This is a genomic window from Enterococcus sp. FDAARGOS_375 (genome assembly GCF_002393265.1).
In the GTDB taxonomy this organism is placed as follows: domain Bacteria; phylum Bacillota; class Bacilli; order Lactobacillales; family Enterococcaceae; genus Enterococcus_D; species Enterococcus_D innesii.
The window spans coordinates 1,232,843-1,348,185 of the sequence record NZ_CP023515.1 but is presented as its reverse complement, the minus strand read 5'-3'; the positions used below and the strand labels follow the sequence as shown (position 1 = coordinate 1,348,185).

Genomic DNA, 115,343 nt, shown 5'->3' with positions numbered 1-115,343 from the left:
GCTATCAACCAAAAGCTGGTAGTGTCGTACTAAGTGCCGAGAAAGTCTTAACTGGTCGTACCTTACAAGCAAATGAATTCGATTTTGAACTAGTCGATGAAGCAGGCAACGTACTTCAGACAAAAGCCAATGATGCCACGGGCAAGATCTACTTTGACGCGCTCCCTTACGAGGAAACAGGTGAGTATCACTACACCATTCGTGAGAAAGCAGGAACTGACGGCACCATCACTTACGATGCAAAAGAACTTGCGGTAGTTGTGACCGTCACCGATGAAGACGGACAGCTCACGGCAGTTACCGAATACGAAGGCAATCAAGTCTTTGAAAATGACTATACGCCAAAAGCTGGCGGTGTGGTCTTGAATATAGAGAAAGTGTTGACGGGTCGCTCGTTAGAAGCCAACGAGTTTGCCTTTGAACTAGTCGATGAAGCAGGCGATGTAGTACAGACGAAAAGCAATGACGCAATTGGTCAAATCTATTTCGATGAATTGACGTATGACGAAATCGTCGAATACCGCTATACGATTCGGGAAAAAGCTGGTGCAGATAGTACCGTTACCTATGATACGAAAGAAATTGGCGTTGTTGTGAGAGTCACCGATGAAGACGGGCAACTGGTGGCAACAGCAACGTATGAGGGCAATCAAGTCTTTGAAAACGACTATACGCCACAAGCAGGCAGTGTCGTACTAAGTGCCGAGAAAGTCTTGATAGGTCGTACCTTACAAGCAGAAGAATTTGCCTTTGAACTAGTGGATGTAGAAGGGAACGTTCTTCAAACAAAAGCCAACGACGCCACGGGCAAGATCTACTTTGATGCTCTTGCATATGACGAAGCGGGCGAATACCGCTATACTATCCGTGAACAAGCTGGCAACAATAGTACGATCACGTATGATGCAAAAGAACTTGCAGTAGTTGTGACTGTGACGGATGAAGGTGGACAGCTCACGGCAGTTGCCGAATACGAAGGCAAACAAGTCTTTGAAAACAGCTATCAACCACAGGCTGGCAGTGTCGTGCTAAGTGCCGAGAAAGTCTTAACTGGTCGCACGTTACAGGCAAATGAATTTGATTTTGAACTAGTCGATGAAGCAGGCAATGTGCTTCAGACAAAAGCCAATGATGCCACGGGCAAGATCTACTTTGACGCGCTCCCTTACGAGGAAACAGGTGAGTACCACTATACCATCCGTGAGAAAGCAGGAATCGATGGCACAATTACGTACGATAGGAAAGAACTGGCGGTAGTTGTCACTGTAACGGATGAAGACGGACAGCTCACGGCAGTTGCCGAATACGAAGGCAATCAAGTCTTTGAAAACAGCTATCAACCACAAGCAGGCAGTGTCGTACTAATTGCCGAGAAAGTCTTAACCGGCCGTACCTTACAAGCAAACGAATTCGATTTTGAACTAGTCGATGAAGACGGAACTGTTCTGCAAACAAAAGCCAACGACGCCACTGGCAAGATCTACTTCGATGCTCTTGCATATGACAAAGCAGGTGAGTATCACTACACCATTCGTGAGAAAACAGGAACTGACGGTACCATCACTTACGATACAAAAGAGCTTGCAGTAGTTGTGACCGTCACTGATGAAGACGGACAGTTGACCGCAGTTGCCGAATACGAAGGCGATCAAGTCTTTGAAAACAGCTACCAACCACAAGCTGGTAGTGTCGTACTAAGTGTGAAGAAAGTCTTGACGGGTAGAGACTTGCAGGCCAACGAATTCGCATTTGAATTAGTGGATGAAGCTGGAAAGGTTCTGCAAACCCAACGCAATGACGCAAATGGAACGATTACCTTTGATGCATTGACGTATGACGATGCTGGGGAACACCGTTACACGATTCGTGAAAAAGCTGGCAACGACGCCACGATCATCTATGATGAAACCACCTATCAAGTAACGGTCACCGTCAAAGATCAAGCAGGAAAATTAGTAGCTGAAGCGGAGCAAACGGCAGACATGGTATTCAACAATCGTGTCAAAAAAGGCAAAACAACGAAGCCGGGAACTGACAACTTACCGAAAACCAATGACACCACGACCGCTGGTTGGGTCGTCTTGGGACTGTTGTTAGTAGTGATCGCAGTAGGCATCTACCTTGATCGCAAAAAACGGGCGCCGTTATCATAGGCAGGAGAAGCAACAGAGCAGAAAGAGAAAGCGGGATGAGACCAACTTATCCCGCTTTTTCCTGTCCTGTTTTTCTTCACTTCAAAGAAAAAAAGCGTCAAAAGTATGAAACACTAGAAAGCGAACAATCAGCAAACCAAGACTCAAGAAGGGAACGAAGGGCAACTGCGCCAATCGTTTCTTCCAGATGCCTTGATAGCTAAAAAAAGCGAGAAGACCAAGACTGCTGGCTACTAGTAAGAGGGCCAAAAGGTTCGTTGGCGCTAGCCAAATACTCCAGCCTGCCAGCACTAAGAGATCGCCGCCGCCCATTTTTTCCTGCCAGACAAAAAAGACCAGTGGAACCAGTAAGCCTAAAGACAGCCATTGAAAAGAAGCGCCGCTTCTAAGCTGTGCCAGCGCTAGCAGTAGGTGGGCGGGGTACAGCAGTTGCGGGTAGACGCTATAGTCTATCAAGTCGGTCAAGCTGAGTAAAAAGGCACTGGTCAGCCAGACAAAAGCCAGGAAGCTCTCGGAAGCATGAAAGGCAACCCCGCAAAGTCCGCCATAGCACAAGCAGGTGAAGGCCCAATAAAGTAGGGGTGAAAGCCATCTTGTAGGAAGGCGAAAAAACCAATGGTTATCCGAAACTTTGTTCACCTTCTGGTAATGAGAACGAGAATCACTTTTGGGCGGATTCCAAAACAGGGTTTGTAAGAGCAAAAGCCAAAAGAAGCCGAGTAAAGCGCCTAAAAAAACACGAAAATCGTCATTTTTCGATCCTCCTTATAAAGAAATACGTAAGAGAGTGAGAAATTTTCTCAAATAGATGATTTTGTTGTACTTTTTATTTGTTTCGTATTATCCTTAAAATAGATAATTTAGAGGAGGAATCGTTATGAAATTTGAACAAACAAAAGAAGTATTAAACCAACTTGTTGCTGATTTAAGCCAAATGGCTATGGTCGTTCACCAAACACACTGGTACATGCGTGGACCTGGCTTTTTGACATTGCATCCAATGATGGACGAATTCATGGATGATCTAAATGAGCAATTGGATGAAGTTTCTGAACGCTTGATTACATTAGACGGTTCACCATATTCAACTTTGCGTGAAATGGCAGAACACACTCAAATCCCTGATGAAGTCGGCAACTGGGACCGCACGATTCCAGAACGCTTAGCTACATTGGTGGAAGGCTACCGTTACTTAGCGGACTTATACCAAAAAGGGATCGAAGTATCTGGTGAAGAAGGCGACGATCCAACCCAAGATATCTTCATCGGCTTCAAAACAGCCATCGAAAAACGTATTTGGATGATCCAAGCGCACTTAGGCGAAGCGCCATTGATCGATCCAGCGAAATCTCGCGTACGTCATTAATCAACAAAAAAACCAGCGAAGAATTTTCTTCGCTGGTTTTTTTACTTGCCCGCCAATAATGTTTTGGCGGCTTCAATTTGCTGTGCCACTTGATCAAAACCGGTGCCGCCATAAGAATGCCGATTTTTGACGGCGGTATAGGAGTCAAGTTTTTCAAAAATATCGCTGTCGATGGCAGGATGGATCGCTTGGTATTCTTCCAAGGAAACATCTTGCAGATAGATGCCTTTGCTCAAACACTCGCTGACGAGTTTGCCGACGATCTCATGGGCTTGTCTGAAAGGCACGCCTTTTCCAGCTAAGTAATCCGCTAATTCTGTTGCGTTGGAAAAATCCTTTTCAGTGGATTCTTGCATCCGTGCTTGATTGACTTTCATCGTTGCGATCATGCCCGTCATGATCTGCAAGCTTTTCGTGATGGTTTCGGCGCTGTCAAACATGCCTTCTTTGTCTTCTTGGAAATCTTTGTTGTACGCCAGCGGCAAGCCCTTCATGACCGTCAAAAGACCAAAGAGGTTCCCATAGACACGTCCTGTTTTTCCACGGATCAGCTCCGCCATGTCAGGGTTTTTCTTTTGAGGCATGATGGAGCTGCCGGTGGAGAAGGTATCGGTCAGCTCCACAAATTGGTACTCGTGGCTGCACCAAAGAATCAGCTCTTCACAAAAACGAGACAGATGCATCATCAATAAAGAGGCGTTGCTTAAAAATTCCAAGATAAAATCACGATCGCTGACCGCATCTAGGCTGTTGCTGTAAATATTGCTGAACCCTAACTCTTGAGCGGTGAAAGCACGATCGATAGGGAAGGTAGTTCCTGCCAAAGCGGCACTGCCTAAAGGCATCACATCGATGCGGCTCAAACTCTCACTGAAACGCTCTTGGTCACGCGTCAGCATACTGTAATAGGCTAAGAGGTGATGGGCAAAAGAAATCGGCTGTGCATGCTGCAGATGGGTATAACCGGGCATGATGGTGTAGATGTTGGCTTCGGCTTGTAAAACCAGCGCTTCTCGCAATTCAGCGATCAAAGTGATCACCTCTTGCACGACTTCTTTCAAATACAAATGCATATCGGTCGCCACTTGGTCATTACGACTACGGGCAGTATGCAATTTGCCTGCCACTGGTCCAATCAATTCATGCAAGAATGTCTCGATGTTTAAATGGATGTCCTCATTTTCAATCGTGAAGGTCAACTCGCCAGCGGCTAATTGCTGCTGAATCGTGGTCAAGCCGTCAATGATCGCTTCGCCATCGGTTTGACTGATGATGCCCGTATGGACCAGCATTTTGACATGTGCCAAACTACCAAGAATGTCTTGTTTTGCTAACTTTTGATCAAACGTGATGGAAGCCCCAAAAGCATCGATCCATGCTTCATTTTTCCCATCGAAACGTCCGCCCCATAATTTTGCCATATTCTCACCTCAAAAAAAGATTACGGCTGAAGCGGCAGCTTCAGCCGTGCATAATTAAATCAATGTTTCTGTTAGTTGCTGTTGTGCTTGGATCTCTGCGTGCACTTTGCTTGGCAGTCCCCATAACTTGATGAAGCCGATGGCCGCATGCTGATCGAAGGTATCTGCAGAAGTATACGTTGCTAAGTTTTCATCGTACAGGCTGTTTTCAGATTTCCGTCCTTCACAGATGACGTTGCCTTTGAATAATTTCAAACGCACGATCCCGTTGACGTAGACTTGCGTGCTTTTCAGGAAGGTAATCAAGGCTTCCGTCAATGGATTGAACCATAAGCCGTCATAGATGACTTGCGCTAATTGCTGCTCGATGATTGGTTTGAAATGTGCCAATTCCCGTACAAAGACCAAATCTTCCAACTCTTTATGAGCCGTCATCAAAGCGATCGCTCCCGGACATTCATAAACTTCCCGTGATTTGATCCCCACCAGACGATTTTCGATATGGTCGATCCGACCAACGCCATGCTCGCCAGCCACCCGGTTTAGTTTCATGATCAATTCTGCTAGATTCATCGTCTCACCATCAATGGCGGTCGGTACCCCTTGATCAAAGGTGATCTCAACGATCGTTGGTACGTCAGGAGTATCTTCTAATTCTTGCGTGATGGCGTAGGCCCCTTTTGGCGGCGTTGCCCAAGGATCTTCTAAGACGCCACACTCACAGGCACGTCCCCACAAGTTTTGATCGATGGAATACGGATTGTCCAAATCAGCGGGAATCGGCACTCCTTTTTCAGCCGCATAGGCAATCTCTTCTTCCCGGGACCATTTCCATTCCCGAACCGGTGCGATGACTTTCAAGTGAGGGGCTAAAGCAGCGATCGCTACTTCAAACCGAACTTGGTCGTTGCCTTTACCGGTACAGCCGTGGGCGACGGTCGTTGCGCCAGTCGCTAATGCCAACTCCACCAATTTCTTGGCAATCAATGGACGAGACAAAGCGGAAACAAGAGGATAAGAATTTTCATAAAAAGTATTGCCTTGTAAAGCAATCAAAGCAAAATCTTGGGCGAATTCTTCGCGGGCATCGATGGCATAAGATTCAATCGCGCCAACTGCCAATGCTTTGTCTTTAATGGATTGGGTGTCGCGACCTTCACCGATGTCTAGGCAGCAAGCCACCACATCATATCCTTGGTCCGTTAACCATTTAATTGAAACGGAGGTATCTAATCCTCCAGAATAGGCCAATATTACTTTTTCTTTCATACTTATTAACTCCTTTTCCGCGTGTTTTCAAGTGATTGAAGCTATCTTATCAGAATAAAAATAATAAATCAAGGGAAAATTTAAATATTTATACATAAAAGTGGCGATTATCAGGTTTTTATACTATTATCGATGGTTAAGGAAAAGAAGTGGATGCTCACTTTGTTAATGAAAGTTTATACATAATATTCATAAAGTTATTCAGTTTTAGAAGCCTGCAACAACAAGTTTCGTTTTTCAGAGAAAATGGCAGAAAATGAATGGAGAAAATTTTCAAAAAGAGGCGGAATTACGTTGACATTAGGCTTTATAGAAGGTATTATGTTATATGGTATTGTTTGCCCCACAAGAGCCCCGGAAACTCAAGTGTATGTCAAACATTCGTGAAATTGAATTGGAGGAAAAAATTGTGCGTACAACATATATGGCCAAACCAGGCGAAGTAGAACGTAAATGGTACGTAGTAGATGCAACAGATGTTCCTATGGGTCGTCTTTCAGCAGTAGTAGCATCTGTCTTACGTGGTAAAAATAAACCAACATTCACACCTCATGTGGATACAGGCGATTTCGTAATCGTCATTAATGCAGAAAAAATCAAATTAACAGGTAACAAAGCAAGCGATAAAATTTATTACCGTCACTCAAACTTCCCAGGAGGATTGAAATCAGTCTCTGCTGGAGAATTACGTGCTAAAAATTCTCGTCGTTTGATCGAAACTTCTGTAAAAGGTATGCTTCCTAAAAACACTTTAGGCCGTAAACAAGGAATGAAACTTCATGTTTATGCTGGCGCTGAACACCCACATGCTGCACAACAACCAGAAGTATTGGACATCACAAACTTAATCTAATAGGAGGGAATTTCATTGGCACAAGCTCAATATATCGGCACTGGCCGTCGTAAAAATGCAGTAGCCCGCGTACGTTTAGTACCAGGTACTGGTAAAATTACTGTTAACAAAAAAGATGTTGAAGAATACATCCCACACGCAGACTTACGTGAAGTAATCAACCAACCATTCGGCGTTACAGAAACTAAAGGTTCATACGATGTTTTTGTAAACGTAAATGGTGGTGGATACGCTGGACAATCAGGTGCAATCCGTCACGGTATCGCACGCGCATTGTTACAAGTTGATCCTGATTTCCGTTTAGCTCTTAAACGTGCTGGCTTACTTACTCGTGACGCACGTATGGTTGAACGTAAAAAACCAGGTCTTAAGAAAGCTCGTAAAGCATCTCAATTCTCAAAACGTTAATATCCTTTATATATCAACGTTCAAGACGCTTTCCAATTATTTGGAAAGTGTCTTTTTTTTATATTTAGAACACATTCTAGAACACATTAATTAGATTTTTGTAATCCTCGCTGAAACGCTTCGAACACAGCTTTATCAACTAAATCAGGTGTATTCACATAAATTTTTGTAGTTGAAATACCTGAATGTGTCAAAGCGTTAGAAATTTGATTCATATCAGCCCCACCTTGTCTAGCTAAAGTTGCGTAAGTATGTCGAAGTTTATGAGGAGTTAAATGAACCAAATGGGGATGTCTTTTTTTTATAGAATTAATTCGATAATTTAAGTAATCAGTATGGACTGGACAATTTACTTCACCAGAAGGTTTGGAGTAACTAAAAAGATATTGGTCAGGTGTCTGTTTAATTTTCAACTTCAATAGTTGTTCAGCTTGCACTGATTTCCATTCTTGCAATAGTGTCATTACAATTTCCGGAACTTGGATAATAGTATCTTTTCGACCTTTTGTAAATTTCTTTTTTGTGTGTTTATCCAAGGCATATTTAAGACGGACTGTTTGGTTTTCAAAATCAATGTATTTCCATTGCAAAGCATAGGTCTCACTCTTTCTATCCCCAAGATATAAAGTAAGCATAAAAAGAGTGTAATCGTGAAAGGAAAGTAATTGATCATTGAAATCATCTCTTACAGCGTCTAACCAATCAGTGAGTTCTTTCGAAGATAAAGCTTGTTTTCCTTCTCGTATTCTTTTTTCTTCCAGAGCAACTTTCTTAGGTGCAGTAATACTTTGAATTATTTTTGTTGTACGATTAAATTCAATATAATTTAGAACCTCTGCAATATCAAACATGGAACGAACATAGCATTTAATGATTTTTATGTTTGCATATTCCTTCGACTTTTTTGTGAGTTCATCTGATATTATTTCGGTATTTGCATTAAGATAGCTCATGGCATACTCACCAAATATAGGCAGAATATGCAATCGAAATAAATTCTTTGTATTAATGATGGTTATATCGCTTGGAGCTTTATGGGATCTAGTAGTTTGCCCTAACTCATATCTAGGAAGCCATTTAGATTTATAAAACTCCTTGAATTTTATTTGACCTTTGAGCTCTAATGAATTTGCATTCTCCTCTCTTAAGACTTTTGCGATTTTCTTTTTCATTTCATTTTCGGCTTTAATAGCCAATTGCCTAGTTGGAAAAGTTTTTTGGAATTTTTCTGAACTGATACCTGTAATTTCTTTAAATTTTTTTGGATATCTCAAATTAGTTTTATATTTTCCATTTGAAAGCTTCGTAGGCAACTTCCTCACTCCTTAATAAAAAAGTAAGGCAGTATATTTCGCTACTTTTAGTATATGCAGTCAAAAGTAAAATTCAAATCTTTTTGAACGTATCCATAAAGCCTTTGATATCTTCTACATCAAAGCGAATTATACCGTCTATTTTTATTACGGGAAAATTATATATACGAATCCATTTATCTAAAGTATTGTTATCAATTCCTAAAAACTCACAGGTTTGTTTTTTGTTTAGATAGACTATTGATTTAATAAAATCATCCCCTTATAAATGAACTAAAATTTTTGAATTGCCTTGGGTAAGCACATAGGAATTTCACCTCTCCCCAGTTTACGGCGAGCCTTACGGAAGTATCATTATCTACTGCTATTGTCGTGGCATTTTGTCTTCCCAAAACAAAAAGAAATCTCTAAGTAGTTATCGCTAAATAGGTCATGGCGTACTTGAATTCTTAGCTCGAATAGCAGGGAACGTTATTCAAAAATTATATTTAATTGTCAATGGTCAAAATAGGAATATCATCCTAGTCACTATTAACAACGAAAAACCATATGAAAAGGAAACAAAAATGCTAAAAAAGATTTTAAAATTGGAAAACATATTTAGAAATGAACAATCATATTTTTTTGACAGATTATTTAGTTTTTCATAAACAGGTATGTAAAAATTTAAAATAATAAATTCTGATATTGAAATAAAGATAGAAAATTAAAAGGGATTACCTTTATTTTAATTCAAAAATTATGAAAAATAGGGTGGAGTTGCTGGAGAGAATCAATTAGGTTGTAGTATTAAGGATAACCAAGAGCTAAAGAACCATTTGCGCATATATTTGCATCTAAGCAGAAATTACTAAAATAAACTATCAAAAAGCCAACTGTTCTTTAGTTGGCTTTTTGCGATGTCACTACAATTCGAATGATTCTCTAGAAGTCAGGTCGTCCTGTTTTTCTTACCTAGATAGGCGTGCAATTGTTTCTGTGTACATACGACAGGTATGGTAAGGGGCCTTTCCAAGCGTTGGCGATATCTTCTGTAGAATCTGGTGTCCATCATTGATGAGGTAGGCATACCATTCACTGTTAGATCGAGTATCCACAAAGTTTCATTCTACCATTTCGAAGTGGTGAGTAGCCAATTCATAATAGACCTTACTATTAGTTAATTGATACAGGTTGTAAAAGCCGATGATTGCTTCTGCTAGCGTCCACCAAGTTTTTCGAGTCGAGGTTTGAAGGGTATTTGAATGATCACAAATGATTTTGTTGTTATCGAAGCCTTTGGTAGCTACTTGAGTGCCAAGATTTTCAATAAATTGACTGACTTGCACATCTTTGATACCAGTAACAGTCAAAGTCCGTTGCAATACCCAAATGGTTTCAATGTCATGGCTAAAACTGATTTCTTGGCTTAGAGGACACCAATCAGCATTGAAAAATTGGAGGCAGTTTGCTGGGGTCGCAATCTTATCTGTAAAGACAATGAGTAATCTTTGCAAGGTAGTTTTTACATCGAATGTTGGCGTCGTCATGTAGAAATTTATGTATGCCTCTAAAAAGTGCAAATGGGTATTAGTGGTAAAGTCTAGATCTGGCAAATCGCTGGGTCCGATTGATTGGGAGGGAACGGGCTACCAGTTGTGGGAAAAATCCTCCTGATAACCATTTGTAAGAGGGTCATAAGACTTCTTTTCGAGAAAACTAAAGAGCGTGGTTGCCATTTTTAATGCAGACAGATCATGAAAGTCTAAGTAATACTCGCTAAGAACATAGAGGGCAAAACTATTAGCATAAGTGGTTTTATTGGGATCAGAGAGTATTTCAGTTGCGGTTAGCTCCCAGAAGATCCCCTGGGTTTTCCTGGTCCCAACAGACTTACCGGAAAAATTCATAGGCAGGATTCGCAGCAGTCTTTAGGCTAGCTAAAAAAGACTCAGTTAAGGATTTGTCTTGCAAAATGCGGCAGCAATGACTAAAACTCCATAAATACCGGGCGTTCATCAAGCAGCTCTTATTAGTAGTGGGATCTTATCCCGACGACCGTAAAAACCATCATGAATTAGATCCATCTTACCTTGCCAGAAGGGGATGATTTTTTGAGTGAGCTGCGTGTACAATTTTTTCTTATCCAAAAAAGACCTCCAATTTTATTATATTTACTATATCATATTGTATAAATCATTATAATCAAAAGTATATATTTTTGTTGTTTTTTTCTTCTTCGTCCTTTATAATATAGAATTGAAATCGATTACAAAATAAAACGTGGAGAAGTGAAAAGATGGAAACTATCAATGGGATAACTTTTGGGTTTATGAGCCAACGGGGAGACTGGCAAGATCCAATGAGTCGAGAATCATTACGCATGATGAAAGAAGAGTTAGCTGCAAGTCATGTGATATTACCAATTACTGTCACACAAGCTCATCCTCAGTCTACCAAAATCGATTGGCAAAGTGACAACGTTTTAATAGATGCAGAAGTGAAAGGGATGATCGCTTACGCTCAGGGAATCGGGTTGAAAGTAATCTTGAAACCCATGGTCAATGTGGCAGATGGTACGTGGCGAGCGCACATCAATTTTTTTGATTACGATGTTCCCTGCGAGCCGACTTGGAGCCAATGGTTTGATTCCTATCGTGAATACCTGAATCACTATGCAAAACTCGCTGAAGAGACAGGGTGTGTCATGTTGGTAATCGGCTGTGAATTGGTTAATAGTGATCGACGGGAAGCTCAGTGGCGGGAAACTATTTCCCAGATTCGACAGCATTACAATGGTCTACTAACTTATAATTGTGACAAGTATCAAGAAAATAATCTAACTTGGTGGGATGCTGTAGATGTCATCTCTTCATCAGGCTATTATCCGATTGACAAATGGGAACAAGAATTGGATCGGATTGAACAAGTGGTAAATCACTACCAAAAACCTTTCTTCTTTTGTGAAGTGGGTTGTCCAAGTCGTGAAGGAAGTCAATATCTACCCAATGATTGGAGTTTTTCAGGGGAAGTTAGCATGATAGCGCAATCACGATGGTTTGAAAAGATGTTTACTGCTTGTGACAAGAGAAACTGGATTCAAGGCTTTGGTATTTGGGACTGGAAGGCGCGGTTATATTCGCGAGAGATGGCGCTCAAAGACGACGATTACGGGGTTTACGGTAAACCGGCTGCGGCGATCATTCGAGAATTTTACAAAAGTACAAAACAATATATATAAAAGTATATACTTTGAAATGGGAATGTAGTATTATATTTATGTAATCGTTTTCCATTTCTGACGTAACAGGCCATGAACAGTTTTTGGTAACAGCACTTTATTAATTTATAGGAGGAAGTAACATGAAGAAAAAAATGCTAGGTTCAATGATCGTCTTGGGAGTAGCAGGTTTAGTTCTAGGGGCATGTGGAAACAACAAAGATTCAGCTAATGACAAGGATGGTGGGAAAACTGAGACCATTACCTTCATCAACCACAAAACCGACTGGGAAACCAATGGAAAATGGGATGAATACATGACAAAATTCAATGAGAAGTACCCGGATATCAAAGTAGAAATTCAAACGATTACAGACTATGCTGGCCAAATTAAAACCCGGATGAATAGTGAAGAATATGGGGATGTTTTGATGATTCCAGGAGATATCAAGCCAGAAGATTATGGGAACTTTTTTGAACCACTTGGTAAAAAGGAAGAGCTCAGCAAAGAGTATATGGGTTTAAATGATCGGTCCTATGATGGCACGAGTTATGGCTTACCGTCACAGATGAACGCCACTGGGATGGTGGTCAATCAAAAGGTCTTCAAAGATGCTGGTATTGACGAATTTCCACAAACACCAGAAGATTTTGTAGCAGCATTAAAAACAATCAAAGAAAAAAATACTGATGTGATGCCGCTATATACTAACTATGCGGCTGGTTGGACATTATCAAACTGGGACTTTGTTCGCAGTGGTGCTTCTGGTGATAAAGACTTTACCAATAAGATGACTTCAGACAAAGAGCCATTTGCAGCGGGTAAAGTGATGAATACGATTTATAAAACCCTATACGATGTTAGCAATCAAGGGTTGATTGAGGCTGACCCAACTACATCTGATTGGGAACAATCAAAAGTAGATATGGCTAATGGTAAGATTGGGATCATGGTTTTGGGAAGTTGGGCGGTACCACAAATCAAAGACATCAATGCTGATACTGCTGAGGACATTATCTTCCAACCATTTCCAATGACTGCCGAGGATGGTAAACAATATTTGCCAATTGGAGCAGATTATAACTATGGGATCAACGTTCATAGTAAGCACAAAGAAGCGGCGCGCAAGTTGATCGACTGGTTAGTCAATGAATCAGACTACGCGGAAGAAAACGGGGGCTTGTCAGCAAAAATTGGAGCAGATTATCCAGAATCATTGAAGGCTGCACAAGATGCTGGGGTTGAGTTAATTGAAGAAAATCCAGCACCAGCCGGAAAAGAATCATTGTTTAGTTCAATCAATGACCAATCTGAACTAGGTTTGGGTACGACAGATGCTGAAAAGCAACGAATCATCGATGCAGCAGTTGGTAACTCTAACGAAAGCTTCGAAGCTATTATGAAAGACTTCAATACACGCTGGTCAGATGCGATAGCAGAAGTGGGAGAGTAAAATTTTTTTAGAAGTCACCCTAGCAGTTAGGAAAAGACTTTTGATTGATAGCAAATAAAGTTTTGATTGTAGGCACTAACTTTTGTCTGGCAACTTGTGCCAGGCAAAAGCACAGTGTCGTAAATAAAACTTATCTTGGTAGTAACTTCTTTTGCAGGAGTACATAGCGATTGCGGACCGTGGTCGATATGAGGGGTTTTAGAATAAGGAGGAGCCAACATGAATAAACAGGGAGAGTTTACCATGAATAAGACGGTGAAAAAATCCCGTTTTAGCCAAAAAACTGAAAAAAGAATCTTGATCTTTACTTTTACCATTATTCCGGTATTTTTATTATTAATGTTATCTTATTATCCTTTAGTGAAGATGTTCCAGTACAGTTTGACAGAGTGGAATGGTTATTCCCCAGACAGTAAATTTGTCGGACTAGATAACTACAAGACAGTCTTAACCAATCCAAAATACTTTACCGTTTTTAAAACCAGCTTGTATTACTTCTTTGCAACTTTTTTGCAATTGGGTGTCGCTTTATTGTTTGCAACGATTTTGTCCTTTAAGGTCAAATTTGCTAATTTTTGGAAGGGGATTTTGTTTTTCCCTTATTTACTAAATGGGGTAGCAATTGGATTTATTTTCTTGTACTTCTTTAAAGGTGATGGAACTTTGGATACAGTGCTATCGGCGCTAGGTTTGGAGAGTCAAATTCGGCTATGGTTAGGAGATCGCTCCATCAATAATATTTCTTTGGCCTTTACTTCCTTGTGGCGTTATACCGGCTTTAACTTTTTGATTTTTTTAGGAGCAATCCAGTCGGTCAATCCAGAAGTTTATGAAGCAGCCGAAATAGATGGGGCTAATCGTTGGGATGAGTTTCGTTATATCATCGTACCGAGTATTCGCAAAATCATCTTCCTAAATCTGATTTTGGGCATAAGCGGCTCCTTGAGTGTCTTTGATATTCCATATATTATGACTGGAGGATCCAACGGCACCATGACCTTTGTAATCCAAACCATCGATACTGCCTTTAAGTATAATAAAGTTGGTTTAGCTTCAGCGATGGCAGTTATTTTACTCGTGATTGTCTTAGTGGTGACGTTGATTCAACGGAAATTTATTAGCGAGAAGGAGGCATAGAAGATGAAAAGACAATTTTCTATCGGACGTATACTTCAATATTTGATTTTGATTATCGGGGCAGTGGTTGCCGTACTACCAATCCTGGTAGTTTTTATTGGCTCTTTCAAATCCAATAATGAATTTTTGTCTACCAGTGTCTTGTCGCTACCAAAGTCATTGGACTTTAGTAATTACAAAACTGCGTTTATCAATGGTCAGATGTTGACAGGTTTTAAAAATACGTTGCTTATTTTTTCAATTAGTATGGTAGGTAAGCTTTTGTTAGGCTCGATGTTTGCCTATGTTATGAGCCGTTTTGATTTTAAACTGAAAAAGCCGATTATGGCTTTGTTTATGATGGCAATGTTGATTCCTGGCATTACTAGTCAAGTAGCGACGTTCCAAATCATTGAAGGAATTGGCTTGTTCAACACGATTTGGTCAGTTATTTTACTAAATTTGGGAACAGATGTGATTTCCATCTATGTTTTTTTGCAATACTTAGATGAAATCCCAGTCTCTCTAGACGAATCGGCCTATTTGGACGGGGCCAACTATTTTGGTATCTTTTGGCGGATTATTTTACCGAACTTAAAGGCACCTATTGTCACTATGCTAATCATCAGCGGTGTGGGTGTTTACAATGATTTCTATAATCCATTCTTGTATATGCCCGATCGTAAACTAAAAGTGATCTCCACGGCACTCTTTGCATTCAAAGGCCCTTATGGAACCAACTGGCCAGTGATCTTAGCCGGGGTAATTATTGTTATTTTACCGATTTTGGTTGTCTTCTTGGCTTTGCAAAAATACATTTACAATGGTGTTGCTGGTTCTGTGAAATAAGCTTACCGGAAAAGGAGGGTTACTGGTGACCGAGAAGTCCAGTAAATTAGTAGTTGCAGTGGAATTACTCTATGTCCTAGTAAAGTGTTCCTTGCATTTTTGGGGCTGGTTAGTCACTGGTGGCTTTATTTATGGCTGGGTTAGTAGCCATAAAAAGTTAGTTTTTTGTGTCGACCATCCAGAAGCCTTACAAGAAAAGCTCTGTCGACTAACCAAGAAGCTACCACCTACGAAACTGTGCGAAAAAGTGCTATCTGTGGGCGTATTTTTGTCCTTGGCGATCTTTTTATCTGGTGCGTGGCTCGGTAGCACTTCACTAGGCTTGTTTTTTAAAGTTACTGGGGGATTATCTTTGCTTCTTTTCTTACTCTATAATGCACACTGGGTCTTGGGAACAGCGACGTATGACGAAATGAAGGAAGCTCCTGTTGCTATTGGGTATCAGCTATTACTTCAGACATTACGACCCAGTTTGCTAAATGGCTTCATCTTGGGGACCTATGCCTTTTGGATCCTATTATTGCTGGTCAGTCCCTTGCTGTTTTTCTTGGTGGCTCCTGGCGGAGTGGCCTATTTACTGAAAAAAGGCTCGCAAAAATTTCGTGAAATGGAAGGAATAAATCATGATTAGTGTCAATCCTGAAAGAAGAGAGTTTCACCTAAAAAATCAGAACATTAGTTATATTTTTCGGGTAATGGAAGAGTTAGACGTCTTGGAACAACTCTATTTTGGAAGTAGTATTCCTATTTATGATCAATATGATTTTTTGATTGAAAGAGAAATACGTCCCGCTAACAACCAAATCAAGCAAAACTACACTACTTCGTTGGAACATATCAAACAAGAAGTGGGCCTCTATGGTACCACTGATTTTCGCTATCCCATGCTACGGGTACGCTATCCAAAAGGAGATCGTATTAGTCACTTTACCTATCAACACTATCGGATTGAATTAGGAAAACAGGCACTTTCTGGCTTGCCTGGCAGTTTTGGTGAAGCGGGGGAGACTTTAATTATCACCTTGCAAGATCGTTATTCACCTTTGCAAGTCGAGCTTTACTATACCTTGTTTGGTGAAGAATCTGTAGTGACCAGACAAATGAAGATCATCAATCCTAGTGAGACGACCTTTGAGTTATTGGACTGTCTGAGTTTTAATCTGGATCTTCCAAATCAGCACTATGATTGGCTACACTTGGATGGAGCTTGGGCGAGAGAAACCCAGATTAGTAGAAATTCCATTGCTTATGGTGTGCAAGAAGTCGCCAGTACTCGTGGAGCCAGCAGTCATGTCCACAATCCTTTTATGGCTGTTTGTGAGTCCAATGCGACGGAAGAACAAGGAAAGGTCTATGGCTTTAGCTTAATTTATAGTGGCAATTTTGTGGCACGTTTGCAGCTGGATACTTATGACATTTTGCGAATTCAAATGGGTATCAATCCTTTTGAATTTGCTTGGCAATTAACTCCAAAAAGCACATTTTTGACACCGGAAGCAGTACTGGTGTATAGTGAGGCCGGTTTTAATGGTATGAGTCAAAGCTTCCATCATTTTTTCCAAGAGCACTTGATATCACCTCGCTGGTCTCATAAGCAACGACCTGTTTTAATCAACAATTGGGAAGCCACTTATTTTGATTTTGACAGTGAGAAATTATTACAAATCGCTGAAAAAGCAGCAGCAATCGGTGTGGATCTGTTTGTGTTGGATGACGGCTGGTTTGGTACTCGGAATAGTGATAACGGCTCTTTAGGTAATTGGCAGGTACAGCTAGCCAAAATACCAGAGGGGATCTCTGCCTTTGCGACGAAAATCAATCAATTAGGTTTGGAATTTGGGCTGTGGTTTGAACCCGAAATGATTTCTACGGATACACCCTTGTATGAGATGCACCCTGAGTGGGTAATTGGTAATTCTGAGAAGCAAATCTCTCATGGACGGAATCAGTTTGTCTTGGATTTTAGCAACCCAGAAGTGGTGGAGACAATTTTCCAGCAAATCGATTGCGTTCTTGCTTGTGGCAAAATTACATACCTGAAATGGGATATGAATCGTTATATTTCAGAACCATTTTCCAATTACCTCGCCGATGGTAATCAAGGAGAGTTGTTCCATCGCTACATTTTAGGTGTTTATGACCTGTATGAAAAAATCTTAGCAAAATACCCCGATTTGTTGATTGAATCCTGCGCTGGTGGCGGTGGCCGTTTTGATCCTGGGTTACTCTACTATGCACCCCAGACTTGGGCCAGTGATGATACTGATGGGGTCGAACGCTTGAAAATTCAATACGGGGCTTCGATGGTTTACCCATTAGCTAGTATCGGTAGTCATTTGTCACAGATTCCCAATCATCAAGTAGGGCGTTCGCCAGGACTGACTTTTCGTAATCAGGTAGCGATGTTTGGTACTTATGGTTTGGAGTTGGATATTACGAGGATGTCAGATGTAGAGCTACAACAGGTAAAAGCAGCGATTGCCACCTTTAAAGAATACCGAGAATTGATCCACGAGGGGCGTTTTTATCGTCTCAATAGTCCTTTTGATAATACCCAGTGTAGTTGGATGGTAGTTTCAAAAGATTTGAGTGAAGCTTTGGTGGCGGATTATCAAGTGTTGGGTAAACCGAATCCGGCTTATCGTCGTTTATTATTGGCCGGTTTAGATTTGGAAGCTAATTATCAAATCAATCAACTGCCACAATTACGTTCCGGTAAGGATCTTTCTAGCATTGGCTTGATTATGGGTGGCAACTATGTCGGTCGAGCAAAAGACTATTGGTCCCGTCAATTGCCGGGGGATTATGCGTCTCAACTGTATCATTTACGACGAGTAGATAAATAATTTCAAAAGGACAGTGGCTGGCTATTTCCATTCGGTAGCAGATAGGATAAGATATTAGGATAAGCCATAAGTGGAGGTAACATGACGATGAAAAAATATATCCTTATTTCCAGTGATATCCGTAAGAAGATACTGGAAGGTGTATATCAAGCAAATCAACAAATTCCCTTCGAAAAAGATCTTTGTGTGGAATATGACGCTAGTAAGATGACGGTGAAAAAGGCCTTAGATATGTTAGTGTCAGAGGGATTGATTATCAAACGTCGTGGATCCGGTACTTTTGTCAAGGATTTGGCGACCGATGAAATAGAACGAATTGCGGTGGCTAATCAGTTTCGTGGGACGACTGCTCTCAATCCAGGAAAAGAAGTTAAAAGTAAAGTTTTGGAGTTTAAGGTAATAGAAGCGGATAACTTGGTAAAAAATAAATTAAATATGCAGGAAGATACTTTCGTGTATGATATTTATCGGGTGCGTCACATTGATGGCAAGCCGTTGGTTATGGAAAAAATGTACATGCCTATCGATTTGATTCCTGGTTTGAAAAAAGCCAATATTGAAGGGTCCATTTATGAATATATTGAAGAAGATCTCGGTTTGAAAATCCAAAGTGGGCATCGACGCGTCAGTGTCCGAAAGGCGACTGAAATCGAACAACAGTATCTAGAATTGGATTCGGGAGATCCGGTGGCAGTGGCAGAGCAAATTGCTTATTTTGATACAGGCATCGCTTTTGAGTACTCCATTTCAGTTCATCGTTATGATAGTTTTTCGGTGGAGTTTGTCTTAACGAGAGAATAAGTAAGCGGAAAAATCCTCTTTCCGCTTTTTATTTTGATTTTCAAATTTTAAAAGTATATACCTAAAAATAAATAACTACTTACAATGAAAATTAGTGTAGGTAAGTAGACTGAGAAAGTAGGGGGAATTCTTGAGTATTTTAGCAATTGATATTGGGGGTACGAGTATCAAATATGCTCTGTGGGCAGCAGAAGCCTTGACCGAAAAAGGTTCCTTTGTGACACCCGTGACTTGGGAGCAAATGAAGATGGACCTAAAAGCCACTTTGCATAATTTAACCAGTTGTAGTCAGACACCGATTGAAGCGGTGTCGATCAGTGTACCCGGAGCAGTGGACAGTGATCAGGGGATTATCGGGGGCTACAGTGCGATCCCCTATATTCATAAAATTCATTTTGTTGCAGAATTAGAGGAGTTATTGGAAAAACCTGTCTTTGTGGAAAATGATGCCAATTGTGCAGGGTTAGCAGAAGCCTTTTATGGTGCTGCCAAAGATGCCAAAAGTTCAGTTTCTTTCATCATTGGATCGGGAATCGGTGGAGCCGTGGTGTTGGAGCGGAAACTAGTCAAGGGGCATAACTTATTTGGAGGCGAATTTGGCTACATGTTGGCGGAAAATGGACAAACGTTAAGTGAGTTAGCCAGCCCTGTTCATGCTGCAAAGCGCTATTGCGAACAGAAAGGTTTGGTATCAGGTATTACAGGTCGAGAACTATTTGATATTGCTGACACTGGAGATCAATTGGCTCAACAAGAAGTTCAACAATTGTTCCGAGCCTTGGCGATTGGTATTTATAATGTTTGCTTGGTCATCGATCCTGAAGTAGTCTGTATCGGTGGTGGCATATCAATGCGCAAAGATCTATTGGCTCCGGTAAAAGCCCAATTATGTTTGTTACAACAACATCATCATTCAGAGGACCAACGAATTACTGTGAAGATTTGTCAGTTTCAACAAGATGCTAATCTGATAGGAGCAGTGGCAAACTATCACTTACGAAAGGAGCAAGTTTAATGTATGCAATAGATGCAAAAAAAAGGTGGCAAAACTATCAAGGGAGTCAGCGAAAGCCTGCTGATTTTGAAGCTTTTTGGCAGGCAGGGTTTCAAGAGGTAGATGATTTGGGGACAGACTATCATTTAGAGCCTCATCCCTTGAATTCTTCAGTAGCAGAAGCATTTGATTTAACTTTTACAGGTGTTCAAGGAGCCACCGTCCATTGTCAACTCATTCGGCCTAAACGTCTGCAAAAAAAGTCTCCCCTCTTGCTTCAATTTCATGGGTATCACTCAGATGCTGGGGATTGGTCAGACAAGGTCGCTATGGCTGCTGAAGGCTTTTGGGTAGTGGCACTCGATGTTAGAGGACAAGGTGGTTTGTCAGAAGATGTGGGATTGACCACGAAAACCAGTCTGAAAGGGCATATAATCCGGGGAGTGGAGTCTGGACCAAATGATTTATTTTATCGAAGTGTGTTTCTCGATATTTACCAGTTGACTCGGCTAATGGTAGCAGAACCCCAAGTGGATACCAGCCAACTGTATACCTATGGTGCGTCACAAGGAGGAGCTTTGGCGTTGATTTGTGCGGCTGTTGCTCCGGAAATCAAGGAATCTTTTGTTTGTTATCCGTTCCTAAGTGATTATCGCGAAGCTTATCGCTTAGATGTAGAAAACTCCGCCTATGAAGAGTTGGCTTATTGGTTTCGCTTTAAAGACCCCTTGCACCAACGAGAAGAAGCTTTCTTTGAAACATTGGATTACATTGATTTGCAATACTTTGCTCCTTGGATCAAAGGGAAGGTGCATTGGGCAATTGGCCTTGCAGATACAGTCTGTCCACCGAAAACCCAGTTTGCTGTGTACAATCAGCTAAGTAGCGCAGCTGACAAAGAAATGCTATTTTATCCAGAGTATGGCCATGAATACTTGCCAAAATTTGGCGATCATATGCGGCAGTGTTTAGCCGACGTTTTGAGAGAAAAGGAGTAGAATGCTATGTTGACATTTCCAAAAGATTTCTGGTGGGGTGCAGCCACATCTGGTCCCCAATCAGAAGGCCGTTTTCAAAAGAAACATGCCAATATGTTTGATCATTGGTACGATATTGAACCTGAAGTTTTTTATGACCGAGTGGGGCCAGATATGGCTTCGAACTTTTACAATAGCTACCGAGAAGATATCGCATTGATGAAGCAAACGGGATTGAATTCCCTTCGCACCTCGATTCAATGGACCCGTCTCATCAAGGATTTGGAAACCAATGAAGTGGATCCAGTGGGTGTTGCTTTTTACAATAATGTGATTGATGAGTTCCTCTCTCAAGGTATCCGACCGATTTTTAACCTCCATCATTTTGATTTGCCAGTGGAGCTTTACCATAAATATGGCGGTTGGGAATCGAAGAAAGTTGTCGATTTGTTTGTGGGATTTGCTGAACAATGTTTTGCTTTGTTTGGTGACCGTGTGAAAGACTGGGTGACCCACAATGAGCCGATGGTGGTAGTAGATGGGGAGTACTTGTTCCAATTTCATTATCCAAAATTGGTGGATGGCAAGAAAGCAGTACAAGTGGCATACAATTTAAATCTCGCTTCCGCTAAGGTCATGGCGAAGTTTCGCGAAATGGGTCAACCACAAGCTGGTGGCCGGATTGGTACCGTGTTAAACTTGACGCCAACTTACGCAGCTTCAGATGCTGAAGCAGATCAAGAGGCAGCCCGAATTGCCGAACTGTGGAACAATAAAATGTTTCTCGACCCAGCCATCAAAGGGGAATTTCCTGTGGAATTGCTAGAATTGCTGACTAAGGATGGGGTATTGTGGCAGTCAACTGCTGATGAGTTAGCTTTGATTAAGGAAAATACTGTTGATTTTATCGGAGTGAATTTCTATCATCCAAACCGGGTCAAGACACCTGACATTGCTCCAAATTCAGTGGGTGCCTGGATGCCTGATCGTTATTATGATGCATATCAAATGCCTGGCCGTCGCATGAATATTGACAAAGGTTGGGAAATCTATCCCAAAGCAGTGTATGACATTGCCATCAATATTCGCGATAATTATGGCAATCTACCTTGGTTTGTTTCTGAAAATGGCATGGGGGTTTCTCGGGAAGAACGCTTTATGGATGAAAAAGGGCAAATTCTAGACGATTACCGCATAGAATTTATCAAAGAGCATCTCCAATGGTTGCATAAAGGGATTGAAGAAGGTTCCAACTGCTTTGGCTACCATCTATGGACTCCTATCGATTGCTGGTCCTGGAGCAATGCCTACCGTAACCGCTACGGCTTAATCGCTAATGATATTCACACTCAGATTAAGACGATTAAGAAATCTGGGGAATGGTTTAAGACATTGGCGGAGAATAATGGTTTTTAAGAAGATTTAGGAGGGAGGAGTGAATTTGTTTTCAAAAACTCCTTTGTGTTGGAGTAAATGGAAAATCTGAACGAACAATAGGGTTTATTGATGAAAAGTCATTCTAGTTTCTTCAGTGCTTTGTCAAATGGTGTTGTTTTGACCAAATCACACTTTAGGAAATGCTTTGGCATTTCCTTTTTTGATGTACCCTGCACGGGTAGCAACTTTGTAGCTGATGGAATCTGAAGGAAACCTAAAGCAAAAAATTATATCATAGTTCATCCATTTTATAACTAAATCAAATATCATTCGAATTCAAGGAACAGTGGATGTGTTTATTGCGATAGGTGGTTCTTTTGGAGGCGCAATAATAGCTTTGTTAATATTTATTTACCTTAACAAAAAGACCAATAAACATAGCTAATAAAGTTCAAGTAAAGAGATATACTGCATCCAACGATATTTTTTCATAAAGTTATTCTTAACTTTATGATTCTTGATTTAGATCAATGCCAACACCAACTTTATTTCCTAAAATAGGACCATAAAAGTGAAAAGGAGTGACTTCAATATGTCAGATTACAAAAAAATTTACGAAACAACAGCGACTAATACCGGTGGCCGTGATGGAGTGAGCTATTTAAATGATGGATCATTTGAAGTGAAGATTTCTACACCTAAAGAAATGGGAGGATCTGGGAGTGGAGTAAACCCAGAACAATTATTTGCTTTAGGATACAGTGCTTGTTTTCACGGGGCATTAGAAATTGTTAAGGGTCAACGTAAAATTCATCAATCTTCACAAGTTACACATACAGTAAAATTATACAAAAAGCCAGACGATGTGGACTTTAAATTAAGTGCTGAGATTCAAGTTGCAATTCAAGATTTAGATTTAGAAGAAGTTCAAAAAATTGCTGAAGAAGCGCATAAAGTTTGTCCATATTCTAAAGCAGTAAAGGATTCCATTGAAGTTTCAGTACGCGCTGTTCTTTATGATGCAGATAAAGAAAAATAAGTATAGAAAATCGTTCACTGATGATATTACATGAGTGAACGTTTTTTTATGCTATACTAACCACAAAAAGAGGAGTAGTAAGAACATGATTGATTTCACAAAATATGATCATTGTATAAGTACAATGCCTTTATTTCAGGGATTGTCCCTCACTGAAATTCAATTTATCCAAAGTGATATTACAGAACAAGCTTTTTCTGCAGGACAGTTTATCTATCAAGCAGAAGATATACTTGAATCTCTTTATCTTATTCAAGAAGGAAAAGTAAAAGTTTATCGCTTAGGTTCTTCAGGTAAAGAACAGGTGATTCGTATTTTAGAACAGGGTGATTTTGTGGGCGAGCTGGCATTATTTGAAGAACAACATTATGGATGCTTTATAGAAGCAATATCACCAACTAAAGTATGTACCATTCAAAAGGACAACTTTAAGCGGATTTTACTATCGCATCCCCAAATAGCTCTAGAACTTTTATCAGAAATGGCGAGACGTCTTGATAATACAGAACGATTAACTGCAGGAATCACGACTGAAAGAGCAGAAACACGCTTAATTCAGTATTTGTTAGAAGAAAATATAAAGCAAAATACAGAGCAGATAAAATTGGAAACTACGAAAAAAGAACTTGCTTCTTATTTAGGGATGACTCCAGAAACACTTAGTAGATATTTAACAAAACTCACTAGGAATAATCTAATAAAGCAGCCAATTCCTAATATAATCGAGTTAACAAATGTAACTGAATTGAAAAATTTAATGGATAAGGTGAGGTAGATAAGAAGAAAGGGAGAAGCAAAATGCATCTCCCCAAAATGAGCTTATTCCTTGATTTCAAATTTTGAAATTGCTAGATAGACTGCAATCATACATTCTTGATAACAATCTTGATCGTATTTTCCGTTTCTCCACGATTTTTTGTGCATCAACGAGCTGAATCTTTTAAGAATGGCTTCAATGGCTTCTTCATTTCCAGCTTTTGCTAAAATAAAATCTTCTTTCAGTGTATTCATAGACCATCTTCCTTTCCATAAATTTAAATATTATTTATGGGAGGTGGTCGTATTAAAAGTGAAATCGAGTAAGTTTTAAATAAGCAATTCTTGGAATTTTTTATAAAGACGGTGCTTTAGGTTAGTAGTCCCTTGTCTTGTAATACCTAAAGATTCTCCAATCTCTTTATCTGTCTTCTCAAAAATAAATTTTTCAACAAGAAATATCTGTTCTTTTTCTTTTAATAAAGGAATAATCTCAGCTAATTGAGCATCTTCAACTAGAAAAGTTACATTTAAAATGGTAACAGGTTGCTTGATTTTGATTTTATTTTCAGTAAAGAAATGTTGAGGGAATTGATCGAATTGTTCGTGGTCACTTATTTTTTTCTGCTTTTTAAAATAGGAATTTGCAGTATTCTCAATGACCTTTTCAAAAAAACGAATAAGTTGGGCATTCACGCGTTCATCATTTTCTGACATCCTACTCACTTCTTCCAATAAAATTTAAAAGGAGAAGGAACAGAAAGCGTGAAAGAAGCTAATGCAATCTATACTGCCAATAACCTCTATAAGCTCTTTCTACATTGATGCTACTATCAATGTTTATTCTGGGAAGAATATTATGAGTTAAGTTTTCGTAGGAAATGCTTAATCCATGATCATTAGTTAAAATTTTGAAGATTTCTTTATTTGATAGTGGGCGGCCGGCACCCTTTAAAATTGAAGCAATGGTTAAACTGATAGTCGAGTATGCAATCGATTGTTTATTCTTATTGGTTCGTTCACTAATATATAGTTGATGTTGTGCCTCTTTAGAGATGGTCGCTGATGATTTCCTAGCAAAATCTTTATTTTTGTTTGAATTTTCGTGTGATTCCATACTATCTAAGGTAAAAAGTCGAGATTTTAACTCATAATAATCTTTACTAAGGTTCCTCCTTTCCTCAAGTATCATTCTCATTTGTGTATAAATTGCATCTTTTTCTTCTTCTAGTTTCATCTTCTTCTCCTTTCATAATTAACAACGAATAAAAAGCATGAATGGACACAAAAGAAATATTTTTTTAGAAGAAATAAAAAGTGAACGTTCATATTGAAATTGTTTTAAAACTATTCTAATATATATTATATGACGAAGCGGACTTTTTTTCCTTCTTCTGATGAAATGAACGTTCGTTTTGTTTAAGCTTCTTTCGATAAGTTTATAAACAAGGAGGATGAATAGCATGTTTTATCAAAAGAAGGAGAAGCAGTTCAAATATGCAATTAAAAAGAAAAAAGGTGGCGGTGGTGCAGCCTCTTTTATCATTGGAGCGGTATTTTTAGGAATAGGGTTAATTTCTTATCCCTCAGTAACTTTTGCTGATGAAGCAACTGAACTTAATTCGTCTAATCAAATCCAATCCAACCTAGTTAAGTCTGATTCTGAGGAAATTAATTCAGAAGAAAATCAAAACAAAAACGTCTTATCTGAGGATAGTTCTACTAAAGAAAATATAGAACTAGATACTCAAATGAGCCTTTCTGAATCAGAAAAACAGTCTGATGTAGAAAAAAGAAATCAGAAAGTCACCAATCCATCAGAAAACAATGTTAACGTGCAGACAGAAGTCCCAATTGAAATCAATTCGGAAGAGTTAACTAATAGTGATACTACTCAAGAACTTGATTCTAATTTCTATGAGGGAGATAGTACCAATACTTTAGTTGAAGAAAATGCATTGGAAAATACAGAAGAAAACGAAGAAAGTTCTACTTCAAAAGAAGAAAAAAATTTTGAATCAGTCTCCGATGTGCAAGAAGATTCGATCAATGCAGAAGAGGATGAATTAAGTAAAGAAACAGTTATTCCAAAAGAACAACAATTAGATGAAGAAGGCAGTACTACTACACCAGAGGATAATACTTCATCACCATTAGTACAAAATCCTTCAAGTAGAAGTATTGATGAACAAAGTGAGGATGTATATTTAGCTGATTGGTCATTCCCAGATAATTATAAAATCGTTAAACGATTAATTACGCAAACGGGAATTACGTATGTAGGAGTAAGTCAGGACGATCCAACACAACTTCATCTAAAAATGGCTTATAGATCAGCAGCAACACCTGTTTCTATAGATTGGATTTATCTTCGTATAGATCCAGAATTAGCAAAATATATTGAAGAAATCAATATAAAAAATACTGTAAATATTGGTGCACAAGTTGGTTATCAACGTTATTTTGAAAAAGTGGATGCTAATTCGTTAAGTGGTGTGAATACTTTTGGAAATCAAACAGGCATAAGCGATGCATACGCACAAGTAGATCAATCAACTGGAGCAATCTATCGTGTTTTATTAGACAAATTTTTTACTCGCATCCCAGGCACAAAACCTAAGGATCGTGGAGCACTATCTGGTAACTGGGGAGTATTTCCATCAACACCTTTGGAAGCTGAAAGATATGAAGCAAATATCTTTATAAAATTATCAAAAGATGTGACAGAGTTACAGCAAGAACTTGGAAGAGATAAATTTGGCGTTCAGCTTCGCTTGCAAGGTCAATCAAGTTCTGGTGTTGTAAATATTGCTAAAGAAAGTTTAAATAAAAATACTATTATTGATCTTTCACAAGAGGAACCAGATGTAAATAATTCAAACTGGCTAAATTCGCCATCTGTACACACAATTACTACTACCTATGAAGGAAAACAAATGGGTAGTGATGGTCAATTTAGTAATGTTCTGGAAGGAACTGATAAAAGTCTGATCAGAGTTCAAAATACTATTATGAATAATCTTTTATATGGAACAGCTCTTGATTTAGGACGACCTGTTTCATTTAATATCGAAATTGATCCGCAAATTTTGAATCTTGTTTCAGATGATGACTTTATTACTATCTGGCAGGTATATAGAGAAAATAATATTGAACACCATGATGGTGGATCTAATAAGCCAGTTATGTTGAAGAAAAGTATGTTTGTTGATAATAAAATCAAAATTGAAGTCAACAAAGATAAAGCTGGTCAGTATGAAAACGGAGTTTACTACGTTAATGCGGTTGAGAGCTTTATGAATACGTTGAGTTCTTCACCATTTGTTGGTGCAAATTTTATTGATATTCCTGTTATGCCTAAGCCTTTAGTTGAAGACGAGGATCAATTAGTATCCGCGGGGATAAGAACGTGGTTCACGGATTATAAAAATCGACAAGAACGAGTGGTTAGAAATTCACTTGCCTCAAGCTACGTTAATTTATTTCCTACTACCATCAATTTTTATGACTATTCAACAAAAGATACAGAACATCCATTGAAGTTGCGTGAATCAGCATACTTGGTTTCTACTTTTGGTCAAGAAATTAACGGAATGGATATGGGTAACTCTTACGAAATTAGTAACTACGAGTTTGTGACGGCTGATCCCGAAGAATTAACCATTACACAGCAAGATGGAAATATTATTAACTTGTATTACAATCGGATTTCTAGTGATGCTGATTTTTATGAACCAATTGTAGAAAAAGAAGAAGTAGATTATGGAGGAGTAGTTGATTTAACAGATAATGTTACGAACTTAGATGAGTTGCCAACTGGGACGGAAGTAAAAGATATCACACCAGAAGGTGTCATTGATACCACCCAACCAGGTGAATATGAAGGAACAATTGAAATTACGTATCCAGATGGAACGAGTGAAACAATTAAAGTTCCAGTGGAAGTAGTGGACAATCGCAGTGATGTCGATAAATATGAACCAGTCGTTGAAAAAGAAGAGGTCAACTACGGGGGAGAAGTTGATTTAACAGATAACGTTACGAACTTAGATGAGTTGCCAACTGGGACGGAAGTAAAAGATATCACACCAGAAGGTGTCATTGATACCACTCAACCAGGTGAATATGAAGGAACAATTGAAATTACGTATCCAGATGGAACGAGTGAAACAGTAAAAGTTCCAGTGGAAGTAGTAGACAATCGCAGTGACGCTGAAAAATATGAACCGGTTGTAGAAAAAGAAGAAGTGGATTATGGACAACCAATTGATCTAACGGATAATGTCACAAACTTGGATGAGTTACCAGAAGGAACAACCGTAAAAGATGTAACTTCAAATCCGATTGACACCACTCAACCAGGTGAATATGAAGGAACAATTGAAATTACGTATCCAGATGGAACGAGTGAAACAGTAAAAGTTCCAGTGGAAGTAGTGGACAATCGCAATGATGCTGAAAAATATGAACCGGTTGTAGAAAAAGAAGAGGTCAACTACGGGGGAGAAGTTGATTTAACAGATAATGTTACGAACTTAGATGAGTTGCCAACTGGGACGGAAGTAAAAGATATCACACCAGAAGGTGTCATTGATACCACCCAACCAGGTGAATATGAAGGAACAATTGAAATCACGTATCCAGATGGAACGAGTGAAACAGTAAAAGTTCCAGTGGAAGTAGTGGACAATCGCAGTGATGTCGATAAATATGAACCAGTCGTTGAAAAAGAAGAGGTCAACTACGGGGGAGAAGTTGATTTAACAGATAACGTTACGAACTTAGATGAGTTGCCAACTGGGACGGAAGTAAAAGATATCACACCAGAAGGTGTCATTGATACCACTCAACCAGGTGAATATGAAGGAACAATTGAAATTACGTATCCAGATGGAACGAGTGAAACAGTAAAAGTTCCAGTGGAAGTAGTAGACAATCGCAGTGACGCTGAAAAATATGAACCGGTTGTAGAAAAAGAAGAAGTGGATTATGGACAACCAATTGATCTAACGGATAATGTCACAAACTTGGATGAGTTACCAGAAGGAACAACCGTAAAAGATGTAACTTCAAATCCGATTGACACCACTCAACCAGGTGAATATGAAGGAACAATTGAAATTACGTATCCAGATGGAACGAGTGAAACAGTAAAAGTTCCAGTGGAAGTAGTGGACAATCGCAATGATGCTGAAAAATATGAACCGGTTGTAGAAAAAGAAGAGGTCAACTACGGGGGAGAAGTTGATTTAACAGATAATGTTACGAACTTAGATGAGTTGCCAACTGGGACGGAAGTAAAAGATATCACACCAGAAGGTGTCATTGATACCACCCAACCAGGTGAATATGAAGGAACAATTGAAATCACGTATCCAGATGGAACGAGTGAAACAGTAAAAGTTCCAGTGGAAGTAGTGGACAATCGCAGTGATGTCGATAAATATGAACCAGTCGTTGAAAAAGAAGAGGTCAACTACGGGGGAGAAGTTGATTTAACAGATAACGTTACGAACTTAGATGAGTTGCCAACTGGGACGGAAGTAAAAGATATCACACCAGAAGGTGTCATTGATACCACTCAACCAGGTGAATATGAAGGAACAATTGAAATCACGTATCCAGATGGATCAAGTGTAATTGTTGAAATCCCAGTGACCGTTAAAGATAAAGTAGACTGGGTGGACATCAATCCAATTCCAACAATTGGCGAAGATCAGATTCTACCTGAGGTAGTTCATAAAGGAGAAGAAGCTGATTTAACAGATAACATCATCAACTTACCAGAAGGAAGCACAGTAGAAGTTGTCACACCAGTGGACACAGATCAAGTTGGAGAACAAACGGGTGAAGTGAAAGTAACCTTCCCAGATGGATCAAGTGTAATTGTTGAAATCCCAGTGACTGTTAAAGATAAAGTAGACTGGGTGGACATCAATCCAATTCCAACAATTGACGAAGATCAGATTCTACCTGAGGTAGTTCATAAAGGAGAAGAAGCTGATTTAACAGATAACATCATCAACTTACCAGAAGGAAGCACAGTAGAAGTTGTCACACCAGTGGACACAGATCAAGTTGGAGAACAAACGGGTGAAGTGAAAGTAACCTTCCCAGATGGATCAAGTGTAATTGTTGAAATCCCAGTGACTGTTAAAGATAAAGTAGACTGGGTGGACATCAATCCAATTCCAACAATTGGCGAAGATCAGATTCTACCTGAGGTAGTTCATAAAGGAGAAGAAGCTGATTTAACAGATAACATCATCAACTTACCAGAAGGAAGCACAGTAGAAGTTGTCACACCAGTGGACACAGACCAAGTTGGAGAACAAACCGGTAAAGTGAAGGTAACCTTCCCAGATGGATCAAGTGTAATTATTGAAATCCCAGTGACTGTTAAAGATAAAGTAGACTGGGTGGACATCAATCCAATTCCAACAATTGACGAAGATCAGATTCTACCTGAGGTAGTTCATAAAGGAGAAGAAGCTGATTTAACAGATAACATCATCAACTTACCAGAAGGAAGCACAGTAGAAGTTGTCACACCAGTGGACACAGATCAAGTTGGAGAACAAACGGGTGAAGTGAAAGTAACCTTCCCAGATGGATCAAGTGTAATTGTTGAAATCCCAGTGACTGTTAAAGATAAAGTAGACTGGGTGGACATCAATCCAATTCCAACAATTGGCGAAGATCAGATTCTACCTGAGGTAGTTCATAAAGGAGAAGAAGCTGATTTAACAGATAACATCATCAACTTACCAGAAGGAAGCACAGTAGAAGTTGTCACACCAGTGGACACAGATCAAGTTGGAGAACAAACGGGTGAAGTGAAAGTAACCTTCCCAGATGGATCAAGTGTAATTGTTGAAATCCCAGTGACTGTTAAAGATAAAGTAGACTGGGTGGACATCAATCCAATTCCAACAATTGGCGAAGATCAGATTCTACCTGAGGTAGTTCATAAAGGAGAAGAAGCTGATTTAACAGATAACATCATCAACTTACCAGAAGGAAGCACAGTAGAAGTTGTCACACCAGTGGACACAGACCAAGTTGGAGAACAAACCGGTAAAGTGAAGGTAACCTTCCCAGATGGATCAAGTGTAATTATTGAAATCCCAGTAACCATTAAGGATAATAACAATCTATCTTCAACAAACAAACAATATCCAGTAGTACTCGATGTTGTACGCAAAAATAAAAATATCGATTTATCAAATGCTACATTGAAAGAAGATAGTATAATTTCAAAAACAGATAATAAAGTACTTCCTCAAACTGGAGAAAATGACAATTCTTTCTTTTCGATTCTTGGGATGACACTAATTAGTGTTAGCAGTTTGTTGTTTGGACTCTTTAGAAAAAAAGAAGAAAAATAACAACTAATTAAGGATAAGCAAGCAGACTTTGATTCTGCTTGCTTATTTTTTGTTTTGTTAAATAAAAAAAACGATCGTTCATTACTTTATATTTTTGTGATATACTTGAGTGAATTGAAAACTGAAGAAGGTGATAAGCATGTATACTAATGGAAGTGAAATTTTTAATCGATTGAGCTCAGAAAAACAACAATTTATTCTGAATCAAATTATTAAAGAGTTTGGTGAATCTGGATATGACAGAGTATCTATGAGGAAAATTGCTAAAAATACACAAGCTAGTATTGGATCATTGTATCAGTATTTTGGAGATAAAGAAGGGATACTAAAAATTGCAGTTGAACAAGTTTTTGTTATCTTATCTTCCTATATTGAAAAAGTTGAAAAAACTTCAATGGAATTGGAAATGCGACTGAAAGTAATGTTTGAATCTATGTGTAAAGTTGGAGAAGAACATCCTGAAGTTATTAGGTTTTACAATAAAATTCCGAGTGATAAGCGAATGATTAAAGAGTGGGTAAATCAATTTTATGGAAACAAAAGTTTTTTTACTGTCTATTGGCAGACCGTAAATGAACTACAGAAAGAAGGAAAAATAAATCCTGAGCTAGATCCAGTAACGTATACATTCATTATCGATACATTAATATTGTCTGGAGAGATATTTCATAATATTCAATATCAAGAAATCAAGACTAAAGTATTTTTAGAAGATTTGACTCAAAGCAATTTATTGTTAAAGGAGAATATTGTAGACTCATTAACTGAATTAACGAGAGAGGATAGAGCTACTCATGCAAACTAATAATGATAAAAAGGAAGAAATACTAAAAATAGCTCTAAAAAACTTCTCTGAAAATGGTTATGAAAAAACAAAACTCGCGACAATTGCTAGCGAAGCAGAAACAAGTACAACCACTATTTATAGTTTTTTTAAGATAAAACATGACTTGTTTGAGGCCGCAATTGAATATTGTCTTCGAATTATTGATAAACGACTTAAAGAAAATGCTATGAATTCCAATTCATTGGCAGAATATATTGAATTAATAATAGCGCAGGCTAAGGATTTTTCTATCAGGGAAAAATATATATTAAATTTTTATATGTTGATCACTACTAATAGTGTACCCATAAAAAACACAGAGTTAATTGAGCTTTTCGAAAAAAACAAATTTTCCTACTATACAAAGTTTTACTCACAATATAAAACTAAGGATAGATTTAAAATACTTTTCTTAGATAGCGTTTTGAATATGTATATTTGTTCTTTTTACAATGAGTTTTACAAAGAAAAATTGAAATTATACTTATCGTTGTATGATCATCAAGTAGATGCCGAAAATACGTTTGAAGCTAATCTACTTGATTATTTAAAAGCATGGATGAATGAAGAGGGCAAACAAAAGTAATTTTCTATAAAATGCAACAGAACGATGATTAAAATGAAAAGGCTTGAGGTATATCTAGTAGTGATATCTCAGGCCTTTTATTCGTTAACTTAATAACTGATTGTAAAAGGAATCAAGCTAAATGAAAATAGCAACACATAAAAACGAACGTTCATGTTTTGTTGAATTACACTAATGAGAATGCTAGTATTAAAGTGTAGAGGCAATTTTAACTATTTATGTAAAGGGGAATGCATTATGAAAAAATATCTACTAATTTTCTCAGCCTTATTCTTTCTATCTGCATGTAGTAGTGAAGAACCAAGTGCTACTAAAAATACAACGAGATCTTCAGTAGAAATCTCTACTATACATAATGTTGAGCAGGAAGAGTCAACGGAAGAATCAAATACTAAAAACTCAACCTTTGAAGAACAAGATAAATTTTTAGAAGAAACAAGTTTTTCGGGTTCAACAGAAGTAATTTTGGACAATAAAACAAAACGAATTATTCTCTGGAAAAATAATGATGAAGTCCATTACAAAACTATTTATTTAAAGAATAAAAATAAACTAAAAATTATAGATGTTCATGGAAATAATAGTGAAATTGGGAGCGTCAATAATTTTGTGTAAATGATTCTTCCCTACTGCAGATTGTTTCTAATTCTCAATCAGTTGGCTTAGCATTTGTTCAAGTTCGCCTTCGGCCTGTTGAAAGCCTTTATGACTGCGACCTAGGAATTTTTGGTTGTAAGTATCAAAAGACGAGACTAAGAAACGTTCCATCGACTCTTCGTTTTGGAACTGTTCCTTGCGGTGTCTGTATTTCTTGATTTGCTTATTAAAGGATTCAATCAAGTTCGTAGAATAAATACTCTTGCGTATGGCCAAGGGGAAATCATAGAAAGTGAGCAAGTGATCGTTCGAAAGAATCGATTCAACCACTTTTGGATAGCTGGTTTTCCATTTTTCCGCAAAAGCACCACGTGCTTCCAACGCCACCTCTTTAGATGAGGCTTGATACACCATTTTAAAATCATCACAGACTTCCTTACGATCATCGACACGCACTTTGTGACTGATATTACGGGAAACGTGTACACAACAATGTTGAAAACGAGCTTTGGGATAGAACCGACTAATCGCTCCTACCATCCCCTTTAAGCCATCCGTGATGAACAGGAGGACATTTTTCAAACCGCGCTCTTGAAGGTCCAATAAAATTTCCTCCCAAATCGTGATGGATTCAGTCGGTGCAATCGCATAGCTCAATACTTCCTTTGATCCGTCCGGGCGAATGCCAACTGCGATATGAATAGCTTCCTTGGCGACGGTTTTCCGCTTTAACGGAATATACGTTGCGTCCATATAAATAGCAGCATAACGGTCATGAAGCTCCCGCCCTTTAAACGCCGTTACCTCTTCTGTAAATGATTTTGTTATATTGGACATGGTTTGGGGCGTGTAGTAATGCCCATACATTTTCTCAATCAAGTCTGCGATTTACGACATGGTAATACCTTTTCGGAAGAGGTGAATGACGGTCTCCTCTAACGTGTCATTCGTCCGTCTATAAGCAGGAACAGTCTGTTGCTTGAACTCACCATTGCGGTCGCGCGGAATCTGGAGATGAAGTTCCCCATACTCGGTCTTGACCGTACGGTAATAGGAGCCGTTACGAGAATTACCCGTGTTAAAACCAATGCGATCATACTTTTCGTAATCTAGGAAAGCCGTTAACTCCGTTTTGAGAAGCGTATTGACTGCTTTCTCCAAATGGACACGGAATAATTCATTCAAATCGCCTTTGTTCGCTAGAGTCTTTAGAATTTCTGTAGTAAAATCGTTCATAGGGAAGTCCTCTCTTCTGTGAATGTGTTGTGGTAACTCTATTCTACAGAAGGGACTTCCTTTTTTCTATTTACACAAAATATTTTACACTCTCGTGAAATTTATTTCGGGAATCTCTAGGATTTATGGAGCATGTCAAACCTTATAAAATCTATTAAAAAGGGAATCGTTGTATTCATGATTCCCTTTTTATTGAGAAATAACAAGAGGATATTCAATAAAACTAGAAGGATACAGAAATTATTTTCCAATTTTCTTCTTTTTGTAGGTTTAAATTATATTGAAAGACATATTCACTTTTAGTTATGCTATCCAGATACTTCACAGAAAGCGCAACATGATATTCTTCTTTAGTTTTTGAAAATGTCGGATCAATCAAAGATGAAAAAATTATATTCCTGTTTATGACTGGCAAGGATTGATTTTTCATGTAATAGGCCAACTCATCTTTTGTTGCAGTGGGGTATAATTTGAAGAACGTTTCTAAAAAAGACAAAATTTCCTTTTTTGCAGATGAATCTATATCTAATTGATCTACATCTTCTGTCAATTGATAGTTTGATCGTTTGGGAATTGTCCAAATTGTTGGATTTTTTACGATAACAAGATCGCCATTAGGATCTTGGTGAATAACAATTTTAAAAGCATTAGTAGTTACTTGATTTTTTTTATTTTCACTAACTTCTTGAGTAACGGAATAAACAACAGAATATTTACCTTTCTCTGTAGTTTCAACTTGCCAAATTTGACTATTAATAACTTTTGAACTGGTAGGAATGTCCGAACGAATGATATCTTCGTTTAGTGCCTGTAATTGTGACGTTAAATAATTGTTAATTTTAGCCTTTCTCTTAGCTAGGGCTTCCTTTTTGTTTTCCCATTGATAATAGTCATAAATAAAATTTTGTGTGAAGTTATCTATAGAGTGAGTATCAAAAATTTCTGTTTTAATAGTTTTAGTTTCATGTATTGTGTGAGAGTTTATAACTGTAAAATTTTTGTATATAGCAAAAGAAAGACTCACTAGTAATAAAGACCATAGAAAAAGGACACCCTTTTTATGGGTGCCCACGTATATTGTCTTCAGTGCTTTATTTTTTGAAGGTTTATTTTTTTTAGAACTATGCTCAATTTTAATTTTCATTAGAAATCCTCACTTTCCATTTTTTATTCTTCCAGCACCAATTAAGTGTTGCTTCCAATAGTCATTATTTAAATCAGTATAACCAATCGGATCACCCGCATGATACATACGCATATTTCCTACGTATATTCCAACATGAGTTACATAGTCAGCGGTAGGATAAGTAGAGTGAAAAAAAATTAAATCTCCAGGCTGAGCTTTTGACAAAGGAAAATGCTCCATTACATCATATTGCGCTTGTGCTGTTCGAGGCAAACTGATACCTGCTTTTTGAAAAGTCCATTGCGTAATTCCACTACAGTCAAAAGAGGTATTGGGATTAGATCCACCAAATACATAAGGATATCCCTGATATTTTAGTGCTTCATCCATAATAACTTGTACAATCTTATCATCAAACTTTTGAGTGGTAGAAGTTAGATATTGGTTCACCAATAATACATAAAACATGTTACCGTAGCTATATCGCCAACCTCCATTTTTTTGAATAGAGAGGTTATTTTTATAAGGAACTTTTTTACCTTGTGATTTTTTCTTAGAAAAACTTTCTGCTAATTCAAAAGAATATTTTTTGCCATTTTTAGAGACATAGGACAAAAATCCTCCGCCATAATTATAGGCTTGAATGATACTTTGCTGATCAACACTAAGTGATTTAGCCATTCTAACTAACTCTGAAAAGTAATGAACTCCTTGAGCAATGGATTCTTCTGGATTAGTAATTGAGTTTGGCGGTAATCCCTTAGATTCAGAAGATTGCATAACGTCTTTAAGTTTTCCACCACTTTCAACTTGAATGATTGCTAGTAAAGTATCTACATAATCTGAAATATTTTCATTTTTAGCGTATTTTTCTACTATAGGTTTGTATTTTAAAACATCTTCTGATACGCCAGTTGAAATACTATTCTCTGAAATACTCATGTTAATCGTTTGAGTTTCTTCAGGAATTAAAATTGTAATAAAAGTTAGTAAGCCAACAAAGAAAGTTGAAAAAATCAGAAGTAACGATATCTTTATTTTCCATCTCATTTGTCTCACCTACTTATTACTTCTATGTCGCTTGAAATGAATATTTTTGCTATCGGGTTGGCTAGTTACTTTAGCTCTTTTTATTCGTATTTCTTTTGAGGAATTAACAATACTCTGTCTAATTTTCTTTTCCTTTGAAGTTTTTAAATGTTTATGGTTAAAAGTAGATTTAATATTATTTTTTGAATCGTTTTGATATCCTGGCGAGGTACCATTCAAACGGATATCTCTATTCGTTGAAGAATAAGGAACTTCTGATACTGATACTTTACTTGTTCTACTTGAAGAATTGCTTTTAATTGTTGGCAATCCCGAAGTGCTACGTCGCTGTGTGAGTGGTCGGCGACTATTTTTTGGCTTTTTAGTATGTTCATCCGTAATGCCTTGCTTAAAGTCAGATACAGATTTTCTCATAGCTTGATTTACTGTATAAGGTAGTTCTTTTACTTGTTGTTTTTTGTTTGAGACATATTTAGAAGCTCGATTTCTACTATCTAGTACTTTTCCGATTTGTTGTCCCGCTAAATAACTGCGGGTATTTAAAGCAGAGGATCTTATTGTTTGTTCTGAGGCTGTCTCCGTGTAAGGAGATTTAGATGCCATCTTGGACTTTTGCGCGCTGGAATGGTTTTTTCCTGCCAAGTAACCAATGGTCCCTCCGAATAAAGTACGATTAATTGAATGTTGTAATTTTTTTACTCCACGATTGAAATATCGCTTAGGATGATGAAGAACACGGCGTCCAACTTGTTGTGAATCATTGGATTGCAAACTAAAGAAACTTAGAATATCGCCTAACTTCATATAGATCCCTGAAAAAGTTACGATTTGTAAGAAGGCAATAAGGAAAAAAGGATAGCCGATAGTTAATGTATAGAACATTGTGGAGATGCTAAATGCCGTTGTAATAATTAAAGTAATTCCTGCACGTAGCATAATAGTATTAAAAAGCTTCATTAATGCTGTTCTCCCCATATTTGTAAAATTAGGTAACATAGATAACAAAAAGCTGATAGGAAGGAACATCGCATACAGGATAAATAAAATTTGAGAAAAAATCATAATACCTGTTAGCAAAAATATAAAGATGGAAATTCCAAAGTTAAATAGTACTAAAAAGACAACCATACCTAACCGACTGATTGTTTTTGTAAGTGTTAAATTTTGATTATCATATTTCTCAATCTCAGCTTTAACGACTTCTTCACGATCTTTTCCGTTATTCTTGTCGGGACTAATTTCCAATAGACTATCGATACGAGATTCTTCAAGTTCACCTTTATTTGAATTACTAAATTGAAGAAGTAGCCAAGGCTGTTCAACTTGCACCGAAAACAATGTATCGCGAATGAGATCAACACTATTTTCAGCCTTTGATTCTGAATGAGGAAAAATTATTTTGGATCCTAAATCTAAACTCGCTTGAGAAACGTCAGCAGAAAAGTCATTAATCTTTTGAATATATGAGGGAGCATAGGCGATAAATCCCGCGGATAATAGAAAAACTACAATAAAGTTAGTAATAGCTTGGATAGCTTTGGAAGTCTCTCTTTTTATCAATCCTACATAGGCAACATGTATTCCGATAATCAGGATAAATATAAGCAAAAAACCGGCATAAAAACCAGAGGAGGAAAATCCTTTGGCAGATATGCCAGCCAAGATCTGCATATTTTCTCCAATTTTATTTGCTGTATCAGAAATAAAGTCCAGATTGTAAGCTTGTTGTATGACATATCCAGTTGCATTCGATAAATACAAACTAATAGTCCAAATAATATTGGATATAGCAAATAATCCATAATGTACTTGATTTCCAATTCCATCTTTCCAATTCCAAGGTAACCAATCCCAATTAGTATCTACATAGAAATCTAATTGATAATTATCCAATGGATATTTTGAATATAAATTTTGTGGATCTACGGTATCGTCAACTAATCCGACAGCATGAGCAATAGTGCCAAAAATTGTTAAAAATAAAAAAGTAATCCCTCCGATAAGAAGAACTACCAAAAATATTTTTTTCAACTTTGATTTCAATTGTTACACCTCACTTTTTTTAATAGGAGGACGGGTATCGAAAGCATGAAACAAATCTTCAAAGACGGGATGAATTTGAATAGTACCTATTCGACCATATAAGTCTTGAAGTAAACATTGTCCATTCTCTAGTTCGCGTAGTCTTCTTTGGTTTTCTTCATCATTTTGATCTACACCAAAAAATTCCAATGTCTTTTTTATTTCCTGAATATCAGTAGAACGAAAAGCAAATTTCAATCCAATATTATTTTTTAATTTTTCATCAATTAGATCATCTGCATTTTGTGTGACAAAATATACGCCGGCATTCATCGATCTTCCTGCACGCACTAGACGATTAGACAATGTTTTACCTTGGGCTACTTGAAGAAATGACCAAGCCTCATCCAAATCTACAATTTTAAATTTACTACGATCAGAGTGAATGAAGTCTAATGCAAACGTAGAAAGTACAATTAACATAGCAACACTTAGTAATTCAATTGTTGTGTATTCGGAAAAGTTAGATTGTGTATCTGGTAAAATAAGATCAGCCACTTGAACAATATTCAACTGTTTATCTAAACTGATAGAATTTTCAGTTGTTCCATCACTAAATAAAAGATGTGCAAAGTCGTAATCTGTAAAACTTTCAATGTGATCAGCTATAGAATGTGCTACAGGATTTTCGTCCAGTCGTAACTCATCGATGACTAACCATAATCCTCTTATCTCACGTTGTGTAACTGACCGAATTGCTTTTCGTAATAAAGGAAAACGTTCGCTATCACGACTAGATATACCTGTTAAGAAAGTTAAAATATCAATTGCTAAACTTTCCGCATCTTTTCTACGCTTCATTAATACATACGGATCAAGTAGACCTTGATTACTTTCATCACTTGTAAGATTTACAATGTTTATTTCCTCAGAAATTTCCGGTAGGTTTTCTTTCCAATTTCCTCGCTCAGCTTTTGGATCTATAATTAAAGCCTGTGCACCAAATAAAACGGCATAGTAAATCAATAGGTTATTAGAAAATGATTTTCCACCACCTAAAGAACCAAGAAAAGCTGAAGCAAGGGCATTTGTTACAGACCCTTTTACACCTTGGCTTGCTAAATGAGGTTTTAAATAGACATTTTTTCCAGTTTCAATATTATATCCAATGTAAATACCATTAGATTCACCTAACATTTGTGAAGCTCCAAATCCAAGACCAGCTATAAAATCAGAAGTTACGTATTGAACATAATCATTAATATATCGTTTGCTTGATGGGATAAATTCATGATGCAATCCAATCATGTCGCCAAAGGGACGAACTAGTTTAATGTTCCAATCATCATAAAAATCTTTTATTTCATTACATCGACGTTTTAATTCTTCATAGGAACTAGCTGTGACACGAATGACATAACTTAATTTGTACATAGCTTCTTTAGTTTGGTCCAACTCATCTTCCAATTCATTTACATCTTCCAATGCTTCTAGAAGATTATTGCCAGTTTCGTTATCGCTTTTCCAAGCATGGTTCTCTAAGTCTTTCAACTCTTTTTTCTTGTTTCTAACAGTAGTCAGAGCTTTTTTATTAGCGACAATTTCAATGTTCATACTGGTGTCTATGGGAAATTCAAATTGTTGCTGTTGATAATAAAATATTTCATTCGAAGGGAAATCCAATTCACCCACAATAGAGTCAATTGTAAAATAAGCAGCATAATCAGTAGACGTCTCATTTTGTATCTTTAAGTAACGCTGGTTTTCTTCAATTAAAGTTCTAGTTGGCTTTAATAGATCAAAATATTTAACGAGTGTATCCTGTCTAAATGTCTTAGACGGTAAATGAAATTCATAATCTTCAAATGGCAAAGTTTCTTTTCCGTAGATATGTTCAATTAAATACCCAAAATCGTTTTTGTTTAGGGGACGAATATGAAATCTACGTTCAATTTTGGCTTGTAAAAGATTAGCCATTTTTGTATAGCGATGTACTTCATGTTGAGGAAAAACTACAAAATCACCCATTAATTTCTCATTTACATCTCTATAAAAAGTAGATAATGTATTTTTCATGATCTGTTTTAAGCTTTTTAGAGTTATTTCTTGATCCTGTACAAGGAGTTTGAACCCAATAAAAAAGCGATAATCTATCTGATTATCACCAATTATATCTTCTAAAGCAGCAGTTTGATCATCAATTCGCTGGAAAGCGACATCTTTTAGATGACCTGAAACAAGCTCTTTGCTTTCTTCTTGTATAGAACGAAGGGAACGTTCGGTACTAAGTTGAAGTGCATGGATTTTTCCTTCTCTATTTTGCGCAATCATTTGACGGAAGTTCATATGAACTTGCATCTTCTGCTCAGGAGTTAGAAATGAATAATTATAGGGTAAAAGCTCATAATAAGCAAAACATTCTCCATCATGGTTAAATACAAGATTATCCTCAATATATTTAATTGGATACTTCAATTAACTCACTCCTTACAACAGTTACTTGATTAGTCATTACTTTATTTCTAAATTTCACTTTTTTTCCTGCATAAGTAATTTTTGAACGAAATAAGTAGGAGATTACAGTATAAATAAAACGATAAGGTTTTTTTCCATCAAATGATTTCTGACTCATAAACCAAGTTAAGCTGACTGGAATACCTACATATTTTAGTAATGCGCCCTTAATTAACGAAAGGGGAGGGATATCATCTAGCAACATAATTGTGAACAGACTACATATAAACCAAGTCATTTGACTAAATGTTATTGGGAAAGGAAGTCTAAAATCATTAATGGCATAAATTACCTTTTCAACAGACCAAATATTTGTATAGCTTTTTAGTTTTTTCATGTAATTCACCTCAAAAAAAGAACACCGTAGTAAACCTAAACTACGGTGCTTCCATAAATTACTTTAATATTTCATTCATCAAAATATCTGATACACAGTCTTCCATGTATTTTCTTATCGCCCTCATATTCGGTAAATTTTGAAGTTTTCTTCGTACTTGTTGTAGTACAAGATCTTTAGAAATTTTATCAAAATACTCAGGTTTCATAACTTCTTTATTGACTAGTTCATCAAATAGATTAAAAATTATTTTTTCCTTTTCTTCAAGAGTAAATTCAGTAAAAGGAATAAATCCATCAAATCTGCTTAATAAGGCTTCATCTATATTTTTTTCCATGTCTTGAATAGAAAGCAAGTTTGATGTACAGATGATAATGGAATTGCTAACATCAACAGTAAAGTTTTGATCCATATAAATTCCTTCATCAAACATTTGAAAGAAAGAGGTATGGAAAAAATGAGGAGCTAAAGCAAATTCATCAAGTAGTATTACATTTGATTTGCGATTTAATAATTTTTTTGAAAAAGAATCTTCAGTGTGACTTGTTGACTTAAAATATTTTACGCTTATTTCTCCGCCAACCATCGTCATCTGTTCTCTTAAGATTTCGTCATTACCATACAATACTTTAGATAAATACTTAGCTGTTTCAGTTTTTCCAATTCCTGGTTTTCCAAAAAACATGAGAACTAAAGGTTTATTGGAAGGTCTTATCATTTGTGCAATCAGTTTTCTACAGATAATTTTTTTTGCTTTTTGTTGCCCGATAATATGCTCATCAAATTGATTATTTACTTCTCTTAGAAGAAGTTCTGTGACCTTGGGATATTGATGATGATATATAGGGATAGCTTCTGAATATAGTGAAATCTTATCTAAAAAAAACTTGGGAGGATTATGAATCCAAACTTTATCAAGCTCAGCAGTGTTAAATAGTTTTACTAGAAATTCGAAATTTTCAAGAACATGACTGTTTAATCCCGAGCAATCTTCAGTAGTAATTACACAAATATCTTTATCGTGTAAAGGTTCTAATATATCCTCTGTTGCCGCATTTGAAGTCCAATTTCTTGTCACTTCACTAAAAGATACAATATTATCAAACTGTTCTAATCGTCCATTGAAATCAGATTTAGGTTCAAAAAAAACTTTAATTTCCAATATTAAACACCTGCCATTAAAATATCAATAATAGGTAAATGCAGATTTGTACGGGTATTTTCCTGTTCGTTATCAAAATCGGCTCCTATATTATTTGAGGGTACGTCTTGTGTCATGTTATCCATTTGATGATTAAATGACAGGTTTGAATCTTTTAGTTCACCAACTTTAATCCCAAAAAGCTTCAAGCTCATCTTTGTGAGATCATTTAAGTTGTAATTATTTCTCAAGCCAGAAATGTTAAATCGAACAACCATTTTTTCACCTTCTGCATTCTCACAAATAAATTCATAGTAACCAGAGAGCTGATCTAAAGTCTTTTCCATAGCATGAAGGTTAAATCCGCTAAAGTTTTTTCTATCTTCCTCACTTAATGTTTGTACCTTATTTACATCATCAATCATATTAATAATTGGCATTAAGTTTCTATAATATGCAGGTGATTCTTTATGGATGAAAAGTTGGATATTTGATAAAGAGACAATCAAGGGATGCTGATCTTTAATTACACTCATAAAACTACTAATTAAAGTATTTGTGAGCTGAGTCTCAACGATATTGTTTTTATTGTAAGAGGCATTCCCAGAAAGCTTTAATTTTGCAATATTAAAAAATCCTTTTCCTACGGATGCTTGGCCATCTATTGCTGCAACGGACTCCGAAACTTTTTTAATGATTTTAATTTCTTCACCATCATTGTTCAGCTGCATAAAGTCTAAAACGGCTTGTTCATCAAGATAAACAACCTTTCCAAAAGATAATTCATTAGTGTTCCCATTCACTTTTCCCATTAGTCACCCTCCAAACGTATGTTCTTAATTAGTTTAGCACATTTTTATAATTAAAAAAAGTTGTTGTAGCATTGAGAGGGCGATTAGCTATTATCCTAAGTATTCAAATACACCATTACTTGTTACTAAAAAATTCCCTTCCATTTCCATATCCCGGCCTAATGCTTGATAATCAATATAATTTCGAAGATTTGAGGGAACTTCACCAAGTTGACCTGTCTCTTCAATATAATAAGCAGCTACATCTTCCATAGAATCACAATCAGGGTAATAAAAGATGTCATCCTTATGATTAATAAGATCTTCAAAATTAGAAAACCACATATTTTGTATTTCCTTTATCTCCTTAAAAATAGGGGTCCCTTCAATTTCTGAAACTAGAGAGCATAGTCGATTAATCTCTGAAATAGACGTGTACTCGTTAATCTCAAATGGTAATTCGTAATCGTGAATTGCATATTCTTCGTATTGACTATTTAAACCAATTTTTTCTTTAACTTCTTCAAGAGAAATAGGCGGTTGAAACCATGCACCTACCAGCTCTCCTTCGTTATATTTCCCAAGATTTGTAATATAGACTTGCATATCCATTCTTAGCACCTCCATCATTATGAACCGATAATTCGATTGAAAAGGTTTAATAGTACATCTTTTACACCAGCTGCATTAAAGACTAGACCTACTGCGATTAGTGCAATGATTAGAAAACCAGTTAATTTAGAAAATTCTCGTTTGAACCCTAAATATACTCCAATGATAACAATAGCCATCAGAACAAGTGACTGTGCGTTAGATAAAAACCAATTATATAAGTTTTGTCCGAAATTCATGGCGTATTCTCCTTTACTTAATAATAATTTCTTCAGCAGGAAGTGTTTGCTGTTGTAAAATTCTTTTATGTCGATCTGATAATTCAGCATGCTGAATCATATCTTGAATAACTGAGGTTTGATTTAGCTTATCAATTTTCATTGCTAGTTTTAACGTAGGGATAACCTGTCTAGCTAACCAATTTAATGTACGATCAAAAGAATAGGGAGTTGGTTCAGATGTTAAGCGAAGTTTACGTTGATTTTCACCTAAAAAAAACGCCCAATCAGCATTAATTTTCCACTGATTGCGGCGCTTATTAGGATCTTTGTCAACGAATCTAATATAACGATTGATGATGGAAAAGGTAGTGTAGCCTACATTTTCATTATTTAGCAAATCAATAATCGTATGAAAAGCACGTTCGTTCTTTAGTCGAATTTCGAACCGATTTTTGACTGGGTTATCTTCTATAGGGATTCCTAGTTTGACATATTGCTCATAGTCCTTTTGATAAATACAAAAATAAACTTCGGATTTTAATGAGCCGATATAAAGTGTATTGCCCATGTCGGGTTTTTCGTGTTGACGAATAAGTTCTCCCGATTGATAATTTTTGAAACTTCGAAAGATGGAGATACACTCATCATTTTGACATTTTTTTGCAAGTTCTGAAATATTTAGGAGACCGACTTTATCGTTAATTGCTAAATCTAAACGCTTGTAAACGCCATCTACGGTAAAAACATCTAAAAAGAAGTCGTACCATGTTCGATGTTGTGCTAGTAAAAAGTGCTCAAATTGGCGACAACCTTTTCCTTTCATCTCAAGTAAAATCCCTTTTTCAATATTATGAGAGGCCATGACAGCTATATCTCCAAAGATGTATTGTTCCTCATAAGAATAAAATGCATAGTCTTCATGCAACATGTATTTCATTTTTAATCTCAGTATATTTTCAATAACGAACTGCGGGTTCGTAGTTGGAAATCGAATTCTAACGTAGTCAAATATCATTTCTAAGGGTAAATCAGGATTGAAACGTTCTAGAACATTATTTAAAGTTGTCAGCAAGGTGATGGAGGGAACAGTTTTTTCAGTTTCAATTTCACTTAGGTATTGTCGAGAGATACCAGCAGCTGTAGCTAGTTTATTTTGTGAAACACCATAGGCGTTTCGTCGTTCTTTCAATTCACTAATTCTTTGACTTAAGTTTGTCAATACAATTCCTCCCAATATTTTAATAAATAAAAAAGATGTCAACTAATAGGAAGTAGTTGACACCTTAGAAAAGCCAAAAGAAAGCTTGTATATCAATGTTGATTGACCATTTGCTATAATTTTTTGTTGTATTTCTACCCCCCTGTTAGATATAGGGGGGTAGATACTAGCGCGTGTGGCTGCGCCACACACGCCAGAAAAAGCCATGACTAATGCGCTGCAGTCATGGCTTTTTCACTTGTAGTGTTGTATACAAAAAAGATTAATTAGTATGGGTAAAAAGTTTAACCCATTAAATTATCTATTTTGAAAATAGAGTATGAGGATTCCTATTGGTGCAATAAAAATGCTGAATATATAGATAAAAAACATTTTTATCACAGCCCAAATCACAGCCCAGAGTCCATTAACAAACCACACGTTATCACCCAGTAGTAATGAAACTAAAGAATCGTAGACAAACATAGCAAAAGGATATAAAAAGAAGTGGAAGCATTACTTGGACTACTGATATAAAAAAGAGCCGATAGTAAACCACTAAATATATATTGCCTAATTAAGTAACTAGGACGCAAACTGGTAAAAACGGTACGGAAAAAGTGAATCATCCCATTCCCTCCAATCAGATTATCCAATTAAAATGTTTTGTAAACTTATAGGATTGTACCTACTAATAGTTAGTCTAGTTTGTTCTAAGTTTTAAAACAGTTATTTGTCTTTGTGATCACTAAAGTAATCCTTTAATATCTGAACACCTTTATCTCTGAGAACCCCACCTGAAACCTGAGGTTTCCAAACGGAATGTTCAAACACTAAGAGGCATGGCGACTCTTCCTTTTCACCTAAGATGCTATCTAAATCTTTTGCATAAGCACTAAAAACTAAGCGACCTAACTTGGACCAGACTATAGCACCAGAACACATAAAGCAAGGTTCACAACTCGAATACAAAGTGTATTCAGAAAGATCTGTAATTTTATATTTTTGACAGAATTCTCGAATAAGCCCGTGCTCAGCATGAAAGGTGGGATCGCTTTTGATGTGAATTTGATTTTCATTTGTAAAAACAATTGTATTGTCTTTTACTAAAATAGCACCGAAAGGTTCGTTACCTTGATTTTTAGAGGCTTCAGCCAAAGATATTGCTTGCATTATAAAGCGTTCATCTTGTTTTTTTAAATCCACAAAAATCACCCCCCTCAGTACTAGTATACAATAGACTAATTAAATTTAACAAACTAGTTTTGGTTATTTTCAATCTGATTTCTTACGTTTTATAGATAATATATAGTTAGGAGGAAGGAACTATATCAATAAGGAAAATAGGAATGAGTTCCTGACTCATGAGATACCAGATTCATTTGAATTGTTTGATATTCTAGTGTGATACAATTGATTAATTGTATCTAAAAAATCATGATTTTTTGGTACAAGTGGTGTATAAAATTCGCTGATGACATTTGTTCCAACATCAACGTAACCTCTACCCTTAATTTGTTTTAGAAAGAATCTTTTATCAACATCACCGAACATCATAGAGAAGCCTAGTTCGCTCATACGACCTAAAGCTACACGAAAATTAAATTGATCTCGTATTCCATCTTGGAGATACTTTGCATATGGTCTTTGGCAAGCTAAAATAATAAAAAAACCGGCTTGACGCCCCAACATAACAATTTGTTTTAGTTTATTCATAATGACTAAACTATCTTTATTATTTAACATTTCCATAAATGCAACATATTCATCAAAAATTAAAAAATTAGGCTCAAGTTTTAAATAAGCATAATTTTCTCCTGTTTTATAATTGGACATTTTTTTCATCTCTAAACTTCTATTAATCATTCGATTGTAGAAATCATCTATACATTCAGAAATATCTTCTTTCTTGTAATAGACATTTTCCATAACTGTACCTAAATCAGCTAAATCTGCATTTTTGGGGTCTAAAATAAATAATTTAGCTTTTGTTCGTAGTAGGGCTTCAATAATTGTAAGAATGAAATATGTCTTCCCACCACCGGTACCACCTGCAATTAACATATGTGGGAGAGAGTCAAAATTCCAATAAATATTCTTCATTAACTTCATTGAACCGTCTTTTATAATCACTTCATCGATAGTTATGCGATTTCCAATAGTATCATAGAGCAAGGCATATTCGACAAATGAATCTTTTAGCTCCTTACTTATGAGTTCACAATATAGTCCGGATTCAAGCTTATCTTCTAAGTGTAGCAATTGCTCCTGATACTTACCCATAGTTATTTCAACAAGGACATACACTATACCGTTACTTAAGCGATAATAGATTTTTGGATACTTAATAATTTCATTTTCTTTTTTTGATTTAGAATCTTCAAATAGAGAAAGGTGGGGGATTGTTCTAACTTCATACCAACCATTCTCTAAAATCATTTTAGAAATTTTTTGTCTATGAACTATTCTTTTATACACGTCCAAATAGTTTCGATGAAATATATATAGTAAAAGTAAGATCCCGCTAATTGAAAATATAAAAGTAATAAAACCATAGAGACTGATAAAGTGACTTTTGATTTTATTGAAATCCCAGTTGGACTGAGTGAGAAATTTAATATGAAAAGGTAAGAAAAAACAAGTGAAGCTAGTACTGATAAAGAAAAAGAAAGAAAAAAAGACCAAGTTTTTATCGCTTGGTCTAATTCTACTTCCTTTCTTTGATAAAAATCTCATACATTATTCCTACTTATTTTTAGAATCAATTTTGGTAGGAGACACTACTTTATTTTTTAGAATTAAGTCATCCGCTTTGATATACCAATCAACTTCAGCACCACGAAATGTTGCATTTGCAACGGTATCCGCAATAGGGTTTACTAATTCTACTTCAACATTATAATCAAACTCTTTTAGTGGAACTGAAGCAGGAATGCTAACTTGAATCATTCTTCCTTGTTCTTTTGATTTTAAATCGTAAGTTCTTTCTTTCACTGTAGTTGATACCGTCCCATCCTCATTGGTTAAGAACACTTCACGTCGTAGAGCTGAAAACTTCAGACTACCAAATGTTTTCTCTTTATCTAAAACGATTCCTTGTGCTAATCTCATATTTATTCCCCCTTAAGCTTTAATCATATCGTCAGCATATAGAACGTAATTAGTAAATCCGCGATCGCCAATCTTATATCCTTCTGCAATAATTCTTGGATTTACAAGTTTAACAGACTCTTCAAAATCGAAGGATTTTTCTCCTGCTGAATAAGGTAAAATAACTTCAATATCATCTGCTCGCTGTACATCGGAATATAAGTTATAACTTCTAGAAACTGTTGTTACACGACCATTCACACGTCTTTGCTCAACAGAGCCTTCTCCAGCAAATTCTAAATTTCCAAAAGTATCTTTCATAATAGGTACTACATATTTTAACTCCATCAGTATTCCTCTTTTCTTAAAGTTATATTGTGGTTCTCACTTTTAGTGGTGGAGGACGAGAACTCCATATCAATCTTATCAATACCTCCATACAAAAAGGCCTAACTTATGTTAGGCCTTTTTGTAGTCCTTTTAATTTTTCCACAAATTATAGATTTCAGTTCTCTTATTAAAGGCTTCTTGTCCACCTTCCATAATATCTACAATTTTATTTTGAATTAGTTTATCATCAATACTTCCAGTAGTAGTTTCGATCTTTTCTGGATCATATGAAACAGCGATTACTTGCTCAGAATCTCCCAAAACAGGGATATTCGCATTATGGGTTGCAAAAATGAATTGGACATCCGGCTTTCTAAGCTTAATCTCTTTAATTATTTCGTTATAGATAACTTGATTATCTAAATCATCTTCAGGCTGATCAATCATTATTAAGTTATTATCTTTTTGCGAAAGAATAAATAGAACTAAAGCCGAAGCCCGTTGACCAATGGAGTGCTTCGTAATAGGTTTTCCATGGTAATTTATGGTTATTAAGTTTGGTGTTCTAATCTTTAGAAAAGAATTGTAATTTTCTCTTACCTTTTGTTTAACTTTGACTACCTGTGATTCGGGTAGCACGGAAGATATAATTTTTCCTTCATCAAGAAACACATCAATAACTAATGCTGTAAAATCTGGCAGGGCTTCTAATAATTGGTTATATCCAGAAGTAGTAACCCCAGTGCCTTTTAAACTAGCTTTCAAATTTGCTAGAAAGGTAGTTTTATTTCCTTTAAACGAAATTGCTAATTGTAAGGAATCTTGACTTGCATTAATTTTAGCTATCTCGTTTTTATAAATATCCAACTCTTCAAGTAAAGCATCATTTCTTTGAGAAATTAAAGCTTTAATCTCAGTAGTTAGTATGTCTTTCTCAGAATTATGACTGGTAATCTTCTGAATAGATTCAATTAGTTCCGCTTGCCTTATTTTCAAATTTGAAAATTCATCTGGATTTAAGTTAGGAATATTAATTTCTCTTTTGATTTCTGCAAACTCTTCTTCTAGAGAAGCAACAGTTAAATTAAATATGCTTGATAAAGATTCTATTTCATTTTGCGAGTTCTCAACAATCGTAATTATTTTTTCAATATCTTTTAGTGTAGTAGTTACATTTTTAATCTCTATTTTTAAAGCACTAAATATAGCAGGTATTTCTTTTGAGTCAACGGACTCCAACGAAATTAGTTCTGATATATTATCTGATGAGGTAATCTCTTTTAAAGCCAGTTTATATTTCTCGATGAATTTATTGATTTTGTCAATAGTCAGTTTATCTTTTTGAAAGTTTACTTGCTTTGAAAGTTTATCTGATAGTCCTTTTTCTTCAAAAATTTTTATTTTATACTCAATGTCAGATAACGTATTCGACAGGTCTGTAACAGAGTCTATTTTATCTTCTAAAGCTATAAGTTCCTTAATCTTATCTGATATTTCATTTTCAACAGCTAAAATTTTAGTGTGTAAAGACGGGAGTGCTTCACCAACCATTTTATCTAATAAATTTAATTCAAATCCATTATCCATTGAAGAGAGATCTTTTTGCCCAAAGTACAACGGTGATTTTAAAATTGAACTTGCTTTTGCACCTATCACTTGATTGTTTGTGTCAGCAACGTGAGGCTGCTCACCTAGAATTCTTTTAATTTTATATGATTTACCGAAGTTATCGTACAACTTTAAAATAATTTGCCCACCAGATCCAAGAAGATTTTCAACTACATCTTTTTTGTAATCTGAATCAGATGAAGAGGGGGACATGTCTAGTGCATATCTTATTGCCTCTATGATGCTTGATTTGCCGCTTCCTCTTATTCCGATTAAACAGTTTAATTCTGCAGATAAATTAATCTTTTGCTTATTTAGCTTTCCACCGATAAACTCAATTGACTGAATATATCCATGAACTATTTCCGGTTTTGTAGAAGAAATCCGATTTTTGAAATCTTTAAAAGCAATCATTACAGAATCAAAACAGTTATCTCCAATTTTTATATAGCTATGTTTTCCTTTGCCAATATCCGAAATCGATTTACAGTCAGAACCTTCAATATAGGGTAGTTCGTAACCCATCCAATCTTTGAGTTGCTGCATTTTATCTCTAGTTCTGCCTTTTTGTAAACCGAGAATTCGAGCTTTGAAATCTGAGTTGTTCGCTAACGAGTTTATGAGACCGCCGTTGCATTCTTCATAAAAACCGCTTTTTTGCTCTATGTGCGCCATTAGAATAAAATAGTCTTTTCCATAAGAATTTAATGTGGACATTACTTGTGGAAGGTCTTGAGCGCATCTTGTATTTTCATTCTCTCGATTATCTATGTTTTTAAATACCTCATCCAGAAACTGATTAATTGATTCTCTCTGTCCGTTAATCCAGTCGGTATCTTTAAATACTATTAGACAATGAATTCCATTAGAACCTTCTTTAACAGATAGTTCAACACCTGGAAGAAGAATAATATCGGATTTATTAGCTTTTTTTTTGAGCGCTTTGAATTCTCCTAAATCAAATTTATTGTGATTAGTAATAACCCCTAATCCTATTTTTTCTTCCTTTAACTTATCAATATAGTCCGAAATAAATCTATCTTCATCTCCTGAATATTTAAATTCTTTATCTTTTCTAGTGTGAAGGTGAAAATCTGCGCGAATCCAATGAGTACCATTTTCAAACATTTTTTTCCTCCCGATTTATGGCATGTATATTGATAAATGTACATCATTGGAAGCGCTTTGTATAGATGATAAGATAAAACAAATGTGTTTTGTAAATTAGGTTTGTGTATTGTAATCCCAATCGCAAAAGTACCTCGTAATTGAAGTGCCTTTGCGATATTTATAGAATTATTTTTTCCTTTTCCAGAAATAAACACAAGAAGAGATTGTAATAAAAATCACTCCAATCAACACTAATCCTTTAGACTCTTTAGAACCGGTCTGAGGCAATGCTTTTTGAGACAGTGTTACACGGGAATTAGTCTCCTTTGGTAATTCTTCTTTAGGGATGAGTGTTTGCGTTTTTTCTTTCAAGTTTTCATTATGCTTACCATTAATTTTTCCAGTACTATCATAATTAATCTCAGAAAAAGTAAAATATGTTCCTTTAGGATATTTACTAGTATCAATACTTTTTGCCAAGATAGTTTTTACGAATACTTTATCATCCACTTTATACTTGATTCTATTAGATTTCCAAATACTTTTAGCTGTTCCATCTGGTAAGACGGCGTACAAAATGGTCTCAAATGATTCTTCTTCACCACCGAATGATTTATGTGTAATTTCTATATCATCGTACATATCAACAATATCTCCGTACATAAATGTTTGAGATTCGTTTTTAAGATGTGCTCTTGTTTTTATGGTTATATCTGAAGGGATAGAGACTGTTACTGTTTGTGCTGGATTATCCAAATTGGCATCTACTGCAACGGGCTTTTCTCCATTACGGTATGCTTGCTCACTCTCATAGACATAGTTAAACAATACAATAGTTTTGTTAGAAATTTGATTCAAAGTCAACTTGTGGATGAGCTTCCACGTACCAGATTTTTCTTTGTTAGACAGTTTAGTAGCTAACTCACTGATAACTACAGGCTCACCATTTTTATTTTTGACTAGTAGGTCTTTAGTTGCATTCAAATCAATTGCTTTGGAAATCACGTACCAAGTGCTATTCACTTTGTTTAAATTGTAGCTGAGATTATCGATTAAATCTGTATCAATATTTTCAGTTAAATTTTTAGTTCCAGATTTCCAAATAGCAAGAGAAGTCACGCTATTCTCTTCTTCAGGAAGGTCATATAACATTAGTCGATTAAGGGAAACTGAAAAATTCTGATGAGTTAGCTCACTGTACGGAATTGTTACTGTTTTTATTGGATCACTCTGACCTTTTTCAGTAATTGTAAAAATATATTGGCTCTTATAGTAATCAAGTTTATTTTCTTTGAAGGAGGATTTAATGATTAGAGGCTGAATTTTTTTGAAACCCTTTGGTGCTTCAACTTCTTCAAGTTGATAGTCTCCATAAGGAAGATTTTCAAATTTTCCATATCCGTCAAAGCCTAATTCATTGCTATAGCTTGTGGTTACCTGATCAGTACCGCCTGTTATTTTTCTTGTACCATCAAGCGGCGTAATTCTAAAGGGAATATCATTAAAACCAGATTTTGTTGTACCTGATATAGAACTAGCAAATTTGAAGAAATCAAAATTAATACGAATAACTTGCTCCTGAGCTACTACATTTTTTTCGATAATCGCATTTTCTAAAGAATCGTCTACTTTTGAAATATCTACATTATATTTAGTCTTATCAATTGAATATCCTTCAGGAGCTTTACTTTCTTTCCAGTAATATTTCCCAATTGCTAAATGTTTAACGCCAAGTTGACTTTTCTCGTCCATACTTAAAGTGATAGTTTCCTCGGAAGCTTTAGTTCCTTTAACTAATACAGGATTGAAATTATCATTCCATTTTACTGGGGTTCCAGCCTTATGGTTATTGCTGTCTTCAGCATAGTAAAGTGTGTACTCAGCTCCATTAAATGTTGCTTTTCCTTGAGGTATAATCCCTGTTTCTTTGTCTTGTTTTGTTAAAAATGAACTTCCGGTAATCTCTTTGTTAGTTCCTTTAACAGTTGTGCGAACAATGTCGACCGTTTGGTTATGATACTTTAGTTCAACTTTTACAGGTTTAAAAGTATTCACAAAACCATTACTTGCTTTTCTTTCCGTTACATAATAAGTGCCGAGTTCTAACCCTTCAGTAATTTTATCTGATGTTTCTGCATGACCATTAGAATCAGTGGTAATGCTTTTCACGATTTCTCCATCAGGACTGTCTTTACGGATATCAAAAATATTTCCTTCTAAGGAGTAATGTTCATTCCATGGTACCATTTTTGTTTCCAAACCCACTTTATCTATGACAATTTGTCCTTTTTCACGATAATTTTTAGAAGTGACAGCAATAGTCTCACCTGCTTGAATAACTGCTTCCATAGGAGTTTTATCAATAACATAAGGATTAGGTACTGATTTTTCTGTAATGAGTACTTTTGTTCCATGAGGAATATTATCTACAATTACAGATCCATCAGAGCCGGTTTCAACATCTTTAGACGGAAAGGAATTACCAAAATCTAAATGAAAAGTTGTATTCGGAACGGGGCTTCCTGATTCTTTATCAACTTTTAGAACTTTCAAATTGCCTTTATTTTCTACATTAATCTTCAGAGAGTAGGTAGTAGGTTTGTCAATTGCACCGGCCATGACTGTCTGCTGCCCAGACTTTTTATATGCTACGGGTGTTCCAAATCCAGCTGATTTTTGAAGAGTTAATGTACCATCTTTAGAATTTTGATTTGGCGTCAATGTTAAATGATTCCCATTTACATGAAAGTCAATATTGGCGGTGTTTTCAACAACCTTATCAAATTCTGATAGATTTATACCATTTTCATCTGTTAATGTAGTGGATTTTCCTAGAACAGTTTGAATGCTTTTTCCATTAAAACTGGGCTTTTTCTGATAAACACTGATGGCATTGTTAATTTTATCTTCAATAGTAGCAATATCTAAAAATGAACCATCAGGACGCTTTATATATTCAAGACTATAGCCATTGACTTCTTCCCAAATCATTTTTTGAGCTACCATGTGTGTATCTCGATCCTTTCCCACATTGCTCCAAAGAACTGAAATTAATTTTGCTTTGTCGGACATGTCAGGGAGTGGATTTTTTTCGTATCCTGGAGTAGTACTATTAGGGATAGGAACCCCTGGTTCTATACAGAATACATCTTGTTTAATACCATTATAAATGGCATATAAAGGAGTAGTACGCTCTTTTAATGTTCTGCCATCTCTGAAAGTACCATCAACAGTATAAAGGTGCTCTAAATCATATTGAATTGTTACACTTTGTGGATATGAAAATTCATCTGCATATACTGGCAAAGCAGTAAACATTCCTCCAATAGTTTGATAAATTAAACTAAAAATAGCTAGTAAACGCCATCTTTTATTTATCCTTTTAAACATAAAGTCCGTTCTCCTTTCAAATTTAGTGAAAAAAAAAGACGTTCATTTGAACATCTGTGTTAATAGATTTTATTAACAAATAGGGGAGAATAGATAGAGATAAATGATATGAATAACAGTAATTGAATTCTAAAAAAAAACGAAATATACTGCCCAAAATTAGAACACATTTTTAGAACACAATTGTTTCAAATCCAGTCAAATCTCTAAAAAGTCTATCAATCAAAAACCCTTATAAATCAAGACTTTTCATATCTATTCCAAAGTTCAAAGAAAAAACCAGGTCTTAAGAAAGCTCGTAAAGCTTCACAGTTTTCAAAACGTTAATCTTTTTATCGAAGATTCGAGATACTCTTTTTTTGGAGAGTGTCTTTTTTCGTATAAAATGGTAAGTTTTAGTAATTTTTCATTATTAATCGGTTCTTTTTACAACCAAATAATTTGATTAATACCTCTAGCATCGATGACCATGATCGAAGTTGCTCATGTATTGTTTATAGCGCATTGATATCTTGTTGAGTAATGGTTTTAATCGGTTGATTCTTCTTTGTCAGGAATTCATTATTTTCATTTTCCGATGTCTTAAGGGTACCTTCTTCTATATTTGTTAACTTCATGTCTATACGAACAACAATCTAAAATTATTGTACTATACCATGTTTATATAGACAACACGAGGAGGAAATATAAATGAACGAAAATGAAGGTGATAGAAAAGTAAAAGTGCTAATCAACGATTTATTAGCAGAACGTCAGATGTCTTTAAGAGAACTCGCAAGGTTGTCGGGAATTGAGCCATCAAATTTAAGCAATTTGGCAAATGGAAAAAGACAAAAAATTTATTTAGAACACATTGAAAGGATTGCAGATGCGTTGGACATTGATGATATCTCGAGGATATTAAAGTTGAGTAGGAATGTCTAATTTCCCTGACTCATAGCGGGAGTAAGTGGTTTGGCTGATATTCAGTAGTTTAGCAAGTTGTTCTTGATTCAAGTCTTTGTCTTCGCGTAAGTCGCGAATTCTATGATACACAAAATCACCTCGTATGATAATATTAATACGGTCAAAGAGATTACAGCATAATAACAAATTGTACACACCGATTACTTTATCCATCAAAAAACCATAAATCAATTCTGTTATTAAATCATTTCCCTCGGATTTGGTCTTGCTTTCCAAAACGGGTTTCTATACAATAAAGGGGAATAGAAACCGAATAAAAAAAGGCACCCCGTATCAGAGTTGGCGCTCCAATACGAGGCCTTGAAAAGTCAATCAGACTGACTAATCAAGTTGCCATAGTCAATACCCTAAGGTATCGACCTGTTTATTGTACCTAATATTCTGTTCTTTTTCTAGTAGGAAAAGCAGATTTTCTGGGATTTTATGCAGGATGCCTTATGCTTATTTCGCTATGTCAAAAGGATTGGACAGTCGTCCAATCCTTTTTTTGTGTTTCAGATGGGGAAGTTAAAATAACAGGGGATTGACGCATTCCAATTCTAAAACAGAGTGTCGGCAAGCCTCGGTTTCTATTCGTCTATCAAATAATCAAAAAGTTCTGAGGAGGGATTCACATAGAAAGTGAAGTTGCTTGGAAACTGCCGGAAGGGATTTTTTAGATAAAAGAGGGGATGAAGCAATGAGAAAGAAAGACGAGTGTTGGCTAAAAAAGCGTGTAGCAACTGATGTAGTTTCGACATATAGTTTCGAGCAGTCGGACCAATTGACGGATACGATCAAACGAGAGATGCAGACATTATTTCCAATGTGCCGCTGTGTAGAAGAGACAAATGCAGAGTTATATTTCAAAAAGGCAACGGATGCGCTGCTTGAGGATGAAGGATTTGAGATCAGACATGAGCACAATCAGACAGTCGTTTATGCGAACACTAGTAAAGGCTGGTTATATGGCTTCTTTGAACTTTACAAGCATGTGATTCGAACCACTGAGTTGCCAGAAAATCTGAGGTCGATTCCCAATCAAGCCATTCGTATGGTCAATCATTGGGATAATTTTGATGGGACGATCGAACGTGGCTACGCTGGAGAATCGATTTTCTATTCAAACAATCAGTTTCGGCAAGACCATGAAACGGTACGCGACTATGCGCGTTTCTTAGCTTCCATAGGAATGAATGCGGTTTCTATCAATAACGTGAATGTTCGCGGAGATGCCAAATGGTTTATTACGGAACCGTATTTGATCGAGATTAAAAAGATCGCAGATACATTCGCTGCCTATGGGATTCGGACGTTTTTAAGTATCAACTTTGCGGCACCTATATCCGTTGGAGGACTAACGACCGCCGACCCGTTAGCTGAGGAAGTTATTGCGTTTTGGCAAAAAACAGCAGATACAATCTATCAAATGATGCCGGATTTTGGTGGGTTTGTAGTCAAAGCCGATTCTGAAGGGGAACCGGGACCGTTTGTTTATGGGCGTGACCATAATGATGGTGCCAATATGCTGGCACGGGCGTTGCAACCCTATGGAGGGCTACTGATATGGCGTTGCTTTGTTTATGACTGTTTACAGGATTGGCGAGATCGTTCAATTGATCGTGCCAAAGCTGCCTACGACCACTTTATGAAATTAGACGGTACGTTTGAGGGAAATGTTATTTTACAGATCAAAAATGGACCGATTGATTTTCAAGTACGAGAACCCGTGACGCCGCTTTTTGGCGCGTTAAAATACACCAATCAAATGTTGGAATTCCAAGTGACGCAAGAGTATACCGGACAACAAAAGCACATTTGCTGCTTACTACCGATGTGGAAAGATGTGCTAGATTTTGATATGAAGCATCCACTTGAACACGCCACAGTAAAGAAGATTCTACCAGAGCAAAGTCCAAATCCTAAATACTCTGGCGTGGCAGCAGTCGTCAATGTCGGCATGGATGATAATTGGACCGGACACAAGCTAGCGCAAGCGAACCTTTTTGGCTATGGCAGATTGATTTGGAACAATGAATTAAGCACGGAAGCTATCCTTTGTGAATGGATCGATTTGTCCTTTGAGTTAGATGATTCTGCTAAAAAACGACTACTTGCAATCCTCGCTACGTCCTATCAGACCTATGAAAATTATACTGCCCCGCTAGGTATCGGTTTTATGGTCCGTCCCAATCATCACTATGGGCCTGATGTCGATGGCTACGAATATGATAGATGGGGGACGTATCACTTTGCGGATAGAAAGGGCATTGGCGTCAATCGAACGTTAAAAGACGGCACCGGCTATGTAAGGCAGTATGCGGATGCTTGGTGTGAAACATACGAAAATGTAGAAACTTGCCCAGATGAACTTGTCTTATTTTTCCACCATCTGCCATACGACCATGTCTTACAAAGCGGCAAAACGATCATTCAACATATCTATGACACGCATTTCGAAGGCTATGAAAAAGTAGAGGAATATGTTACCGAGTGGGCTTCCTTAGAGGGACAAATTGATGAAGAAAGTTATCAAAACGTCGCCGAACGATTGCAAGAACAAGTTCGTTCTGCTAGAGATTGGCGGGATCAAATCAACACGTATTTTTATCGTAAAAGCGGCATTCCAGATGCACATGGACGTCAAATTTATGCGTAGAAAGAGAATCTAGTGCTAGGCTTCAAAGAAGAAATAGACCGTTTAGATCACTGAGAAAAAAGATTTCAACCAGAGGTAAATTTTTTTGTAATATAAGTTAGTTTATCCAACTTACTAAAAAAGAATCAGGAGGAAGAGTGATGAAAAAATGGAAAAAACAATTGATAGTGGTAGGTTCTTTGCTTTCGATATCGTTGGTGTTGGCTGGATGCAATGCTGGGAGAAAAAAGACAGAGACAACGGGGAGTGGTGATAGAGTAGAAATCAGCTTTAGTTGGTGGGGAAATGACGATCGCCATCAGGCAACTCAAGAGATGATTGCTCATTTTGAAAAGGAGCATCCTGAAATTGCAGTAAAAGGAGAGCCGAGCGGCTTTGGCGATTTGGATCAAGCCTTCACGACGAGGTATGCTGGCAATACTTTGGCGGATATCACGACTTTACTCTACAATTGGGTGCCGCAATTCGGGCAAAATGACGGGTTTTATGATCTTAATACAATCGATAGTTTGGATCTGTCCACCTATGATCCTGATTTTTTGGCATTCGGACAAGTTGATGGAAAGCAGGTTGCCGTTCCTTATGGGGAAAATACTTTAGTTATGTATTTAAACAAATCCGAATATGAAAGACATGGTATTGATGTCACTACGTTGAAGACGTGGGACGATTATGTGGAAGCCGCTAAGAAGTTACCAGAAGGGACCTTTTGTGTCGTATCCCCAACTTGGCGTTTTCCGGTAACCATTTGGCTGCAACAAAAGACTGGAACGTCTGAGTTTGATGAACAGGGAAATATGAACTGGACAGAACAAGACTATTTAGAAGCGATGACTTGGTATAAGGAAATGGCAGATGCTGGGGTCTTCGTTTCAAGACAAGATTATTTAGAAAACGTCGGCTCAGAACCGGTATCCTTAGCCACTAACAAAAAGTGGATTGAAGGACAATATGCGGGTGGCATCGATTGGAATGCCAGTATGTCTTCTAATTATGAAGCATTGAAAGAAGTAGGGGATGAAATGGTCGTCGTTGACTACCCAATCGCAGAAGGCGGCACCGAGGTGAATTTAATGTCAAAACCTTCACTCCTTTTTGCCGTTCGGAAAAATGTTGAACATCCAGAAGAAGTGGGAACATTTTTAAATGAATTTTTAAATGGCGAGGAAGCAAATAAAATTTTGGGTCTTTCCAGAGGGATTCCTGCTTCTAGCAAAGCGATCGAAACGTTGATGGAAGATGGACAATTATCAGGAGTGATGAAAGAAGGCTTTGAGTACGCCCAAAGTGTCGCAAAAATCAACCAGACGCCGTTCTATGAAGATGGTACCTTAACGACTATTTACACTGCAGAAATGGAAGCTGTCGAATTAGGACGAACGGATTTAGAAACAGCTGCTCGCAACGTCTACACGAAAACAAAAGAACAAGCCGAAAAGCTTGCGAAAGACTATAAATTGCAATAGGCAACTATCCGCATGCTTTATGGGAGTGAATGGCTTCTGTTTGCTTCCATGAAGTGTCGTGAATCGTTGTCAAAAAGATTGGAGGGATTTTATGAAAAAGGAAAAAGTGGGCTTGATCTATGTAACCCCTTGGCTGATTGGCTTTTTACTGTTGACCGCTTGGCCGATCTTGTCCTCATTTTATTACTCACTGACCGATTATTCTTTGGCTCGTGTCGGACAGACACCTGCATTTTTAGGCATCCAAAATTATGTGAATCTCTTTAAGGATCAAACGTTTCTTGATTCGATGCGGGCGACACTGATTTATACGGTGTTCACTGTGCCTTTTCAACTAGGGTTTGCGTTGTTCGTTGCGTTTATTCTGAATTTCAAATTAAAAGCCATCAATTTCTATCGGACGGCGTATTATATTCCCTCGATTCTAGGAGGAAACGTGGCCGTTGGTGTGCTTTGGCGATCAATGTTTCAACCAGAAGGTTTGGTGAATATTTTTCTAGGAACCGTTGGCATCGAGCCAATTAACTGGTTATCGACACCTACAGGCGCAATGGTCGTCTTGATTCTCTTGAAAGTGTGGCAATTTGGTTCCTCAATGTTGATTTTCTTAGCTGCATTGAAGGAAATCCCACAGGATTTGTATGAGTCTTCGAGTTTGGACGGCGCATCAAGGGTGACCCAGTTTTTCAAAATTACGATTCCTTTGATCACACCAACCATTTTTTTCAACTTAGTGATGCAACTGAACAATGCCTTTCAAGAATTTAACGGTCCTTTTATTGTCACCGGTCGTGGTCCCCTCAATGCCACGTATCTGTCCTCGATGTTTATTTATGATAAAGCATTTAAAGAATTTGATATGGGCTACGCAAGTGCGGCAAGTTGGGTGTTGTTTGCGTTGATTGTTTGTTCAACGGTTCTTCTTTTCACGAGCCAAAAACGATGGGTCTATTATTCTGATGGAGGTGGGAAATAAATGGAGGCAACCCCTGTAGCATCTGCAAAAAAGAAGCACTCGAATAAGCATGGTCAAGCACTGATTCGCTATGTTTTGTTGACGGTCGTTGCACTGATTATGCTGTATCCAATTATTTGGATGGTTGGAGCGTCCTTCAAAACGAACACAGAGATTTTCATATCAATCGGCTTCATTCCTTCAACGATTGATTTCCAAGCATATATTGATGGCTGGAACACCAAGGGCGATTATACGTTCACCTTGTATTTTATCAATACCTTTAAATACGTTATTCCAAAGATTCTTTTTACCGTTGTCTCGGCGACTCTTACAGCCTATGGATTTGCTCGGTTTGACTTTCCATTCAAGAAAATCATGTTCTCGTTGTTAATGGCAACGATGTTTTTACCTCAAGTCGTAACCAGAATCCCTTTGTATCTCTTCTGGAATCGCTTGGATCTATTAGATACGTATGTTCCGTTACTGGCCAATTCATTTTTAGGACAAGAACCCTTCTTCGTGTTCATGATGATCCAGTTTATGCGTTCAATTCCACGGGATCTCGATGAAGCAGCGATCGTTGACGGTTGTTCTTCTTTCGGTGTTCTCTGGCGTGTCCTGATTCCGGCATTAAAACCTGCACTGATTTCTTGTGTGATTTTTCAATTCGTTTGGAGTTTCAGTGATTTCTTAGGTCCATTGATTTATATCACTTCACAAGACAAATTCCCAGTATCTCTTGCGTTGCGGCTCAACGTTGATCCATCTACTAATACCCTATGGAATCAAGTGTTTGCAATGTCGGTGATCTCATTGTTGCCAGCAATCATCTTATTCTTCAGCGCGCAAAAGTATTTTGTCGAAGGTGTCACAAGTTCGGGTATCAAAGGATAGGAGGTAAGTATGAATCCTTTCTTTCACGCTATTTCTGAGTGGACCGTTGCCATTGTCCACTCAGCCTATCGGCTTTTGGTTTATCAGCTGTATTTCATCCTGTCGAATAGTTTACTCCTGATGCACTTGTTTTTTCTTCGATTGACTTTGAATAATATTGTCCTTTTTTGGGTACCCCTAGTATTTTTTATTGCAAGTCTGTCCGCTCAATTCGGCTTATTTAACAACCCAGAGCATTTATCGAATAGAAAGAACTATTCTCAGTACTATCGAGAATGCTTGAAGAAAAACTGGGGATTATATTTCTTGTATTCTCTGATCATTCTCTTGATTCTCTTTGGACTGAAAATACTGATATTATATCAACGATCTGTTATGTTTTTGCCATTTGTCTTTACGAGCTGTTTTTTATTAAGCAGTATGCTCTTTGTCTTACTGATCTCAAGCGATTCCCGCGTCACTCAAATCCCATTTAAGAAGAAAATAGAATGGTCATTGCTGATAAGCTACCGTTTGCCTTCAGTCACTGTTTATAATAGTGCATTTATTGGACTGTCAATTTTCTTAATGCAGTATTTCTCTTTGGCGTATCTTTGTTTTCTTAGTGGTGTAATCAATTACGGCGTGTATCGTAATTTGATTCGACGATTTTCACTTGATTTGTTTTTTGAGGAGTGGAACAACAAGAGCGAACGGCTTGAAATGAATACTAATCAAAAACTGTAGCTTAAATTTAAAAAAAGAGGTGTTTCTATGAAAATAAAAAATCCTGTCTTATCCGGCTTTCATCCTGATCCGTCCATCATCCGAGTAGGAGATACGTACTATCTAGCTAATTCAACGTTCGAATGGTTCCCTGGGATTCGTTTGCACGAATCAAAAGACTTGGTCCATTGGAAACTGCTGGATGCTCCTCTCGATTCAGTAGAGATGCTAGACACGAAGGGAAATCCGTCTTCTGGTGGAATATGGGCACCAGACTTATCCTATGCAGACAACAAATTTTGGTTGGTGTTTACCGACGTCAAAGTTGTGGATGGGGCATTTAAGGACATGACCAACTATTTGACTACCGCAACGAACATCCATGGACCGTGGACTACACCGATTCGATTGAATGGCGTTGGCTTTGATCCCTCTCTGTTTCATGATGAGGATGGCAGAAAATACCTCGTGCAACAGACGTGGGATCATCGAGAGTATAAAAATCCTTTCAATGGCATTACACTGACCGAATTTGATGTAGAAACCATGCAGTTGAAACCAGAAACTGCTCGAATGATTTATGAAGGAACGAATGTAGGATTAGTTGAAGGGCCGCATCTATACAAAATAAATGGGCGTTACTATTTATTTGTGGCAGAAGGTGGAACTGTCTTTACCCATCAAGAAGTCGTAGCTAGATCCTCTTCACTGGAAGCTGATTCGTTCGAAACCGATCCTCATGGTCCGTTTCTAACCAATTACGATACGCCTCATTCATACTTGCAAAAGCAAGGACATGGGGCACTTGTGTCTACTCCGTCAGGCGAATGGTACTATGCATCGCTTTGTGCAAGACCCTTACATCGAGAAAACGAGTCGGTGACAAATCCTCGCGGATGGTCAACTTTAGGACGTGAGACCGCTATTCAAAAGGTTGAATGGGATTCTGAAGACTGGCCAAGAATCGTTGGAGGACATGGGGGACAAACAAGCGTGGAGGCACCTAAAGATGCAGCACCTACCGAAGTTTTGAGTAGCCGCTCTCATTATGATGACTTTAGTGAGAAGCAGCTAAATAAAAACTGGCAGACCCTTCGTGTACCATTTTCAGCAGAGATGGGCAATGTAGGCGATGGGAAACTAGAACTAATTGGAAAAGGAAGCTTAACAAATCGCCATGATCTTTCAATGATCGCACGCCGTTGGCAAACCTTTTATTTTGATGCAACAACAAAAGTAAAATTTGATCCATTTTCTTACCAACAAATGGCAGGACTAACCAATTACTATAATGACCAACACTGGTCCTTCGTTTTTATTACTTGGAATGAAGAAAATGGAAAAGTAATTGAAGTATCCGAAAATAATCAAGGAACCTATACGTCCTACTTAAGAGAAAATGCGATTACCATTCCAGATGCTGTGGATTTTGTATGGTTCAAAACAAAAGTCCGCAAGCAGACCTATAGATATGCCTATTCCTTTGATGGAGAAACATGGCAAGATTTACCAATCGAATTTGATTCTGCTATTCTCTCGGATGATTATGTATTACAAACTTGCGGCGGCTTCTTCACCGGAGCATTTGTCGGACTAGCAGCGGTTGACTATGCAGGCTATGACACAAAAGCTGTGTTTTATGAATTTGATTATCGAGAGATGGATGAGGAAGGGCGCAGTTAATTATTATATTGATTTAGAGTAAACTCATTTTTTGTGAGTTTACTCTTTTTCGCTAATTTCTTTCAGTTGTCGGATGAAAAAGTGAATACTCTTAGGTGCTACACTTTTTTTAAATTTTGATTGGCGACCTTAGTTTTCCAAGATTCCCCTAAAAAGCTCATCTAACAGCTCCTAACCTTATATACATTTACATATCTAACTCTTATCTTTTCGCTTTTAGTTAGTTAAAAAGCAAAAAATAAATGTGAATTCGAGCTATTTTTAAATAATTAACCAGATAATCTTCCGATTGGAACGGTTAAACAGTGAATGATTGGTAGAAAAGAGATTAGAGGATGCGAGTTGTGATAAGTAAACTCATAAAAGAAGAATGCTAGAAAAGTAGAGAAAAAACAGGATTAATGAAATAATCGAGATCCTTAATTTTTAACAATTTTCGTAAACCATAAATGAATTGACGAAAGCTTAGTGGGGATGAAAGAATAATTACAAAAAAATATTGACTTAAAAAAATGGCTATGGTAATCTATAAACGAAAATAGTGGGAACGTTTCCAAAATGCATCTTCGTTAAATTTTTATTTTTTTTAGACGAAAATGGAAACGTTTCTAAAATGTATTGGGAGGAGATTGAATTGGAAAAGACATTGGGACCAGGTGGTGAGATAAGGGCGGTACAACGGGATAAAAAAAATATCTCGAAGTGGGAAAAATTAAAGAAACAGTTGCGGCGTGATAAGTGGATGTACTTGTTGCTCTTACCAGGTATCATCATGACGTTTATCTTTAAGTATGTGCCAATGTACGGTGCTGTGATTGCATTTAAAGACTATAATCCTATGCTAGGAATTTTGGAAAGTCCTTGGGTAGGACTAGATCACTTTAGGGAATTTATCAGTTCACCAAATTTTACGCTTTTGCTGAGCAACACATTAAAAATTAGCATTTATGGTTTATTGTTAGGTTTTTTTCCACCAATTATTTTAGCACTGAGCTTGAATCAAATTATCAATAAAAAAATAAAACAGAAAATCCAGTTGATTCTATATGCGCCGAATTTTATCTCAGTAGTTATTATCGTGGGGATGCTGTTTTTGTTCCTATCCGCAAATGGACCTATTAATGGGTTAGTAGAAAAGGTTACGGGGCAACCAATTATGTTCATGTCTAATCCAGCTTATTTCAGAACGATTTATATTTTATCGGGAATTTGGCAAGGAATCGGCTGGTCATCCATTCTTTACACCGCGACGCTGGCGGGAGTCAGTACCGATTTATATGAGGCAGCAAATATCGATGGGGCAAATATTTTACAAAAGATTTGGCATATCGATTTGCCTGCATTGAGGCCTGTGATGGTGATCAGCTTCATCTTGGCCGCCGGCGGTATTATGAATGTAGGATATGAAAAAGCCTACTTGATGCAAACTTCAATGAACATCCCTGCCTCAGAAATCATTTCCACTTATGTATACAAAGTCGGCTTGCAATCAGGTGATTATGCCTACTCTGCTGCTGTTGGTCTGTTCAATATGATTATTAATGTCGTTTTATTACTGATTGTCAACAATATAACCAAGCGGCTAAACGATGGTCAAGGCTTGTAACGAAAGGAGAAAATTATGAATAGTGCTTTATCAAAAATCGACCGTCAAATCTTATGGTTGAATCGAGTGATTGTAACTTTTTTAGTCGTCATCACCATTGTTCCGCTGATTTATGTACTGGTAGCTTCTTTTATGGACCCAGCTACTTTGATCAATAAAGGTATAAGCTTCAATCCGAAAGATTGGACAATACAAGGATATCAACGGGTATTTGCAGATGATTCCATTTTACGCGGTTTTGTAAATTCGTTGTTTTACTCTTTTAGCTTCAGCTTATTGACTGTATTTATTACGATGATCACTGCGTATCCTTTGTCTCGACCTAACTTGGCGGGGAAAAAGATTATTATGACTTTTTTTGTCATTACAATGTTCGTGGGTGGCGGCTTGATACCTACCTATTTATTGGTAAAGAACTTGGGCATGTTAGATAGTGTATGGGCGATTATCGTACCAGGTGCTATAAATGTGTGGAATATTATCTTAGCCCGTACCTATTTTAGTGCTTTGCCAAAAGAACTTTCTGAAGCTGCTACTATCGATGGCGCCAATGACTTGCAAATACTGTTCAAAGTCATGCTTCCATTAGCTAAACCAATTATGTTCGTATTGTTTTTATATGCCTTTGTTGGGCAATGGAACTCATATTTTGATGCCATGATTTACATCAAAGATCCCCACTTACAGCCGTTGCAACTCGTATTAAGAAATATTTTGATCCAAAACCAACCTTCACAAGACATGGTGGGAGCCAATACTGCCATGGCAGAAATGAAACAAATTGCTGAGTTGATCAAATACGCAACGATCGTCATTTCTAGTCTGCCATTAATCATAATGTATCCTTTCTTCCAAAAATATTTTGATAAAGGTGTTTTAGTTGGTTCTGTTAAAGGGTAAGTATTGTTCACTATTTGTATGAATAAAAATTATAAAGGAGATTTTAAGATGAAAGCAAAATGGATGCTGCCAATCGTTTTTACTTCCGTACTAATTTTGGGGGCTTGTGGAGGCTCAAAAGAAAAGAGTACATCAAGCCCTGATTATGAACTAGAAAATGTCTCTTTTCCATTGAAAGAAAAAGTATCTTTAAAAATGATGTCTCAAAGTGCCCCTTTGGCTCCCAATGATCCTAATGACAAATTGATTTTCCAACGATTAGAAGAAGAGACCAATCTCCATATTGATTGGACAAACTACAGTAGTGATTTTGCCGAAAAAAGAAATTTGGATATCGCTAGTGGGGATTTACCAGATGCCATCTTCAACGCCGCTGCAGGTGACTATGATTTATTAAACTGGGCGGAAAGTGGCGTTATTGTACCGATTGAAGACTTGATCGAAGAATATATGCCAAATCTGAAGAAAATTTTTGATGAAAACCCCGAATACCGACAAATGTCTACTGCACCTGATGGTCACATTTACTCTATGCCTTGGATTGAAGAATTAGGCGAAGGAAAAGAGTCGATTCATACAGTAAATGGGATGGCTTGGATCAACAAGGAGTGGTTGGATAATTTGGGTCTTGAAATGCCGCAAACCACTGATCAGTTGATGACTGTGTTGGAGGCTTTCAAGACGCAAGATCCAAATGGTAATGGTGAAGCAGATGAAATTCCTTTTAGCTTTATTAACAATGGAGGAAACGAAGACTTAAAATTTTTAATGGGGGCATTCGGTCTAGGTGATAATGATGACCACTTAGTCGTTGATAACGATGGCCAGGTACAATTTACTGCTAACAAAGAAGGGTATAAAGAAGCCATCAAATATTTCAATGAAATGAATAATAAAGGTCTTATTGATAAAGAGGCTTTCGAACAAGATTGGAATACGTATGTTGCCAAAGGGAAAGAACATAAGTATGGCGTGTACTTTACTTGGGATAAAGCAAATATCACGGGTGCAGATGATAGTTATGACGTCTTGCCAGTCTTAGCGGGACCAGATGGAACGAAACATGTTACTCGTACGAATGGCATGGGTTTCTCAAGAGATCGTTTCGTAATTACTAGTGCGAATAAAAACTTGGAACTTACAGCTAGGTGGATAGATAAAATGTATGAACCGTTACAGTCTGTCCAAAATAACTGGGGAACCTACGGTGATGAAGCACAGGCGAATATTTTTGAATTAAAGGATGGTATGTTAAAACATTTGCCTTTAGAGGGGACAGCACCGGGGGAACTAAGACAAAAAACCGAAGCTGGAGGACCATTAGCAGTTCTTGATTCTTATTACGGCATAGTCACTACTATGCCAGATGATGCGAAGTGGCGTTTAGATTTGATGCATGACACGTATTTGCCATATATTACAGAAGACAATATCTATCCGCGTGTCTTTTTAGAAAAAGAAGAAACAGATCGATTAGCAAAAATTGAAACAGATATGTGGGATTACATCTATCGCAAGAGAGCAGAGTGGATCACCGGCGGTAAAATCGATGAAGAATGGGAAGAATACCTTGCTGAATTGGAACGGGTAGGTTTGGAAGAATGGATTCAAATAAAACAAACTGGCTATGATAATTTTTTGAAGGGAGCACAATAAGTGTTAGTAGAAGAAACGGCGATTTTGGATAAAGCAAATCGATTTATTGAAATGATGCGAGGAAAAGTTAACCCTCAGTATCGACAAAACTATCATTTTTCCGCACCCATTGGGTGGATAAATGACCCCAATGGGTTTATATATTACAAAGGGCATTACCATCTCTTCTATCAATACTATCCTTACGATAGTCGATGGGGGCCTATGCATTGGGGACATGCGCGTAGTAGTGATTTGGTCCATTGGGAAGATCTACCAGTAGCGTTAGCCCCAGATCAACCTTATGACAGCGGCGGGTGTTTCTCAGGAAGTGCAATTGAAAGAGACGGAAAACTATATTTATTTTATACAGGCTGTCAAGAAATTGATGGTATTAGCCATCAGCATCAATGTTTGGCGGTCTCTGAAGATGGTATTCATTTTAGCAAATACAATGGTAATCCTGTGGTAGCAGAAAAACAATTAGGTGAAAATGGGCTGATACAAGAATTTCGTGATCCTAAAGTAATTGTTCACAACGATGCTTACTATATGGTAGTAGCTACTAAATCTACACAGTCTACTGGTAGAATAGTGATGTTTCAATCGTCAGATTTGTATACTTGGCACTTTTACTCTGTGTTGCTAGAAGGGACTTCAGAGCAAGGAATAATGTGGGAATGTCCTGATTTATTCCATTTAGACGGACGAGATGTCTTAATCATGTCGCCGATACAAATCAGGAAGAACGGACTGGAATATCATAATATCAGTTCTACCATGGCTTGTATTGGTGAGGTAGACTGGGAAACAGGTCAGATGATAGTTGATAATTTCCATGAAATGGATTTTGGAATGGATTTTTATGCACCACAAACCACAACAGATCCTAATGGTGGACGGGTGATGATTGCTTGGATGCAGATGTGGGATCGTACATTGCCTACACATGAGTTAGGCCATCTTTGGGCAGGCTCTATGAGTTTGCCCCGAGAGTTAAGAGTGAAAAAAAATCGATTGGTACAAAAACCCATCTCAACTGTATATAGTCATTTAGTTTATCAACAAGGCAGTGAAAATATTGCAGTGACTGACACATCAGTCGTATTTCGAAACGCGCTGTCTGATTCTTCATATTTACATCTAGTCGCAGATTTGGAGAAAGCAGAAGTTTTTACAATTGAATTACTGCGGTCTAAGACGGATTGTCTCAAACTAACTTATGACACTGCTAAACAGGTTTTTGAATTGGATCGTCAGAAACTAGGAAGAGAGCTTACAGGGGCGGAAGAAGACCCTCTGAATGTCCGAAAAGTTGAAGTACCTTTGATTGATAATCAGCTCGTTCTTGAGATTTTTAGAGATACCTCATCAGTTGAAGTTTTTATTAATGGGTTAGAAGTTATGACGGCTACTTTCTATGAGCTGGAAAAAGCTCGAGATATCTTATTTCATTCGATTGGAGAAAGTCGTATTCAAGCTTTTGAAACAGCGAGTGTGAAATAAATGTTTGATTGCTTAGGCGATGTATCAATTATTTAATAGGTTTTGAAGGATAATGTTTTTAGAAAAGAACAGATAGCTAGATTTCCCATGGCTTTGCTATTAGTATTTTGAAAAAATTAGTAATTTATGACAAAATTCATTATACTAAACTTGTGCAGAAATGTGAGGGATCAACTATGAAAGCAACAATGAAAGATGTCGCAAAATTAGCAGGTGTCGGAGTAGGAACTGTTTCCCGGGTATTGAATAACGGTTCTGTTAAAGCTTCTACTAGAGAAAAAGTTGAAGCAGCAATGATAGAGTTAAACTATCAACCAGATTTTTATGCCCGGGGGTTAAAGATGAAGCATACGAACACGGTTGCTTTGATTCTACCCACTGTATGGCATCCATTTTTTGGCGAATTTGCCTACCATGTAGAAACAGCATTAGAAAGACAAAACTACAAGCTTTATTTGTGTAACTCCAGTGGTAATAGTGAAAAAGAACAAGAATATATCCAGATGGTCAGCCAAAATAAAGTAGACGGCATCATTGGAATTACTTATTCAGATATCGATGAATACATTTCGAGTAATCTGCCTTTTGTTAGTATTGACCGTTATTTCACTGAAGAGGTGATTTATGTGACCGCTGACAATGCGGCAGGTGGACGTTTGGCTGCAAATGAACTTTATCGCCGAGGATGTCAGAATGTAGCATATATCGGTGGGTACCAAGAAACACCGAATGAAACGAAGAGTCGTCGAAAATATTTTGAGATTGAGTGCCGTCAATTGGGGATTTCCTATAAAGCGTTAGATATGTTAGAACCTTTAGACCATCTCTCAGAACGTGTAACAAATTTTTTGTTAGAGAATCCCGATATCGATGGGATTTTTACGATCAACGATCCGATGGCATTAGCTGTCATTGGTATGCTTGAAAAAATAGGGAAAAACGTACCAGAGGATGTCCAAGTTATCGGATTTGATGGTCAAAAGATGACAGAAGGAGACCCTTATCTCGTCTCAACAATTGCCCAACCTACAAAGCAAATGGCGGAAGTGGCAGTGGCAAAATTAATTGCTGTCATTAATGGAGAGACAGTAGAAAAACGTACCGTATTGCCGATTGAATTTGGTGAAGGTGGAACAACGAAATCTTTAGTGAGAAACGATTTTGCTTAGTGCAAATACGTTTCTTTTTTTGAAAATGAGTGAATGAAAGGTGTAGATAAAATGTTATATGGCGGGATAGAAGCTGGTGGAACAAAGTTTGTCTGTGGGATTGGTAATGAACAATTACAAGTGATAGAACGGAAAAGTTTTCCTACCACAACACCAGAAGAAACGATGAAGCAAGTGTTTGATTTCTTTGATAAGTACAAAGGAAATATCGCATCAATTGGTGTAGGAGCATTTGGGCCTATTGATATTCAAATCGAATCAAGAACTTACGGATATATCACCAACACTCCGAAGTTAGCTTGGCAAAATTATCATTTTGTAGGAGCTTTGGAAAACGCCTTGTCGGTTCCCATCTATTGGACTACCGATGTAAATGCTGCTTGTTATGGAGAATATATGGCAGGTTATGGAAAAGGTAAAAATAGTGTTCTGTATTACACCGTTGGTACTGGTGTTGGTGGTGGTGCTGTAGTGGGTGGGAAAATAGTCGCAGGTTTCAGTCATCCTGAAATGGGACATATGCTCTTACAACGTCATGATGAAGATCAATTTGAAGGAATCTGTCCTTTTCATCATGATTGTTTGGAAGGGTTAGCCTCAGGCCCCGCGATTGAAAAACGCTTTGGAAGAAAAGCCCAAACCATTTCATTGGATCATCCTTATTGGGCGATTGAGGCAGATTATCTTGCTCAGTGTGTGTATAACACAACTTTACTATACGCACCGGAAGTAATAATTTTAGGCGGGGGTGTAATGAAACAGCCGCAACTACTCGAGTTGATTCGCCAAGCGTTTAAAGAAAAAATGGGTTCCTACGTGGATACGCCCACTCTCGAAGAATACCTACTAACTCCAATGCTTGCTGACGATGCAGGTTTGATCGGCTGCTTAGCTTTAGCAATAAAGAAGTTGGAACAATAGCAGCATGTTAAAGAACGTGTGAGAGAGTTTTTATAGCAGTTAGGATAGATAAAAAGGTTAACTAAAATGAGAGCTAGAAAAAAGGATGGCTAATAATAGATGTTCATATGTATCTTTTTCGTAATCGAATGTTGCGAATAAGAATTTTTTCTTTCGTTCTATACTATTGTCTAGTTGCCTCAAATTGCTTCTTAATGCTTGGTTTTTGTTTTATCATAGATATTCAGTATAGAAATACACGATGTGAAAATCTATTATTCTTCTCGGTAGTTTATTGCTTCTAGTTGGGATGATTGCGTAGAAACTTAACGTCAGTTAAAGTGCGTCACGAATAGTAGTAACGAGAACTAATGAGACATTAGAATGTTATAAGAAACCCGTCAGAAGAGTCTACCTGACGGGTTTTATAATTATTAGAAGGCTTGCTATTCCTCACATCTTCGCAATCTTCCTTACGGTATTGATAGTCCGAATCGTAGTCTGTTTACCGACGCTGGTGCTGGCTGTTTTTTTCCACCAATTGGTTTTTTGATAGTCTTTGCGGATGTAGGACCAGAAGACGACGTCTTTGTAAGGGAAAACCTGTTCAAGGTCGGCATTCGGAGCCCCGAGTTTTTCAGATAACACCTCGTAGGTCAGTGAAGGCATCAAAAAGATCAGGTTGTCATAGATGGTTTTATCTTCCGTTCCTGACCAGTCAGGTATATGGGTCAAGCGTTCCTGCAGCTCTGTTTGGCGAATGATATAAATAGCGATATCAAAGGAAAAGTACCGTTTGATCATTGCTTTAATCATTTCGACAAGGGCTTGTGGATCATCATCTTCGCTAGAAAAAATCACATTGCCGCTATTCAAATAAGTGATCACATCTCTAAACCCCAGTTCTTCAAAACCGGCTTTCAATTCTTTCATAGAAATTTTGTTCTTTCCACCGACATTGATGCCTCTTAATAAAGCGATGTATCGTTGCATGGATAACTCCTCCTTTAAACCCCTTCTTTTAGCTGATTATAGAATGGATGAAGCGGAAGTACAATCCTGGCTTCTCAGCTACCCAAAATACGTGAGCGAGAAGCGATTAATGCAAGCTTATTGGTGGAGTGGCTGTGGCGCATGTATTTTTGAGCTGCTAATTAGTAAAAACGAAGAAACAGCCTGTAAATGATAACAACCCTCACAAATTTGCTCAAGCAAGCGAATTTGTGAGGGGCACTTTAAGTCGTTTTCTCTGTTTCTGGCTTCGTTGCTAATCCACCGCAATCCTCACAGACACTGTCTGTACGGGGACATCATAAAAGGGATCTTCTCGTCGGCCTAAAAAGTCTTGGGCTTGCTGAGGGAAGAGGGCGTACATCAGCACGTCTTCTTCGCTTTTGGCATACTCAGCGATTTCTTCCCGAAAGACTGGCAGTTGTGGTCCCAGTAGATCAGCTGGTCTGACGGTGATCACTTCAGCATCTCCGATGATTGTTTCTTTGATTTCGTCGCTGATGGGTGCTGGCGATTGTCCATAAAGTCCTTTGACGTAATCTTTGATCTCACTTGGGACAAGTTTGTAGCGTTCTCCTGAAATCACATTCATCAAGGCTTGAGTGCCGACCATTTGCGACAATGGGGTCACTAGCGGAGGATAGCCCAAGTCCGCCCTGACTTTTGGTACCTCTGCTAGGACTTCTTCATACTTGTCTTGCAATCCTTGTTCCGTCAATTGGCTGAGTAGGTTTGACAACATGCCACCAGGTACTTGATAGATCAAGGTTTTAGGTTCAATATCTTTGACTTTTGGATTCAGCAGACCTTCTTCACGGAAGCGATCACGAACGGGATTGAAATGTTCAGCAATCTCAGCGACTTTCTGCAAATCAAGTCCCGTAGCAAAGCCGCAATCTTCTAAGGCGATCGCCACAGATTCGGTTGCTGGCTGACTGGTGCCGCCAGCAAAGGAGGAGATGGCGGTATCAATGATGTCTGCACCGGCTTCCGCAACTTTTAAATAAGTCATCTCAGCGATGCCGCTGGTGGCATGGGTATGGACTTCTAGCGGTAGATCGACGGCATCTTTGATTCGGCTGACCAGCTCGTAGCCAGTTTGCGGCGTCAAAACGCCGGCCATATCTTTGATACAGATGGAATCGGCGCCGAGGTTTGCCATTTTGTTGGCAAGGTCAACGAAGTAATCCACGGTATGGATTTGGCTAGTAGTATAAGAGATTGCCGTTTGACAGTGTCCACCGGCTGCTTTTGTGGCGCGGATGGCGGTTTCTAAATTGCGAACATCATTTAAGGCGTCAAACAAACGAAGAATGTCGATGCCGTTTTCGACCGATTTGGTCACAAAGTCAGCAACGACGTCATCGGCATAGTTTTTGTAACCTAAGAGATTTTGTCCCCGTAAGAGCATTTGCAATTTGGTCTTTTTCACTTCTTTGCGGATCGCCCGCAATCTTTCCCATGGGTCTTCATTTAAAAAACGCAGACAAGCATCGAAGGTCGCGCCGCCCCACATTTCAAGGGCATGATAGCCTGCTTGATCCATGGTTTTTAAAATCGGCAGCATATTGCTGGTAGGCATTCGCGTGGCGATCAGACTTTGTTGGCCGTCCCGCAAGACGGTTTCGGTAAATTGGATTTTTTTCATTCTTTCACTCTTTCCTGAATGATTTTACGGATCTGCCGCTGCATGTCTGCCACGCTATGAGTTCTAGAACGGCCACAAACTTTGGCGTCTTGTTCACAGACGTAGCAGCTTCTTGCAGGCAGTCCAATTTCGGTGCGGCTGATAGGTAAAAGCTGGTCTTGGGTTTTGGTTAAGACATCAAGATCCACCAATCGACCGTAAGGATGATGGGTCTCAATCTGAACCATCATTCGTTTTAGTTCATAAGGATCTGTGGGCAGTACGAGATAATATTCCGGTCCAGTTTCCAAACTACGGTAGAGGTTTGCCAGTGGAATCAGTTCCTTGACGGCCTCTTCGATTTCCGTAATGAGTTCTTCAAAAACGGCGGTCAATGCGGCAGAATTTTTCACGGGACCGGGAATATTCATGGTGGCAACAAGTAATGCCGCTTTTTCATCCGCAGCGAGAAGCTCCCGTTGAAGCGAGCTTCTATTTTCTCGCGCCTGCAGCATATCGGTTAGCGTCACAGGGGTTCCTGAAAATAGGGCATCAGACATTTTTGACCACATCAATGATCGTGCCATCGCGGTATTCGATCAAAGCGACGGTTTTTTCCCCGTACTTGATTGGTTCGGGTTGACCGACAATGCTGTAGGCTTTTTCTTTTAATTCTTCAATGGTGTATTGGGGAATATCCAATGCTTCAAAATGGCTGATCAGGTCTTTGCGAGCTGGATTGATGGCGATCCCGATTTCTGTGACGACGACATCAATGCTGGCGCCTGGCGTGACGATCGTGTTGACGGTATCGACGATCGTTGGGATCCGTCCCCGCACGAGAGGAGCGATCACTAAGCTCATTTTGCACGCCATACTGGTATCTGAGTGACCGCCAGAAGCACCGCGGATCACACCGTCAGAACCGGTGATGACATTGATATTGAAATCCGTGTCAACTTCCAGTGCGGAAAGAATGGCGGTATCCAATTGATTGATAAACGCCCCTTTGCTTAACGGTGAGGCATACATATTGGCATCGATCTCGTAATGATTGGCGTTTTTCCCTAGCGATTGCGCGGAAGGATGATCAAAGTCTTGGACATCGATCAGTTTTTCCACTAATCCTTCTTCTAACAGTTCCACCATGGCATTGGTAATGCCGCCGAGGGCAAAGCTGGCTTTGATCTCATCTTTGATCATCGCTTCGCGTAAAAAACGAGAAACGGCTAATGCGGCACCGCCTGTTCCGGTTTGGAAGGAGAAGCCTTGTTGGTAGTAAGGCGAGCTGGTGATGACCTTGGCTGCATACTCAGCAATCAGCAATTCTTTTGGATTTTTGGTAAAGCGGGTCGCCCCTTTTGCGATCCCTGCAGGATTACCGATGGCGTCGACTTCCACGACATAATCGACATCCGTTTGGGGGATGCTGATTGGGGTATTTGGAAACGGTACCAGGGTGTCGGTGATGATCACGACTTGGTCGGCGTATTTTGCATCGACCATCGCATAGCCCAATGAGCCGCAGGTTGCTTTTCCGACGGTGCCATTGGCATTGCCATACGCATCTGAGCTAGGGGCCCCTAAGAAGGCGACATCGATGTGGATATCGCCGGCGGCAATGGCACGAGCCCGACCGCCATGAGAACGGATAATGACTGGAGCATCCATAATGCCTTCGGAGATTGCGGCACCGACTTTGTCCCGCAGACCGCTGGAGGTGATATTGGTTACGACGCCAGATTTGATATGTCCGATCAATGGTTCATGGACATTGGCGATGGAACTAGGGGCAATCGCAAGATTCTTGATGCCCATTTTTGCGATCTCGTCTAAAACGAGATTCATGATAAAATCCCCTTCGCGAAAATGATGGTGGAAGGAGATCGTCATGCCGTCCGTTAACCCTGTTTTTTCAATGGCTTCACGAATACTGCTCAAGACCTTGCTTTTGCCCGGCAGGACTGGCTCGATCTTGCGACTCGCTTCTTTGTAGGCATGGATATTGGCCGTTTCATTTTCAAAGACCCCGTATTGGTTGGCATAGCATTCAGGGATGTCTTTTCCTGCTTTGTTTAACACCATAATTACACTTCCTCCTCGGTAATCAATTTCGCTGCTTTGGCAAGGGCAATCACGCGTTCCGCTCGCTCAACGATTGGTTTATCGACCATTTTGCCATTCAAGGAGATCACACCAGAACCTTTGCTTTCGGCTTCACGAATGGCCCAGATCACTTCTTTGGCCTGTTGGATCTCGGCTTTTGAAGGCGCATAGATCCCATTGACTAGGGGAATCTGCCGTGGATTGATCACTGATTTTCCGTCAAAACCAAGCTGCTTGATGCGAGTCGTTTCAGCGATAAAGCCATCGGTGTCATTGATATCAGAAAAGACGGTATCGATGGCGGCGATCCCTGCAGCTCTAGCTGCATGCAAAATCATACTGCGGGCAAACAACAATTCTTGCCCATCTGGGTAGCGACGGGTTTTCATATTGGTGACATAATCTTCTGCCCCTAAAGCGATCCCGATCAAGCGGTCGGAAGCTGTGGCGATGTCTCGGGCATTTAAAACGCCTTCGGCCGACTCGATGGCAGCCATCATTTTGGTGGTTCCTACAGGCAGATCGTTTTCTTCTTCTACTTGTGTGATCACAGCGGCAACGTCAATGATATCTTGGGCGGTTTCGGTTTTCGGTAGTCGAATGACGTTGACCCCCGCTAGGACCATCGCTTCGATATCAAGGGCACCCACCGTGTCGAGGCCGTTGATGCGCACGACGGTTTCGATGGCAGAATAGTCAAAGGTTTTTAAGGCAAAATGCACCAGTGTCCGAGCAGAGTCTTTTTCATTCAAGGAGACCGCATCTTCTAAATCAAACATAACGGAATCGGCGCCATACAATGGCGCATCCCGTAGCATGGCAGCATTGGCTCCTGGTACAAACATCATCGTTCTTCTTAAACGTTCCATGTGTCGATCTCCTTCCAAGCATACTGTTCTTGTTCGGCGGCCCGATGAACGGCGGTCAGAGTTCGGGCTTTGATGGTACAGTCCAATGCGCCTTTATCGGTGGCGGTGATTTTGGCCTGTGTCACGCCTAGATGGTTCAGCGTCTCAAGGATGACGGCGCGAATTTGTTTGCCGAATTGTTTTTCGACACTGCTATCGAGGGTCAGCTCGATGGTTTGGGTTGTGGTGGGCTCGATCGCGATCAAGATATCACTGGATTCAACGGAGCCGGCAACCGCACTTTTTTTGATTTCCACTTATTATCACCTCTAAATATAGTTATGCTGCATTAAAAATGAGAACGTTGTTTCTGGCAAAAATTGCTGCAAAGAAGGTATATCTTTTTCTGCAATCGCTTTCCGAACGTTTGTAGCCGAAACGGTTGATTGGTTGATCTTCAGACGGTCGATCACGATCAGTTCAAGCTCGGGAGAAAAAACGGCAGCCATTGCCTCATTGTAGAGTTGGGTCACGGGTGAGTAAGGCTCTGAGCCTACAAAACGCGTGGTGATCGCCAACAGCGGGGCAATTTTTTCTTTGAAGAGGGTTGCATCAAAGGCGGCTTGTTTTTTGGCAATCGCCTCAGGTGCTTGCTCTTTTAAGAAATAACTGGGAAAGACCGCTGAAGAGACGAGATAGTTGTTGGTCGGCAGCACCGTTACATTTGGCAGATGAGCCACACCATCCGTCACCATCTGCAGCCGTTCGCTGGCAGAAAATTGCGAGCGGTCTTCTGATAAAACGAACACATAAACCTGTTCTTTTTGACTCGCAGCCGTTTCGACTAAGTACAAATGTCCTTTGGTAAAAGGATTAGCGTTCATGACGATCGCGCCGTTGTTTTGTCCAATTCGCTGCCGTTGCAGTTGTTGGGCATAGCTTTCATAAGAAGGAACGCCTTGTTCCATGAACAAGATGTCTTGCGCTGCCAGCACTTCACGAAACCCGAGAGAGTCAAAAAACAGACGATTTTTCGGTGCTGTATAGACGAAGGACTTGGTATAGCCCTCGTCTTTGATATGATCGCTCAGGTGCGAAATCAATTGCGTCAACAGCTGTTCGGAGCGTTTTTTTTCACAGACCACCACATACTTGATGATATTGGCATAGCAAGAAGCAGTAGCAATCAAGGTTTGCTGGTCAAAAATGCCGACGGTATAGGCAACTTCTTCACCGACGGCTAAGCCAGCACGGGTGATCAATTTTTGCCATTGCAAAAAGACTTCCGGATCTTTTTGCAGCCAGATTCTTTTTAGGGTATACATACAATGCCTTCTTTATTTTTTTACTGGGAAGAGCTTCGACAAAAGCAAGGATGCGAAGTAGATGATCAGGATCACGACAAAGACGCCGCCCCAACCGAATAACAACAATTCAAATGAAGTCAGTAAATCTTGATTCATAGTTTTCCTCTCCTTTCTAGTGACCTAAGCAATCAGTGCCAGCAGTAAGCCACCGGCGATGACCGAAGCAATCTGTCCTGAAACATTGGCACCGGCTGCATGCATCAAGATAAAGTTTTGCGGATCTTCATCTGTCGCCATTTTTTGGATGACCCGACTAGACATTGGAAACGCAGAGATACCAGCGGCACCGATCATTGGATTGATTTTTTCTTTACGGAACAAGTTCAGCACTTTCGCAAACAACACGCCGCCGACCGAGTCCATCACGAAGGCAACCAGCCCTAAACCAATAACCATCAATGTATCGACTTGTAAGAATTCTTCATATTGCATTTTCACAGAAATTGATAAACCTAGGAGGATACTAATGATATTCACCAGTTCATTTTGAGCAGTGATGGACAAACGATCCAAGACACCACATTCCCGTAAGAGATTTCCAAACATCAAAAATCCAACCAGTGGCAATGAAACAGGCGCAATCAACCCTGCTACGATCGAGATCACGATTGGGAACAAAATTTTGGCCGTTTGCGAAACTTCTCCGGCACGATACGTCATACGGATTTTTCGTTCATGCTTGGTCGTTACTGCTTTGATGGCTACCGGTTGAATGATCGGTACTAGCGCCATGTAAGAGTAAGCTGCCACCATGATCGCACCCATATATTTCGAGTTCAGCGTATTTGCGACAAAAATCGACGTTGGTCCGTCAGCGGCACCGATGATCCCGATGGAAGCTGCGTCGTTTAAATCAAAGCCAAGCAGCACGGCAACGATGATCGTAAAGAAGATCCCGAATTGTGCAGCAGCGCCAAACAACAGAAGAAATGGATTTTGCAGCAATGGACCGAAGTCGATCATCGCACCAATCCCGATAAACAAAAGCAAAGGGAACAATTCAGTTGAGATCCCCATATCAAACAATACTTGGAACGGGCCAGCTTCTCCACCAGCACTTAACACACCTGAGTTCGGGAAGTTCACTAACAACGTGCCCAATCCCATAGGGACTAACAAGGTTGGTTCATATTCTTTCTTGATCCCCAAATACATCAATAGACCACCGATGAACATCATAACGATCCGTCCCGGCTCTGATCCTAACCCGACTACACCTTCAATTAACGTTTCCACTACGTCACTTCCTTTTCAATAAATTAGCCGATCGTAATCAGCAGTTCTCCTGGGTTGACCATATCGCCCGCATTGACTGCAATGGCAACCACGGTTCCGGCTTTTGGTGCCACGATCTCATTTTCCATCTTCATGGCTTCTAAAATCATCAATGACTGATTTTCTTGTACAGTATCACCTACATTGACCAAGAGACGTAAAATCGTTCCCGGCATCGGAGAATGAATCGGCTCGCCGTCAGCAGGGAGCGTAGCTGGCGCTGGCTGTGGTGCGGCTTCTGGTTCTGGTGTGCTGACTGGCTCTGGTTGAGCAGGTACCGCTGCGGGAGCCGGTGTTGGCACTGCTGGGGCAGGAGCGGTAGTTTGCGGCGCACCGATTTCTTCCATTTCGACAAGATATTCTTGCCCATCGATTGCTATTTTAAATTTACGTAACATGTTTTTCCCTCACTTGTTTTCATTTTTTTTGGCTATTTTTTTGATTGTGAACTGAGAATCAGGCAGCTCTCCGGCGGCAATACTGTCGGCTATCAGGGTTACTCGCTTAAATTCAGGATTGCGCTTCTCAATTCTACGAATGACAAACTGACTTTCAGGGTAACACTCGGCACCTAGTGCGGCGGCTATCAGACTGACTAGTGGATAATCTTCTGCTGGCGCCGGCTGATAGCTCGACATTTCTTGCCAAACAGATGCGGGTGGATCCGCTATCATTTCCCTTGGCTTCAGAGGAGGACTGACAGGCGCATCTGGTTCATCATGCGTTTTTTTGAACAATCTTTTAATAAGATTCATGGGCTTCTCCTTTCTCAATGATTCGTTCTCTTTCATTATAGAAACTCCTGTTCAATCAGCGAGAATTATTTCAGCTCAAAATTGTTTTTTCAGTGTTCCTTTTTTGAGAAAAGAGCGAAAAACCGAGATAAACGTTGTTTTATCAAGGTTTTTCTTGCGTTAATATTCTGTTAAGAACTTTTTAAACGAAAAATAAGATTTGAAAAGAGAAATTGTTTTTTTGCTGTTCTTTTTGTAAACGGGTCTTTTTTTCTAATTCTTGATTGTTTATTCTTAGACGTGTAAAGCATTCAATAACATTATTTCCTTTAAGAAAAGAAAAATTTTCACAAACTAGTGGCGCTTGTCACTAATAAATTACGGGCCTGTAATTTTTTTAAAAATGTTTTTTGATAACGCTTACACATTTCGATGCATGAAAGGAAGAAGAAAATGTTCTTAACAATTTTGTCCTATGCCATGATTATTGTCTTCATGTTTGTCATCATGAAGAAAAAAATGTCACCCTTTACATCCTTAGTAATTATCCCATTACTATTTACCCTCGTTGCGATGGTTGCCGGTGTTTCCGAAAAAGGCAACATCGGAGATTTTGTTCTTGAGGGAATCTCCACTACAGCCAACACAGGGATTATGTTGCTGTTTGCGATTTTGTACTTTTCCATTATGTTGGATGCCGGTTTATTTGATCCAATAACGAAAAAAATGATTTATTTTGCCAAAGGCGATCCGATGAAAGTCTTGATGGCAACGGCAGTCGTTGCCGCTGCAGTCTCTTTGAACGGTGATGGAACGACCACTACCTTGATCTGCTGTTCTGCGTTTATTCCCATCTACAAGAAGCTGAATATGAAAATGATGAACCTTGGTGTCTTGATCATTTTGCAAAACACCATCATGAACTTATTGCCATGGGGCGGACCGACTGCTCGGGCAATGGCGGTGTTGGAAGTTGATGCGGATATTCTTTCTTATTTGTTGCCAGGAATGATTTTGTCTCTGTTATATGTTATTTTCTTCGTAGCTCGCAGAATGGGGATCCAAGAACGGAAACGTTTAGGGGTTACGGAACTGACGAACGATGAGATTTTAGAAATGACGACTGTGACTGATCCTGATACATTAGCGATCCGTCGTCCGAAAAACTTTGTCTTCAATGGTATCTTAACGATCGTCTTGATTGGCTGGTTAGTAGCAAGCTCCTTTATTTCTAGTATCGCTTTACCACCAATCTTGTTATTCCTTGTAGGTACTTGTATCGCATTGATGGTCAACTACCCAATTTTGAAAGATCAATCGTCACGGATCGGTGCCAACGGCGGCGACGCTGTGCAAGTAGTAATTTTAGTTTTTGCAGCGGGCGTCTTCATGGGCTTGTTCCAAGGCTCCGGGATGGCTACTGCCTTAGCGAATAGTTTCACGCAAATTATTCCTAAACAATTGGCCGGTTTCTGGGGGTTAGTTATCGCCCTGATTTCCGCACCAGGAACCTTCTTTATTTCCAATGACGGGTTTTACTTTGGGGTCCTGCCGGTCTTAGCAGAAGCAGGTCGCTCGTATGGCTTCACCAATATGCAGATGGCCTTGGCGTCCTTAATGGGCCAAGCATTCCACTTGTTAAGTCCATTGGTTGCCTTCATCTACTTGCTCTTGCGCTTGACGGGCTTAGATATGGGGCAATGGCAAAAAGAAGCGGCGAAATACGCACTGGGAATTTTCGTGATCTTCGTCGTTACGATCGTACTATTAGGCCACATGCCGTTTTATATTCCACAGTAATTTCATACAGAAACTATCGAGCAGGCTGCCATTTTGCTCGGTAGTTTTCCTTGTTTATCGATATATCTATTTTTTCCCAAAAATCTCATTTGTTTTTAGTATGATAGGAGTAAATCATGAATCCAATTATTGATGCAGTAAATAAAAATCTGGATCTGACCAAAAATAAACCATTAAAAGATTTGATCTATGAAGCGTTCAAAAAAACCATCATTTTAGGAGACATTCCCGCAGGCTCTCGCATCAATGAGAAAGAATTTTCCGATACGCTAAATATCAGCCGGACCCCGATACGTTACGCCATGACTCAGCTGGTGGCTGAAAAACTGGTGGAACACGTACCAAAAATCGGCATCGTCGTAAAAGGGATCAGTATCAAAGATGCCTATGAGATTTACGATATCCGCAAATCATTGGATACGTTGGCGACCAATAAAGCGATGGACTTGATGAGTGAGGAAGATTTCCGGGAGATGCGCTGCTTGTTAGAACATGGCGAACAGCTGAATCGTGAGGATGACGTGGATGGGGTCTTGAAAAACTTTTCTGACTTCAATGCGTTTATTTACGAAAAAAGCCAGATGCTACGGTTAAAAAGTATCGTGCTGGATCTGCAAGCGTACCTCGTGTATTTTCGTGATATTGCGATTCGCTCTTCTAGAAGAAGGGATGCAGCATTGGCGGAACATTGGCTGATTTATCGCGGCATGAGAACCAATGACACGGAACAGATCACGTTGTTGACCCATGAACATTTGGATCACTCCCTGCAATTTATTCTTGCTGAAATGGAGCGAAGAAAAATTGACTGATTCCCGTCTTTTTACCGCCAGCAACTATGCAGTCAATGCGCTGCATTATGAGGTAGCGTTAGCACCCAAGCCTGGTTTAGTAGATCCTTGCTCCTCTGGTGCGCATCAGGACATGAATGTGTTTACCTTTATCAATAGTATCACTTGTTTGGCGCCGTTTTTTCAGCGCTATAGCCAAGCCGGTTTTGCCCATACAGGTTCGCTGATCCAGCTGTTTTACCAGTTACGAGGCATCGGTCAAACAGCAGAAGAAGCAATGCTTCAGGCAACCAAAGGCATCAATACCCACAAGGGGGCGAATTTTTCCTTTGCGATTTTGTTGGGGGCAACAGGAGTCTATTATCAACAAAATGGCAAGGCGGAGCTGACGGCTGAAGATACCAATCAGATCCTGCAGCTTGCCGCTGATATCTGCCAGCATTTGGTCAAGCAAGACCTGCAGCAAATCGCCCACAAAGACCAGTTGTCTTACGGAGAAAAAAATTATTTGACCTACGGCACGATAGGGATTCGTGGGGAAGCTGCAGCTGGGTATCCAACGGTCAAAAAACTGCTGGAGTACTTGCGGCAGCAACCACAAAAAACCTCCGTTTCCTTGCTGCGCGGGTTGGTCTATCTAATGAGTGAAACCGAAGACAGCAACCTCGTCCACCGAGGCGGCTACGAGGCGATGAAGACCGTGCAGCAGGAGATGCAAAAAATTCACCAAGCCAATCTGTCGGATACAGACTTGCTTCGTGAATTAACGACCTATGATCAAGTATTGATTGCACGCCATTTGAGTCCCGGCGGCTCGGCGGATCTTTTAGCCTTGGCCCTTTATTTCTTGCAGCTAGAAGGCGTCTCCTTCTGGTAAAAAGGTATAGCCGATCCCCCAAACGGTTTTCAAAAAACGGGCTTGCTTCGGCTCATCTTCAATTTTGTTTCGCAGATGATTGATAAAAACCATCACGGTATTGGCATCGAATTGACCATCTTGCCAAACATTGCTGTAAATCTGTTCTTTCGAGAAGACTTGATCCGGATTTTCCATGAAAAAGCGCATCAGCATGATTTCTTTTGAAGACAACTTGATGGGCTGGTCATTTTTGAAAAACTGATAGCGTTTTTGGTCAAAACGAAACATGCCGCTGCACAGATCCCCTTCCGGTTTGGCGATCCCTTTTTCTCGCAGCACGTTGCGGCGATCAAGAATCGAAACGATTTGTGCTTTTAAGAGTGCCGGTGAAAAAGGCTTCGTAATGTAGTGATCAGCGCCAATCTCATAGCCGTTGATCATATCTTTTTCGTCACTTTTACCGCTCAAAAAGACGATCGGCACCGTGGGGTTTTCTTCTCGAATCAGTTGTGCCAAATGATAGCCGTCATTTTCATGCTCCAAACTGATATCCAGTAAAAAAAGATCAAAGCTGACACGAGAATTGATCGCAATCGTTTTTTCAACGGAATCAGTCTGGTAGATCAAAATACCCGTCGATTGTAAAGATTTCCAAATTAGCCGCCGAATGGCAGGGTCATCATCAACGATTAAAATTTTTTCATCTCGCAAAATATCCGCCTCCTGTATCAATAGTATTATAGTAAATAGGAAAGGGGTTTACAATGAAACCGCCATCAAAGTTTTGGCTGTATTTAAGCGTGGTCGCTACCTTATTCATTACATTGATTGGACTTATTTTTACCTTTACAAGTTATAAAAGCGCACAAAGACAAGCTGAAACTGTCGGGTTGCGGCAGTTAGAAACGGTCAACCAAGCGGCGATCAAGCTGATCAGCCGTAGTATCGAATCGTACCACATGGCTCTTGCCAATTATGCCGATGACCACCTCGAGGGCGCCGCCTTGGCTGACTTGCAGCGGCCCTTAACGTTACCAGTGATCAATTCCGCGAACAATGCCATGGTCGGATTGTTTTTGATCGACCAACAAGGTCAGGTCATCGCCCAAAATACCGCAACGGCGGTCAATAAACCAGAAGACCCGCCGGTGCAAGAATTGTTATTCAAAGACCCATCCTTAGACAAAGTATTGGCAGGACGGCAAGTACAAAATGGGCAAGTCTATTTTGATGGCAAGCAGGCCTATTTAAATGTGTATCAGTCCCTAACCCTTGACGACAAAGAAGCGGTTCTTGTGATGCCTTTGAATCTGCAGCGCATGTATCATCATGAATTTACCACCGATCGCAATGTCTCCGGCTATACGATGGTCAAAAACGCCGATATGCGGATCGTTATGCACCCATCGGACGAACAAATTGGTTTTTCCATCGTTGAGAGCCGCAAAAAAGAATTTCCAGAGCTGGATTTCACCGATCTTGAGCGCTTGGAGCAAGAACAAATCGACAATGAAGCAGGCACCTCTGTCTATTATTCTTATTGGTGGAATGAAGAAACATTGCAAAAAGTACTGAAATTGGCTGCTTATCAATGGATCACCATCGGCGACAGTCGGCTGATCGTCGCTAGCAATGCCGATTTTTTGGAGCAAAGCGGTCTCTTTTTACAAGACAACTTGATTTTGATCGGCCTACTGGGTTTGTTGTTTGTCATTATGATTTTATTGACGGTCCTGATCAAAAACTACATGAAACGCAATCAAGCCTATGTCGAAAACCAAGCATTGAAAGAACGACAACGGCTACTAAAAGAAAAGCACGAAATCGAAAAAAACATTTTGCAAGAATCAAAACTGGAAACCATTGGCTTGCTAACGACCTCAATCGTCCATGACCTAAACAACTTTTTGACGCCTATGATTGGTCATCTGCAATTACTGATCGAGGAAAACCAACACGATGAAGTCTTAGTGGAGGACTTGCAAGAAGTCTGCAAAGCGGCGGAAAAAGTCAAAGAGTTAGCCAGCAATGTGCTGCGTTTTTCGAAACTCGAAAGTGCCGATAAAACTGTGCAGTCGATCGCTACTACCTTGACAGAAGCTATCGATACTATGCGCTCGCTATTGCCAAAAGCCTTTTCCCTTACGTATGATATCCAAGAAGCAGGATATGCCGTCTACGAGAAAATCGATCTGCAAGTGATCATTTACAATTTGTTGATGAATGTGTACCAAGCAAATGCCGATTGCAGTATTCGATTGAGTCGCACTTCGACAACAACCGCCACCTTTCCGTTTCGTAAGCAAGCATTCCCAGCGCAACAGGAATTTGCTTTGATCGAAATTGCCGACAACGGTCCCGGCATACCAGAAGCGATCCAAGAAAAAATCTTTACCCGTTTCTTCACGACCAAGAGTGCCACTGGTGGTACTGGTCTAGGACTCTTTACTGTCTCTTCGATCGTGGAAAAAAACGACTGGTTGATCGATGTTACGAGTACGCCTAAAGGAACCACCTTTTATATTGGTATTCCTCTAACTGATCCCGAAAAAGCCACTGAAACCAACTGATCCGATGGGGTGGTTTCAGTGGTCTTTTTCTTGGGCATGCTGGAAGGCATTGATTTTTTGCAGGACTAGTAAGACGAGTACCAAAACAAAGATCGCTAAAGCAAAAAATAGGGCATCGTTCGCCATGCCTTGCGTCAACAATAGCTCGCGCAAAATCGCAGTAATACTGATCAAAATCAAGTAACGGACGGGAATATGGTGTCCGTCCTTCATATACCGCAGCAACATCAAAATGATTTCTAACAAAATGAATAACGTGGCAATTTCTTCAATCAAAAAGGACAGGTGGGGCGCTTCGCTTAAAGGAAAGAGCGTCGTGCTGATCATAAAAATCGCTTTTCCCATAAAAATCAAGACGACAACGACTAAGATCGCTAACATGCTATCAATACAGATACTAATCACTCGCTCGAACATCCGGGTCAATTTTTCCATTTGCCACTCCATTTCTGCTTTTTCTTTTATTATACAAAAGAAGGTGCAGGACAAAGGGAAAAGAACAGTGAAAGAACAATCGCGGCCATATCTTTTTACCCGCGAGCTTAACGGTCATTCTATGGGCATGTCTTTTGTGATAGCTTTCAATAGCAGAAAGTAGTGAGGAAAATATAATATCTTTTTTCAAAAAAATTAGGAAATAATGAGAATCAATAGTTAAAATATACACAAATTATTACGAGACACTTAGTTTCTTTTTTTGTTACAATGGTTAAATAAAATAGAATGCTGTTGAAATGTTGCTTAAACAATGTTTTTATCGCTATCGAATAGAAAAATAGTCCGATCGCAAGATATTTACCATTGTTAATAAAGTAACAAGTTGGGCAGAGTTCGCAAGAAAGATGCTTCTTTTCTCATCATATATGACGGGGATCAGTGAGGAGAAAAGAGCAAGAAAAACGGAGGGAAACAAATGAAAAAAAGTGGATGGTCAAAATGGGTGATTGGGGCAGCCTCATTATTGTTGCTTAGTGCATGTGGTGCCGATGGCGGAACAAAAGCCAGCAGCAGTGCGGCAAGCTCTTCTTCAGAAAGTGAAGTCACTTCAGGTGCTTCCCAACAAGAGTATACCGATCCAGCAGAGTTAAAAGATCAATATGATATCGTCATCGTTGGTGCTGGCGGTGCAGGGATGGCAGCCGCCTTGTCGGCTAAAGATGCTGGAATGAATCCAGTCATTTTAGAAAAAATGCCGATCGCAGGCGGAAATACCTTAAAATCTTCTGGCGGAATGAACGCATCAGAAACCAAATTCCAAGAAGCCCAAGGCATTGAAGATTCCAATGAACAATTTTTTGAAGATACCCTTAAAGGTGGTAAAGGAACCAACGATCAAGAATTGCTGCATTATTTAGTAGACAACTCTGCTTCAGCGATTGATTGGTTGGATTCAATGGGGATCACTTTAGACAATATCAGTTACAGTGGCGGTGCCAGTGTGAAACGGATCCATCGTCCTCATGACGGTTCAGCAGTCGGTACGTATTTGGTGGATGGCCTATTGAGAAACATTCATGAGCAAGAAATTCCTTTGTTTGTAAATGCTGATGTGACAAAAATCAATGAAACAGACGGCAAAGTCACTGGCGTCAACGTGAAAATCAATGGCGAAGAAAAAGAAATCGCTGGTGATGCAGTGGTTGTTACTACTGGTGGTTTTGGCTCCAACAAAGAACTGATCGAAAAATACCGTCCAGATCTGAAAGGCTATGTCAGCACGACTTCTGAAGGAAGTACAGGCGATGGTATCAAGATGATCGAAGAATTAGGCGGCGCAACGGTTGATATGGATCAAATCCAAGTCCATCCAACAGTGGTTCAAGATACAGGTATGTTGATCAGTGAAACCGTTCGTGGAGAAGGCGCCATTTTGGTGAACCAACAAGGAGAACGTTTCTACAATGAATTAGAAACCCGCGACAATGTTTCAGCTGCCATCACAGATCTGCCAGAAAGCTATGCCTACTTGATTTTTGACAATGCGTTAGCAGGTAGAGCCAAACAAGTCGATTACTACAAAGAACAAGGTGTAGTGGTAGAAGCTGACACCATCGAAGCGTTAGCTGAAAAAATCGATGTTGATCCAGCAACCTTGAAGAAAACTTTAGATACATGGAACCAAGCAGTGGCAGACAAAGCCGACAAAGATTTCGGTCGTGAAACTGCGATGGACTATGATTTGACGGAAGGACCATTCTATGCGATTCAAATTGCACCTGGGATCCACCATACAATGGGCGGCGTCAAGATCAATACGAAGACCCAAGTGTTGAAAGAAGATGGCACACCAATCACTGGCTTGTATGCAGCAGGTGAAGTGACCGGCGGTATCCACGGACAAAATCGAATCGGCGGCAATGCTGTAGCCGACATTATGGTCTTTGGTCGCCAAGCAGGCGCGCAATCCTCTGACTATGTGAAAGAAAACGGGAAATAAGCGGCTGTTTTTTCCTGAAAAAGATCGTCTATAAAGAAAGAAACTTGGAACGAATCCTCTTAAGTGATTAGGAGGAGAATCGTTTCAAGTTTTTTTGTATTTCTAACTGAAAGGACGGGAAACTAGTCATTATAATCTTATAATGATTTGATAATTTATAATTCACATATAAACAAAATGTTTTTGTCAGTAGGGTTTGCTTTTCAATGAATCGGAATCAAGGAATAAGCTGATAGGTCTGGTTTATTCGATGATAAAAAATTTTAGGAGGCAGAGTATGAAAAACGCATTGGTAAAATGGTCGGTCGGGGTGGCAATCTTACTTGGAGGGACCTTGTTCTTCACGGGAAAACAAGTATTTGCTCATGGTTATGTGGAATCACCCGTCAGTCGGGGCTATCAAGGGTCTTTGGATCGCAATACGTTAGGGTGGAGCGCTGCGTTTGAGAAATATGGCAATGTCATTTCAAACCCACAATCATTGGAAACCAAAAAAGGCTTTCCAGAAGCAGGACCAGTAGATGGTCGTATCGCTTCAGCAGATGGTGGACTCGGACAAATCGGGGACTTTGTTCTTGATGAACAAGGAACTAATCGTTGGACCAAACAAGACATCAATCAAGGACCATTGCGGGTCAATTGGCATTATACAGCGCCGCATAAGACCACAAAATGGCATTACTATATCACGAAACCAGGTTGGGATCAAAACACGCCACTTTCAAGAGATAGCTTGGAATTGATCGCTACTGTGAATCACGATGGTTCGGCTGCCAGCAATAGTCCAAGCCATACCATTACCATTCCAGAAAATCGTCTTGGTTACCATGTCATTTTAGCGGTCTGGGATGTTGCCGATACGCCAAATGCCTTTTATAACGTGATCGACGTCAACGTTTCCGGTTCAACAGTCATTCCTAAAAAACCAGCAGCACCGGCAAATGTCCGCTCAGAACGAGTGACTAGCAGCACGGTGGCTTTAGCATGGAACGGTCAAACCGATGCGAAAGAATACAACGTGTATCGTGATGGTGCCTTAGTGGCAACGACTACTGAGCCAACCTTTACCGACACGCAATTAAAAGCCAACACAACCTATAGCTATCAAGTAGAAGCTGTCGGCTTTACGGCGTTAGTTTCAGAAAAAAGTGCTGCAGTGAAAGTGACTACCGCAGCAGACAATCAAGTCGAAACCCCTTCGACACCAGGCAACCTGCACCAAATGAGCGTGACAGACAGCAGCGTGTCCTTAATGTGGCAAGCATCGACTCATACAAATGGGATCGCTGGATATGACGTTTACCGCAATGGCGTCAAAATCGCTACAGCCACAGGAACAACCTATGAAGACACGAATCTAGCAGCGGATACAACCTACAATTACCAAATCAAAGCAATCAGCAAAACGGGCGAACAATCCGCCTTTAGTAACCAGTTGAGCGTGAAAACCAATGCCGAAGAAGAAACGGAAACACCAGGAGGCGGGGAGTCAGAATACCGTGTGTGGAAACTAGGTACTTTCTCTGCACCAGAAGTGTATACAAGCGGTGGAATCGTGAGCCATAAAGGCAGCAACTATGTCGTGATCAACACCCACTCAAATTACGGGGACACAACATGGTCTCCTGATCAAGCACCAACCTTGTTTAAGAAGCTGTAACCCTTGAATGAATCAGTAACGCAAGAGCAGTGCGGTGGCACTGCTCTTTTTGGCTCTTTTATGAGGAAATGATTGAACCTTTGTTTGATTCGTGCAACCAATTGGACGAATTCGTTTGAGGAATGCAAAAACAGGTGCTGCTATGCATCATGCGTAGCAGCACCTGTTTTTTGTTCTTGATCAAGAATAGAAGAAACGGATCAAGATCCCACCTAAAATCAGCACGATTGCACCGCATAAACGGTTGGCCATTTGGGCAAAAGCAATCATTTCCATTCTATCAGAGGCAGACAATACAGCGATATTACCTGTTCCCCCCATCGAGTTGTTGATCATACCGGCGCCAATTGCGGTTTCAACGGGATACATCCCTAATACCATCCCGAAGAACCAGCTGGCAGCCCCCATAGATACGACACTGGTTAGGCAAAGCACGACAAATTGCCAAGTAAAGGCAGAGGCCAGTGTTGACAGATCGATCAATGCCAAACCAATCCCCGCCAAAACCGCGTGGGTCAAATTCGTCATTACAACATTGTTGAACATCACCACAGAATCTTCGAGTTTCTTAGGGACAATGTTCAAGGCTTTTAGAATAAAGACAATCACGATCATAAAGGCATACTCGTGAATTTTAGGGAAAAAGTCGCTTAAAATCGCACCAACGACCAACAGTGAGAAGGAAAAGAGCATCCCGACCCCGATTTGTTGGGCATCAAGTGTTATTTTTGGTTTTTCTAAATCTTCTTTCGTGGCATTGATCAGGGTGCCATGGCCATTGTATTTGGTTTTAGCAAAGGCCTTTGCGATAAATAAAGCACCAATAATGGCAAGAATATTCCCGAAAGTAACTGCTGGCGCTAATTGAGAAAAGATGGCGGCTTGATTACCGTTTGCCAAGCCATCAGCATAAATTTGTGAAAGTGGGGTGATTCCCGCACCCATCCCGCCAGACATCATTGGTAGAGACACATACATCACCGAATCAGCAAAGCCATTGCCTAGCAGCATACCGACAAGGCCGACGGAGAAAAAACCTACTACCATGGTGATCAAAGCAACGGGAATGAATTTCGTAGAAGCTTTCACCAACAAATTACGGTTCATACCTAAAATCGAGCCGCAAATTAAAGCGGCAATATAGAAATCAAGAAAGCCAAAACCGCCCCCCATGAAGTCACTGACCGCGTCAATGACTTTCGTGGGTACGAGATGGAAGGAGGCTAAAAGAGTGGCACCAAGCAGGGTAAAAACTGACCCACCGCCAAGATAAGAATTCATGATCGGGAGTTTTTCCCCAATGAAATACAGCAGGTGTCCTAAGGCAACCAATAAAATGGTGATCCCAACCATGTTTAATGGCAATTTGTCTAAGGCAATCGCACTGAATATGACAACCATGAAAAAGAGATACAAGGGAAGACTAATTCCCGAAATCGTCATCGTTTTTAATTTATTCATTTTTCAGACCTTCCTAGTATGTTGGATACCATTTAAGATTTTGGACAGCTTTTGCCATATCGGTTTCTTGTGCTTGGGCTAGTCCTTGTTCTTTGGCTTTATTGGCAACTGCTTCAGCCACTTTGATAGAAACGTCCGCAACGTATTCAAATGGTGGAAGAACAGGTGCACCGGGTTGGCTCAAATCAACCAAACCACTTAATGAGTGAGCAGCGGCACCAATCATTTCGTCGGTCAAGAGAGAGGCTTCTGAAGCCAACATACCTAACCCTAGACCAGGATAGATCAAGGCGTTGTTTGCTTGACCGATTTGGTAGTCGACTCCTTTGTATTGGATCGTTCCTGAAGGGACACCGGTTGCCACAAAGGCTTTTCCATCAGACCATTCGATCACTTGTTCAGCCGTTGCTTCTAATTTTTTGGTTGGATTCGAGATAGGGAAAATCACTGGACGAGCAGTGTTTTCACACATCGCTTCCACAACTTCTTTGGTAAAGGCACCCGCATTGGTTGAGGTACCGACCAAAATCGTTGGTTTTGCGACTTTAATGACATTGATCAATTGCGTCATATCGCCAGCATTGGCAAAGTCAGCCCGTTTTTTAGCAAATGGTTTTTGTGCAGGAGTCAAATCGGACATATCATCAAACAAAAGCCCTTGTTTGTCAACCATAAAGAAATGATTGTAGGCTTCTTCTTCTGAAAGCCCTTCGCTGACCATTTCCGCGTGGACTCGACTGGCAATCCCGGCACCAGCGGAACCACCGCCATAACATAAGTAGACTTGATCCGTTAATTTTTCACCTGTAATATCCAGTGCACCGAAGATACCGCCCAGTACAACGATTCCCGTTCCTTGGATATCATCATTGAAAGTTGGAATTGTTTGTTTGTATTTGTCCAAAATCGTTGCAGCATTTGAACGGCCAAAGTCTTCCCAATGCAAGTAAAGTTTAGGGAACAATGATTCTGCCGTTTGAACAAATTGATCGATGAATTGGTAATAGGCATCACCGTAGACACGTTCTTGCCGATTGCCTAGATACAAATGATCCTCTAACAATTCTTTACGGTTGGTCCCAGCATCGATCACGATTGGTAAAACAGAAGCAGGGTCGATCCCAGCAGCTGCTGTATAAATCATCAATTTACCGACAGAAATATCGACACCTTGGACACCCCAGTCACCAATCCCAAGAATTCCTTCAGCGTCAGTGGCTACGATCAAGCGAATGTCTCGATCGCCAGCGGCATTTTTCAACGTTTCTTCGATATTCTCTGGATGATTGATATCTAAGTACGCTGCATATTGAGGATCAACGAATAGGCGGCTGTAATTTTCAATGGTGTCAGCAATCGTTGGATCGTAGACGATCGGATTGAATTCAACGATATGTTGGTTGAACAAATAGTAGAACAATGTCCGATTGGTATTAAAGATCTCCATTAAAAAGTGACGTTTTTCAATGTCGGATTCTTTGGTGACATATTGTAAATAGGCTTGTTCTGCTTGTTCTTCGATCGTTTGTACGTGTGGGGGCAATAAACCGATCAGCCCTAGTTCTTTTCGTTCTTCTTGTGTAAACGCGGTTCCTTTGTTTAAAAATGGGTTATTTAAAATTTCATGTGCTTTCATTATGTTCCTCCAATAGGTGTATTTTGAGTACTCGTTCATTTCCATTAGCTACTTTAATCCTCGGACAGAATTATAGTCAACTATCGGTGGTATAATAAAAATTATTTATAACAAAACCGATGCGAGCTTGAATCGGCTAAGGGAGAAATCAGACGATGAATATACGAGATTTAGAATACTTTAACGCTTTGGCAGAGATGCTTTCTTTTACGCAAGTGGCGCATAAATTTGCTGTCAGTCAACCAACCGTCAGCTATGCTATCAAACGCTTGGAAGAGAATTATGGCTGTGATTTGATCGCTCGAGAAGCCTCTCATCGCTCCATTTCATTGACCACGGAAGGAGAAATTTTGAAGGCTCATGCACAGTATATCTTAGATGAATTTGTGACCTTGGACCGAGCCATCGACCATGCCAAAAACAACCGGACCCACATCGGTTTGCCGCCGATCATTCGTTCCAAAGTCTTTTCAAAACTCTTAGATGAAAAAGAGATCATCCGCTTTATTTCGAATTTCCACTTAGTATCTGGGGGATCCAATGAATTGCTTTCAAAACTATTATCAGGAAAAATCGATTTTAGCTTGCTGGGTAGTGTCAATCCCCTCGTCCACCCGAATCTGCAGGTGAAGTTGCTGCACCAACAAGAGTTTTTTATCTTTGTGTCAAAAGAAAACCCATTGGCAGAAAAAAAGGAAATCTCATTCGAAGAAGCTGCCGAATATCCCTTTATCCTATTGGAAAAAGGCTATACCCACATGCGCGCCTTTCAGAATTTAAGTGAGAAATCAAAAAAGAAGCCCGAAGTCCCCTTTTATTTTTCAGACGTCCAGACGATTGGTCAGTTGGTCAGTTCCAATATCGGCATTACCTTGATGACGGAATTTCCCGTGTTTCAAGAAATGGAAGGCTTAGTGAAAATACCGCTGGTTCCTGAAGATAAGGAAATTTTTTATATTCAATATGCCTACTTAAAGAGTGCGATGTTGAATCAAGAGGTCCAAAAGTTGATTAGGATCTTGGATGAGCTGTCTTGGGAGGAGGAAGGGTGAGGAATGGGGATCTCTTGAGGTAAGGTCAGAGAAAAATGGTGTCGGTATGTGTTCTTGAGGTAAGAAAAATCTTTCAAAGTAGATAAAACGAGTGAATGGTTCCTTTATTTTAGCCCTTTTTATCGCATGAATAAACGCTAAAAACCTTGATAAATATCGGTTTTTAGCGTGGGTTTTGGTATAATAAGGATACAGTAAAGTTTGTGACGGTGGCGCTTTTTTTGAAAGTGAGGTGGTGCATTATGAATGTACTATCGAAATCTGAAGAAAGGAGCAGTCTTTTGCAAGGTGTAGATATAATCGGCATTTTGTTAGCAATAGCGCCTGTTTTATTAGCCTTTATTGGTTTAATCGAAGCATGTGTGAAACTAGCAGATACGATTATAAACACTCGTTCTTCTAAGCGTAAAAGCAAGAAGAAACGAAAAAAGAGTGCAAAAAAATAACCGTCCTCTTTAGCCAGGCGACGATTATTTTTTTAAAAAGTAATTAAATCTGGCCACCGTCTTAAGCGGTGCTGTAGGGGGGTTGTTCGCGCAACTCCTCTTTACACAGTAATTATAGCAAGATTTCGGTGAGATATCAATCATTGACGCTATAGACGTGCTTTGCACGTCTATTTTTTTGTCCTCCTAAGTGGTGGGGAGCAACGATTGGTCGCTTTGGCGTATCACTTGTTTACCAATCAAGATTTCTATGGATTCGAAGATGGTAAGAGGTACAATAATTCTCTGTTAGAAGTATTTTCTGGTGTTGATGAAGCTGGTTACCAGTTGATCAAGAAAGTGATTTATCGTAGACTACAGTTTTATTCATTAGTCTTAATTATTGTGTTCAGAAACACGTAACAAAATCTAAGTTCAGTTATTCAGTCGGTATTAAGTTAGGGTAAAATTTATGATGAAATCGATCAGCCTATAAATCAAAAAGATTACCAAAATACTGACCTTTTATTTTCAAGGGATTACTAAAATAGATAACCATATTGTGCAAAAGCAAAAAAGATAGATCGAAGAGGCTGGTGGAAAAATCGAATCTTTAGAAGAGTGGGTCCCTCTCATGAAAAGATGGGGGGCAACAAATAGAAAGACGAATACGGTAGAATAGCATGTTTTCAGGGATGTAACATGATAATTGCGTGTCTGTTTTGTCGAACACAATGTATAATCCTACTTGACTGATATAGTAATCAGAAAAAATCGGAGATGATCATTGTGAAGAAAATTATTTTAGGGATTGCAGCTGTTCTATCTTTATTAATGGGGTGTAGCAGCTTCAGCTGAAGAATCAGAGATTTGGGTTTCTGAGGGAATTGAAATTATTAGTGATGTTGAAACGGATGCCGATTTAAGCGATCACCCAATTGAAAATATTGGCATAACTATCCCTGGGTTGACTAGAGGAGCTAATGTGCCAAGTAGCAATTGGAACATAGCCTCCAAAGGTAAATATTCCCTTAGTGGAAGTAGTGATCGAGGGGGATACGTGTATTCTTCTTATACATTCAAAGGAAAAACTTCTTATACCGTATCGATTAGTAATACAGGAAAAAATGTTATAGATATAAAGTGTAAAAATAGTAGTACAACGTATATTTCTTTTTCTGTCAAAGCAGGGAAAAGCCGGTCAGTAACCTGGAATGGAATTAAATCTAGTACAACTTGGTATGCTCAATTTTATAATGGTAACTTGATAAACAATTCTTACTCGTTTACAGGTACAATAAAATAATTAGAGCAATTTATGTTTTACAAAATCAATTGTTAAATGGCAATTGCTAAACAAACGAACCCTTGGAGGATAAACTTTATTTATGGAAATCGGAAAAATGTTACGCCAAAAGAGAACTGATTTAAATTTAACACAAGAAGATATTGCGAAGCAGTTTAATGTTACACGTCAAACTGTTTCTCGCTGGGAAAATGAATTATCATACCCTAATATAGATACTCTTGTAGAACTTAGCATTTTTTTTGAATTTTCCTTAGATGAAATTTTACGAGGTGATTCTGTAATGGTAAAAGATTTCGCACAAAAGGTTAATATGTCAAAAAAATACAAAGGATGGAAAATAGCGACACTTTGTTTAACCTTATTAATTTCTATATTTGTTTTAAACTATTTTTCTCCCTCAATGGATATTGGTAAAGACGATGTAGATTCTGTTACTGTTACTAAATCAAAGGATCACACTAATGTTGAGGTTCAATTGAATCTCAATGCATTTGAACAACCTGAAGTCTGGGAATATTATCCGGATCTAGAGGATGGAAAGGGGATTATTGAAGTCTCGAAAAGGATACAGCTACAAGCTATTTTTAATCCAAAGAAGAGAGTGAATTTAGAAATTCCTAATGATTTTCTATCTGATAAGCAAACTATCAAAATTAAAAACACGAATTATACCATCGATTTAGAAACAGGAACTGTAACTAACTAATTCTCTCGTTGAGGATTACTTAACGAACATATAGTGCACGTGAGAGTATCCAGGTAATGTCAACCTATGAAAATCTTCCCCTTATTTAATAGAGTGTATTGTAAACCCAAAGGTTGTTTTACCCACAAAATAAAGAGTGTCCAGAGTTATTATCTGGGCACTCTTTATTTTGATCAACTTAATATTATAAATTTAACATCTGATCTAATAAACTATGCTAGGACGGGAGATACTAGTCTATTTTACCTCTATCGATTGTTCGTAAAAATCTGAATCACTTTCAATATAGTTAGTTATATTATCCAAATCATTTTTTATATCAGTAATAATCTTCTGATCATTACTCATTACGAAAACACCTAACTTGTTTTTTTCTTCAGAACTGTAGGGGATGAATGCAACATATTTTTGATCAGCCGTAAAAGTACTAGTATCAGATAATTCTTCACTACCTGAAGCCGACAATGAGACTTCAAATTTATTGTTTTGAGTGGTAAAAATCAATTCTAATTCTCTGCTTTGGGAGTTATTTACAAATTCCGAAGTAACTATTTCTGTCGCTTCTTCAGTCTTTAGATTAGTAGACATGATATGAATGGATTGCCCCGCTTTTTGTTCTACTTTAAACCTTGCGTTATCGCCATCAGTTCTCATACTATCGATGCTATCTCCCGTAGGATTAGTAGCAGAATCACTTGTAGCACTTACTTCGATACTGGAACTACTCGTTTCGTTATTGTTATTTCTGGAAGTACATCCCCCTATAGCCACAAGTACTAGTAATGCTGAAATACTTAAACTGATTTTTTTCATTATAAATCCCTCCTTGTTTTATAATATAAATCTTATTTATTCTATTATATAGGGTGAAATTCCAAATATGCAAACAAATAAATTTTGTGTTTTTAAAATCGAATAAAAACTTTTAAATGTATTTGAAGTGAAAAGATATTTTTTGATTACAATCAAATTAGTTTGATGGATATATTTGGAGGTAATCATGAAACAAATCGTTCTTGCGTTTTCCGTTTTGTTGGTCGCGTATTTTTGTTGTCAGATAAAGGTGCAGCTAGTCAAATTGAGAGAACTGACGAAATTAATTTTTCAGTTCAAAATATTGATACTGGGGATTACGCAAATGAAAATGTTGAGATACTAACTAATAAAACGTATGAAGTACCTTCTTTAAGATCACGTATGATCACTGATGGCAATGTTAGCGAAGAAAAGAGCTACGTTTCTGAGTTTGAGATTGAGTTTACTCCTGAAGATGAAACTATCGGCGATATGATCAAACCATTTGCTAGTAATGATAATGAAACAAATTCAACCGGAGCTGTGAAAGCACTCGCAAGAATTACTTATACAAAATCTGGAGACAACATTAAAGTAACTAGCGCTTCTTCCAGATTTACATTGACCAGTTCCTTTGCAAGTGTTTTAAGCAGAAACTTAAAAGTTCAACAGGGTTTTACCAATGCCTTAGAAAGAACGCCTACTTCTAATTCATTAACCACGTATAATACTGGATGGGGATATGTTTACAATTATGGTGGAGCTGCTACTGCAAAAACTACGGTATCAGGAACAGTAACAATGTCTGGAATGGCTAGCTATAGAGTTTCTGCAACAGCCTCTAGATTATAAAAAAGGAGAACACAAATGAAAAAAATACTTATCACTCTTATCGGATTTGTCTCATTAACAATGTTGTTTGGAAATACTTTACAGGCTAAAGCCGATTCTCTAGCAACTATTCCTACAGTTGAGGCAAAGATTACTTCCGCTGAAGGTGTTGTCGGAGAAGGAAGTACGCAAACAAAAGTTATCGAACATAAGGAATTAACTTATTTAAGTAAATTTTCAATAGTTCCTGCATAAGTATGAGACTACTATAGAAGTCGACTATTACTTTACTCCTGATGAATCTGATAATACTAATATTTCCCCATTATCTACTAATACTGGTTCAGCTAATAATGGTGTTGCGAAATCGAGTATAACGTTGACCTATTGGATTTCTGGTAATACTATCAAGGTTGAAAAATGTCATGGATCCTGGAGCAAAGCTTCTACCGCATCAATTATCGTCTCCGATCGTTATGTAACTTATAGAGGACCAAATGTTCAACAGACTGCATGGAAATATCCTACTAGCAATACCTTCTCTTATAATACTGGATGGGATATGCTTCCCAAAATACAGCTGGAAATGGACGTGCATACATGCCTGCTTATACCAGTATTAGTGGTATGGGAAGATTATTCTTGGAAGCAGCACTAAACCTGTAATTGCTTGAAAAATATTTGATTATAATAATAAATATCCCTCGCCAGATTCACTTTATTGGCGAGGGAATTTGGGTGTCCAAAATATACATATAAAAATTTGAGTTTTGGTCCTTATTTTTTGGAAGGCGTATCTAATTAACTTATGTCACGCCCCCATTTTCATTTTACCAATTATATTTTGTTGTTAGTGTTACAGTGTTGTAGCCTGATTTTTTAAACTGATGATACCCTAAAGATTTAGGGCTAGTGTGCAGTATACCAAACGTTGCTTGAGCGCTTCCATATTTGCTATTTTTTACTGTATTCTGATCGCTGTTTATGAGTTTTTTTCCAGATGTATAAGACTCACATTTCGACCAGATAGAATCTTGTTTTTGACTAGCAGTTGAAGTAGCCACAAAAACTAGATTAGATTTTGATAGATTTCCTTTTACTGAAATAGAAGAGCGTGTGCGTGCGTTCGACATTGTTGCTTCGTTTGAGTCAACAACTTCAAGTAGATTTCCTTGTTCGCTTGCAAGAGATGTCGTTGGGGCAGTGAGTGCTATGGTACTTAGAAAGAGTGTAAAAAGCATAATTTTTTTCTTCATTACTTATTCTCCTTTATTGATTTGCTCTAACTTCATGAGTGACTGTTGAATAGCCTGACTTTTTAAATGTCGAATTTGCATAGGTATAGTTTTTTGAAACACTTACTGGTGCATGATTTGTTTTAACAGAATTATAGGCTGTTTTTGTTTTAGTAGAGGACTTATCATTTTTCAGTACACCGTTTGAATTGTAAAGTCGTGATCGTACAAAGATACTGTCCATCATTTTAGCAGCTTCTCCAGTTGCAGAGGACGCTGCACTTATTGGAGCGAGTGTGTAATGGATTGTAGCAGTAGTAGTACACTTGATGGAAGCCCGTGAAACTCCACCAGCCATGGAGCTGGAATCACTATTCGAGACGACTACTTCTTCTAGAATTGGTTCTTCTTGAATATTTCCACCTTCTTCAGAGGCGTATGCAAAACCTGGTAGTGTCGTGAGTGGTAAGAGGCTCAGTACCCCCATTTTATATAGTGCTTTTTTCATTATGATGACCTTCTTTCTTTTTATTTTCAAAGTTACCCTTCAAGATGAAAATAATAAATAATACTGCTTTCACGAAAGAGAAACTGTGATTTACTGTATCCAAAGGAACCTCTTTTGCTAACAATAACTGGAAAATAAATGGCACAACTATTGGCGAGATTATGACGCATATACAATATATGAAATATGCGAAAATTAAGTTATTTACAAGATTTGCTGTTTTTTTCATATTTTTCCACCTACTTACTATTTTTTATGAGGATAGGATTTGAGAAATCAATCTCAGTAATAGAATATATCCCATCGTTCATTTGATATGGCGACAGAACATCAACTAATTGAAAAATACTGTTTTCTTTTTTTGTGAAGGGAATTTTAATCGGAATCCTATACAATTTATTATCAGAGATTTCATACACGGTGTTTGGAGGCAGTTCGTTTTTTTCTATGAGAGAGCCATTTACAAAGGAAAGGATAGAGTGTCTGCTGTTCTCATGACTAGTTTGTCCCAAAAGAAGCTCCACACTGTCATTAGATCTTTTTTCAAGTTCGAGGATCGCTTCATTTGAAGATTGAACATTTACCATTGAAATTCTGGCATTGTAATCGTTCGTATCATTATCATTAAGAAATTTAATGGACTGAGGATAGGTACTGTTATTAGTCAAATTGAATCTTAGTCCCATAACTGAGTATTCTAAACTTCTTTCCAAGGTCATCGAGTCGTTCGATTTCGGATATTTAAAAAGTAAAACCATTAGTTCGTTTCCCTCAGAAATATTATCTATTGAAAGGTCTATATTTATTTTCTGTTTATTGGTCAATGAAAACATGTTTGCCGAAGTAACTTCTTTACCATTAACTTCATAGGGAATTTCATGCAAGTCCTTTAAAATGTTTAAGTAATAAAGGTATTGTCCCTCCATATCTTGGATAATTTCAAGATCCCCTGAAAATGAAGATGAGCTGCTTTGGTTTATTTGTGTACCTACATCAACTATCTGACCATTACTATCACGTAATCCATAACTTATGGTGTTTTCGAAAACAATAGTTTGAGTTTCTTCGGACTTAGGATTAGTTAATAAGAGGCCGGGCAAAACTAAAAAAATAAGTATGGATAATGCAACTATTGAAAGTATGGTAAACAATAATGACGTTTTTTTATTTTTAAATATTCTCTTTTCCATCATTCACACTCCTTTTCCATTTACATTTTCATAATGCTACATATCTATTTACTTTAAAGGACTAATCTATTTACAGTTCAGGTTTACGAAGGGATGTAAACCTGAAGTTTACGTAGTGTAAATAGAACGATACTTATAAATGCCATTATTACAATGTATACTAAGAGAAAAATTTAGAATAGGAGAACGAAATGAACAAAATATTTGCGTTATTTATATTAGGGGTAGGTATTCTTTTTTTTCCAGCCACGGGACTTGCGCACGAAAATGAGGAATTAGTATTTGACCTTGATTCAACAACTATTAGAAGCGAGTCATCGTATATAGATGACTCGGGAGAAACCATTGAACTAATGATTGAAAATATTTCATCCGGTACTAGGGTAGGTAAAGGGACATACAAAGTCTCAAAAAAAAGCACGGGTAATTGGTTAGTGTCGTACAATGTGACTGTTAACTCGAACAAACAATTCACAGCTGCAACTAATTTAAATATGACCACTTATCAAGGAAGTATTACTTCAAGTTCTTTGAGTAGCAATTCATCAAGAGCTATCTGTAATTTCAAACACAAGATTGGAACAATGACTTCTAATGCGAGCGTGACGACGACTATTTCAAATGGTAAACTGGTTGTAAAATAATAAGTAGGTGTATTTAATGATGGAACTCGGGGAAAAACTTAAGTCACATCGAGAAAACAAAGGATTCTCACAAGTGTTTGTAGCTGAAAAGCTTAATGTTTCAAGACAATCTATTTCAAAGTGGGAAAATGACCGAGGCTATCCTGACTACGATAACTTAATTCTATTGAGCCAACTTTATGAAGTTTCTATTGGAGAGCTACTCGATGAGAATGAAAAATTGAAGAAAAAAATTGAACATAATAATGAAGATATTGCTAGTAAGAAACAGAAGCTCAGACTTTTAAGAAATACCTTGGGAAAAGATGAAAGTCTGGTTTTAATTGGTCTCTCAGCGCTAGCATCGTTCATATTTCCAGTGGGCATTATTGTGTGTATGTTCGTAATTTTCAGAAATAAGCGCTGTAATTCATACTACAAATTAATTTGGCTTATTAGCATTTTAGCACTGGCGTTAAATTTATATGCTGGATACGGACACTTAGCAAATTATATGGGTTGGGGATCAGTTTCTATAGAACAGATTGAATAACGTCAAAATCAGTAGGAGTAATAATGAAAAAACGAAATTTACTTTCTGTTTGTAACGAAAGAAGAGTCAATCAGAAAAAATTAAACTATGCGGAAGATTTTCTTTTATATAGAGGAAAAACTCAAGAAGAACTCTATTCTGATACAACATTTCTGACACTGATTGATAAAGAAAGAAAATTGATTGAAGAGAGAAACAGATTATTAAATGAGTAATAAATTGTTAGTTTGAGGATCAGTTTGGAGTAAAAATACTCAGATATGTAGTAAGTAGTTAATATATTTAAGATAAAGGAGTTTCAATAATGGATCTAGTGACTGTAGAGATAGAGAATTTTAGAGGTTATAAAGACAAAGTAAGTATACCAATTACTGATATTACTACTTTTATCGGAAGGAACGATGCGGGGAAGTCAACAATACTAGAAGCACTAGAGATTTTTTTTAACAACAAAACAGTAGTGGCTGATAATGATGATTTTTGCGTCCATTCAGAAGATGATTTCTTTTCGATTTCTTGTGAATTTTCAAACTTACCAAAAGAAATTATTGTTGATGAGAATGTGTCCACCACACTCGAAGAAGAATATTTGTTGAATAAAAATGGTAAGTTAACTATTACAAAAAAATATAGCAAGACTAAAAGTAAGCCTAAAGAAGATGTTTTTATATATGCCTATCATCCTTCTACAGAAAAGGTAAACGATCTATTATCACTTACAAATAGTAAACTAAAGGGCAGAGCAAAAGACTTGGAAGTTACTCCTGAAAACTTAAGTGTCAATAAGGTAATTAGAGAGGCTATCTGGAATAACTGTCCCGATTTAAAATTTAAGGAGCAGTTGATACCACTTAACGGTGATGATACTAAGAAAATTTATGCCAAAATAAATAACTATCTTCCTGTATTTACACTTTTTCAATCTGATCGAACCAGTAATGATGGTGATAGTGAAATTACGGAGCCTATGCAATTAGCGGTAAAAGAGGCTCTAAAAGAAGTAGAGAAAGAACTGACTGAAATTAAAAAATCCGTCGAAAAACATGCGCTTGATGCTGCTAACAAAACATTACAAAAATTAGCAGAAATGGATTCTTCTTTAGCAAGCAAATTACTTCCGGAGTTTAAATCAGAACCTAAGTTTGATTCTTTATTCAAACTAACTATTCGTGATGAGAATGTACCTATAAATAAAAGAGGTAGTGGTGTAAGGAGATTAATTTTACTTAATTTTTTTAGAGCTCAAGCTGAAGAAAGGATTTCTCAGAATAAAAAGTCCTCTATAATATATGCGTTTGAAGAGCCCGAAACCTCACAGTATCCATCTAACCAAAAAATGCTTATAAACTCGTTGTTAGAATTAAGTAAAGCCGAGAATACTCAAGTAATTATTACCACCCACACACCTGACATAGGGGGTATTGTACCTAAAGAGTCGTTAAGATTTGTTATACAAGAACATAGTCGTAAAGTGGTTAAGCATTCAGATCCTCATGTTTATACTCAAATTGTTGATACTCTAGGTTTACTTCCAGAATCAGTGGAACGCGATTGCAAAGGGATTATTTTTGTTGAAGGTGTTGAAGATATAAAGTTCATAACACATATATCAAATGAGCTATCAAAGTCAAATTATATCCCTAAGAATATAAGCGATGCTAAAATTATGATAATCCCTATGGGGGGATGTGATTCTTTAAAATTTTGGATACAAAGTGACTTAGCTAATAAATATGGGATTCCTTATTTTGTATTCCTTGATTCGGATAAAGGTACTGCTGAAGAATTAAAACAATCTAAAAGAAAAAATGATTTAGAATCGGAAGGAATTATTGTTTGTTTAACTAGAAAAAGAGAAATCGAGAATTACATTCATCCATCATTATTACCTGATGGAATAGTATTAAACGATTTGGATGATGCAAAAAAAATCCTCGGATCCGCATTTAATATACGGAAGAATAAAGCACTCTCAACATTTATTGATGATATGACAGCCGAAATGATCAGAGAAGTAGAAGAATATGAAGAAGAAAAGATAAAAAGACATGAATTTACAGACTTCTTTAACGAAATATATGATGTTATTGGACATTAAATTGATGTCACATATTTTAATAAATTTGGGAACGAGATATAGATTAGTCGGTATTTAGTGTTTCGTTATGTAAACTGATAGTTTACATCGTTTAATCTTTTTTATGGAAGTACAGTGTTTTGCGTTCTGTAAACAATTAGTTCCTTATATTTTATTTTTAAATTTTGGATAATAGAGTCATTGAGGAAGGAGTTGAATCTTTTGGAAAGTATGAAGAAGAAAATAAAATTTACCAGAAAAGAGATTACAGTCTGGCTACTAATAATCGCTGTCCTGGTTTTTATTAGGTTATTTATTATTTCGCCTATAAAAGTAAGTGGATCTTCTATGGAACCAACATTGAAAAATAATGATCACTGTCTTGTGTTGAAAACGGCGTATTCGTTAAGTACGGGAGATACAGTGGTTTTTAAAGACACCCAGAGTGATAAGTTTTTAATCAAACGCGTTATCGCAATGGAAGGTGATACGGTAAAAATCGAAAACGATAGCGTTACCGTTAATGGCGAAAAACTTAATGAGCCTTACCTAATTACTTACCCAGAAAATACAGATTTTACCTATGGGAATGGAGTAATTGAGAGCAATATAAAAGCTGATACAGTCTACGTGTTAGGAGATAATCGATTGATCTCTAAAGATAGTCGTATCATTGGAAGCATAAATAAAAAACAGATACTAGGAAAAGTAATATTAAGTTATAGTTTTAATTTAAATTTATAGCTTTTTATTTATAAAATTTATTTTTGGAAGGAAGAAAAACATGAAAAAACTATTTTTGTTAGGACTATCCGTTGCTTGCTTTGGAATGTTTGCAACAAATACTCAAGCAGCTGAAGTTTCTGAGCCAAACCAATACTTTCAATCCGACGGGAGTATTTTTATACCTGAAGGTGAGACACCAACTATTTTTGATAGTTCAGATCAAACAAATGTGATTACTCCACGTACTACTCTTAGCAAAACAATCAAAGGAATGCGATCAGCAAAAAATAAAGCTGATCTACCTGCAAAAATTTATCAGGAAGTCACAATCACTAATGCTATGGGCTTTAAAATAAAATACGCTGGTAATATCCCTCGCAAGAGCATTGTTAAAAGTGGAAACAACTTTACTGCTTACTATGAAGGAGTAGTTGGCGGAACCTACGTGAAATAAAATCAAAAATACCATTCTTTTTCATTCTTGCTATTTTTAGAAGACGATATTTTAAAGAAAATTTGCAGGTTCTATAGCATGAATTTTTAGGAGAAAAAATTGGATAAACGATACATTTACAGTTTATTTATCGGCTTCATTTTAGCCTTTCAGTTACACTTGATCAGTTACTGTAACTATCTTTTAGTAAATCAAGGTACAATCAGTGGTGTGTTAGATCCTTATTTATTACTAAAAACGCCATTAATTATTATACCTGTTTTATTTGTTTTATATTTTGCATATGGCATTTATAAAACGATCAAGAAATGAGAAAAAATTTGTGCGCGTGTTAATTCTTCCCCAAATTAACATAGTTACAATCTGAATTTCTAATTTTTAAACAAACTTTTCTTTATGGGTTTCTTTGTATTGTTTTAAACGACACAGACTATAAGAATATAATAATCTTTTAAAACAGTCTAAAAACAAATTGAGTGTTTTCATTAAACGAGAGTGTTCAGAAAATGACTAATTTTTGAACACTCCTTTTTTGTAGGTTCAGAAACTTAATAGTTTTTGATACGTTGGTAAACACTCGGTATAATAGGCTTGAGAGTCTTCCATAAACTTATTTCATAAAGTTAAGAGGATTTTGCATGATTTTAGATAACATTTTGGTTTAACCAATCAAGCTGCATTAGACAAGGCTGAAGAAAAACTAAGCAAGCAAAAAGCGAAGGAATTATATGATTCAGGAAAAATAAATGAAATCGAAGTTGGCACGTTTAAAGGCTTAGCTGAAATTCATGAGTTTCTCTTTTCAGAAATCTACGATTTTGCAGGAAAAATTCGAACAGTCAATATCGCAAAAGGAAATTTTCAATTTGCGCTGGTCATGTACTTGGAGCGTTCGTTAAAGCATATTGATCAGCTGCCGCAAACTTCTTTTGAAGAGATTATCAAGAAATATGTAGAGATGAATATCGCTCACCCTTTTCGTGAAGGAAATGGTCGGACTACTAGAATTTGGCTGGCTCTCATTTAAAAAAAAGAATTGCAGAAAGTTGTCGATTGGTGCTTAATCAACAAAGAAGACTATCTTTCCGCAATGGAGCGCAGTCCAATAAATGACTTAGAAATATGCTATTTAATTTCTAATGCTCTGACTGATAAAATTGACGATCGTGAGTTATATATGAAAGGAATCGATGTTAGCTATTTTTATGAAGGGTACTCTGAATATACGATCGATGATTTGTAAGAGCAGGTGGATCAAATGACAAAATATGGCTATGCACGTATTTCAACTACTTCTCAAAGTACGAAGGAGCAAATTCAACAGCTGCTTGAGAACGATGTTGAGAAGAAGAATATTTTTTCTGAAAAATTTACAGGTACAAAACGAGATCGGCCAAAGTTCAATCAGCTTTTGGCTGGTCTCAAGCCTGGAGACGAAATCGTTGTTACGAAACTTGATCGGTTCGCCCGTAATACACGGGAAGCTTTAGAAGTCATTGAGCCTTTGCTTGATGAAACCGTTACGATCAAGGTTTTGAATTTAGGGACAATTGAAAATACGTTGATGGGGAAAATGATCGTCCGCATCTTGAGGAGTATTGCTGAAATGGAACGTGCCATGATCGTAGAACGTACTCAAGAAGGAAAGATTTTTGCTAAAAAGAATAATCCGAACTTTAAAGAAGGACGCCCGAAAGCTACAATTACTCCAAAGAAACACCATGCATATGAACTTCTTATTTCCGGCAAATCATACAAAGAAGTAGAAGCTATCACTAGGTTTAGCCGCAGTACACTTTTTAGAATAAAGAAAAAAATTGAAGAGGATGAGTAAAAAAGTATCAACTATATTAGGAAGACTAGTAAAGGAGGACTGGTTTAGCGATGGATATCACCTATAGAAATCTAAATCTGAGTGAGGTTCATTTATTTTGGGATTTGAAAAAGTTATTGGATCAAGAAACTAGGTATATGATGTATGAACCGTCAGAACGAGTGAAAGATGAGGAGAGTTTAAATCAGATTGAAGAGAATATTAAATCAGCCATTAAAAAACGTGACTTTCTTAAGGTAGCATTGAACAATAATAAATTGGTAGGCTATCTATCAGCAGAACGTGGAATTTTTGCTAGAAATCAACATGTAGCCTACTTAACTATTGGAGTATTAAAGGACTATAGCGGACAAGGTATTGCGAAAAAGCTATTTGTATTATTAGACTCATGGGCTAAAGATAATGGGATTGAGAGAATAGAGCTGACAGTTCTTTCACATAATAAAAGAGCCGTTGATTTATATATTCATAACGGTTTTGTTATAGAAGGTGTACGGAAGATATCAATGAAGATAGATGGAGAAAATAAAGATGAGTATTTTATGGCAAAATACTATCATTAGTTTTATGAAAGTAATAATTCAAATGTTGATTGGACCTACAAAGAAAAGAAGTATCTGCTTTGGTTGTGCCAGTTAGATATAGATACCTATGAGACCTTTGAAATGATTCTGGATAAAATTAAGCATATTTGTTTGTTACTTCCTATTCTTCTTATACAACATATATTCAGTGACTACAGCTGCAAGCATATAAACGACGAGACATAAAACAGTATAGACCCCATCTCCAATGAATCCATTCCTATTAAATAGTATTACGATGAAAACAAAAATAAACGACATAGGGAAGAATGTTTTTTGAGCGAACCTCCAGTTTTGATCGTTAGACATACTTTGTTTAGTTCTGTAGCCGATTAGAAAATTTGGTGATGAATTTAATTTGAAAATACTCGCAAGTGATGCTAATAATGAAAGCGTCAGCATAAATAACCCAATATCCACTATGTACCCTCCTTGTTATAACATATATATTAATATATATTAATTGTATCACAGAAAGTAATCGAGTGTCTTTGTGGCTGAAGATGTCCAACTTATTTTTAAGCATGTTATCAATAAGTTTGAAAAAGGTGAAAGTATCGAAGTGAATCTGTTTTTAATAACTTGAAAATTAAATTTCCGAAATATGGTTAAAATTTATAATGAATAGAAAAAAATTAAAGATAGTGTAGCAAGCCGACTTATATTAGTCGTTATTAGCAAGCAAAGCGTTCCCTTTCTTCGCAGTTAGGGAGAGCTTTTATGTTGTAAAGCTAAAATTTTTCTGCCGCTTCCAAACATGGATACGTCATAGATATTAGAGAAAGATTACTTTGTGAGAATAATAGATGCAAAATAATATGAGTACATTCCTAATTATCATCAAATCCTTTTGACATTTTGATACACTAGATGAGACAACTTGCCCCTGAAAGGGGGTGCTTTTATGCTTCAACAAATTCTCACGTTGGTTATCGCCCCAATTTTTTGCGGATTGGATCTGGAAATGATTTCTCGTTGGTTAGACGAGAAAGTCGATGACTAAGAGCTAGTTGTCATTAACCCACACGTTCCGAGTCGCAATGAACGAAAAGAAGCCAGACCTATTGGCAGTAGGGCTGGCTTTTGTGCTTCTATGCTCGAAATTCTCACGTTTCGCAAATCTATTTTATCATAGAATATTGAAAAGAACTACCTAGGTCGTTTTTCATATGAAGCGCAACTAAAGATGAACCAAACGGTCCATAATGGTTGCTGTAGCATTGGATCTTTAAAATTTTCTTCCCATTGGTCAAAAGGAAAGATTCGTTGAAATGATCATTTACCCAGTTACTGTTCGCTTTGAGAGTAGAATGAATGAGCTTGATTAAAAGAGACGCAATCAAGCTCATTCAAGGTAGGTGAGTAGAATAGTGAGGTACATATCGAAAATTATTTTACATAATAGGGACTCAAATGTGTTTTTCTAACTAGGATACCAGAATAAAGTGCAATATCCAGGAAATCTAATCTGGGTGTTTTTGTTATGTACTAAAGGATAACGTTGACTTATAAGTTAGTTTAAGTTAGTATGTAAATAAGCTTACATCGGCTTAGAGGGAGGCGTATTTATGATTCAAAAGAAAAGGCTTGAGTTAATTTTGGAGGAATTGAAGTCGCGTGGAACTCTTAGTTTGAAGGAAATCGTTACCTTAACAGGTTCTTCAAGAGATACAGCAAGAAGAGATATTGTCAAATTAGCTCAAAATAATGCTATCGATCGCACATATGGTGGAATTAGTTTGCCCAATACCTTTAGTCGTTTAGATGAATATCTTGAACGTACTGAAGATCTTAGTGCTGAAAAAGATATTCTAGCAAAAACTGCTAGTAATTTAGTAAAAGATAATTCCCATATTTTTTTAGATATTTCAACAACGGTCAGTTGCATTCCTAGACATATAAGACCCTATGAGAATATCGTAGCAACGACAAATTCATTAGATATTGCCGATCAACTATTGAGAAATACTAAATGTAAAACTAAGATTTTAGGTGGAACCATCGATCCTATCAAACGAAATGTCGTTGGAACGAAACCAATGCTGGAACTGGATTCATTTATCTTTGATGTTGCTTTTATGAGTGCCGCTGGAATCACAACTTCAGGTATTTATTACGCCTACGATGAAGATATAGATTTCAAAAAGAAGATAAGAAAACAATCCAAATTTGTAGTTTTACTAATTGATAATACAAAAATCGGCTTAAGTCATAACTATAAAGGTTTAGATTTCGAAGATATTGATTTTCTTGTTGTAGAAAGTCGTCTACCAGATGATTTAGAAAGAACAATATCAGATAGTAATGTCTCTATAATAAATTCAAAGTGGGTGCAAACATGATTAAAACGGTGTTATTTGACGTAGATGGAACAATCTTAGATACAGAATTTGTTATGATTAAGTCTTTACAAAAAACTCTAAAAGAAGAGAAAAACTTGGATGTTCCAGAAGAAGATTTAGAGTATATCTTAGGGATACCAGGAAAAAAAGCAATTGAACGGTATTCATCATCTGGAGAGGAAGCTGATAAGCTACATGCATGTTGGTCCGAAAATGTTAAACAATACTCTCATCTTGCGACTTTGTTTCCTCAAGTGGAAGAATCATTGACTAAGTTAAAAGAAAATGAGATACAAATTGGGATTGTTACATCCAAAACAAATGAAGAAATGGAAAATGAATTTGAACATTTTGGTTTAAGTAAACTTTTTGATATTTCAGTAACTGCCTCTGATACAACGAAACATAAACCTAATCCTGAACCAATTTTATATGCATTAAATAAATTAGGAAGTTTACCAGAAGAATCAATTTACATAGGTGATTCTATCTATGATATGCATAGCTCACAATCAGCTGGAGCTAAATTTGCTTTAGCAAAGTGGGGAGCAAAAGAAAATCCACTATTCTCAAGTGCAGATATTAGTTTAGAAACTCCTCTGGAAATATTACAACACTTAAAATAGATTACTTCCTAAAGAAATTACTTTATTTCATTAACGGTTAACATAAGTGAGGATTATTTCCAGTGATTGTTGTAGCAGGAATTTAAAGCCCTGAATTGTGAAATGAGATTGGTCTATCTGCGAATGCCTTGTCATTAGTATGTATATGAAAATTGAAACTGGATATAATAGAGCAGATCACGAGCGAACGTTATACAAAAACAATCACATGTTGCACTTAATCCTAACATTCGACATATGTTTTTTTTAAAATTGAAGAAGACAACTTGGGTTTAAGTTTCATCTCCCTGAGGCATGTCTATATCATAAAAATAACCAAAGAAGAAAAAGTATAAATCTTATCGATTATTTTATTGATATAATATACAAAATTATGATGTTCATGCGTATTCATTCATTTATAATTTAGTTCCCCTTGAAAAAGTAAACCGCTTTCTATAAACTAGAAGGCGAATAGAAATCAAAAAAATAGGCACTTCGTATCGGTGCTACCAACACCAATACGAAGCCCTGATCAGTCACGATCTTTACACGGATGACCAATCAAGTTGCCATAGTTGATACCCGTAGGCATCAACGTGTTTATTGTACCGAAAAAACGCCTTCATTTCTAGTAGGAGTATGCATTTTTTTCGATAAAAACACAAGAAGCCTAACGCTTATTTAGCTATCTCACAGGCATTGGACAAATCCGTCCAATGCCTTTTTGCTGTGAATCACTATGATTGACTCACGAAGTGAGACAGAGCAGATGATGAACAGTACTAGGCGAGCGTAAGGGAGCGTAGTAACCAAACTAGGAATCACTACGATTGACTCACAAAGTGAGGCAGAGTAGATGATGAACAGTACTAGGCGAACAATGGGGAAGAGTCGTCCTAAAAGACTATCGGTTCCACAAAAATGGTACCTGCGCAGTACCATTTCCGCCCCCTAAGTCTAAGTATCTAGCTAATACGAGGACAATGACCAGAAGTTGGCAGAAAAATAGGCAGTCATAGTTGATTCTTGAGGCAAAGAACGACGTTGAATGAAGAAAAAGAAATACCATTGCCAAAAATGGTCAAAATAAGCGTTCATGGGTCAGCCTTTTATTCTAGATAAAAAAGGAAATTTTTGATTTCTATTCGTAAGTGTAAACAATGGTTTCACTAAAAAGTCAAAACAGCTAAAGGAGAGAATATGGATAACTACGAAGTGAGTTTTACCCTGATTCTACATGCGGGAAATGCAAAATCAGCTGCCATGATGGCGATTGAGGCGGCCCGCGAAGGAACCTTTGAAGAAGCACAACGTTTGTTAGAAGAAGCCAAAAAGGAGCTTCAGCAAGCCCATCAATGTCAAACCGATTTGGTACAAGCGGAAGCCAAAGGAGAAAAAACGGAATTTTCTATTCTATTGATACACGCTCAGGATCATTTAGCAATGGCAATGACTGCCACAGAACAAGCAGCTGAGTGGCTTTATTTATACCAAAAAATTTCTGAATTACAAGGAGGAGTTTCATCATGAGAATTATGTTAGCTTGTGCTGCCGGAATGTCCACTAGTATTTTAGTTGCCAAAATGGAGGAAGCTGCAAAAGAACAAGGAAAAGATTATAAAATTTGGGCGATCGATCAAAGCATGATTGAACGAGAATTAGGCAACTTTGATGTCTTACTTTTAGGACCGCAAGTACAACATACGATGCGTAAAGTGAAAAAAATCGTCAATGATACAGTGCCAGTAGCAGTCATCAAAGCAGTCGACTACGGTCGGGGCAATGGAGCAGCTGTCTTGAAGCATGCGGAAGAGTTAGTAAATGGAGGACAAGGATGAGCGCTTTCGATAAATTCGCTGACAGTGTCAGTATCATTGCAGAAAAAGTAGATGATAACAAATATTTAGGTGTCGTAAAAAATACCTTTACCGTGTTGATGCCATTCATCATCGTTGGCTCATTTGCAACGCTAGGGAATTCGTTGTTAACAAGTGAAACCACAGGACTGGCGCAGTTTTCTGCCTTAAGTTTTTTAGCCGTTATGGAACCAGCCTTTACCGCCATCAACTTTGCGACGATGAATACCATGACGTTAGCTGTGATCGTCATTTTGGGCTGGATTTTAGGTGAGCGAAACAATGAGAACGGTATCATGTGTGCGGTGGTCTCCTTGAGTGCCTATGTTTCAGTCGTACCCCAAGGGCTTGCGACGGTCGTTGATGGAGTGGCAGGAATGGCTGCAGGTCTGCCAGTAGATACTTTGAATGCTGGCGGACTGTTTATCGGTATGATTTTGACGATGGTTACCGTAGAATTCTTTTGCAAGCTGAATAAGATCGAGCGTCTGCAAATCAAAATGCCGCCGAGTGTTCCTAGCGCCATCAGTAAGTCCTTTAGTGTGTTGGTACCAATCTTTATCACATTGTTTGTGATTGCCATTGCTGGGCGGTTGTTTGAATTGGCATCAGGTCTCTACATCAACGAAGCATTGTACCGCTTCTTGCAAGCCCCATTGGAAGGAATTTTACAGCATCCAGCCGGAATTATTGGTTTAGTGATCATTTCTCAAGTTTTTTGGCTAGTGGGTATCCATGGAGGACTCGTTATTTCTCCAATTCGTAATCCAATTTTGATTGCAGCATTAGCCGCCAATATTGCTGCCTATGAAGCAGGACAAACACCAGATCAAGTCATCACGATGGGTTCTTGGGTAACTTTCCTAGTTGTCGGTGGTGCCGGATTGATTCTTTCTCTGAATATCGGCTTATTGATGTTTTCGAAAAAAGATGACTTACGAGCTGTCGCCAAAATTGGTTTAGTTCCTTCTTTATTTGGTATCAGTGAACCCGTTGTGTTCGGGTTACCGCTAGTATTGAACCCGATTTTTGCGATTCCCTTTGTTCTTGGAAGTGGACTTCC

103 protein-coding genes and 4 pseudogenes (2 of these 107 running past the window's edge) are annotated in these 115,343 nt (G+C 38.2%); 60 read left to right on the top strand and 47 right to left on the bottom strand.

Annotation, left to right across the window (positions count from 1 at the left end; all coding sequences use genetic code 11):
• A protein-coding gene (locus CO692_RS07525; protein WP_096741960.1) for a Spy0128 family protein crosses the window boundary here: on the top strand, positions 1 to 2,153 show its end. The gene continues 4,042 nt to the left of window position 1, outside the view; 2,153 of the gene's 6,195 nt are visible here — the last part of the coding sequence; its start codon lies off the left edge, out of view; its stop codon occupies positions 2,151 to 2,153.
• 81 nt (positions 2,154 to 2,234) lie between these two features.
• Here the strand turns inward: CO692_RS07525 and CO692_RS07520 are convergent, their stop codons facing one another.
• A complete protein-coding gene (locus tag CO692_RS07520; RefSeq protein WP_226818280.1) occupies positions 2,235 to 2,708 on the bottom strand; it encodes a prepilin peptidase in 474 nt (157 codons plus the stop codon).
• Positions 2,709 to 3,030: 322 nt separating this feature from the next.
• Here CO692_RS07520 and CO692_RS07515 point away from each other — a divergent pair, with 322 nt between their 5' ends.
• Positions 3,031 to 3,519, top strand: coding sequence for a Dps family protein (locus CO692_RS07515; RefSeq protein WP_005230382.1), 489 nt, complete (start codon positions 3,031 to 3,033; stop codon positions 3,517 to 3,519).
• 41 nt (positions 3,520 to 3,560) lie between these two features.
• Here CO692_RS07515 and argH read toward each other — a convergent pair whose 3' ends face one another.
• Positions 3,561 to 4,940: an argininosuccinate lyase gene (gene argH, locus CO692_RS07510; protein WP_096741958.1), complete on the bottom strand. Its 1,380-nt coding sequence runs from the start codon at positions 4,938 to 4,940 to the stop codon at positions 3,561 to 3,563.
• A 54-nt stretch (positions 4,941 to 4,994) separates the two neighbouring features.
• On the bottom strand, positions 4,995 to 6,209 hold the full coding sequence (locus CO692_RS07505) for an argininosuccinate synthase (RefSeq protein ID WP_005230386.1): 1,215 nt from the start codon (positions 6,207 to 6,209) through the stop codon (positions 4,995 to 4,997).
• A 406-nt stretch (positions 6,210 to 6,615) separates the two neighbouring features.
• On the opposite strand from CO692_RS07505, the gene rplM reads away from it, so the two are divergent.
• Both rplM and rpsI read left to right on the top strand, forming a co-directional pair.
• Positions 6,616 to 7,062, top strand: a complete 447-nt coding sequence (rplM, locus tag CO692_RS07500) for a 50S ribosomal protein L13 (protein WP_301280258.1) — start codon at positions 6,616 to 6,618, stop codon at positions 7,060 to 7,062.
• A gap of 15 nt (positions 7,063 to 7,077) precedes the next feature.
• The gene (rpsI, locus tag CO692_RS07495; protein WP_003128901.1) at positions 7,078 to 7,470 is read left to right on the top strand and encodes a 30S ribosomal protein S9; all 393 of its coding nucleotides are present in this window, start codon (positions 7,078 to 7,080) and stop codon (positions 7,468 to 7,470) included.
• An 86-nt stretch (positions 7,471 to 7,556) separates the two neighbouring features.
• Here the strand turns inward: rpsI and CO692_RS07490 are convergent, their stop codons facing one another.
• Together CO692_RS07490 and CO692_RS07480 are read right to left on the bottom strand one after the other, a co-directional pair.
• Complete coding sequence (locus CO692_RS07490) at positions 7,557 to 8,783, bottom strand: tyrosine-type recombinase/integrase (protein WP_010729769.1); 1,227 nt, start codon at positions 8,781 to 8,783, stop codon at positions 7,557 to 7,559.
• 1,103 nt (positions 8,784 to 9,886) lie between these two features.
• On the bottom strand, positions 9,887 to 10,312 hold the full coding sequence (locus CO692_RS07480; RefSeq protein WP_002372632.1) for a hypothetical protein: 426 nt from the start codon (positions 10,310 to 10,312) through the stop codon (positions 9,887 to 9,889).
• A 749-nt stretch (positions 10,313 to 11,061) separates the two neighbouring features.
• Here CO692_RS07480 and CO692_RS07470 point away from each other — a divergent pair.
• From CO692_RS07470 to CO692_RS07415, 12 genes are all read left to right on the top strand, one after another.
• Positions 11,062 to 12,003 carry a glycoside hydrolase family 113 gene (locus CO692_RS07470; RefSeq protein ID WP_002372634.1) on the top strand — a complete coding sequence of 314 codons (942 nt, stop codon included), beginning with the start codon at positions 11,062 to 11,064 and terminating at the stop codon, positions 12,001 to 12,003.
• Between the two features lie 122 nt (positions 12,004 to 12,125).
• Positions 12,126 to 13,436: an ABC transporter substrate-binding protein gene (locus CO692_RS07465; protein WP_003128918.1), complete on the top strand. Its 1,311-nt coding sequence runs from the start codon at positions 12,126 to 12,128 to the stop codon at positions 13,434 to 13,436.
• Positions 13,437 to 13,655: 219 nt separating this feature from the next.
• Positions 13,656 to 14,573 carry a carbohydrate ABC transporter permease gene (locus CO692_RS07460; protein WP_002320609.1) on the top strand — a complete coding sequence of 306 codons (918 nt, stop codon included), beginning with the start codon at positions 13,656 to 13,658 and terminating at the stop codon, positions 14,571 to 14,573.
• A gap of 3 nt (positions 14,574 to 14,576) precedes the next feature.
• Entirely contained in the window at positions 14,577 to 15,401 is an 825-nt protein-coding gene (locus tag CO692_RS07455) for a carbohydrate ABC transporter permease (RefSeq protein WP_002320610.1), read from the top strand.
• Positions 15,402 to 15,426: 25 nt separating this feature from the next.
• Positions 15,427 to 16,032, top strand: a complete 606-nt coding sequence (locus CO692_RS07450; protein WP_002320611.1) for a hypothetical protein — start codon at positions 15,427 to 15,429, stop codon at positions 16,030 to 16,032.
• Complete coding sequence (locus CO692_RS07445; protein WP_002372637.1) at positions 16,025 to 18,247, top strand: alpha-galactosidase; 2,223 nt, start codon at positions 16,025 to 16,027, stop codon at positions 18,245 to 18,247. Before CO692_RS07450 ends, CO692_RS07445 begins: the two co-directional genes overlap by 8 nt.
• 87 nt (positions 18,248 to 18,334) lie before the next feature.
• Entirely contained in the window at positions 18,335 to 19,048 is a 714-nt protein-coding gene (locus CO692_RS07440; RefSeq protein ID WP_003128923.1) for a GntR family transcriptional regulator, read from the top strand.
• A 130-nt stretch (positions 19,049 to 19,178) separates the two neighbouring features.
• A complete protein-coding gene (locus CO692_RS07435; protein WP_002372641.1) occupies positions 19,179 to 20,063 on the top strand; it encodes an ROK family protein in 885 nt (294 codons plus the stop codon).
• The gene (locus CO692_RS07430; protein ID WP_002372643.1) at positions 20,063 to 21,040 is read left to right on the top strand and encodes an acetylxylan esterase; all 978 of its coding nucleotides are present in this window, start codon (positions 20,063 to 20,065) and stop codon (positions 21,038 to 21,040) included. Before CO692_RS07435 ends, CO692_RS07430 begins: the two co-directional genes overlap by 1 nt.
• Before the next feature lie 6 nt (positions 21,041 to 21,046).
• Positions 21,047 to 22,435, top strand: a complete 1,389-nt coding sequence (locus tag CO692_RS07425) for a glycoside hydrolase family 1 protein (protein ID WP_002372645.1) — start codon at positions 21,047 to 21,049, stop codon at positions 22,433 to 22,435.
• Between the two features lie 553 nt (positions 22,436 to 22,988).
• The gene (locus CO692_RS07420) at positions 22,989 to 23,435 is read left to right on the top strand and encodes an organic hydroperoxide resistance protein (RefSeq protein WP_002372647.1); all 447 of its coding nucleotides are present in this window, start codon (positions 22,989 to 22,991) and stop codon (positions 23,433 to 23,435) included.
• Positions 23,436 to 23,520: 85 nt separating this feature from the next.
• Positions 23,521 to 24,210, top strand: coding sequence for a Crp/Fnr family transcriptional regulator (locus CO692_RS07415; protein ID WP_002372649.1), 690 nt, complete (start codon positions 23,521 to 23,523; stop codon positions 24,208 to 24,210).
• 44 nt (positions 24,211 to 24,254) lie between these two features.
• On the opposite strand, the gene CO692_RS07410 is transcribed toward CO692_RS07415, so the two are convergent.
• From CO692_RS07410 to CO692_RS07400, 3 genes are all read right to left on the bottom strand, one after another.
• Entirely contained in the window at positions 24,255 to 24,446 is a 192-nt protein-coding gene (locus CO692_RS07410; protein ID WP_002372651.1) for a helix-turn-helix domain-containing protein, read from the bottom strand.
• A 75-nt stretch (positions 24,447 to 24,521) separates the two neighbouring features.
• The gene (locus CO692_RS07405) at positions 24,522 to 24,908 is read right to left on the bottom strand and encodes a sigma-70 family RNA polymerase sigma factor (RefSeq protein WP_033623896.1); all 387 of its coding nucleotides are present in this window, start codon (positions 24,906 to 24,908) and stop codon (positions 24,522 to 24,524) included.
• 58 nt (positions 24,909 to 24,966) lie between these two features.
• The gene (locus tag CO692_RS07400; protein WP_002372656.1) at positions 24,967 to 25,428 is read right to left on the bottom strand and encodes a hypothetical protein; all 462 of its coding nucleotides are present in this window, start codon (positions 25,426 to 25,428) and stop codon (positions 24,967 to 24,969) included.
• Between the two features lie 226 nt (positions 25,429 to 25,654).
• On the opposite strand from CO692_RS07400, the gene CO692_RS07395 reads away from it, so the two are divergent.
• From CO692_RS07395 to CO692_RS07380, 4 genes are all read left to right on the top strand, one after another.
• Complete coding sequence (locus CO692_RS07395) at positions 25,655 to 31,579, top strand: Rib/alpha-like domain-containing protein (protein WP_226818278.1); 5,925 nt, start codon at positions 25,655 to 25,657, stop codon at positions 31,577 to 31,579.
• Between the two features lie 139 nt (positions 31,580 to 31,718).
• Positions 31,719 to 32,384, top strand: a complete 666-nt coding sequence (locus CO692_RS07390; RefSeq protein ID WP_025186884.1) for a TetR/AcrR family transcriptional regulator — start codon at positions 31,719 to 31,721, stop codon at positions 32,382 to 32,384.
• Complete coding sequence (locus CO692_RS07385) at positions 32,374 to 32,991, top strand: TetR/AcrR family transcriptional regulator (RefSeq protein ID WP_002372659.1); 618 nt, start codon at positions 32,374 to 32,376, stop codon at positions 32,989 to 32,991. Before CO692_RS07390 ends, CO692_RS07385 begins: the two co-directional genes overlap by 11 nt.
• 237 nt (positions 32,992 to 33,228) lie before the next feature.
• Positions 33,229 to 33,606 (top strand): lipoprotein, encoded by a 378-nt coding sequence (locus CO692_RS07380; protein ID WP_002372660.1) that lies wholly within the window; start codon positions 33,229 to 33,231, stop codon positions 33,604 to 33,606.
• Between the two features lie 27 nt (positions 33,607 to 33,633).
• On the opposite strand, the pseudogene CO692_RS07375 reads toward CO692_RS07380, so the two are convergent.
• The 17 genes and pseudogenes from CO692_RS07375 to ecbA all read right to left on the bottom strand — a co-directional run bounded on the left by CO692_RS07375 (position 33,634) and on the right by ecbA (position 55,364).
• Positions 33,634 to 34,824, bottom strand: a pseudogene (locus CO692_RS07375) (IS256-like element ISLgar5 family transposase).
• A gap of 223 nt (positions 34,825 to 35,047) precedes the next feature.
• On the bottom strand, positions 35,048 to 35,968 hold the full coding sequence (locus CO692_RS07365; RefSeq protein ID WP_002372662.1) for a conjugal transfer protein: 921 nt from the start codon (positions 35,966 to 35,968) through the stop codon (positions 35,048 to 35,050).
• A gap of 9 nt (positions 35,969 to 35,977) precedes the next feature.
• Positions 35,978 to 37,000, bottom strand: a complete 1,023-nt coding sequence (locus CO692_RS07360; protein ID WP_096742862.1) for a bifunctional lytic transglycosylase/C40 family peptidase — start codon at positions 36,998 to 37,000, stop codon at positions 35,978 to 35,980.
• A gap of 9 nt (positions 37,001 to 37,009) precedes the next feature.
• Entirely contained in the window at positions 37,010 to 39,043 is a 2,034-nt protein-coding gene (locus CO692_RS07355; RefSeq protein WP_096741956.1) for a CD3337/EF1877 family mobilome membrane protein, read from the bottom strand.
• A gap of 3 nt (positions 39,044 to 39,046) precedes the next feature.
• Complete coding sequence (locus CO692_RS07350) at positions 39,047 to 41,497, bottom strand: ATP-binding protein (protein ID WP_096741955.1); 2,451 nt, start codon at positions 41,495 to 41,497, stop codon at positions 39,047 to 39,049.
• Positions 41,481 to 41,873 carry a conjugal transfer protein gene (locus CO692_RS07345; protein WP_002372668.1) on the bottom strand — a complete coding sequence of 131 codons (393 nt, stop codon included), beginning with the start codon at positions 41,871 to 41,873 and terminating at the stop codon, positions 41,481 to 41,483. The genes CO692_RS07350 and CO692_RS07345 overlap by 17 nt, the downstream gene beginning before the upstream one ends.
• Before the next feature lie 58 nt (positions 41,874 to 41,931).
• Positions 41,932 to 43,035, bottom strand: a complete 1,104-nt coding sequence (locus tag CO692_RS07340; RefSeq protein ID WP_002372680.1) for an AAA family ATPase — start codon at positions 43,033 to 43,035, stop codon at positions 41,932 to 41,934.
• A 2-nt stretch (positions 43,036 to 43,037) separates the two neighbouring features.
• Entirely contained in the window at positions 43,038 to 43,826 is a 789-nt protein-coding gene (locus CO692_RS07335; RefSeq protein WP_025186885.1) for a DUF6414 family protein, read from the bottom strand.
• Between the two features lie 90 nt (positions 43,827 to 43,916).
• On the bottom strand, positions 43,917 to 44,417 hold the full coding sequence (locus tag CO692_RS07330; RefSeq protein WP_002372684.1) for an antirestriction protein ArdA: 501 nt from the start codon (positions 44,415 to 44,417) through the stop codon (positions 43,917 to 43,919).
• Between the two features lie 17 nt (positions 44,418 to 44,434).
• Complete coding sequence (locus CO692_RS07325; RefSeq protein ID WP_002372686.1) at positions 44,435 to 44,656, bottom strand: hypothetical protein; 222 nt, start codon at positions 44,654 to 44,656, stop codon at positions 44,435 to 44,437.
• A 13-nt stretch (positions 44,657 to 44,669) separates the two neighbouring features.
• Positions 44,670 to 45,857 (bottom strand): MobT family relaxase, encoded by a 1,188-nt coding sequence (mobT, locus tag CO692_RS07320; protein ID WP_102136370.1) that lies wholly within the window; start codon positions 45,855 to 45,857, stop codon positions 44,670 to 44,672.
• A gap of 708 nt (positions 45,858 to 46,565) precedes the next feature.
• Complete coding sequence (locus CO692_RS07310; RefSeq protein WP_002372692.1) at positions 46,566 to 47,042, bottom strand: nucleoside deaminase; 477 nt, start codon at positions 47,040 to 47,042, stop codon at positions 46,566 to 46,568.
• A gap of 156 nt (positions 47,043 to 47,198) precedes the next feature.
• A complete protein-coding gene (locus CO692_RS07305) occupies positions 47,199 to 48,572 on the bottom strand; it encodes an FtsK/SpoIIIE domain-containing protein (protein ID WP_096741954.1) in 1,374 nt (457 codons plus the stop codon).
• Between the two features lie 9 nt (positions 48,573 to 48,581).
• Positions 48,582 to 48,947, bottom strand: coding sequence for a YdcP family protein (locus CO692_RS07300; protein WP_002372696.1), 366 nt, complete (start codon positions 48,945 to 48,947; stop codon positions 48,582 to 48,584).
• Positions 48,948 to 48,959: 12 nt separating this feature from the next.
• The gene (locus CO692_RS07295; RefSeq protein ID WP_002372697.1) at positions 48,960 to 49,274 is read right to left on the bottom strand and encodes a YdcP family protein; all 315 of its coding nucleotides are present in this window, start codon (positions 49,272 to 49,274) and stop codon (positions 48,960 to 48,962) included.
• A gap of 132 nt (positions 49,275 to 49,406) precedes the next feature.
• Complete coding sequence (locus CO692_RS07290) at positions 49,407 to 51,992, bottom strand: TrlF family AAA-like ATPase (protein ID WP_065421400.1); 2,586 nt, start codon at positions 51,990 to 51,992, stop codon at positions 49,407 to 49,409.
• Positions 51,993 to 52,160: 168 nt separating this feature from the next.
• The gene (gene ecbA, locus CO692_RS07285) at positions 52,161 to 55,364 is read right to left on the bottom strand and encodes an MSCRAMM family collagen-binding adhesin EcbA (protein ID WP_096741953.1); all 3,204 of its coding nucleotides are present in this window, start codon (positions 55,362 to 55,364) and stop codon (positions 52,161 to 52,163) included.
• Between the two features lie 690 nt (positions 55,365 to 56,054).
• Between ecbA and CO692_RS07280 the strand changes: the two genes are divergently transcribed.
• Entirely contained in the window at positions 56,055 to 56,288 is a 234-nt protein-coding gene (locus CO692_RS07280; RefSeq protein WP_010748885.1) for a helix-turn-helix domain-containing protein, read from the top strand.
• On the opposite strand, the pseudogene CO692_RS07275 reads toward CO692_RS07280, so the two are convergent.
• Positions 56,271 to 56,399 (bottom strand): annotated as a pseudogene (locus CO692_RS07275) (helix-turn-helix transcriptional regulator); the annotation flags it as partial. The gene CO692_RS07280 and the pseudogene CO692_RS07275 sit on opposite strands and share 18 nt — an antisense overlap.
• 610 nt (positions 56,400 to 57,009) lie before the next feature.
• On the opposite strand from CO692_RS07275, the gene CO692_RS07270 reads away from it, so the two are divergent.
• The 12 genes from CO692_RS07270 to CO692_RS07215 all read left to right on the top strand — a co-directional run bounded on the left by CO692_RS07270 (position 57,010) and on the right by CO692_RS07215 (position 72,411).
• Positions 57,010 to 58,968 carry an alpha-glucuronidase gene (locus CO692_RS07270; RefSeq protein ID WP_096742860.1) on the top strand — a complete coding sequence of 653 codons (1,959 nt, stop codon included), beginning with the start codon at positions 57,010 to 57,012 and terminating at the stop codon, positions 58,966 to 58,968.
• Between the two features lie 140 nt (positions 58,969 to 59,108).
• On the top strand, positions 59,109 to 60,434 hold the full coding sequence (locus CO692_RS07265) for an ABC transporter substrate-binding protein (protein ID WP_096741952.1): 1,326 nt from the start codon (positions 59,109 to 59,111) through the stop codon (positions 60,432 to 60,434).
• A gap of 91 nt (positions 60,435 to 60,525) precedes the next feature.
• A complete protein-coding gene (locus CO692_RS07260) occupies positions 60,526 to 61,410 on the top strand; it encodes a carbohydrate ABC transporter permease (RefSeq protein WP_016621141.1) in 885 nt (294 codons plus the stop codon).
• Complete coding sequence (locus tag CO692_RS07255; RefSeq protein ID WP_096741951.1) at positions 61,411 to 62,286, top strand: carbohydrate ABC transporter permease; 876 nt, start codon at positions 61,411 to 61,413, stop codon at positions 62,284 to 62,286.
• Between the two features lie 9 nt (positions 62,287 to 62,295).
• Positions 62,296 to 63,012, top strand: coding sequence for a hypothetical protein (locus CO692_RS07250; protein ID WP_096741950.1), 717 nt, complete (start codon positions 62,296 to 62,298; stop codon positions 63,010 to 63,012).
• A 27-nt stretch (positions 63,013 to 63,039) separates the two neighbouring features.
• Positions 63,040 to 64,674, top strand: a complete 1,635-nt coding sequence (locus tag CO692_RS07245) for a glycoside hydrolase family 43 protein (RefSeq protein WP_096741949.1) — start codon at positions 63,040 to 63,042, stop codon at positions 64,672 to 64,674.
• A 613-nt stretch (positions 64,675 to 65,287) separates the two neighbouring features.
• Positions 65,288 to 66,280, top strand: coding sequence for an ABC transporter permease (locus CO692_RS07240; protein ID WP_005233042.1), 993 nt, complete (start codon positions 65,288 to 65,290; stop codon positions 66,278 to 66,280).
• Between the two features lie 15 nt (positions 66,281 to 66,295).
• Complete coding sequence (locus CO692_RS07235) at positions 66,296 to 67,180, top strand: carbohydrate ABC transporter permease (RefSeq protein WP_096741948.1); 885 nt, start codon at positions 66,296 to 66,298, stop codon at positions 67,178 to 67,180.
• A gap of 48 nt (positions 67,181 to 67,228) precedes the next feature.
• Positions 67,229 to 68,836 (top strand): ABC transporter substrate-binding protein, encoded by a 1,608-nt coding sequence (locus CO692_RS07230; RefSeq protein ID WP_096741947.1) that lies wholly within the window; start codon positions 67,229 to 67,231, stop codon positions 68,834 to 68,836.
• Complete coding sequence (locus tag CO692_RS07225; protein WP_096741946.1) at positions 68,837 to 70,321, top strand: glycoside hydrolase family 32 protein; 1,485 nt, start codon at positions 68,837 to 68,839, stop codon at positions 70,319 to 70,321.
• 176 nt (positions 70,322 to 70,497) lie between these two features.
• Positions 70,498 to 71,490: a LacI family DNA-binding transcriptional regulator gene (locus CO692_RS07220; RefSeq protein WP_096741945.1), complete on the top strand. Its 993-nt coding sequence runs from the start codon at positions 70,498 to 70,500 to the stop codon at positions 71,488 to 71,490.
• Positions 71,491 to 71,541: 51 nt separating this feature from the next.
• A complete protein-coding gene (locus tag CO692_RS07215) occupies positions 71,542 to 72,411 on the top strand; it encodes an ROK family protein (RefSeq protein WP_096741944.1) in 870 nt (289 codons plus the stop codon).
• Between the two features lie 432 nt (positions 72,412 to 72,843).
• On the opposite strand, the gene CO692_RS07210 is transcribed toward CO692_RS07215, so the two are convergent.
• The 11 genes from CO692_RS07210 to CO692_RS07155 all read right to left on the bottom strand — a co-directional run bounded on the left by CO692_RS07210 (position 72,844) and on the right by CO692_RS07155 (position 81,415).
• On the bottom strand, positions 72,844 to 73,383 hold the full coding sequence (locus tag CO692_RS07210) for a DUF1697 domain-containing protein (RefSeq protein WP_096741943.1): 540 nt from the start codon (positions 73,381 to 73,383) through the stop codon (positions 72,844 to 72,846).
• Positions 73,384 to 73,657: 274 nt separating this feature from the next.
• A complete protein-coding gene (locus CO692_RS07200) occupies positions 73,658 to 75,049 on the bottom strand; it encodes an oxaloacetate decarboxylase subunit alpha (RefSeq protein WP_096741941.1) in 1,392 nt (463 codons plus the stop codon).
• On the bottom strand, positions 75,046 to 75,588 hold the full coding sequence (gene citX / locus CO692_RS07195) for a citrate lyase holo-[acyl-carrier protein] synthase (RefSeq protein ID WP_226818276.1): 543 nt from the start codon (positions 75,586 to 75,588) through the stop codon (positions 75,046 to 75,048). The genes CO692_RS07200 and citX overlap by 4 nt, the downstream gene beginning before the upstream one ends.
• Positions 75,581 to 77,113: a citrate lyase subunit alpha gene (citF, locus tag CO692_RS07190; protein WP_096741939.1), complete on the bottom strand. Its 1,533-nt coding sequence runs from the start codon at positions 77,111 to 77,113 to the stop codon at positions 75,581 to 75,583. The genes citX and citF overlap by 8 nt, the downstream gene beginning before the upstream one ends.
• Before the next feature lie 2 nt (positions 77,114 to 77,115).
• The gene (citE, locus tag CO692_RS07185; RefSeq protein WP_005230463.1) at positions 77,116 to 78,003 is read right to left on the bottom strand and encodes a citrate (pro-3S)-lyase subunit beta; all 888 of its coding nucleotides are present in this window, start codon (positions 78,001 to 78,003) and stop codon (positions 77,116 to 77,118) included.
• The gene (citD, locus tag CO692_RS07180) at positions 77,991 to 78,299 is read right to left on the bottom strand and encodes a citrate lyase acyl carrier protein (RefSeq protein ID WP_005230465.1); all 309 of its coding nucleotides are present in this window, start codon (positions 78,297 to 78,299) and stop codon (positions 77,991 to 77,993) included. The genes citE and citD overlap by 13 nt, the downstream gene beginning before the upstream one ends.
• A 12-nt stretch (positions 78,300 to 78,311) precedes the next feature.
• Entirely contained in the window at positions 78,312 to 79,307 is a 996-nt protein-coding gene (citC, locus tag CO692_RS07175; RefSeq protein WP_096741938.1) for a [citrate (pro-3S)-lyase] ligase, read from the bottom strand.
• Positions 79,308 to 79,319: 12 nt separating this feature from the next.
• Positions 79,320 to 79,445, bottom strand: a complete 126-nt coding sequence (locus CO692_RS18035) for an OadG-related small transporter subunit (RefSeq protein WP_096741937.1) — start codon at positions 79,443 to 79,445, stop codon at positions 79,320 to 79,322.
• Between the two features lie 24 nt (positions 79,446 to 79,469).
• The gene (locus CO692_RS07165) at positions 79,470 to 80,585 is read right to left on the bottom strand and encodes a sodium ion-translocating decarboxylase subunit beta (protein WP_096741936.1); all 1,116 of its coding nucleotides are present in this window, start codon (positions 80,583 to 80,585) and stop codon (positions 79,470 to 79,472) included.
• A 23-nt stretch (positions 80,586 to 80,608) separates the two neighbouring features.
• Positions 80,609 to 81,022 carry an acetyl-CoA carboxylase biotin carboxyl carrier protein subunit gene (locus CO692_RS07160; protein ID WP_081119349.1) on the bottom strand — a complete coding sequence of 138 codons (414 nt, stop codon included), beginning with the start codon at positions 81,020 to 81,022 and terminating at the stop codon, positions 80,609 to 80,611.
• Between the two features lie 9 nt (positions 81,023 to 81,031).
• A complete protein-coding gene (locus tag CO692_RS07155; RefSeq protein ID WP_096741935.1) occupies positions 81,032 to 81,415 on the bottom strand; it encodes a hypothetical protein in 384 nt (127 codons plus the stop codon).
• 396 nt (positions 81,416 to 81,811) lie between these two features.
• Between CO692_RS07155 and CO692_RS07150 the strand changes: the two genes are divergently transcribed.
• The 3 genes from CO692_RS07150 (at position 81,812) to citG (ending at position 84,826) form a co-directional block, all read left to right on the top strand.
• Positions 81,812 to 83,158, top strand: a complete 1,347-nt coding sequence (locus tag CO692_RS07150) for a CitMHS family transporter (protein WP_034872423.1) — start codon at positions 81,812 to 81,814, stop codon at positions 83,156 to 83,158.
• A 116-nt stretch (positions 83,159 to 83,274) separates the two neighbouring features.
• A complete protein-coding gene (locus CO692_RS07145; protein ID WP_096741934.1) occupies positions 83,275 to 83,970 on the top strand; it encodes a GntR family transcriptional regulator in 696 nt (231 codons plus the stop codon).
• Positions 83,963 to 84,826, top strand: coding sequence for a triphosphoribosyl-dephospho-CoA synthase CitG (gene citG / locus CO692_RS07140; protein WP_226818274.1), 864 nt, complete (start codon positions 83,963 to 83,965; stop codon positions 84,824 to 84,826). The genes CO692_RS07145 and citG overlap by 8 nt, the downstream gene beginning before the upstream one ends.
• On the opposite strand, the gene CO692_RS07135 is transcribed toward citG, so the two are convergent.
• Positions 84,803 to 85,519 carry a response regulator transcription factor gene (locus tag CO692_RS07135; protein ID WP_008381846.1) on the bottom strand — a complete coding sequence of 239 codons (717 nt, stop codon included), beginning with the start codon at positions 85,517 to 85,519 and terminating at the stop codon, positions 84,803 to 84,805. The two genes, citG and CO692_RS07135, sit on opposite strands and share 24 nt — an antisense overlap.
• Before the next feature lie 53 nt (positions 85,520 to 85,572).
• On the opposite strand from CO692_RS07135, the gene CO692_RS07130 reads away from it, so the two are divergent.
• Entirely contained in the window at positions 85,573 to 87,378 is a 1,806-nt protein-coding gene (locus CO692_RS07130) for a sensor histidine kinase (protein WP_096741932.1), read from the top strand.
• A 15-nt stretch (positions 87,379 to 87,393) separates the two neighbouring features.
• Here the strand turns inward: CO692_RS07130 and CO692_RS07125 are convergent, their stop codons facing one another.
• A complete protein-coding gene (locus tag CO692_RS07125; protein WP_008381850.1) occupies positions 87,394 to 87,813 on the bottom strand; it encodes a phosphate-starvation-inducible PsiE family protein in 420 nt (139 codons plus the stop codon).
• A gap of 478 nt (positions 87,814 to 88,291) precedes the next feature.
• Here CO692_RS07125 and CO692_RS07120 point away from each other — a divergent pair, with 478 nt between their 5' ends.
• Positions 88,292 to 89,815 (top strand): flavocytochrome c, encoded by a 1,524-nt coding sequence (locus CO692_RS07120; protein WP_005233089.1) that lies wholly within the window; start codon positions 88,292 to 88,294, stop codon positions 89,813 to 89,815.
• Positions 89,816 to 90,092: 277 nt separating this feature from the next.
• On the top strand, positions 90,093 to 91,475 hold the full coding sequence (locus CO692_RS07115) for a lytic polysaccharide monooxygenase (RefSeq protein WP_192940731.1): 1,383 nt from the start codon (positions 90,093 to 90,095) through the stop codon (positions 91,473 to 91,475).
• 180 nt (positions 91,476 to 91,655) lie between these two features.
• Here the strand turns inward: CO692_RS07115 and CO692_RS07105 are convergent, their stop codons facing one another.
• Entirely contained in the window at positions 91,656 to 92,936 is a 1,281-nt protein-coding gene (locus CO692_RS07105; protein ID WP_096741929.1) for a 2-hydroxycarboxylate transporter family protein, read from the bottom strand.
• Positions 92,937 to 92,949: 13 nt separating this feature from the next.
• Positions 92,950 to 94,572: a malolactic enzyme gene (locus tag CO692_RS07100; RefSeq protein WP_264291241.1), complete on the bottom strand. Its 1,623-nt coding sequence runs from the start codon at positions 94,570 to 94,572 to the stop codon at positions 92,950 to 92,952.
• Positions 94,573 to 94,727: 155 nt separating this feature from the next.
• Here CO692_RS07100 and CO692_RS07095 point away from each other — a divergent pair, with 155 nt between their 5' ends.
• The 3 genes from CO692_RS07095 (at position 94,728) to CO692_RS07080 (ending at position 98,064) form a co-directional block, all read left to right on the top strand.
• The gene (locus CO692_RS07095) at positions 94,728 to 95,624 is read left to right on the top strand and encodes a LysR family transcriptional regulator (RefSeq protein WP_096741927.1); all 897 of its coding nucleotides are present in this window, start codon (positions 94,728 to 94,730) and stop codon (positions 95,622 to 95,624) included.
• Positions 95,625 to 95,866: 242 nt separating this feature from the next.
• On the top strand, positions 95,867 to 96,070 hold the full coding sequence (locus tag CO692_RS07090; RefSeq protein ID WP_086338795.1) for a hypothetical protein: 204 nt from the start codon (positions 95,867 to 95,869) through the stop codon (positions 96,068 to 96,070).
• A 1,367-nt stretch (positions 96,071 to 97,437) separates the two neighbouring features.
• Complete coding sequence (locus tag CO692_RS07080; RefSeq protein ID WP_096741925.1) at positions 97,438 to 98,064, top strand: helix-turn-helix domain-containing protein; 627 nt, start codon at positions 97,438 to 97,440, stop codon at positions 98,062 to 98,064.
• 237 nt (positions 98,065 to 98,301) lie between these two features.
• Here the strand turns inward: CO692_RS07080 and CO692_RS07075 are convergent, their stop codons facing one another.
• Positions 98,302 to 98,877, bottom strand: a complete 576-nt coding sequence (locus CO692_RS07075) for a hypothetical protein (protein WP_096741924.1) — start codon at positions 98,875 to 98,877, stop codon at positions 98,302 to 98,304.
• Positions 98,878 to 99,042: 165 nt separating this feature from the next.
• On the opposite strand from CO692_RS07075, the gene CO692_RS07070 reads away from it, so the two are divergent.
• Together CO692_RS07070 and CO692_RS17900 are read left to right on the top strand one after the other, a co-directional pair.
• Positions 99,043 to 99,711 (top strand): hypothetical protein, encoded by a 669-nt coding sequence (locus CO692_RS07070; protein WP_226818272.1) that lies wholly within the window; start codon positions 99,043 to 99,045, stop codon positions 99,709 to 99,711.
• 15 nt (positions 99,712 to 99,726) lie between these two features.
• Positions 99,727 to 99,945: a hypothetical protein gene (locus CO692_RS17900; RefSeq protein ID WP_226818270.1), complete on the top strand. Its 219-nt coding sequence runs from the start codon at positions 99,727 to 99,729 to the stop codon at positions 99,943 to 99,945.
• Positions 99,946 to 100,520: 575 nt separating this feature from the next.
• Here the strand turns inward: CO692_RS17900 and CO692_RS07060 are convergent.
• The 3 genes from CO692_RS07060 to CO692_RS07045 form a co-directional block, all read right to left on the bottom strand.
• A complete protein-coding gene (locus CO692_RS07060; RefSeq protein WP_096741923.1) occupies positions 100,521 to 100,946 on the bottom strand; it encodes a hypothetical protein in 426 nt (141 codons plus the stop codon).
• A gap of 13 nt (positions 100,947 to 100,959) precedes the next feature.
• Positions 100,960 to 101,433 carry a hypothetical protein gene (locus tag CO692_RS07055; protein ID WP_096741922.1) on the bottom strand — a complete coding sequence of 158 codons (474 nt, stop codon included), beginning with the start codon at positions 101,431 to 101,433 and terminating at the stop codon, positions 100,960 to 100,962.
• A 239-nt stretch (positions 101,434 to 101,672) separates the two neighbouring features.
• Complete coding sequence (locus CO692_RS07045) at positions 101,673 to 102,623, bottom strand: hypothetical protein (protein ID WP_096741920.1); 951 nt, start codon at positions 102,621 to 102,623, stop codon at positions 101,673 to 101,675.
• 191 nt (positions 102,624 to 102,814) lie between these two features.
• On the opposite strand from CO692_RS07045, the gene CO692_RS07040 reads away from it, so the two are divergent.
• From CO692_RS07040 to CO692_RS17895, 10 genes and pseudogenes are all read left to right on the top strand, one after another.
• A complete protein-coding gene (locus tag CO692_RS07040; protein WP_096741919.1) occupies positions 102,815 to 103,267 on the top strand; it encodes a DUF5626 family protein in 453 nt (150 codons plus the stop codon).
• Positions 103,268 to 103,283: 16 nt separating this feature from the next.
• Complete coding sequence (locus CO692_RS07035; protein WP_226818269.1) at positions 103,284 to 103,799, top strand: helix-turn-helix domain-containing protein; 516 nt, start codon at positions 103,284 to 103,286, stop codon at positions 103,797 to 103,799.
• A 23-nt stretch (positions 103,800 to 103,822) separates the two neighbouring features.
• A complete protein-coding gene (locus CO692_RS07030; protein WP_096741917.1) occupies positions 103,823 to 104,014 on the top strand; it encodes a hypothetical protein in 192 nt (63 codons plus the stop codon).
• 89 nt (positions 104,015 to 104,103) lie between these two features.
• Positions 104,104 to 105,897 carry an AAA family ATPase gene (locus CO692_RS07025; RefSeq protein WP_096741916.1) on the top strand — a complete coding sequence of 598 codons (1,794 nt, stop codon included), beginning with the start codon at positions 104,104 to 104,106 and terminating at the stop codon, positions 105,895 to 105,897.
• Between the two features lie 210 nt (positions 105,898 to 106,107).
• Positions 106,108 to 106,620: a signal peptidase I gene (gene lepB / locus CO692_RS07020; RefSeq protein ID WP_226818317.1), complete on the top strand. Its 513-nt coding sequence runs from the start codon at positions 106,108 to 106,110 to the stop codon at positions 106,618 to 106,620.
• A 40-nt stretch (positions 106,621 to 106,660) separates the two neighbouring features.
• On the top strand, positions 106,661 to 107,056 hold the full coding sequence (locus CO692_RS07015) for a hypothetical protein (RefSeq protein WP_096741914.1): 396 nt from the start codon (positions 106,661 to 106,663) through the stop codon (positions 107,054 to 107,056).
• Positions 107,057 to 107,694: 638 nt separating this feature from the next.
• A pseudogene (gene fic, locus CO692_RS07005) lies at positions 107,695 to 108,299 on the top strand (protein adenylyltransferase Fic).
• Between the two features lie 15 nt (positions 108,300 to 108,314).
• Complete coding sequence (locus CO692_RS07000; RefSeq protein ID WP_096741912.1) at positions 108,315 to 108,890, top strand: recombinase family protein; 576 nt, start codon at positions 108,315 to 108,317, stop codon at positions 108,888 to 108,890.
• 50 nt (positions 108,891 to 108,940) lie between these two features.
• Positions 108,941 to 109,453, top strand: coding sequence for a GNAT family N-acetyltransferase (locus CO692_RS06995; protein ID WP_096741911.1), 513 nt, complete (start codon positions 108,941 to 108,943; stop codon positions 109,451 to 109,453).
• Positions 109,454 to 109,477: 24 nt separating this feature from the next.
• Positions 109,478 to 109,660, top strand: a pseudogene (locus tag CO692_RS17895) (hypothetical protein); the annotation flags it as partial.
• Here CO692_RS17895 and CO692_RS18130 read toward each other — a convergent pair.
• A complete protein-coding gene (locus CO692_RS18130) occupies positions 109,589 to 109,783 on the bottom strand; it encodes a hypothetical protein (protein WP_413464658.1) in 195 nt (64 codons plus the stop codon). The pseudogene CO692_RS17895 and the gene CO692_RS18130 overlap by 72 nt on opposite strands.
• A 595-nt stretch (positions 109,784 to 110,378) precedes the next feature.
• Here CO692_RS18130 and CO692_RS17575 point away from each other — a divergent pair.
• The 3 genes from CO692_RS17575 (at position 110,379) to CO692_RS06980 (ending at position 112,442) form a co-directional block, all read left to right on the top strand.
• The gene (locus CO692_RS17575; RefSeq protein ID WP_123906408.1) at positions 110,379 to 110,477 is read left to right on the top strand and encodes a type I toxin-antitoxin system Fst family toxin; all 99 of its coding nucleotides are present in this window, start codon (positions 110,379 to 110,381) and stop codon (positions 110,475 to 110,477) included.
• A gap of 565 nt (positions 110,478 to 111,042) precedes the next feature.
• Positions 111,043 to 111,816 carry a DeoR/GlpR family DNA-binding transcription regulator gene (locus CO692_RS06985; protein WP_077454073.1) on the top strand — a complete coding sequence of 258 codons (774 nt, stop codon included), beginning with the start codon at positions 111,043 to 111,045 and terminating at the stop codon, positions 111,814 to 111,816.
• Positions 111,813 to 112,442: an HAD family hydrolase gene (locus tag CO692_RS06980; RefSeq protein ID WP_086291518.1), complete on the top strand. Its 630-nt coding sequence runs from the start codon at positions 111,813 to 111,815 to the stop codon at positions 112,440 to 112,442. The genes CO692_RS06985 and CO692_RS06980 overlap by 4 nt, the downstream gene beginning before the upstream one ends.
• Positions 112,443 to 113,393: 951 nt before the next feature.
• Here the strand turns inward: CO692_RS06980 and CO692_RS18030 are convergent.
• Positions 113,394 to 113,522 (bottom strand): hypothetical protein, encoded by a 129-nt coding sequence (locus tag CO692_RS18030; protein ID WP_257791493.1) that lies wholly within the window; start codon positions 113,520 to 113,522, stop codon positions 113,394 to 113,396.
• A gap of 102 nt (positions 113,523 to 113,624) precedes the next feature.
• Between CO692_RS18030 and CO692_RS06975 the strand changes: the two genes are divergently transcribed.
• The 3 genes in view from CO692_RS06975 to CO692_RS06965 are tightly spaced (each overlapping or abutting the next) and all read left to right on the top strand, a layout consistent with a single transcriptional unit that may run on beyond the window.
• Positions 113,625 to 113,954, top strand: coding sequence for a PTS lactose/cellobiose transporter subunit IIA (locus CO692_RS06975; RefSeq protein ID WP_096741910.1), 330 nt, complete (start codon positions 113,625 to 113,627; stop codon positions 113,952 to 113,954).
• On the top strand, positions 113,951 to 114,262 hold the full coding sequence (locus CO692_RS06970; protein WP_077454076.1) for a PTS sugar transporter subunit IIB: 312 nt from the start codon (positions 113,951 to 113,953) through the stop codon (positions 114,260 to 114,262). The genes CO692_RS06975 and CO692_RS06970 overlap by 4 nt, the downstream gene beginning before the upstream one ends.
• Positions 114,259 to 115,343 carry the 5' portion of a PTS sugar transporter subunit IIC gene (locus CO692_RS06965; RefSeq protein WP_096741909.1) on the top strand. The gene runs 208 nt beyond the window's last position, so only the first 1,085 of its 1,293 coding nucleotides appear in the window; it begins with the start codon at positions 114,259 to 114,261; its stop codon lies beyond the right edge, outside the window. Before CO692_RS06970 ends, CO692_RS06965 begins: the two co-directional genes overlap by 4 nt.

Coding starts and splice junctions, on each gene's coding strand:
- CO692_RS07515 (WP_005230382.1), top strand. CDS start 3,031: ATGAAATTTGAACAAACAAAAGAAGTATTAAACCAACTTGTTGCTGAT.
- argH (WP_096741958.1), bottom strand. CDS start 4,940: ATGGCAAAATTATGGGGCGGACGTTTCGATGGGAAAAATGAAGCATGG.
- CO692_RS07505 (WP_005230386.1), bottom strand. CDS start 6,209: ATGAAAGAAAAAGTAATATTGGCCTATTCTGGAGGATTAGATACCTCC.
- CO692_RS07480 (WP_002372632.1), bottom strand. CDS start 10,312: ATGACGACGCCAACATTCGATGTAAAAACTACCTTGCAAAGATTACTC.
- CO692_RS07470 (WP_002372634.1), top strand. CDS start 11,062: ATGGAAACTATCAATGGGATAACTTTTGGGTTTATGAGCCAACGGGGA.
- CO692_RS07465 (WP_003128918.1), top strand. CDS start 12,126: ATGAAGAAAAAAATGCTAGGTTCAATGATCGTCTTGGGAGTAGCAGGT.
- CO692_RS07460 (WP_002320609.1), top strand. CDS start 13,656: ATGAATAAACAGGGAGAGTTTACCATGAATAAGACGGTGAAAAAATCC.
- CO692_RS07455 (WP_002320610.1), top strand. CDS start 14,577: ATGAAAAGACAATTTTCTATCGGACGTATACTTCAATATTTGATTTTG.
- CO692_RS07445 (WP_002372637.1), top strand. CDS start 16,025: ATGATTAGTGTCAATCCTGAAAGAAGAGAGTTTCACCTAAAAAATCAG.
- CO692_RS07440 (WP_003128923.1), top strand. CDS start 18,335: ATGAAAAAATATATCCTTATTTCCAGTGATATCCGTAAGAAGATACTG.
- CO692_RS07430 (WP_002372643.1), top strand. CDS start 20,063: ATGTATGCAATAGATGCAAAAAAAAGGTGGCAAAACTATCAAGGGAGT.
- CO692_RS07425 (WP_002372645.1), top strand. CDS start 21,047: ATGTTGACATTTCCAAAAGATTTCTGGTGGGGTGCAGCCACATCTGGT.
- CO692_RS07420 (WP_002372647.1), top strand. CDS start 22,989: ATGTCAGATTACAAAAAAATTTACGAAACAACAGCGACTAATACCGGT.
- CO692_RS07415 (WP_002372649.1), top strand. CDS start 23,521: ATGATTGATTTCACAAAATATGATCATTGTATAAGTACAATGCCTTTA.
- CO692_RS07410 (WP_002372651.1), bottom strand. CDS start 24,446: ATGAATACACTGAAAGAAGATTTTATTTTAGCAAAAGCTGGAAATGAA.
- CO692_RS07405 (WP_033623896.1), bottom strand. CDS start 24,908: ATGTCAGAAAATGATGAACGCGTGAATGCCCAACTTATTCGTTTTTTT.
- CO692_RS07400 (WP_002372656.1), bottom strand. CDS start 25,428: ATGAAACTAGAAGAAGAAAAAGATGCAATTTATACACAAATGAGAATG.
- CO692_RS07395 (WP_226818278.1), top strand. CDS start 25,655: ATGTTTTATCAAAAGAAGGAGAAGCAGTTCAAATATGCAATTAAAAAG.
- CO692_RS07390 (WP_025186884.1), top strand. CDS start 31,719: ATGTATACTAATGGAAGTGAAATTTTTAATCGATTGAGCTCAGAAAAA.
- CO692_RS07385 (WP_002372659.1), top strand. CDS start 32,374: ATGCAAACTAATAATGATAAAAAGGAAGAAATACTAAAAATAGCTCTA.
- CO692_RS07380 (WP_002372660.1), top strand. CDS start 33,229: ATGAAAAAATATCTACTAATTTTCTCAGCCTTATTCTTTCTATCTGCA.
- CO692_RS07365 (WP_002372662.1), bottom strand. CDS start 35,968: ATGAAAATTAAAATTGAGCATAGTTCTAAAAAAAATAAACCTTCAAAA.
- CO692_RS07360 (WP_096742862.1), bottom strand. CDS start 37,000: ATGAGATGGAAAATAAAGATATCGTTACTTCTGATTTTTTCAACTTTC.
- CO692_RS07345 (WP_002372668.1), bottom strand. CDS start 41,873: ATGAAAAAACTAAAAAGCTATACAAATATTTGGTCTGTTGAAAAGGTA.
- CO692_RS07335 (WP_025186885.1), bottom strand. CDS start 43,826: ATGGGAAAAGTGAATGGGAACACTAATGAATTATCTTTTGGAAAGGTT.
- CO692_RS07330 (WP_002372684.1), bottom strand. CDS start 44,417: ATGGATATGCAAGTCTATATTACAAATCTTGGGAAATATAACGAAGGA.
- CO692_RS07325 (WP_002372686.1), bottom strand. CDS start 44,656: ATGAATTTCGGACAAAACTTATATAATTGGTTTTTATCTAACGCACAG.
- CO692_RS07305 (WP_096741954.1), bottom strand. CDS start 48,572: ATGAGATTTTTATCAAAGAAAGGAAGTAGAATTAGACCAAGCGATAAA.
- CO692_RS07300 (WP_002372696.1), bottom strand. CDS start 48,947: ATGAGATTAGCACAAGGAATCGTTTTAGATAAAGAGAAAACATTTGGT.
- CO692_RS07295 (WP_002372697.1), bottom strand. CDS start 49,274: ATGGAGTTAAAATATGTAGTACCTATTATGAAAGATACTTTTGGAAAT.
- CO692_RS07290 (WP_065421400.1), bottom strand. CDS start 51,992: ATGTTTGAAAATGGTACTCATTGGATTCGCGCAGATTTTCACCTTCAC.
- ecbA (WP_096741953.1), bottom strand. CDS start 55,364: ATGTTTAAAAGGATAAATAAAAGATGGCGTTTACTAGCTATTTTTAGT.
- CO692_RS07280 (WP_010748885.1), top strand. CDS start 56,055: ATGAACGAAAATGAAGGTGATAGAAAAGTAAAAGTGCTAATCAACGAT.
- CO692_RS07270 (WP_096742860.1), top strand. CDS start 57,010: ATGAGAAAGAAAGACGAGTGTTGGCTAAAAAAGCGTGTAGCAACTGAT.
- CO692_RS07265 (WP_096741952.1), top strand. CDS start 59,109: ATGAAAAAATGGAAAAAACAATTGATAGTGGTAGGTTCTTTGCTTTCG.
- CO692_RS07260 (WP_016621141.1), top strand. CDS start 60,526: ATGAAAAAGGAAAAAGTGGGCTTGATCTATGTAACCCCTTGGCTGATT.
- CO692_RS07255 (WP_096741951.1), top strand. CDS start 61,411: ATGGAGGCAACCCCTGTAGCATCTGCAAAAAAGAAGCACTCGAATAAG.
- CO692_RS07250 (WP_096741950.1), top strand. CDS start 62,296: ATGAATCCTTTCTTTCACGCTATTTCTGAGTGGACCGTTGCCATTGTC.
- CO692_RS07245 (WP_096741949.1), top strand. CDS start 63,040: ATGAAAATAAAAAATCCTGTCTTATCCGGCTTTCATCCTGATCCGTCC.
- CO692_RS07240 (WP_005233042.1), top strand. CDS start 65,288: ATGTATTGGGAGGAGATTGAATTGGAAAAGACATTGGGACCAGGTGGT.
- CO692_RS07235 (WP_096741948.1), top strand. CDS start 66,296: ATGAATAGTGCTTTATCAAAAATCGACCGTCAAATCTTATGGTTGAAT.
- CO692_RS07230 (WP_096741947.1), top strand. CDS start 67,229: ATGAAAGCAAAATGGATGCTGCCAATCGTTTTTACTTCCGTACTAATT.
- CO692_RS07220 (WP_096741945.1), top strand. CDS start 70,498: ATGAAAGCAACAATGAAAGATGTCGCAAAATTAGCAGGTGTCGGAGTA.
- CO692_RS07215 (WP_096741944.1), top strand. CDS start 71,542: ATGTTATATGGCGGGATAGAAGCTGGTGGAACAAAGTTTGTCTGTGGG.
- CO692_RS07210 (WP_096741943.1), bottom strand. CDS start 73,383: ATGCAACGATACATCGCTTTATTAAGAGGCATCAATGTCGGTGGAAAG.
- CO692_RS07200 (WP_096741941.1), bottom strand. CDS start 75,049: ATGAAAAAAATCCAATTTACCGAAACCGTCTTGCGGGACGGCCAACAA.
- citX (WP_226818276.1), bottom strand. CDS start 75,588: ATGTCTGATGCCCTATTTTCAGGAACCCCTGTGACGCTAACCGATATG.
- citF (WP_096741939.1), bottom strand. CDS start 77,113: ATGGTGTTAAACAAAGCAGGAAAAGACATCCCTGAATGCTATGCCAAC.
- citE (WP_005230463.1), bottom strand. CDS start 78,003: ATGGAACGTTTAAGAAGAACGATGATGTTTGTACCAGGAGCCAATGCT.
- citC (WP_096741938.1), bottom strand. CDS start 79,307: ATGTATACCCTAAAAAGAATCTGGCTGCAAAAAGATCCGGAAGTCTTT.
- CO692_RS18035 (WP_096741937.1), bottom strand. CDS start 79,445: ATGAATCAAGATTTACTGACTTCATTTGAATTGTTGTTATTCGGTTGG.
- CO692_RS07160 (WP_081119349.1), bottom strand. CDS start 81,022: ATGTTACGTAAATTTAAAATAGCAATCGATGGGCAAGAATATCTTGTC.
- CO692_RS07155 (WP_096741935.1), bottom strand. CDS start 81,415: ATGAAAGAGAACGAATCATTGAGAAAGGAGAAGCCCATGAATCTTATT.
- CO692_RS07150 (WP_034872423.1), top strand. CDS start 81,812: ATGTTCTTAACAATTTTGTCCTATGCCATGATTATTGTCTTCATGTTT.
- CO692_RS07145 (WP_096741934.1), top strand. CDS start 83,275: ATGAATCCAATTATTGATGCAGTAAATAAAAATCTGGATCTGACCAAA.
- CO692_RS07130 (WP_096741932.1), top strand. CDS start 85,573: ATGAAACCGCCATCAAAGTTTTGGCTGTATTTAAGCGTGGTCGCTACC.
- CO692_RS07125 (WP_008381850.1), bottom strand. CDS start 87,813: ATGGAAAAATTGACCCGGATGTTCGAGCGAGTGATTAGTATCTGTATT.
- CO692_RS07120 (WP_005233089.1), top strand. CDS start 88,292: ATGAAAAAAAGTGGATGGTCAAAATGGGTGATTGGGGCAGCCTCATTA.
- CO692_RS07115 (WP_192940731.1), top strand. CDS start 90,093: ATGAAAAACGCATTGGTAAAATGGTCGGTCGGGGTGGCAATCTTACTT.
- CO692_RS07105 (WP_096741929.1), bottom strand. CDS start 92,936: ATGAATAAATTAAAAACGATGACGATTTCGGGAATTAGTCTTCCCTTG.
- CO692_RS07100 (WP_264291241.1), bottom strand. CDS start 94,572: ATGAAAGCACATGAAATTTTAAATAACCCATTTTTAAACAAAGGAACC.
- CO692_RS07095 (WP_096741927.1), top strand. CDS start 94,728: ATGAATATACGAGATTTAGAATACTTTAACGCTTTGGCAGAGATGCTT.
- CO692_RS07090 (WP_086338795.1), top strand. CDS start 95,867: ATGAATGTACTATCGAAATCTGAAGAAAGGAGCAGTCTTTTGCAAGGT.
- CO692_RS07080 (WP_096741925.1), top strand. CDS start 97,438: ATGGAAATCGGAAAAATGTTACGCCAAAAGAGAACTGATTTAAATTTA.
- CO692_RS07075 (WP_096741924.1), bottom strand. CDS start 98,877: ATGAAAAAAATCAGTTTAAGTATTTCAGCATTACTAGTACTTGTGGCT.
- CO692_RS07070 (WP_226818272.1), top strand. CDS start 99,043: ATGGATATATTTGGAGGTAATCATGAAACAAATCGTTCTTGCGTTTTC.
- CO692_RS17900 (WP_226818270.1), top strand. CDS start 99,727: ATGAAAAAAATACTTATCACTCTTATCGGATTTGTCTCATTAACAATG.
- CO692_RS07060 (WP_096741923.1), bottom strand. CDS start 100,946: ATGAAGAAAAAAATTATGCTTTTTACACTCTTTCTAAGTACCATAGCA.
- CO692_RS07055 (WP_096741922.1), bottom strand. CDS start 101,433: ATGAAAAAAGCACTATATAAAATGGGGGTACTGAGCCTCTTACCACTC.
- CO692_RS07045 (WP_096741920.1), bottom strand. CDS start 102,623: ATGGAAAAGAGAATATTTAAAAATAAAAAAACGTCATTATTGTTTACC.
- CO692_RS07040 (WP_096741919.1), top strand. CDS start 102,815: ATGAACAAAATATTTGCGTTATTTATATTAGGGGTAGGTATTCTTTTT.
- CO692_RS07035 (WP_226818269.1), top strand. CDS start 103,284: ATGATGGAACTCGGGGAAAAACTTAAGTCACATCGAGAAAACAAAGGA.
- CO692_RS07030 (WP_096741917.1), top strand. CDS start 103,823: ATGAAAAAACGAAATTTACTTTCTGTTTGTAACGAAAGAAGAGTCAAT.
- CO692_RS07025 (WP_096741916.1), top strand. CDS start 104,104: ATGGATCTAGTGACTGTAGAGATAGAGAATTTTAGAGGTTATAAAGAC.
- lepB (WP_226818317.1), top strand. CDS start 106,108: ATGAAGAAGAAAATAAAATTTACCAGAAAAGAGATTACAGTCTGGCTA.
- CO692_RS07015 (WP_096741914.1), top strand. CDS start 106,661: ATGAAAAAACTATTTTTGTTAGGACTATCCGTTGCTTGCTTTGGAATG.
- CO692_RS07000 (WP_096741912.1), top strand. CDS start 108,315: ATGACAAAATATGGCTATGCACGTATTTCAACTACTTCTCAAAGTACG.
- CO692_RS06995 (WP_096741911.1), top strand. CDS start 108,941: ATGGATATCACCTATAGAAATCTAAATCTGAGTGAGGTTCATTTATTT.
- CO692_RS18130 (WP_413464658.1), bottom strand. CDS start 109,783: ATGTCTAACGATCAAAACTGGAGGTTCGCTCAAAAAACATTCTTCCCT.
- CO692_RS17575 (WP_123906408.1), top strand. CDS start 110,379: ATGCTTCAACAAATTCTCACGTTGGTTATCGCCCCAATTTTTTGCGGA.
- CO692_RS06985 (WP_077454073.1), top strand. CDS start 111,043: ATGATTCAAAAGAAAAGGCTTGAGTTAATTTTGGAGGAATTGAAGTCG.
- CO692_RS06980 (WP_086291518.1), top strand. CDS start 111,813: ATGATTAAAACGGTGTTATTTGACGTAGATGGAACAATCTTAGATACA.
- CO692_RS18030 (WP_257791493.1), bottom strand. CDS start 113,522: ATGAACGCTTATTTTGACCATTTTTGGCAATGGTATTTCTTTTTCTTC.
- CO692_RS06975 (WP_096741910.1), top strand. CDS start 113,625: ATGGATAACTACGAAGTGAGTTTTACCCTGATTCTACATGCGGGAAAT.
- CO692_RS06970 (WP_077454076.1), top strand. CDS start 113,951: ATGAGAATTATGTTAGCTTGTGCTGCCGGAATGTCCACTAGTATTTTA.